General features: G+C 71.1%; 99 protein-coding genes and 3 tRNA genes (2 of these 102 running past the window's edge). 48 read left to right on the top strand and 54 right to left on the bottom strand.

Going from position 1 to position 112,811, the window contains the following annotated elements; all coding sequences use genetic code 11:
- On the bottom strand, positions 1 to 810 hold the 5' portion of the coding sequence (locus ACS5RC_RS10925) for an NAD(P)H-binding protein (RefSeq protein ID WP_478343869.1). 132 nt of this gene lie to the left of the window's left edge; 810 of the gene's 942 nt are visible here — the first part of the coding sequence; the start codon lies at positions 808 to 810; its stop codon lies off the left edge, out of view.
- 88 nt (positions 811 to 898) lie between these two features.
- Between ACS5RC_RS10925 and ACS5RC_RS10920 the strand changes: the two genes are divergently transcribed.
- Positions 899 to 1,813 carry a LysR family transcriptional regulator gene (locus ACS5RC_RS10920; RefSeq protein WP_478343868.1) on the top strand — a complete coding sequence of 305 codons (915 nt, stop codon included), beginning with the start codon at positions 899 to 901 and terminating at the stop codon, positions 1,811 to 1,813.
- Positions 1,814 to 2,102: 289 nt separating this feature from the next.
- Here ACS5RC_RS10920 and leuB read toward each other — a convergent pair whose 3' ends face one another.
- Positions 2,103 to 3,212 carry a 3-isopropylmalate dehydrogenase gene (leuB, locus tag ACS5RC_RS10915; protein WP_478343867.1) on the bottom strand — a complete coding sequence of 370 codons (1,110 nt, stop codon included), beginning with the start codon at positions 3,210 to 3,212 and terminating at the stop codon, positions 2,103 to 2,105.
- A 366-nt stretch (positions 3,213 to 3,578) separates the two neighbouring features.
- Here leuB and ACS5RC_RS10910 point away from each other — a divergent pair, with 366 nt between their 5' ends.
- From ACS5RC_RS10910 to ACS5RC_RS10885, 6 genes are all read left to right on the top strand, one after another.
- Positions 3,579 to 4,268 (top strand): 50S ribosomal protein L25/general stress protein Ctc, encoded by a 690-nt coding sequence (locus tag ACS5RC_RS10910; protein WP_478343866.1) that lies wholly within the window; start codon positions 3,579 to 3,581, stop codon positions 4,266 to 4,268.
- 104 nt (positions 4,269 to 4,372) lie between these two features.
- Positions 4,373 to 4,981, top strand: coding sequence for an aminoacyl-tRNA hydrolase (gene pth / locus ACS5RC_RS10905; RefSeq protein WP_478343865.1), 609 nt, complete (start codon positions 4,373 to 4,375; stop codon positions 4,979 to 4,981).
- Positions 4,978 to 5,103, top strand: coding sequence for a hypothetical protein (locus ACS5RC_RS10900; protein ID WP_478343864.1), 126 nt, complete (start codon positions 4,978 to 4,980; stop codon positions 5,101 to 5,103). Before pth ends, ACS5RC_RS10900 begins: the two co-directional genes overlap by 4 nt.
- An 83-nt stretch (positions 5,104 to 5,186) precedes the next feature.
- Complete coding sequence (locus ACS5RC_RS10895) at positions 5,187 to 5,354, top strand: hypothetical protein (protein WP_478343863.1); 168 nt, start codon at positions 5,187 to 5,189, stop codon at positions 5,352 to 5,354.
- Between the two features lie 14 nt (positions 5,355 to 5,368).
- On the top strand, positions 5,369 to 6,466 hold the full coding sequence (ychF, locus tag ACS5RC_RS10890; protein ID WP_478343862.1) for a redox-regulated ATPase YchF: 1,098 nt from the start codon (positions 5,369 to 5,371) through the stop codon (positions 6,464 to 6,466).
- 70 nt (positions 6,467 to 6,536) lie between these two features.
- Positions 6,537 to 7,526 carry a MaoC family dehydratase gene (locus tag ACS5RC_RS10885; RefSeq protein WP_478343861.1) on the top strand — a complete coding sequence of 330 codons (990 nt, stop codon included), beginning with the start codon at positions 6,537 to 6,539 and terminating at the stop codon, positions 7,524 to 7,526.
- A gap of 3 nt (positions 7,527 to 7,529) precedes the next feature.
- On the opposite strand, the gene mtnA is transcribed toward ACS5RC_RS10885, so the two are convergent.
- A complete protein-coding gene (gene mtnA, locus ACS5RC_RS10880; protein ID WP_478343860.1) occupies positions 7,530 to 8,627 on the bottom strand; it encodes an S-methyl-5-thioribose-1-phosphate isomerase in 1,098 nt (365 codons plus the stop codon).
- 158 nt (positions 8,628 to 8,785) lie between these two features.
- On the opposite strand from mtnA, the gene ACS5RC_RS10875 reads away from it, so the two are divergent.
- Positions 8,786 to 11,410, top strand: a complete 2,625-nt coding sequence (locus ACS5RC_RS10875; protein ID WP_478343859.1) for a DNA translocase FtsK — start codon at positions 8,786 to 8,788, stop codon at positions 11,408 to 11,410.
- 510 nt (positions 11,411 to 11,920) lie between these two features.
- On the opposite strand, the gene ACS5RC_RS10870 is transcribed toward ACS5RC_RS10875, so the two are convergent.
- Both ACS5RC_RS10870 and ACS5RC_RS10865 read right to left on the bottom strand, forming a co-directional pair.
- Complete coding sequence (locus ACS5RC_RS10870; protein ID WP_478343858.1) at positions 11,921 to 12,718, bottom strand: lytic murein transglycosylase; 798 nt, start codon at positions 12,716 to 12,718, stop codon at positions 11,921 to 11,923.
- Positions 12,719 to 12,977: 259 nt separating this feature from the next.
- Positions 12,978 to 13,703, bottom strand: coding sequence for a tyrosine-protein phosphatase (locus ACS5RC_RS10865; protein WP_478343857.1), 726 nt, complete (start codon positions 13,701 to 13,703; stop codon positions 12,978 to 12,980).
- A 234-nt stretch (positions 13,704 to 13,937) separates the two neighbouring features.
- Here ACS5RC_RS10865 and ACS5RC_RS10860 point away from each other — a divergent pair, with 234 nt between their 5' ends.
- Together ACS5RC_RS10860 and ppa are read left to right on the top strand one after the other, a co-directional pair.
- Complete coding sequence (locus ACS5RC_RS10860; RefSeq protein WP_478343856.1) at positions 13,938 to 14,444, top strand: N-acetyltransferase family protein; 507 nt, start codon at positions 13,938 to 13,940, stop codon at positions 14,442 to 14,444.
- 118 nt (positions 14,445 to 14,562) lie between these two features.
- Positions 14,563 to 15,099, top strand: a complete 537-nt coding sequence (ppa, locus tag ACS5RC_RS10855; protein WP_478343855.1) for an inorganic diphosphatase — start codon at positions 14,563 to 14,565, stop codon at positions 15,097 to 15,099.
- 119 nt (positions 15,100 to 15,218) lie between these two features.
- Here ppa and ACS5RC_RS10850 read toward each other — a convergent pair whose 3' ends face one another.
- Positions 15,219 to 16,475, bottom strand: coding sequence for an FAD-dependent monooxygenase (locus tag ACS5RC_RS10850; RefSeq protein ID WP_478343854.1), 1,257 nt, complete (start codon positions 16,473 to 16,475; stop codon positions 15,219 to 15,221).
- A gap of 173 nt (positions 16,476 to 16,648) precedes the next feature.
- On the opposite strand from ACS5RC_RS10850, the gene tesB reads away from it, so the two are divergent.
- The 4 genes from tesB (at position 16,649) to ACS5RC_RS10830 (ending at position 21,480) form a co-directional block, all read left to right on the top strand.
- Positions 16,649 to 17,512, top strand: coding sequence for an acyl-CoA thioesterase II (gene tesB, locus ACS5RC_RS10845; RefSeq protein WP_478343853.1), 864 nt, complete (start codon positions 16,649 to 16,651; stop codon positions 17,510 to 17,512).
- Positions 17,513 to 17,812: 300 nt separating this feature from the next.
- Entirely contained in the window at positions 17,813 to 18,151 is a 339-nt protein-coding gene (locus tag ACS5RC_RS10840; RefSeq protein WP_066926104.1) for a P-II family nitrogen regulator, read from the top strand.
- Between the two features lie 78 nt (positions 18,152 to 18,229).
- Entirely contained in the window at positions 18,230 to 19,732 is a 1,503-nt protein-coding gene (locus tag ACS5RC_RS10835; RefSeq protein ID WP_478343852.1) for an ammonium transporter, read from the top strand.
- A 470-nt stretch (positions 19,733 to 20,202) separates the two neighbouring features.
- The gene (locus ACS5RC_RS10830) at positions 20,203 to 21,480 is read left to right on the top strand and encodes an outer membrane beta-barrel protein (RefSeq protein WP_478343851.1); all 1,278 of its coding nucleotides are present in this window, start codon (positions 20,203 to 20,205) and stop codon (positions 21,478 to 21,480) included.
- A gap of 143 nt (positions 21,481 to 21,623) precedes the next feature.
- On the opposite strand, the gene ACS5RC_RS10825 is transcribed toward ACS5RC_RS10830, so the two are convergent.
- Entirely contained in the window at positions 21,624 to 22,793 is a 1,170-nt protein-coding gene (locus ACS5RC_RS10825) for a phosphoserine transaminase (RefSeq protein ID WP_478343850.1), read from the bottom strand.
- 167 nt (positions 22,794 to 22,960) lie between these two features.
- On the opposite strand from ACS5RC_RS10825, the gene ACS5RC_RS10820 reads away from it, so the two are divergent.
- On the top strand, positions 22,961 to 23,128 hold the full coding sequence (locus ACS5RC_RS10820) for a hypothetical protein (protein WP_478343849.1): 168 nt from the start codon (positions 22,961 to 22,963) through the stop codon (positions 23,126 to 23,128).
- Between the two features lie 6 nt (positions 23,129 to 23,134).
- Here the strand turns inward: ACS5RC_RS10820 and trmD are convergent, their stop codons facing one another.
- Complete coding sequence (gene trmD, locus ACS5RC_RS10815) at positions 23,135 to 23,869, bottom strand: tRNA (guanosine(37)-N1)-methyltransferase TrmD (protein WP_478343848.1); 735 nt, start codon at positions 23,867 to 23,869, stop codon at positions 23,135 to 23,137.
- Positions 23,870 to 23,956: 87 nt separating this feature from the next.
- On the opposite strand from trmD, the gene ACS5RC_RS10810 reads away from it, so the two are divergent.
- On the top strand, positions 23,957 to 24,673 hold the full coding sequence (locus tag ACS5RC_RS10810) for a class I SAM-dependent methyltransferase (protein WP_478343939.1): 717 nt from the start codon (positions 23,957 to 23,959) through the stop codon (positions 24,671 to 24,673).
- Positions 24,674 to 24,761: 88 nt separating this feature from the next.
- Here ACS5RC_RS10810 and rimM read toward each other — a convergent pair whose 3' ends face one another.
- The 5 genes from rimM to ACS5RC_RS10785 form a co-directional block, all read right to left on the bottom strand.
- On the bottom strand, positions 24,762 to 25,439 hold the full coding sequence (gene rimM / locus ACS5RC_RS10805; protein ID WP_478343847.1) for a ribosome maturation factor RimM: 678 nt from the start codon (positions 25,437 to 25,439) through the stop codon (positions 24,762 to 24,764).
- A gap of 134 nt (positions 25,440 to 25,573) precedes the next feature.
- A complete protein-coding gene (rpsP, locus tag ACS5RC_RS10800) occupies positions 25,574 to 25,936 on the bottom strand; it encodes a 30S ribosomal protein S16 (RefSeq protein WP_478343846.1) in 363 nt (120 codons plus the stop codon).
- Complete coding sequence (locus tag ACS5RC_RS10795) at positions 25,927 to 26,211, bottom strand: hypothetical protein (RefSeq protein ID WP_478343845.1); 285 nt, start codon at positions 26,209 to 26,211, stop codon at positions 25,927 to 25,929. Before ACS5RC_RS10795 ends, rpsP begins: the two co-directional genes overlap by 10 nt.
- Positions 26,208 to 27,773: a signal recognition particle protein gene (ffh, locus tag ACS5RC_RS10790; RefSeq protein ID WP_478343844.1), complete on the bottom strand. Its 1,566-nt coding sequence runs from the start codon at positions 27,771 to 27,773 to the stop codon at positions 26,208 to 26,210. Before ffh ends, ACS5RC_RS10795 begins: the two co-directional genes overlap by 4 nt.
- 18 nt (positions 27,774 to 27,791) lie before the next feature.
- Positions 27,792 to 28,004 (bottom strand): glutathione S-transferase, encoded by a 213-nt coding sequence (locus ACS5RC_RS10785; protein ID WP_478343843.1) that lies wholly within the window; start codon positions 28,002 to 28,004, stop codon positions 27,792 to 27,794.
- Positions 28,005 to 28,294: 290 nt separating this feature from the next.
- Here ACS5RC_RS10785 and ACS5RC_RS10780 point away from each other — a divergent pair, with 290 nt between their 5' ends.
- The 4 genes from ACS5RC_RS10780 to ACS5RC_RS10765 all read left to right on the top strand — a co-directional run bounded on the left by ACS5RC_RS10780 (position 28,295) and on the right by ACS5RC_RS10765 (position 31,821).
- Positions 28,295 to 28,909: an ATPase gene (locus tag ACS5RC_RS10780; RefSeq protein ID WP_478343842.1), complete on the top strand. Its 615-nt coding sequence runs from the start codon at positions 28,295 to 28,297 to the stop codon at positions 28,907 to 28,909.
- 450 nt (positions 28,910 to 29,359) lie between these two features.
- Positions 29,360 to 30,382 carry a Rieske 2Fe-2S domain-containing protein gene (locus ACS5RC_RS10775; protein ID WP_478343938.1) on the top strand — a complete coding sequence of 341 codons (1,023 nt, stop codon included), beginning with the start codon at positions 29,360 to 29,362 and terminating at the stop codon, positions 30,380 to 30,382.
- Positions 30,383 to 30,474: 92 nt separating this feature from the next.
- Entirely contained in the window at positions 30,475 to 30,711 is a 237-nt protein-coding gene (locus ACS5RC_RS10770; RefSeq protein WP_478343841.1) for a DUF6894 family protein, read from the top strand.
- A gap of 45 nt (positions 30,712 to 30,756) precedes the next feature.
- Entirely contained in the window at positions 30,757 to 31,821 is a 1,065-nt protein-coding gene (locus ACS5RC_RS10765) for an MBL fold metallo-hydrolase (RefSeq protein WP_478343840.1), read from the top strand.
- 7 nt (positions 31,822 to 31,828) lie between these two features.
- On the opposite strand, the gene topA is transcribed toward ACS5RC_RS10765, so the two are convergent.
- The 4 genes from topA to epmA form a co-directional block, all read right to left on the bottom strand.
- On the bottom strand, positions 31,829 to 34,540 hold the full coding sequence (topA, locus tag ACS5RC_RS10760) for a type I DNA topoisomerase (protein ID WP_478343839.1): 2,712 nt from the start codon (positions 34,538 to 34,540) through the stop codon (positions 31,829 to 31,831).
- 452 nt (positions 34,541 to 34,992) lie between these two features.
- A complete protein-coding gene (locus ACS5RC_RS10755; RefSeq protein ID WP_478343838.1) occupies positions 34,993 to 35,616 on the bottom strand; it encodes a glutathione S-transferase family protein in 624 nt (207 codons plus the stop codon).
- Positions 35,617 to 35,968: 352 nt separating this feature from the next.
- The gene (locus ACS5RC_RS10750) at positions 35,969 to 37,012 is read right to left on the bottom strand and encodes a lysine-2,3-aminomutase-like protein (RefSeq protein WP_478343837.1); all 1,044 of its coding nucleotides are present in this window, start codon (positions 37,010 to 37,012) and stop codon (positions 35,969 to 35,971) included.
- The gene (gene epmA, locus ACS5RC_RS10745; RefSeq protein ID WP_478343836.1) at positions 37,009 to 38,079 is read right to left on the bottom strand and encodes an EF-P lysine aminoacylase EpmA; all 1,071 of its coding nucleotides are present in this window, start codon (positions 38,077 to 38,079) and stop codon (positions 37,009 to 37,011) included. The genes ACS5RC_RS10750 and epmA overlap by 4 nt, the downstream gene beginning before the upstream one ends.
- 126 nt (positions 38,080 to 38,205) lie before the next feature.
- On the opposite strand from epmA, the gene efp reads away from it, so the two are divergent.
- Positions 38,206 to 38,772 carry an elongation factor P gene (gene efp / locus ACS5RC_RS10740; RefSeq protein ID WP_478343835.1) on the top strand — a complete coding sequence of 189 codons (567 nt, stop codon included), beginning with the start codon at positions 38,206 to 38,208 and terminating at the stop codon, positions 38,770 to 38,772.
- A gap of 112 nt (positions 38,773 to 38,884) precedes the next feature.
- Here the strand turns inward: efp and ACS5RC_RS10735 are convergent, their stop codons facing one another.
- Positions 38,885 to 39,826: a heparan-alpha-glucosaminide N-acetyltransferase gene (locus ACS5RC_RS10735; RefSeq protein ID WP_478343834.1), complete on the bottom strand. Its 942-nt coding sequence runs from the start codon at positions 39,824 to 39,826 to the stop codon at positions 38,885 to 38,887.
- Positions 39,827 to 40,216: 390 nt separating this feature from the next.
- On the opposite strand from ACS5RC_RS10735, the gene ACS5RC_RS10730 reads away from it, so the two are divergent.
- The 3 genes from ACS5RC_RS10730 (at position 40,217) to ACS5RC_RS10720 (ending at position 41,912) form a co-directional block, all read left to right on the top strand.
- Positions 40,217 to 40,759, top strand: coding sequence for a cold-shock protein (locus ACS5RC_RS10730; RefSeq protein ID WP_478343937.1), 543 nt, complete (start codon positions 40,217 to 40,219; stop codon positions 40,757 to 40,759).
- Between the two features lie 109 nt (positions 40,760 to 40,868).
- Positions 40,869 to 41,372, top strand: a complete 504-nt coding sequence (locus ACS5RC_RS10725; RefSeq protein ID WP_478343833.1) for a DUF192 domain-containing protein — start codon at positions 40,869 to 40,871, stop codon at positions 41,370 to 41,372.
- A gap of 144 nt (positions 41,373 to 41,516) precedes the next feature.
- Entirely contained in the window at positions 41,517 to 41,912 is a 396-nt protein-coding gene (locus tag ACS5RC_RS10720) for a hypothetical protein (RefSeq protein ID WP_478343832.1), read from the top strand.
- Between the two features lie 372 nt (positions 41,913 to 42,284).
- Here the strand turns inward: ACS5RC_RS10720 and ACS5RC_RS10715 are convergent, their stop codons facing one another.
- Entirely contained in the window at positions 42,285 to 43,199 is a 915-nt protein-coding gene (locus ACS5RC_RS10715) for an outer membrane protein (RefSeq protein WP_478343831.1), read from the bottom strand.
- Between the two features lie 336 nt (positions 43,200 to 43,535).
- On the opposite strand from ACS5RC_RS10715, the gene tuf reads away from it, so the two are divergent.
- The 11 genes from tuf to rpoC all read left to right on the top strand — a co-directional run bounded on the left by tuf (position 43,536) and on the right by rpoC (position 59,879).
- Entirely contained in the window at positions 43,536 to 44,726 is a 1,191-nt protein-coding gene (gene tuf, locus ACS5RC_RS10710) for an elongation factor Tu (protein ID WP_478343830.1), read from the top strand.
- A gap of 496 nt (positions 44,727 to 45,222) precedes the next feature.
- Positions 45,223 to 45,299: transfer RNA gene (locus tag ACS5RC_RS10705), tRNA-Trp, on the top strand.
- A gap of 237 nt (positions 45,300 to 45,536) precedes the next feature.
- Complete coding sequence (gene secE / locus ACS5RC_RS10700) at positions 45,537 to 45,833, top strand: preprotein translocase subunit SecE (protein ID WP_478343936.1); 297 nt, start codon at positions 45,537 to 45,539, stop codon at positions 45,831 to 45,833.
- Between the two features lie 74 nt (positions 45,834 to 45,907).
- Positions 45,908 to 46,441, top strand: a complete 534-nt coding sequence (gene nusG / locus ACS5RC_RS10695) for a transcription termination/antitermination protein NusG (RefSeq protein WP_478343829.1) — start codon at positions 45,908 to 45,910, stop codon at positions 46,439 to 46,441.
- Positions 46,442 to 46,669: 228 nt separating this feature from the next.
- Positions 46,670 to 47,119, top strand: a complete 450-nt coding sequence (gene rplK, locus ACS5RC_RS10690; protein ID WP_478343828.1) for a 50S ribosomal protein L11 — start codon at positions 46,670 to 46,672, stop codon at positions 47,117 to 47,119.
- Between the two features lie 10 nt (positions 47,120 to 47,129).
- A complete protein-coding gene (rplA, locus tag ACS5RC_RS10685) occupies positions 47,130 to 47,828 on the top strand; it encodes a 50S ribosomal protein L1 (protein ID WP_478343827.1) in 699 nt (232 codons plus the stop codon).
- 170 nt (positions 47,829 to 47,998) lie between these two features.
- Positions 47,999 to 49,642, top strand: coding sequence for a B12-binding domain-containing radical SAM protein (locus ACS5RC_RS10680; RefSeq protein ID WP_478343826.1), 1,644 nt, complete (start codon positions 47,999 to 48,001; stop codon positions 49,640 to 49,642).
- Positions 49,643 to 50,173: 531 nt separating this feature from the next.
- A complete protein-coding gene (gene rplJ / locus ACS5RC_RS10675; protein ID WP_478343825.1) occupies positions 50,174 to 50,692 on the top strand; it encodes a 50S ribosomal protein L10 in 519 nt (172 codons plus the stop codon).
- Between the two features lie 56 nt (positions 50,693 to 50,748).
- A complete protein-coding gene (rplL, locus tag ACS5RC_RS10670; protein ID WP_147897404.1) occupies positions 50,749 to 51,126 on the top strand; it encodes a 50S ribosomal protein L7/L12 in 378 nt (125 codons plus the stop codon).
- A gap of 246 nt (positions 51,127 to 51,372) precedes the next feature.
- Entirely contained in the window at positions 51,373 to 55,500 is a 4,128-nt protein-coding gene (gene rpoB, locus ACS5RC_RS10665) for a DNA-directed RNA polymerase subunit beta (RefSeq protein WP_478343824.1), read from the top strand.
- A gap of 170 nt (positions 55,501 to 55,670) precedes the next feature.
- Positions 55,671 to 59,879 (top strand): DNA-directed RNA polymerase subunit beta', encoded by a 4,209-nt coding sequence (gene rpoC / locus ACS5RC_RS10660; protein ID WP_478343823.1) that lies wholly within the window; start codon positions 55,671 to 55,673, stop codon positions 59,877 to 59,879.
- Positions 59,880 to 59,941: 62 nt separating this feature from the next.
- Here the strand turns inward: rpoC and ACS5RC_RS10655 are convergent, their stop codons facing one another.
- The 4 genes from ACS5RC_RS10655 to ACS5RC_RS10640 are packed head-to-tail and all read right to left on the bottom strand — an operon-like array spanning position 59,942 to position 64,023.
- Complete coding sequence (locus ACS5RC_RS10655) at positions 59,942 to 61,042, bottom strand: ABC transporter permease (RefSeq protein ID WP_478343822.1); 1,101 nt, start codon at positions 61,040 to 61,042, stop codon at positions 59,942 to 59,944.
- Complete coding sequence (locus ACS5RC_RS10650) at positions 61,039 to 61,962, bottom strand: ABC transporter permease (RefSeq protein ID WP_478343821.1); 924 nt, start codon at positions 61,960 to 61,962, stop codon at positions 61,039 to 61,041. The genes ACS5RC_RS10655 and ACS5RC_RS10650 overlap by 4 nt, the downstream gene beginning before the upstream one ends.
- Before the next feature lie 31 nt (positions 61,963 to 61,993).
- The gene (locus ACS5RC_RS10645; protein ID WP_478343820.1) at positions 61,994 to 63,580 is read right to left on the bottom strand and encodes a peptide ABC transporter substrate-binding protein; all 1,587 of its coding nucleotides are present in this window, start codon (positions 63,578 to 63,580) and stop codon (positions 61,994 to 61,996) included.
- 5 nt (positions 63,581 to 63,585) lie between these two features.
- Positions 63,586 to 64,023, bottom strand: coding sequence for a GlcG/HbpS family heme-binding protein (locus ACS5RC_RS10640; protein WP_478343819.1), 438 nt, complete (start codon positions 64,021 to 64,023; stop codon positions 63,586 to 63,588).
- A gap of 60 nt (positions 64,024 to 64,083) precedes the next feature.
- Between ACS5RC_RS10640 and ACS5RC_RS10635 the strand changes: the two genes are divergently transcribed.
- Both ACS5RC_RS10635 and ACS5RC_RS10630 read left to right on the top strand, forming a co-directional pair.
- Positions 64,084 to 65,208 (top strand): hypothetical protein, encoded by a 1,125-nt coding sequence (locus ACS5RC_RS10635; protein ID WP_478343818.1) that lies wholly within the window; start codon positions 64,084 to 64,086, stop codon positions 65,206 to 65,208.
- A 196-nt stretch (positions 65,209 to 65,404) separates the two neighbouring features.
- Positions 65,405 to 65,677 carry a hypothetical protein gene (locus tag ACS5RC_RS10630; protein ID WP_478343817.1) on the top strand — a complete coding sequence of 91 codons (273 nt, stop codon included), beginning with the start codon at positions 65,405 to 65,407 and terminating at the stop codon, positions 65,675 to 65,677.
- A 104-nt stretch (positions 65,678 to 65,781) separates the two neighbouring features.
- Here the strand turns inward: ACS5RC_RS10630 and ureG are convergent, their stop codons facing one another.
- The 11 genes from ureG to rocF all read right to left on the bottom strand — a co-directional run bounded on the left by ureG (position 65,782) and on the right by rocF (position 74,296).
- Entirely contained in the window at positions 65,782 to 66,396 is a 615-nt protein-coding gene (ureG, locus tag ACS5RC_RS10625; protein ID WP_478343816.1) for an urease accessory protein UreG, read from the bottom strand.
- A gap of 12 nt (positions 66,397 to 66,408) precedes the next feature.
- Positions 66,409 to 67,596, bottom strand: a complete 1,188-nt coding sequence (locus ACS5RC_RS10620) for an aminotransferase class V-fold PLP-dependent enzyme (protein ID WP_478343815.1) — start codon at positions 67,594 to 67,596, stop codon at positions 66,409 to 66,411.
- Positions 67,593 to 68,261: an urease accessory protein UreF gene (locus tag ACS5RC_RS10615; RefSeq protein WP_478343814.1), complete on the bottom strand. Its 669-nt coding sequence runs from the start codon at positions 68,259 to 68,261 to the stop codon at positions 67,593 to 67,595. The genes ACS5RC_RS10620 and ACS5RC_RS10615 overlap by 4 nt, the downstream gene beginning before the upstream one ends.
- Complete coding sequence (locus ACS5RC_RS10610) at positions 68,254 to 68,757, bottom strand: urease accessory protein UreE (protein ID WP_478343813.1); 504 nt, start codon at positions 68,755 to 68,757, stop codon at positions 68,254 to 68,256. Before ACS5RC_RS10610 ends, ACS5RC_RS10615 begins: the two co-directional genes overlap by 8 nt.
- Positions 68,758 to 68,777: 20 nt before the next feature.
- Complete coding sequence (ureC, locus tag ACS5RC_RS10605) at positions 68,778 to 70,505, bottom strand: urease subunit alpha (protein ID WP_478343812.1); 1,728 nt, start codon at positions 70,503 to 70,505, stop codon at positions 68,778 to 68,780.
- Between the two features lie 2 nt (positions 70,506 to 70,507).
- Positions 70,508 to 71,128 carry an urease subunit gamma gene (locus tag ACS5RC_RS10600; protein WP_478343811.1) on the bottom strand — a complete coding sequence of 207 codons (621 nt, stop codon included), beginning with the start codon at positions 71,126 to 71,128 and terminating at the stop codon, positions 70,508 to 70,510.
- 108 nt (positions 71,129 to 71,236) lie between these two features.
- Positions 71,237 to 71,764 carry a cupin domain-containing protein gene (locus ACS5RC_RS10595; RefSeq protein ID WP_478343810.1) on the bottom strand — a complete coding sequence of 176 codons (528 nt, stop codon included), beginning with the start codon at positions 71,762 to 71,764 and terminating at the stop codon, positions 71,237 to 71,239.
- Positions 71,765 to 71,993: 229 nt separating this feature from the next.
- Positions 71,994 to 72,069, bottom strand: a tRNA-Asn gene (locus tag ACS5RC_RS10590).
- 196 nt (positions 72,070 to 72,265) lie between these two features.
- Positions 72,266 to 72,339 (bottom strand) — tRNA-Cys (locus ACS5RC_RS10585).
- A gap of 134 nt (positions 72,340 to 72,473) precedes the next feature.
- Entirely contained in the window at positions 72,474 to 73,343 is an 870-nt protein-coding gene (locus ACS5RC_RS10580) for an urease accessory protein UreD (RefSeq protein ID WP_478343809.1), read from the bottom strand.
- Positions 73,340 to 74,296 (bottom strand): arginase, encoded by a 957-nt coding sequence (gene rocF / locus ACS5RC_RS10575; RefSeq protein ID WP_478343808.1) that lies wholly within the window; start codon positions 74,294 to 74,296, stop codon positions 73,340 to 73,342. The genes ACS5RC_RS10580 and rocF overlap by 4 nt, the downstream gene beginning before the upstream one ends.
- A 335-nt stretch (positions 74,297 to 74,631) precedes the next feature.
- Here rocF and urtA point away from each other — a divergent pair, with 335 nt between their 5' ends.
- The 5 genes from urtA to urtE all read left to right on the top strand — a co-directional run bounded on the left by urtA (position 74,632) and on the right by urtE (position 80,399).
- Positions 74,632 to 75,891 carry an urea ABC transporter substrate-binding protein gene (gene urtA / locus ACS5RC_RS10570; RefSeq protein ID WP_478343935.1) on the top strand — a complete coding sequence of 420 codons (1,260 nt, stop codon included), beginning with the start codon at positions 74,632 to 74,634 and terminating at the stop codon, positions 75,889 to 75,891.
- Between the two features lie 223 nt (positions 75,892 to 76,114).
- Complete coding sequence (urtB, locus tag ACS5RC_RS10565; protein ID WP_478343807.1) at positions 76,115 to 77,716, top strand: urea ABC transporter permease subunit UrtB; 1,602 nt, start codon at positions 76,115 to 76,117, stop codon at positions 77,714 to 77,716.
- A gap of 2 nt (positions 77,717 to 77,718) precedes the next feature.
- Complete coding sequence (urtC, locus tag ACS5RC_RS10560; protein WP_478343806.1) at positions 77,719 to 78,867, top strand: urea ABC transporter permease subunit UrtC; 1,149 nt, start codon at positions 77,719 to 77,721, stop codon at positions 78,865 to 78,867.
- Complete coding sequence (gene urtD, locus ACS5RC_RS10555; protein ID WP_478343805.1) at positions 78,867 to 79,700, top strand: urea ABC transporter ATP-binding protein UrtD; 834 nt, start codon at positions 78,867 to 78,869, stop codon at positions 79,698 to 79,700. The genes urtC and urtD overlap by 1 nt, the downstream gene beginning before the upstream one ends.
- Positions 79,701 to 79,703: 3 nt before the next feature.
- Positions 79,704 to 80,399 carry an urea ABC transporter ATP-binding subunit UrtE gene (gene urtE, locus ACS5RC_RS10550; protein ID WP_478343804.1) on the top strand — a complete coding sequence of 232 codons (696 nt, stop codon included), beginning with the start codon at positions 79,704 to 79,706 and terminating at the stop codon, positions 80,397 to 80,399.
- Positions 80,400 to 80,415: 16 nt separating this feature from the next.
- On the opposite strand, the gene ACS5RC_RS10545 is transcribed toward urtE, so the two are convergent.
- The 13 genes from ACS5RC_RS10545 to ACS5RC_RS10485 all read right to left on the bottom strand — a co-directional run bounded on the left by ACS5RC_RS10545 (position 80,416) and on the right by ACS5RC_RS10485 (position 94,690).
- Positions 80,416 to 81,261, bottom strand: coding sequence for an SGNH/GDSL hydrolase family protein (locus ACS5RC_RS10545; protein WP_478343803.1), 846 nt, complete (start codon positions 81,259 to 81,261; stop codon positions 80,416 to 80,418).
- A gap of 224 nt (positions 81,262 to 81,485) precedes the next feature.
- On the bottom strand, positions 81,486 to 82,508 hold the full coding sequence (locus tag ACS5RC_RS10540) for an ABC transporter ATP-binding protein (RefSeq protein WP_478343934.1): 1,023 nt from the start codon (positions 82,506 to 82,508) through the stop codon (positions 81,486 to 81,488).
- Positions 82,509 to 82,543: 35 nt separating this feature from the next.
- Positions 82,544 to 83,602 carry an ABC transporter ATP-binding protein gene (locus tag ACS5RC_RS10535; protein ID WP_478343802.1) on the bottom strand — a complete coding sequence of 353 codons (1,059 nt, stop codon included), beginning with the start codon at positions 83,600 to 83,602 and terminating at the stop codon, positions 82,544 to 82,546.
- Entirely contained in the window at positions 83,599 to 84,525 is a 927-nt protein-coding gene (locus tag ACS5RC_RS10530) for an ABC transporter permease (RefSeq protein WP_478343801.1), read from the bottom strand. Before ACS5RC_RS10530 ends, ACS5RC_RS10535 begins: the two co-directional genes overlap by 4 nt.
- A gap of 13 nt (positions 84,526 to 84,538) precedes the next feature.
- Entirely contained in the window at positions 84,539 to 85,492 is a 954-nt protein-coding gene (locus ACS5RC_RS10525; RefSeq protein ID WP_478343800.1) for an ABC transporter permease, read from the bottom strand.
- 186 nt (positions 85,493 to 85,678) lie between these two features.
- On the bottom strand, positions 85,679 to 87,292 hold the full coding sequence (locus ACS5RC_RS10520) for an ABC transporter substrate-binding protein (RefSeq protein ID WP_478343799.1): 1,614 nt from the start codon (positions 87,290 to 87,292) through the stop codon (positions 85,679 to 85,681).
- 266 nt (positions 87,293 to 87,558) lie between these two features.
- A complete protein-coding gene (gene hpxZ / locus ACS5RC_RS10515) occupies positions 87,559 to 87,942 on the bottom strand; it encodes an oxalurate catabolism protein HpxZ (protein WP_478343798.1) in 384 nt (127 codons plus the stop codon).
- A gap of 11 nt (positions 87,943 to 87,953) precedes the next feature.
- Entirely contained in the window at positions 87,954 to 89,339 is a 1,386-nt protein-coding gene (locus ACS5RC_RS10510) for an AtzE family amidohydrolase (RefSeq protein ID WP_478343797.1), read from the bottom strand.
- Positions 89,340 to 89,343: 4 nt separating this feature from the next.
- Positions 89,344 to 89,556 (bottom strand): DUF4089 domain-containing protein, encoded by a 213-nt coding sequence (locus tag ACS5RC_RS10505; RefSeq protein ID WP_478343796.1) that lies wholly within the window; start codon positions 89,554 to 89,556, stop codon positions 89,344 to 89,346.
- 171 nt (positions 89,557 to 89,727) lie between these two features.
- Complete coding sequence (locus tag ACS5RC_RS10500; RefSeq protein ID WP_478343795.1) at positions 89,728 to 91,002, bottom strand: allantoate amidohydrolase; 1,275 nt, start codon at positions 91,000 to 91,002, stop codon at positions 89,728 to 89,730.
- Between the two features lie 172 nt (positions 91,003 to 91,174).
- A complete protein-coding gene (locus tag ACS5RC_RS10495) occupies positions 91,175 to 91,630 on the bottom strand; it encodes a tellurite resistance TerB family protein (RefSeq protein ID WP_478343794.1) in 456 nt (151 codons plus the stop codon).
- Between the two features lie 265 nt (positions 91,631 to 91,895).
- Positions 91,896 to 93,014 (bottom strand): carboxylate-amine ligase, encoded by a 1,119-nt coding sequence (locus tag ACS5RC_RS10490; RefSeq protein WP_478343793.1) that lies wholly within the window; start codon positions 93,012 to 93,014, stop codon positions 91,896 to 91,898.
- A gap of 146 nt (positions 93,015 to 93,160) precedes the next feature.
- Positions 93,161 to 94,690: a CYTH and CHAD domain-containing protein gene (locus ACS5RC_RS10485; protein ID WP_478343792.1), complete on the bottom strand. Its 1,530-nt coding sequence runs from the start codon at positions 94,688 to 94,690 to the stop codon at positions 93,161 to 93,163.
- A gap of 429 nt (positions 94,691 to 95,119) precedes the next feature.
- Here ACS5RC_RS10485 and selB point away from each other — a divergent pair, with 429 nt between their 5' ends.
- Both selB and ACS5RC_RS10475 read left to right on the top strand, forming a co-directional pair.
- Positions 95,120 to 97,018 (top strand): selenocysteine-specific translation elongation factor, encoded by a 1,899-nt coding sequence (gene selB, locus ACS5RC_RS10480; protein WP_478343791.1) that lies wholly within the window; start codon positions 95,120 to 95,122, stop codon positions 97,016 to 97,018.
- Between the two features lie 117 nt (positions 97,019 to 97,135).
- Positions 97,136 to 97,588 carry an anaerobic typically selenocysteine-containing protein gene (locus ACS5RC_RS10475; protein WP_478343790.1) on the top strand — a complete coding sequence of 151 codons (453 nt, stop codon included), beginning with the start codon at positions 97,136 to 97,138 and terminating at the stop codon, positions 97,586 to 97,588.
- 19 nt (positions 97,589 to 97,607) lie between these two features.
- Here the strand turns inward: ACS5RC_RS10475 and pdxR are convergent, their stop codons facing one another.
- Positions 97,608 to 99,170 (bottom strand): MocR-like pyridoxine biosynthesis transcription factor PdxR, encoded by a 1,563-nt coding sequence (gene pdxR / locus ACS5RC_RS10470; RefSeq protein WP_478343789.1) that lies wholly within the window; start codon positions 99,168 to 99,170, stop codon positions 97,608 to 97,610.
- 38 nt (positions 99,171 to 99,208) lie between these two features.
- On the opposite strand from pdxR, the gene ACS5RC_RS10465 reads away from it, so the two are divergent.
- Together ACS5RC_RS10465 and ACS5RC_RS10460 are read left to right on the top strand one after the other, a co-directional pair.
- Entirely contained in the window at positions 99,209 to 99,841 is a 633-nt protein-coding gene (locus ACS5RC_RS10465; RefSeq protein ID WP_478343788.1) for an FMN-binding negative transcriptional regulator, read from the top strand.
- Positions 99,838 to 100,548, top strand: coding sequence for a GNAT family N-acetyltransferase (locus tag ACS5RC_RS10460; protein ID WP_478343787.1), 711 nt, complete (start codon positions 99,838 to 99,840; stop codon positions 100,546 to 100,548). The genes ACS5RC_RS10465 and ACS5RC_RS10460 overlap by 4 nt, the downstream gene beginning before the upstream one ends.
- Positions 100,549 to 100,564: 16 nt before the next feature.
- Here the strand turns inward: ACS5RC_RS10460 and ACS5RC_RS10455 are convergent, their stop codons facing one another.
- The 6 genes from ACS5RC_RS10455 to ptsP all read right to left on the bottom strand — a co-directional run bounded on the left by ACS5RC_RS10455 (position 100,565) and on the right by ptsP (position 110,734).
- Entirely contained in the window at positions 100,565 to 102,112 is a 1,548-nt protein-coding gene (locus ACS5RC_RS10455) for a GMC family oxidoreductase (RefSeq protein ID WP_478343786.1), read from the bottom strand.
- On the bottom strand, positions 102,109 to 103,551 hold the full coding sequence (locus tag ACS5RC_RS10450; protein ID WP_478343785.1) for an alpha/beta hydrolase: 1,443 nt from the start codon (positions 103,549 to 103,551) through the stop codon (positions 102,109 to 102,111). The genes ACS5RC_RS10455 and ACS5RC_RS10450 overlap by 4 nt, the downstream gene beginning before the upstream one ends.
- A 105-nt stretch (positions 103,552 to 103,656) precedes the next feature.
- Complete coding sequence (locus ACS5RC_RS10445) at positions 103,657 to 105,138, bottom strand: carbohydrate porin (RefSeq protein WP_478343784.1); 1,482 nt, start codon at positions 105,136 to 105,138, stop codon at positions 103,657 to 103,659.
- A 307-nt stretch (positions 105,139 to 105,445) separates the two neighbouring features.
- The gene (locus ACS5RC_RS10440) at positions 105,446 to 107,158 is read right to left on the bottom strand and encodes a fructose-specific PTS transporter subunit EIIC (protein ID WP_478343783.1); all 1,713 of its coding nucleotides are present in this window, start codon (positions 107,156 to 107,158) and stop codon (positions 105,446 to 105,448) included.
- Positions 107,159 to 107,219: 61 nt separating this feature from the next.
- Positions 107,220 to 108,170, bottom strand: coding sequence for a 1-phosphofructokinase (gene pfkB, locus ACS5RC_RS10435; protein ID WP_478343782.1), 951 nt, complete (start codon positions 108,168 to 108,170; stop codon positions 107,220 to 107,222).
- The gene (gene ptsP, locus ACS5RC_RS10430; protein ID WP_478343781.1) at positions 108,167 to 110,734 is read right to left on the bottom strand and encodes a phosphoenolpyruvate--protein phosphotransferase; all 2,568 of its coding nucleotides are present in this window, start codon (positions 110,732 to 110,734) and stop codon (positions 108,167 to 108,169) included. Before ptsP ends, pfkB begins: the two co-directional genes overlap by 4 nt.
- Positions 110,735 to 110,943: 209 nt before the next feature.
- Between ptsP and ACS5RC_RS10425 the strand changes: the two genes are divergently transcribed.
- Complete coding sequence (locus ACS5RC_RS10425) at positions 110,944 to 111,951, top strand: LacI family DNA-binding transcriptional regulator (protein WP_478343780.1); 1,008 nt, start codon at positions 110,944 to 110,946, stop codon at positions 111,949 to 111,951.
- A gap of 134 nt (positions 111,952 to 112,085) precedes the next feature.
- Positions 112,086 to 112,811, top strand: partial view of an NAD(P)-dependent oxidoreductase gene (locus ACS5RC_RS10420; protein WP_478343779.1) — the 5' portion only. The gene runs 261 nt beyond the window's last position; the window shows 726 of its 987 coding nt (coding positions 1-726); its start codon is at positions 112,086 to 112,088; the stop codon falls past the right edge of the window.

Raw genomic sequence — 112,811 nt, 5'->3', positions numbered from 1 at the left:
CGGAAACCCGCCGAAGGGCGCGAGCGCCCGCATCAAGCCCCAGGGAAAGCGGCGCTCGGGAAGGTCCGGACGTCCGGAGGCCCGGCGGATCGCGGCGACCATGTCGCCAACCTCCGACACGTCGTGGCCGGCGAACTGCACCCGCTCGCAGGGCTGCAGGCGATCCGGGGGCAACTCGATCAGGCGCGCGATGACCTCGGCGAGGTCGGGCAGGAACGCGAAGGCGTGGCTGACGCCGGGCGTGCCGGGGTTGACGATCCGGGTCAGCGGTCGCTTGGCCAGGGCCTGTGCGAACCAGCTCTGGCCGGCTCCCGGACCGAAATAATCGCCCGCCCGGACGATGAGGCTTCGCACCGCCGGCGCGGCCTCCGCCAAGCGCGTCTCCATCTCGACGCGAATCTCTCCCTTGCGGCTCCGCGGGCGCTGCGGCGTGGTCTCATCGATCGTCGTGATCGTGGCCGGGTCGTAATTGTAAATCGTCCCCGGCAGCACGACCCGGGCACCGGCGTGCCGTGCGGCCGCGAGCGTGTTGTCGAGCATGGGCAGGACGACCCGGTCCCAGCCACGATATCCGGGGGGGTTCACCGCATGGAGGATCACGCAGGCCCCCTCCGCCGCGCGCACGACATCCGCTTCGTTCATGGCGTCCCCGGTCCGCCAATCCGGCGCGGCGGCTGAGCCCCACGCCTTCGCCGATCGCGCCGGATCCCGCGCGAGGGCGATGACGCGCCAGTCCCGGGCCAGCATGGCCCGCGCGACCGCACCGCCGACGCCGCCCGTCGCACCAAGCACCAGAACCGTCTTCATCATCACGTTCCTTCCACTGTCGACGCTCTGATGCCGCGGATCGCACGTCGAGGAAATTGACCGGCTTCGATGAACCGCCTATCGAAATGTGATGAGCACGGACGATGTGGGCTGGGACGATCAGCGCGCCTTTCTGACCGTGCTCGAGACGGGCAGCCTGTCGGCGGCTGCGCGGGCGCTCGGCCTCTCCCAGCCTACCGTGCGGCATCGGATCGAAGCGCTGGAGCGCGCGATCGGGCAACCGCTCTTCGTGCGTGGCGTGAACGGCCTCGCGCCGACGCCCGAAGCGCGCGGCCTGGCCGAGCATGCGCGGCGCATGGCCTACGCGTCCGAAGCGTTCCGGCGCGACGCCGCGGGGGCGGCCTCCGAGATCGCGGGTCCGGTTCGGCTCAGCGTCTCGGACTTCGTCGGCATCGAGGTCGTCCCGCCGATGCTGGCCACCTTACGCGAACGCTATCCGCGCCTGACGGTCGAATTGCTGCTCACCAACGCGAATGTCGACCTTCCGGGGCAGGAGGCGGATGTGGCCGTGCGCATGGCGAAGCCGAGCCAGGCGTCGCTCGTGGCGCGACACGTGGGAGGAATCCCGCTCGGCTTCTTCGCCGCCCCGGCCTATGTCGACCGCAACGGCCTCCCGGAAACGATCGCGGACCTGCCCCGGCACGACCTGATCACGCCGGACCGCGCCCCGGCTGACCGTTCGGTCCTCGACGGGCTGAGCCGGGAGGCAGGCGGGCGGTTGCGGGTCGCCCTGCGGAGCGACAGCCATCCGGCTCAACTCGCCGCGGTGCGCGCCGGTCTCGGCATCGGCGTCGTGCAGGTGCCCGTCGGCGACCGGGACCTCGTGCGCGTTCTGCCGGATCGGGTCGTGTACGTCCTCGACACCTGGATCGTGGCGCACGAAGACGTGCGGCGCAGCGCCCGGATCGACGCGCTGTTCAGGCACCTCGTTGCGACGTTCCGGGCTTACTGCTCCGTTGGCTCCGCGTCTCGACGGACACCGTGAAGCGAGAGGCGTGGTCAGCGAACGAACGAGAGATCGCCGTCTGCTCTGACCGGTCCGGTGCTCCGGCGCGCATGGCCGCTGCCTTCGCGAGATCGGGCACGCCGGACGCGGAGGCTCCTCGGGTCGTAGACGGGTCCGGACGGGCGGAACCGTGCCGCCCGTCCGGACCCAATCGTCAGCGGATCAGCCGGACAGCCACGCTCGACGCTCCGTCGCGCGATCGAGCCGATCCGGTTCGGCTCCCGGAGCCGTTGCCCGACGCGATCGGCGACGGATCCGGGATCGGCACTCAGGCCGCCCGGGCCCGGACGGCCCCGGCGATCGCCTCGGCCATCGCCCGCGTGCCGATGGCGGCGCCCTCGGGCCCCGCGATGTCGGCGGTGCGCAGGCCGGTGGCCAGCGTGTCGGTGATCGCGCCGTCGAGGAGGTCGGCCGCCTCGCCGAGCCCGAACGAGTAGCGCAGGCACATGGCGAGGGAGCCGATCATCGCGATCGGGTTCGCCTTGTCGGCCCCGGCGATGTCGGGCGCCGAGCCGTGCACCGGCTCGTAGAGCGCCTTGCGCAGACCGCCGGCCTCGGCCGCCCCGAGCGAGGCGGAGGGCAGCATGCCGAGGGACCCGGTGAGCATCGCGGCCACGTCCGAGAGCACGTCGCCGAAGAGGTTGTCGGTCACCAGCACGTCGAACTGCTTGGGGCGGCGCACCAGCTGCATGGCGCAATTGTCGGCCAGCACATGCTCCAGCGCCACGTCGGTGTAATGCGCCGCGTGGACCTGCGAGACGACCTCCTTCCACAGCACCCCGGACTTCATCACGTTGTGCTTCTCGGCCGAGGCCACCCGGCCCGAGCGCTTCCGCGCGAGATCGAAGGCCACGTGCGCGATCCGCTCGATCTCGCCCGTGGTGTAGACCTGGGTGTCGACGGCGCGCTTGCTGCCGTCCGGCTGCACGGTGATCTCCTTCGGCTCGCCGAAATAGACGCCGCCGGTGAGCTCCCGCACGATCATGATGTCGAGGCCCTCGACGAGGTCCCGCTTCAGGGCCGAGGCGTCGGCGAGCGCGGGATAGCAGATCGCCGGGCGCAGGTTGGCGAACAGGCCGAGATCCTTGCGCAGGCGCAGCAGCCCGGCCTCGGGCCGGAGCTCATAGGCGACGCCCGCCCATTTCGGTCCGCCCACCGCGCCGAGCAGGATCGCATCGGCCGCGGCGGCCCGGGCCAGGGACTCGTCCGAGAGCGGCTTGCCGTGCGCGTCGAGGGCGGAGCCGCCGACGAGGTCGGTCTCGGTCTCGAAGCGCGCGAGGCCGGTCTCGCGCAGCGCCCCCAGCACGGTCTCGACGCCCGCCATCACCTCGGGGCCGATCCCGTCGCCGGGGAGGAGCAGGAGCTTGTAGCTGGCCATGGCGTCGTCTCGTCTGGTGGAGGATGGGGCGGCTCTATCGAGTGGGCTCGGCGCTTGGCAAGGTTTTGCCGACGCGTCGTCGCCCGTCGTCGACCCCGCCCGGGCAATGTCACGGCGCGGACAGAGCCGCGCGGAGCCGAAGTCCCGAGGCCGGGGGCGCGACCGCCGCCGCTCGGGACCGGAGAACCCGGGGCGATCGCGGTGCCGGCGGCCCGCCTCAGGATTGCCTCGGCGCGCGATCCGGTGTAAGCGCGCCCCGCGCCCTTGAGACACCCTTGGAGGCACGGGCGCGCTGGGAAGGGTCGGGCCGTCCGCTTCGGGCGGCCTTCTGCGTTTCTCAGGCCATCACATCAGAAGGATCACGCCATGAGCGCAGTCAAGACGCTTGAGGCCGTGGCACGCGACCGGGTCGGCAAGGGGGCCGCCCGGGCCGTTCGTCGCCAGGGCAACGTTCCCGCCGTCATCTACGGCGGAGGCCAGCCGCCGCAATCGATCGCCATCGACCTCGTCCGCACCCGCACCCTGATCTACGCCGGCGGCTTCAAGACCACGCTGTTCGAGATCAATGCCGGCGGCAAGAAGACCCGCGCCATCCCGCGCGACTTCCAGCTCGACCCGGTCTCGGGTGTGCCGCTGCACGTCGACTTCCTGCGCGTCGTCGCGGGCCAGGCCGTCACCGTGGACGTGGCCGTCCACTTCGTGAACGAGGACGCCGCGCCGGGCATCAAGCAGAAGGGCGGCACCCTCAACATCACGCTGCACACGCTCTCCCTCGAGGTGGCGCCCGACCAGATCCCCGACGCGATCGAGGTCGACCTCACCGGCCGCGAGATCGGCGACGTGATCCACGTCTCGGATCTCAAGATCCCGGCCGGCACCTACACCGGCGAGCCGACCGATCCGGTCGCCAACATCGTGCCGCCGACGGTGCTCGGCGCCGAGGTGGAGGCCGAGGAGGCCGCCATCGCCGAGGCGCAGTCGAGCGAGGCTGCCGAGGAGAAGGCGGAAGCCGAGGCCGAGGCCGCCGAGGGCGACGCGGAGAAGACCGAGGACTAAGCCCGCGCAGGCCTCCGGGCCGACGGGTTTCCTGCCATGCCCCGGCCTCGCGGCCGGGGCATTTCCTTATGTGGCGCAGCACTTGAGCTTCGGGACGGCGCATCATGCGGCTCATCGTCGGCCTCGGAAATCCGGGCCCGCGCTACGCGCGCAACCGGCACAATATCGGCTTCCTCGCCGTCGACGAGATCGCCCGCGTGCACCGGGCGAGTCCGTTCCGGCGCCGCTTCCAGGGCGAGGCCGCCGAGGTGACGCTCGGCACCGAGCGCGCCATCCTGCTCAAGCCCCAGACCTTCATGAACGAGTCCGGCCGCTCGGTCGGCGAGGCGCAGCGCTTCTACAAGATCGCCGTCGGCGACATCATCGTGCTGCACGACGAGCTCGACCTCGCCCCGGCCAAGCTGCGGGTGAAGCTCGGCGGCGGCAATGCCGGGCATAACGGCCTGCGCTCGATCACGGCGCAATGCGGCAACGAGTACCGGCGCGTGCGGCTCGGTATCGGGCACCCGGGCGACAAGGCGCTGGTCCATGCCTACGTGCTGAACGATTTCGGCAAGGGCGAGGAGCCCTGGGTCGAGGATCTCTGCCGGGCGGTGGCCGACCACGCCGCGCTGCTCGCCGCGGGCGAGGATGCGAGCTTCCAGAACAAGGTCCATCTCGCGATGGCGGGCCGCGGCTGGGACGACGTGAAGGCGGTCGGCCGCGGAAATTGACACGCCCTTACCAGGACACGATACAGCCCGCGGAGGCCGCTATGCAGAACCTCACCCTGACGATGGACGAGGCGCTGCTGCACCGGGCGCGGGAGGGCGCCGCTTCCGCGCCGGCCCCCTGATGCGATCGACGGACCAGAACCGCAAGGCGCCCGGGCGACACGGGGGCTGCCGGGACGCGGCCGAACGCGCAGGGCCCGTGCGCATGACCTCCGGCTATCAGGGGTTCGACGGCCTGCGGGTGGCCGCAGACCGGCTCGCCGGAGGCCGCGATTTCCCGACCGAGGACCCGGCGCACGGCGCCGTGTCCACGGGCCTGACTCTCACCAACCCCGTCCGCGCGTCGCCCGACGACGTGCTGCGGCGGAACTGACCGGAACCGGACCCATGGGCTTCAAATGCGGCATCGTCGGCCTGCCGAACGTCGGCAAGTCGACCCTCTTCAACGCGCTGACGCAGACCGCGGCGGCCCAGGCGGCGAACTACCCGTTCTGCACCATCGAGCCGAATGTCGGCGAGGTGGCGGTGCCGGATCCGCGCCTCGACCAGCTCGCCGGGATCGCCTCCTCGAAGGAGATCATCCCGACGCGGCTCACCTTCGTGGACATCGCCGGCCTCGTGCGGGGCGCCTCGAAGGGTGAGGGCCTGGGCAACCAGTTCCTCGCCAACATCCGCGAGGTCGACGCCATCGCCCACGTGGTGCGCTGCTTCACCGACGGCGACGTCACCCATGTCGAGGGCAAGGTCGATCCGGCCGCCGACATCGAGACGATCGAGACCGAGCTGATGCTGGCCGATCTCGACAGCCTGGAGCGCCGCGCCCAGTCGCTGGAGAAGAAGGCCAAGGGCGCCGACAAGGAGGCCAAGGAGATCCTCGACCTCTGCAACCGCGCCCTGCCGCTGCTGCGCGAGGGCAAGCCCGCCCGCCTCGTCTCGCGCAAGCCCGAGGAGGAGGCGCTGTTCCAGCAGCTCGGCCTGATGACGGCCAAGCCCGTGCTCTACGTCTGCAACGTCGACGAGGCCGACGCCGACAAGGGCAACGCCTACTCGGACACCGTGCTGGCGCGCGCCGAGGCCGAGGGCGGCCGGGCGGTCGTGGTCTCGGCCAAGATCGAGAGCGAGATCGCCGTGATGGCGCCGGCCGACCAGGCCGAGTTCCTGGAGGCGGTCGGCCTCGCCGAGCCCGGCCTGAACCGGGTGATCCGGGCGGGCTACGATCTGCTCGGCCTGATCACCTACTTCACCGTCGGCCCCAAGGAGGCGCGCGCCTGGACGATCCCGGTGGGCACCAAGGCGCCGGCCGCCGCGGGGGTGATCCACTCGGATTTCGAGAAGGGCTTCATCCGGGCCGAGACCATCGCGTACGCCGATTACACCGCGCTGAAGGGCGAGGCGGGCGCGCGCGATGCCGGCAAGCTGCGGCTCGAGGGCAAGGAATACCGGGTGCAGGACGGCGACGTGCTGCATTTCCGCTTCGCCAACTGACGGCGGAGCCGCGCCCGAGCGCCCGGGACGCACCCGCCCGCCATCGCCGACCGAACCGCACAGGACTGTCATGACCGGGATCGCCTTCGAGGATTTCACCCCGGGCGCCGTGATCGAGGGCGGCCCGATCACCGTGACGGCGGGGGAGATCGTCGCCTTCGCGGCCGAGTTCGACCCGCAGCCCTTCCACCTCGACGCCGAGGCCGCCAAGGCGACCTTCGTGGGCCAGCTCATCGGCTCGGGCTGGCAGACGGCGGGCTTCGGCATGCGGCTGCTGCAGGAGCACGTCTTCCGGGGCGGCAGCTCGATGGGCTCGCCCGGCATCGACCAGCTGCGCTGGCTCCGGCCGGTGCTGCCGGGCGACGCGCTGCGCATCGCCGCGACCGTGGAGGAGTGCCGCGCCTCGACCACGAAGAAGGACCGGGGCTTCGTGCGGCTCGGCCTGACCATGCTGAACGGCCGCGACCAGGCCGTGATGACCCAGACCTTCACGGTGATGTTCCCGCGCCGCGGCGTCGAGCCGCTACCCCCGCGCGCGGTGACGCTCGACACGCCCCCGGCCGTCGAGGAGCCGACGGATCGCGAGCCGCTGCTGTTCCTGAAGGACGCGCCGATCGGGACCAGCCGCGACCTCGGGCCCCATGTCTTCACCGCGGAGGAGATCATGGCCTTCGCGCGGGCCTACGACCGGCAGGAATTCCACCTCGATCCGGAGGCGGCCCGGCGCAGCCATTTCGGCGGGCTCTGCGCCTCCGGCTGGCACACGGCCGCCGCCTGGATGAAGCGCCTGCACATCACGCGGGAGCGCGACATCGCCCTGACGGCGGAGACCGGACTGGTGCCCCAGCTCGGGCCGTCGCCGGGCTTCCGGGACATGCGCTGGCGCGCACCGGTCTACGCGGGCGATACCATCCGCTACAGCTGCACCCTGGAGGAGGCCCGCCCCACCGGCTCGCGCCCGGGCTGGGGCCTCGCCACCCACCGCAACACCGGCGTGAACCAGCGCGGCGAGACGGTCTTCAGCTTCAAGGGCACCGTGTTCTGGCAGTGGGAGCCGTGACGGTCAGGCCGCCCGGCGCCGCTCCGGGTAGAGCCCGAGCAGCCCTTCCGGGCTCGCCGCGCAGACGCCCCGCTCGGTGATGATGCCGGTGACGAGGCGCGACGGCGTCACGTCGAAGGCGGGGTTGGCCACCGGGCTCCCGGGCGAGACCACCTCGACGGTGGCGAAGCCGCCGTCCGCGAGACGCCCGGTGAGATGCGTGACCTCGCGGGAATCCCGCTCCTCGATCGGGATCTGCCGCACGCCGTCGGTGAGCGTCCAGTCGATCGTCGAGAAGGGCAGCGCGGCGTAGAAGGGCACCCGGTTGTCGTGGGCAGCGAGCGCCTTCAGGTAGGTGCCGATCTTGTTGCAGACGTCGCCGGACGCCGTGGTGCGGTCGGAGCCGACGATGCAGACGTCGATGCCGCCGTGCTGCATCAGGTGGCCGCCGGCGTTGTCGGCGATCACGGTGTGGGGCACGCCGTGGCCGTTCAGCTCGAAGGCGGTGAGCGCCGCACCCTGGTTGCGGGGCCGGGTCTCGTCCACGAAGACGTGGAGATCGACGCCCATCTCGTGCGCCATGTAGATCGGGGCGAGCGCGGTGCCCCAATCGACGGTGGCGAGCCAGCCGGCGTTGCAATGGGTCAGCACGTCGAGGCGCCGGCCCTTCGCGCCGGCGAGATCGGCCAGGATCCGGCCGCCGTGCTCGCCGATCGCCCGGCAGCTCGCCACATCCTCCTCCGCGATGCGGCCGGCCTCGGCGAAGGCGGCGGCGAAGCGCTCGGAGACGGGGAGGGGGCGCAGCTGCGCGGCGACGTGGTCGAGGGCCCAGCGCAGGTTGATCGCCGTGGGCCGCGTCGCCGCCAGCGCCTCCACGGCGCGGGCGAGGCCCGCGTCGGAGGCGTCCGCGCGCAGGGCCAGGGCGAGGCCGTAGGCGGCGGTGACCCCGATCAGCGGCGCGCCCCGCACGATCATGGTGCGGATCGCCGTGGCGGCATCCTCCAGGCTCGCGAGCCGCCGCATCTCCAGGGCGAAGGGCAGCCGCGTCTGGTCGATCACCTGCACGCTGACGCCATCCGCGTCGGGGACGATGGTTCGGTAGGGGCGGCCGTCGATCTTCATGGGCGCTCCTCTGCCACACCCGCGCGGCGATTGCACCGTCCACAGGCGAAGCCCGGGGCGATCCCGCCGGGCCGGTCAGGCTTCCTCAACCTTAGCCGCGCGTTAACGGCTCGTCCGTAGCGTTTCCCGCAGAGTACCCCTCACGCGTCCGGTCCCGCATGCGCTCGCTTCGTCGCTCCGCATCGCCCTACGACACCTTCGTCGACACGCTGCGCCCGTTCCTGGCGCGGCGGCTGACGGAGCTCGGCGGGTTCGTGCTGTTCACCGGTTCGGTGGCGCTCACCGTGGCGCTGGCGACCTGGTCGATCGACGATCCGAGCCTGAACCACGCCACCGATCACGCCGCGCACAACGTGCTGGGCTCCGGCGGGGCCGTTGTGTCCGATCTCGCCATGCAGATCCTCGGTCTCGGATCCCTCGCCCTGGTGCTGCCGCCGACCCTGTGGGGCATCCGCCTGATGCGCGAGCGCGACCTGCCGCGCGGCGGCCTGCGCCTCGCCCTCTGGATCATCGGCTTCTGCGCGGCGAGCGCGGTCGCGAGCGCCCTGCCGCCGACCGCGCGCTGGCCGCTGCCCACCGGCCTCGGCGGCGTCGCGGGCGATGCCCTGCTCTCGGTCGCCCGCACGGTGATCGGCGCCGTGGTGCCGCCGGCGGCGCACCTCGTCGGCTTCGCCTACGCGGCGCTGGCGATCCTGAGCCTCACGGGCGCCTGCCGCGCCGGGATCGGACAGGACGAGGGAGCCTACGACGATCCGGACGAGGCCGAGGCGGACCGGCACCCGCCGAGCCACCGCGGCGAGGACCGGGATATCGCGAGCGAGCCCGGCCTCGGCCTCGTCGGCCTCGGCGCGCTGGCGCAGGCGGTGATGCGGGGCAAGGCGGCGCTCGGCGAGACGGTGGAGTCCCTGCGCGGACCGCGCGGCGGGCTCGCCTACGCGGGCGCCTCGCCGACGCTCGCGGCGCGGCGCGCCTTCTCGGACGAGGACCTTCCCTGGGCCGAGCACGCTCCGGCCGCGGGTCGGCGCGAGCCCGCCTTCGACAGCCGCGAGCCGGCGGCCGCGCCCCGGCGTCCGCCCCCCGCGGCCCCCGCGGCCCCGCGGCCGGAAGTAGAGGACGCCGCCGACGAGGCCGGCCACGCCGCCGAGCCGGTGCGCGCCCGCGTGGCGCCGCCGATTCCGAGCCCCGCGCCGGCCCGCCGCCCGATGCCGTCCTCCGTGCACCCGGACGATTACGAGTTGCCCGCGCTCGGCCTCCTCGCCGAGCCGCGCGGCCCCTCGGTCGCGAGCCAGATCTCGCCCGACGCCCTGGAGCAGAACGCCACGCTGCTCGAGGCGACGCTCGGCGATTTCGGGGTGCGCGGCGATATCCTGGCGGTGCGGCCCGGCCCGGTCGTCACCCTCTACGAGTTGGAGCCCGCGCCCGGCACCAAGTCGTCCCGCGTGATCTCGCTCGCCGACGACATCGCCCGCTCGATGTCGGCGGTCTCCGCCCGCGTCGCCGTCGTGCCGGGCCGCAACGCGATCGGCATCGAGTTGCCGAACGCCCGCCGGGAGACCGTGTTCCTGCGCGAATTGCTGGCCTCGGCCGACTTCGCCGAGAGCAAGCACCGGCTGGCGCTGTGCCTCGGCAAGAACATCGGCGGCGAGCCGATCATCGCCGACCTCGCGCGCATGCCCCACCTGCTGGTCGCCGGCACCACCGGCTCGGGCAAGTCGGTGGCCATCAACACCATGATCCTCTCGCTGCTCTACCGGATGAAGCCGGAGGAGTGCCGCCTGATCATGGTCGATCCCAAGATGCTGGAGCTGTCCGTCTACGACGGCATCCCGCACCTCCTGTCGCCCGTCGTCACCGACCCGAAGAAGGCGGTCATCGCCCTCAAATGGGCCGTGCGCGAGATGGAGGAGCGCTACAAGAAGATGGCCAAGATCGCCGTGCGCAACATCGACGGCTACAACGCCCGCCTGGAGGAGGCGCGGGCGCGCGGCGAGGTGCTGACGCGGACGGTTCAGACGGGCTTCGACCGGCACACGGGGGAGGCGGTGTACGAGGACGAGGCGATGGACCTCACGCCCCTGCCCTACATCGTGATCGTGGTCGACGAGATGGCCGACCTGATGATGGTGGCGGGCAAGGACATCGAGGGCGCGATCCAGCGGCTGGCGCAGATGGCGCGGGCGGCGGGCATCCACCTGATCATGGCGACCCAGCGCCCGTCGGTGGACGTGATCACCGGCACGATCAAGGCGAACTTCCCGACGCGGATCAGCTTCCAGGTGACGAGCAAGATCGACTCGCGCACGATCCTGGGCGAGATGGGCGCCGAGCAGCTTCTGGGCCAGGGCGACATGCTGTTCATGGCCGGGGGCGGGCGCACGACGCGGGTGCACGGGCCGTTCTGCTCGGATGCCGAGGTCGAGAGCGTGGTGGCCCATCTCAAGCGCCAGGGCCGGCCCGCCTATCTCGACGCCGTCACCGCCGACGACGGCGCCGACGAGCCCGCCGCCAAGGGCGGAAAGGGCGGCGCCGAGATCGAGATGGACGGCGCCGTGTTCGACCAGGGCTCGTTCGGCGAGGCGGGCGGCGATCTCTACGAGCAGGCGGTGCAGGTGGTTCTGCGCGACCAGAAGGCCTCGACGAGCTACATCCAGCGCCGCCTGCAGATCGGCTACAACCGCGCCGCCTCGCTGATGGAGCGGATGGAGATCGAGGGCATCGTCGGCCCGGCCAACCATGCCGGCAAGCGCGAGATCCTGGTCGAGACCGAAGGGCAGGGGCTGTGACGGGCAGGGCGTGACGGGCACGCACCCGCGGAGGCGGTCGGCTCACGGCGCCCGTCCCCTGCTGGCAGGCGGCGGTGATGTTCACTGAGGCCGGATAGATCCCGGTTTCCCGTCCACCCTTTGCGGGCTAGCGGATTCACACATCGTCCGTTCCCCTCAGGCTTGGCCTGCAAGGGCGCGGATTGTGCCCTCCCCCCTCTGAGGGGGAGGGTGCCGAGCGCAGCGAGGCGGCCGGGACGAAGTCCCGCGAGAGGGGAGCCCGGCTTCAGGCAAGGGCGCAGCGTCGATGCGGAGCGCCATCCTGCATCGACGCTCCCCTCTCGCGGGACTTCGTCCCGGCCGACCCGCTTCGCGGCCCACCCTCCCCCGCAGGGGGGGAGGGAAGAACCTGCGCCCGTGCGGGGCAGACCTGAGCTTGAACGCGCGCTATGCGTATCCGCTCGGGTGACCGGGACAGGAAAGGCTCCCGCGGCCCTGCCGGACGCCCTGCCGGCGTCCGGGCCCCCGCTGCTACCGGCCGTCGATGCGCGAGCCGAGCAGCGCGATCGCGCGCTGGTAGACGCCGGCGTCGTTCCAGCCCTGGATCGCCGCGAAGTTCGGCTCGCCCGGCTGGTAGCCGGCCCCGGCGCGCCAGCCATGCGCCTTCAGGAAGTTCGCCGTCGAGTTCAGCGCGGTGCCGACGTTGTCGAGGCTGCCGCCGGTGCCGTAATTCAGCACGTTCTTGGGCAGGAACTGCGTGTGGCCGACCTCGCCATGCGCGGCGCCGCGGGTGCCGGGCTGCAGGACGCCGCGATCGACGAGGGTGAGGGCGGCGTAGAGCTGGTCGGTGAAGAAGGCCGAGCGGCGGCAATCGTAGGCGAGGGTGGCCACCGCCGAGAGCGTGTTGACGTTGCCCCGGACCGCGCCGAAGCCCGTCTCCATGCCCCAGATCGCCAGCAGCGGGCCGGGCGGCACGCCGTAGCGCTGCTCGATCGAATCGAACAGGGCGGCGTTCTGTGCCTTCAGCGCGCGTCCGCGCGACACGATCACCGGACCGCCGCGCTTGGCCAGGAACTGGTCGAGCGAGAGCCGGAAGCTCTTCTGGCCGCGGTCGGCCGAGATCGTCGCCGTCGAGTAGGTGGTGCCCATCAGGGCCGCGAGGCTCTGGGCGCTGGCGCGGCCGCGCGCCTCCTCGGCGAACTCGCGCTTCCACGCCTCGAAGCCCGCAGCCGTGTTGCCGCATTGCGCGGCCTCGGCCCGGCCGGCCACGCAGGCCAGAGCCGCGAGGCCGATCGCCGCGAGCGATGTTCTCCGCCCGTATCCCATCATCGCAAAAACTCCCGCTCGATCGAACGCGGTCCGGTGCACGATCCGTCCGGGCGCATGTCCGCGTGGCGACATCGGTCGCACCGGAGCCCGTGAGCGGGATCGCGAGGCGCGCTCTCGTCCCTGTGCTGTACCGGCTCCCGTTCCCGGGCAATCGCGACAGGATGAAGGCAGATCGCGCAGAATCGCGCCACGGCGCTGTTTTCCCGGCACGCCTAAGCATTACGGCATCACCGGGCCGCGCGGCGGCGCGGTGCGGCGGCTACTCGCGCTTGATCAAGCGGTCGACCATCAGATCCGACCAGAAGCCGGGCCGGAAATCCCGCTTCAGCGCCTCCGGGTCGTAGACGGTCTCGACCCAGGTCAGGAAGTCGAGGCCGCGGGCCTCGCCCTCGGCCCGGTAGCGGGCGAAGAAGGCATCGAGGATCCCGGTCTTGGCGAAGCGGAAATGCCCGTAGCGGGCCGAGAGCTGGCCCGCGGCCTCGGCCACCGGCCGCTTCTCGTGCAGGATCAGGTAGAGGGCGGCCGCCAGGCCCGCCCGGTCCGCCCCCGACTTGCAATGCATCACCGCGGGGTACTCGATGCCCGCGAAGAAGTCGCGCGCGGCCAGGATGGTCTCGCGAGCGGGGGCCTCGCGCGAGCGCAGCACGAACTCGACCAGGGTGAGGCCGTGGCGCTCGCAGGCCTCGCGCTGCAGCGGCCAGGATCCGTGCTCGCGTCCGCCCCGCAGGGAGATCACCGTCCGCACGCCCTCGCGGCGGAAGCGCGCCAGCTGGTGCGGTCCGGGCTGGGCCGAGCGCCAGAGCTCTCCGGCGCCGACCCGGTGCCGGTTGAGGTAGGCGAGGCGGAACACGCCGTGATCGAGGAACAGCATGTTGGCCCAGGCCATCAGCCGTGCGCCCGGCCCGGCGATCGGCCGCTCGAAGCGGGCGATGCGCGCCATGCGACGGGCGTAGCGCGTCTCGGGTTTGAGGAAGCGGTTGAACACGGCTCTGTGCGGATCCGGCGCGGGGCCTCGGGGCAGGGGCCCCGGCTCTACCAGCCGGATCCCCGAGCGGCAATTTCGGCATCGGCCGGGCCCGGCGCGGCGCCCGCCGCGATGTTGGCCGCGGGACCGGCCGGGCGCGGCATCGGCCTTGCCTTCAGTTTGCCGGGATCGAATCTGAACCTGCGTCGCCGGGACGGGTTGTCCGCCGGCAGCCCTCCAGAGGATAGTCTGGCCATGAGCACCCGCACCACGAGCATCCGCCGGGCCCGCGATGGGGATGTCGCCGGGCTGTCGCGGGTGTTCGACGCGGCGTGGCGGGAGGCCTACCGGGGCATCATCCCGGGCGTCGCCCTGGAGCGGATGATCTCCCAGCGCGACCGGGCGTGGTGGCGCGGCGCCATGCGCCGGGGCCGGCCGGTCGCCGTGGTCGAGACGGGCGAGACGGTGGTGGGCTACGCCACCTACGGGCGCAGCCGTAGCAACAGCCTCGGCACCGAGGGGGAGGTGGACGAGCTCTACCTCCTGCCGGAGTATCAGGGGATCGGCCTCGGGCGGCGGCTGTTCCGGGCGGTGCGCAACGACCTCGCGGATCACGGCCTCGCCCGCATCGGGGCCTGGGCGCTCGAGGAGAACCACCGCGCCGCGGAGTTCTACCGCTCGCTCGGCGGCAAGGCGGGCCCGCGCGTCCTCGACCGCGTCGCCGGGGTGCCGCTGCCGAAGATCGGCTTCCAGTTCGCCTGACGCTTTCACGGAAACGTCGCCGCCTCCCGACGAAGAGCGAATTGGCAGCGCGCGCGCGCGGCCTTAAGACACCTCCGCTCAAGAGGAACAGCCGTTCGCCGGCCGGGAGACAACGCCCATGAACATCGACGCCATCTCGGTCGGCAAGAATCCGCCCCACGACGTCAACGTGATCATCGAGGTGCCGCTCGGCGGCGAGCCGATCAAGTACGAGATGGACAAGGAGGCCGGCGCGCTCGTCGTCGACCGCTTCCTCTATACGCCGATGTTCTACCCGGGGAATTACGGCTTCATCCCGCACACCCTCTCGGGCGACGGCGACCCCTGCGACGTGCTGGTGGCCAACACCCGGGCCATCATCCCGGGGGCGATCATCAGCGCGCGCCCCGTCGGCGTCCTGGTGATGCAGGACGACGGCGGCGAGGACGAGAAGATCATCGCGGTGCCCTCGCGCAAGCTGACCCAGCGCTACAACCGCGTCGAGAACTATACCGACCTGCCCGACATCACCATCAGCCAGATCCAGCACTTCTTCGAGCACTACAAGGATCTCGAGCCCGGCAAGTGGGTGAAGATCGTGCGCTGGGGCGACAAGGAAGAGGCCCAGCGTCTCATCATCGAGGGCATCGAGCGGGCGAAGGGCGGCACGAAATAGGCGCCGACACGGCGCGCCGCCGCGCGTGACGACCGCCGAGCGCGTCCCCGCTCGGCGGACGCCGGCACGGCGACACGGATCCCGGGCCGCGCGGTGTCGCGCCGCGCGGCGAAACGGCTCTAGAGCGGCTCGCCCCGCATCAGGCGCGGCCGGCCCGATCCGAGCGCGGCGGCCTCGCCGATGAAGAACCGCTTCAGGCCGGGCAGCCGGTCGACGAGGCCGAGGCCGAGGTCGCGGGCGAGGCGCACGGGGAGCGCGTCGTTCGAAAACAGGCGGTTGAGCCCGTCGGTCGCCGCCGCCATCGTCAGCGTCTCGAAGCGTCGGGCCCGCTCGTAGGCCGTCAGCACGTCCGGGCCGCCGGGGTCGAGCCCGAGGCGGAGCGCCCCGGTGACGGCCTCCGCGAGCGCCGCCGCGTCGGCGAGGCCGAGATTGAGACCCTGCCCGGCGATCGGATGGATCACGTGCGCGGCGTCGCCCAGGAGCGCCAGCCGCTCGGCGCGAAAGCGCCTAGCGATCCCGAAGGCGAGGGGATGGGCCTGCGGGCGCTGCTCCAGGGCGAGCCGCCCGAGCTGCGGGGTGAAGCGGCGCTCGATCTCTGACAGCAATTCCGCGTCGTCCCCCCCGAGCAGCGTCGCGACGTCGCGCGTCCGCTCGGTCCAGACGATCGAGGACCGGTGCCCGAGCGCCCCGCCATCGGCCAGCGGCAGGATCGCGAAGGGTCCGCTCGGCAGGAAGTGCTCGAAGGCGCGCCCCTCGTGCGGGCGCTCGTGCCCCAGCGTCGCGACGATGCCCGACTGGGGGTAGGACCAGCCCACCCAGCCGATCCGCGCCGCCTCGCGCAGCCGCGAGCGGGCCCCGTCCGCCGCGACGACGAGGCTCGCCCGCGTCTCCGTCCCGTCGCTCAGCCGCACCCGGACCGCGCCCGCATCGGATTCGGTCCGGTGAAGGCCCGTGTCGGCGAGGCGGATTCCCGCCTCGCGGCAGGCGGCGAGCAGGGCCTCCACCAGCGGCTCGGCCTCGACCATGTGGGCGAAGGGCTCGTCGGCCTGCCGGTCCGGATCCGGTCCGAAGCTGAGAAAGACCGGCCGCACCGGGTCGGCCAGCCGGCTGTCGGTGATCACCATCGCGCGGATGGGTTCCGCGGCGGCTCCGAGCCGCTCCCAGACGCCGAGCTGCGCGAGCATCCGGCGTCCGCCCGCCGCGACCGCGTAGGCCCGTCCGCGATGGCGGGCCCCGCCCGCGGGAATCGCCGGGTCGTGCACCGCGATGGACAGCGCCGCCCCGTGCGCCCGCCCGAGGGCGAGGGCGAGCGTCAGGCCCGGAATGCCCGCGCCGGCGACGACGAGGCTGCGGGCGCCGGGGCGCGATGCGCTCATGGTGTCTCCCTGATGCTCGATCATCGCCGTCCACCACGGACGGGTGCGAGAGCCCCGAAGTGGCGCGCCGAACCGCCGGGGCAACGCCGCCCGTCGGATCCGCGTGGATTGCCGCGGCCGCAATGCTATGTCGAGGGCGTCACGCAACGCTTCCGAGATCCTCGCCTCCGTCCATGACCGACATCGTCGCCGAACTCCTCGCCATCCTCGACCTCGAGCGCCTCGAGACCGACCTGTTCCGCGGCGTGAGCCCGAAGGTGAGCTGGCCGCGCGTCTTCGGCGGCCAGGTGGTGGCCCAGGCGCTTGTGGCGGCGATCCGGACCGTGCCGACGGACCGTCCGCCGCACTCGCTCCACGCCTATTTCCTGCTCGGCGGCGATCCCAAGGTGCCGATCGTCTACGAGGTCGAGCGCATCCGGGACGGCGGCAGCTTCACCACGCGGCGCGTGAAGGCGATCCAGCACGGGCGCGCGATCTTCGCCACCTCGATCTCGTTCCACGCCGACGAGCCGGGCTACGCCCATCAGGCGCCGATGCCGCAGGCCCCCGATCCCGACAGCCTGCCCGACACACGGACGATGATCGCCCGCGGCCTGCCGAACCTGCCGCCGGCCATCGCCGGCTACTTCGCCCGCGAGCGCCCGATCGCCCTGAAGCCCGTCGATCTCAAGCGCTATCTCGAGCCGGGGCCGGGCGAGCCCGTCTGCAATGTCTGGCTGCGGGCGGTCTCGGCGCTGCCGGACGATCCGGCCATCCACCAAGCGGTCCTGGCCTACGCCTCCGACATGACGCTGCTCGACGCCTCGCTGATCGCGCACGGGCGCTCGGTCTTCGATCCCGAGATCCAGTCGGCGAGCCTGGACCACGCGCTCTGGTTCCACCGCCCGTTCCGCGCGGATGACTGGCTGCTCTACGCCCAGGACAGCCCGAGTTCGTCCGGCGCCCGCGGCTTCTCCCGCGGCCAGATCTTCGACCGCGCCGGCGCCCTGGTCGCCTCCGTGGCGCAGGAAGGGCTGATCCGGCCGAGAAGCCGCTGAACCGGCCGAAGGGCAATTCCCTCCCGGGTCCGGCCCAAATCTGCCCAAGGGACACGCTTCTTGCATAATATATATGCACAAGCTTGAGCATTGAGGCACGTTCACGCGCCAGTGAACGGCTAATGCGTGGGCATCCGAGTGCGCTGCAAAAAGTTCCCGCGCGCGACCCTATGGCATAGTCCTTGAATGGCGGGCGCCGAACGCGGAGGCCATTCGGGCCGGCCGCGGGCAACCCGGATCGGATCGCCGCGCCCGTGATGGCGCTGGCCCGGTTCCAAAGGACAGCAGGGGGCGCCGCCCATGAAAATCGTGATGGCCATCATCAAGCCGTTCAAGCTGGAAGAGGTGCGCGACGCCTTGACCGGCATCGGCGTGCACGGCCTGACGGTGACCGAGGTCAAGGGCTACGGCCGGCAGAAGGGCCACACCGAGATCTACCGCGGCGCCGAATACGCGGTCAGCTTCCTGCCCAAGCTCAAGATCGAGGTCGCCGTCGCCTCCGACCTCGTGTCGAGCGTGATCGACGCGATCGCGGGCGCGGCGCGCACCGGCCAGATCGGCGACGGCAAGATCTTCGTGATGCCGCTCGAGAAGGCCGTCCGCATCCGCACCGGCGAGACCGACGCCGACGCCCTCTGATCCGACCGGGCCCGGCCCGTCCGGCAGCCCGACATCCCCTTCACTTCGCATCGAACCGCGACCGGGAGTCTCGTGTCCATGAAACTTCGTAATGCCCTCGCGCTCGGGCTGGGAGGAGCGGCGCTCGCCCTCGTCCTGATCGAGCCCTCGCTCGCGCAGACGCCGACACCCGAGGCGGCCACCGCCGCGCCGGCCTCGCCGCTGCCCAACAAGGGCGACACCGCCTGGATGCTGGTCTCGTCGGCCTTCGTGCTGATGATGACCGTGCCCGGCCTGGCCCTGTTCTACGGCGGCCTCGTCCGCACCAAGAACATGCTCTCGGTGCTGACCCAGGTCTTCGCCATCGCCTCGATCGTCTGCCTGCTGTGGGTGTTCTACGGCTACAGCCTCTCCTTCACCAACGGCGCCGGCCTCAACGACTTCGTCGGCGGCTTCTCCAAGGCCTTCCTCAAGGGCGTCGACGCCAACTCCGTGGCCGCGACCTTCTCCAACGGCGTCGTGATCCCCGAATACGTCTACATCTGCTTCCAGATGACGTTCGCGATGATCACCCCGGCGCTCATCGTCGGCGCCTTCGCCGAGCGGATGAAGTTCTCGGCGCTGGTGGTGTTCTCCATCCTGTGGGTCACGCTGATCTACTTCCCGATGGCGCACATGGTCTGGTACTGGGGCGGCCCCGACGCCGTCGGCAACGCCGCCAAGGCGCTCGCCGCCGCGACCGACGACGCCGCCAAGAAGACGGCCCAGGACGCCCTCGACGCGGTCAACGCCGATGCCGGCATGATCTTCAAGTGGGGCGCCCTCGACTTCGCGGGCGGCACCGTGGTGCACATCAACGCGGGCATCGCCGGCTTCGTCGGCTGCCTGATGATGGGCAAGCGCATCGGCTACGGCCGCGACCTGCTCGCCCCGCACTCCCTGACCATGACCGCCATCGGCGCCTCGCTGCTCTGGGTCGGCTGGTTCGGCTTCAACGCCGGCTCGAACCTCGAGTCGAACGGCACCACCGCCCTCGCGATGATCAACACCTTCGTGGCCACCGCCGCGGCCGCCGTCTCCTGGCTGTTCGTGGAATGGGCGCTCAAGGGCAAGCCGTCGCTGCTCGGCATGCTGTCGGGCGCCATCGCGGGCCTCGTCGCCGTCACCCCGGCCTCGGGCTTCGCCGGCCCGATGGGCTCGATCGTCCTCGGCCTCGTCGCCGGCGCGGTGTGCTTCATCATGTGCTCCAGCGTGAAGAACGCGCTGGGCTACGACGACTCGCTCGACGTGTTCGGCGTGCACTGCATCGGCGGCATCATCGGCGCCCTGGCCACCGGCATCCTGGTGAGCCCGGCTCTCGGCGGCGTCGGCCTGCCGGACTACACCACGAAGCCGGGCGAGCTCGTCGTCGGCGCCTACGACATGACCACGCAGATGATCGCCCAGGGCAAGGCCGTCGGCTTCACCCTGCTGTGGTCGGGCATCGGCTCCGCCATCCTGTACAAGCTGATCGACCTGACGATCGGCCTGCGCGTGACGCAGGAAGAGGAGCGCGAGGGCCTGGACATCGCCGATCACGGCGAGCGCGCCTACAACTACTGATCGCCTGCCGAACGCCTCTCGCCTGACCCGGCACGGGTCCGGCGGGAGGTTCTAAGTCAGGTCGCTCCGCCCCGCTCCGGCCTGCTCGGGACGCGGTCTGGAACGCCCCCCCCGAAAGGCCCCGGCTCGCTCGAGCCGGGGCCTTTCTTATTGGGCCTCCCCATGCTCGAGACCGACGCGATAGTGTCGATCCCCACGAATCACCGATCGAGGAAGCCGGACCGACTGCGCAACAGCCGGGATCGACCGCAATGGACCCGTCGATCCGCGCGCGGCATTAACCTTCTCGAAACCAAATCCTTGCGCCGCCACCGGAAAATTGTGGCGCGATCGCAACATTCTCGGAGCAACGGCGCGGAGAGGCTTTGATTGCCCGAAAACTAGGCAAATGCTCGCAGATTGATTTTGCGGTGTTCGACCGGTTTCGGCACCTTGGCCGTAGAGACAAAAAGACCAAGGGGCTCGAGACCATGCTTTCCACACTGTTCCTGCGGAGCGCCACGGCGTCGGCCGCCCTCCTGCTCTGCCTCGGACAGGTCCAGGCCGCGGATATGCCCGCAGCCGCCCCCGCTGCGCCCACAGGCCCGTGCAAGGTCGCCATCACCTTCCCGTCCTTCGGCGGCGTGATCAAGCAGAACCCGGATCCGGCCTGCTTCCAGACCGGCCTCGGCGAGATCTACGTCGGCGGCGCGATCACGGGCTACGCCTACAATTACAGCGACCGTCTGCCGTCCTTCTACACCCCGGCCGTGCCGGGCCAGCGGGACGACCGCATCGGCCGGGTGGATTTCAGCAACGTCCAGGCCTTCATCCAGAAGGCCGACGGTCCGTTCCAGTTCTACATCCAGACCGGCCTGTACTCGATCCCGGCGCTCGGCTTCCCGACCTTCAGCGCGGTCGACCAGACCAACCTGCTGTTCAGCCCGCTGCCGGTGGTGTTCGGCAAGTACGTGTTCAACGACGAGTGGTCGATCCAGGGCGGTCGCATGCCGACCAATATCGGCTCCGAGCTGCCCTTCACCTTCCAGAACCTGAACATCTCGCGCGGCCTCCTGTTCAACCAGGAGAACATCATCAACCAGGGCGTGCAGGTGAACTACGCCGCCGGTCCCTGGTCGGCCTCGCTCGCCGTCACGGACGGGTTCTACTCGGGTGAGCTGAACTGGGTCACCGGCCTGATCACCTACAAGATCGACGATGCGAACACGATCGGCATCAACGGCGGCACGCATTTCACCAGCTTCAACGACGTCACCCGCAGCGCGCGCTTCTACTACGCCACACCGCTGACCCTGCAGAACAGCAGCATCATCAGCGCGAACTACACCTACGCCAACGGTCCCTGGATCGTGACGCCCTACGTCCAGTACACCAACGTGGAGCGCAACGTGGCCCTCGGCCTCGCCGGCGCGGAAACCTACGGCGGCGCCATCCTGGCGAGCTACACCTTCAACGACAACTTCGCCCTCGCCGGCCGCTTCGAGTACATCGCCCAGAGCGGCAGCCGCACCAACCCGTTCGGCCAGACCGCCATCCTGTACGGCGCCGGCAGCTCGGCCTATTCCTTCACGATCACCCCGACCTACACCGTGGGCCGGTACTTCATCCGCGGCGAGTACTCGCATGTCGAGCTGATGGACTTCCAGCGCCTCGACCTCGCCGCCGGCACGATCGGCCTCGGCTTCGGCAAGTTCGGCAACAAGGCCGGCCAGGACCGCTACATGGTCGAGACCGGCTTCACCTTCTGAGATTCTTCGGGACGCAAGTGGGCGTCCCGGACCTGAAATACGAAAGGGGCGGCGAGGATCATCCTCGCCGCCCCTTTCGTTTGGTCCGCCGATCGCGGTCACGAACGGTCGAGACCGTTCGCGAGGGCAGGGCAGGGCGGCTCTCAGGCCGCGCGGGCGAGCTTCGCCTTCTCCTGGGCGAAGGCCCAGTCGAGCCACGGCGTCAGGGCCTCGAGATCGGCAGTCTCGACGGTGGCGCCGCACCAGAGCCGCAGTCCGGCCGGCGCGTCGCGGTAGGCGCCGATGTCGAGTGCCACGCCCTCGCGCTCCAGCGTCGCGACGATGCCCGAGGCCACGGCCGCGACCGTCGCGTCGCCCTGGGCGAGCACGTCCGGATCGGCGATGACGAGGCAGACCCCGGTGTTCGAGTAGGTGGCCGGGTCGGCGGCGAGATGGCCGATCCAGGGCGTGCGCGCGACCCAATCGTGGATGACGCGGGCATTGGCGTCGGCGCGAGCGTGCAGCGCGTCGAGGCCGCCGATGCGGCGAGCCCACAGCAGGGTGTCGAGGTAATCCTCGACCGCGAGCATCGAGGGCGTGTTGATGGTGTCGCCCGCGAAGATGCCCTCGATGAGCTTGCCGCCCTTGGTGAGGCGGAACACCTTCGGCACCGGCCAGGCGGGGACGTGGCTCTCCAGGCGCGCCACGGCGCGGGGGCCGAGGATGAGCATGCCGTGCGCGGCCTCGCCGCCCATCACCTTCTGCCAGGAGAAGGTGAGGACATCGATCTTCGACCAGTCGAGCGGCTGCGCGAAGGCCGCCGAGGTGGCGTCGCAGATGGTGATGCCCTCGCGGTCGGCCGCGATCCAGTCGCCGTCCGGCACCTTCACGCCGGCTGCGGTGCCGTTCCAGGTGAAGATCACGTCGTTGTGCCGGGTATCGATGGTCGCGAGGTCTGGCAGCACGCCGTAGGGCGCCCGATGCACGCGCGGCTCGATCTTGAGCTCGGTCAGGGCATCGGTGACCCATTCGAGCCCAAACGCCTCCCAGGCCGCAACCTCGACGGTCCTGGGGCCGAGCATGGTCCACATCGCCATCTCCACCGCCCCGGTGTCGGAGGCGGGCACGATGCCGATGCGGTAATCCTCCGGCACCCGCAGGATCTCGCGCGTGAGGTCGATCGCTTGGCGCAGCTTGGCCTTGCCGGCGGCCGAGCGATGCGAGCGGCCGAGCGCCGCCTTGTTGAGAGCCTGCAAAGTCCATCCGGGGCGCTTGGCGCAGGGGCCGGAGGAGAAATTCGGGACGCGCGGGCGGCTCACGGGACGGTCGTTCATCGGATCAAGCCTTGTCGAGAGGCGCCCGGCCCTGAAGACGGGAGCCCGAGCGGGCCCCATGCGCCCAACCGGTTGCGCGTGCAAGGGGGCGCCCGCAACACTGCCCTGCGGAAGGATTTCGTTAACCGAACGGCTCAAACATCAGGCTTCGCCGCACGGAGCGAATCATGACCTTCGAGGACGGTGCGCTCATCGGGCTCTGGGGCATCCTGATCGCCGCCCTGACCGGGATCCTGTCGCACTGGCTCGCCGCGCGCGCCGAGCCGGAGGCCGAGCCCGAATTCGCCGACCTCGACTTCGCCCTCGGCCCGGTGATCGATGCCGAGGTGTCCTGAGCCGGCTCAGCCGGCCTCACTCGGATCGCGGGCGAGCAGGTCGGGGCGCCGCTCGGCGGTGATGCGCTCGGCCTCAGCACGGCGCCAGCGGGCGATGGCGCCGTGATTGCCCCCGGTCAGGATCTCGGGAATCGTCCGGTTCTCCCAGGCGCGCGGCCGGGTGTAGTGCGGGTATTCGAGCAGGGCGCCCTCGAAGCTCTCCTCGACACCGGATTCGCTCTTGCCCATCACGCCGGGCAGCAGGCGCACGCAGGCGTCGAGCAGCGTCAGGGCCGCGATCTCGCCGCCTGAGAGCACGTAGTCGCCGATCGAGACCTCCTCGAGCCCTCGGCCCGCGATCACGCGCTCGTCCACACCCTCGAACCGACCGCAGATGACGACGGCCCCGGGGCCCGCCGCGAGCCGGCGCACGCGCGCCTGGGTGAGGGGCGTCCCGCGGGGCGACATCAGCAGGCGCGGGCGGGGATCCTCCGGCCCGGCCGCCGCATCGATCGCCGCGGCGAGCACGTCGCAGCGCAGCACCATCCCGGCTCCGCCGCCGGCCGGCGTGTCGTCCACGCTGCGATGGCGGCCGAGGCCGTGCGCGCGGATGTTGCGGGCCTCCAGGCTCCAGGCGCCGCGCGCGAGCGCGTCACCCGACAGGGACAGGCCGAGCGGGCCCGGGAACATCTCGGGATAGAGGGTGAGGACCGTGGCGCGCCACGGCCGCTGGTCGCCTGGGCTGGGCGGCTCGCCTGTCATGGCGGCTTGATGAGCGCCCATCGCCGCCGGGTCAATCGCCCGCAGGGCCCCGGCGCAACGGTGGCGCGGCCCTGCACGTTGCCGGCGATGATCCGCGCCGCCCTCGTCACCCTTCTCGCTCTCGGCACCGTCGCGCAGGCGACCGAGCCGCCCGGCGCACCCGCCTCCGCCTTCCCGAAGCCGGACCGGCCGGTGGCCGAGATCGTCGCGCCGCAATGGACCTCCGAGGCGGAGCGCGACCGGGTCGGCGAGTTCGCGCAGGTGGCCCGGCTGATGCGGATCGCGCCCGGCGAGACCGTCGCCGACGTCGGCGCGGGCAGCGGCTACTACGTCACGCGGCTGAGCCCGCTCGTCGGCCCGAAGGGCCGGGTCCTGGCCGAGGACGTCACGCCGCGCTACCTCGCCGACCTTGAGCGCCGGGTGCGCGATCTGCCGAATGTCAGCGTGGTCCGGGGCGAGCCGCACGATCCGCGCCTGCCGGCGAAGGCTGTCGATGCGGCGATCCTCGTGCACATGTACCACGAGATCACGCAGCCCTACGGATTGCTCCACAACCTCGCCGCCGCGATGCGGCCGGGCGGGCGGGTCGGCATCGTCGACGCGGACGCGATCCCCTCGCGCCACGGCACCCCGCCCGAGCTGCTGCGCTGCGAACTCGCCGCTGCCGGCTATCGCGAGACCGCATTCTCGCAACTGGAGGGCGGCGGCTACCTCGCGGTCTTCGCTCCGCCCGCGCCCGAGGCCCGGCCCGACCCGGCCGCGATCCGGCCCTGCCGCGACACGACGACCCGCGACCGCGGCTGAGACGCGGAGGCTAGTCGGATCCGGTCCCCGCTCGGGGCCCGGGCCGGCCGGGCGCGACGCTCCCCGGTTCTCCGACGCCGAAACCGGATCAGGCCGGCTCGTCCGGGGGCCTGGGGGCGGCCGGCGCGAAGAAATCCTCGGGTAGGGCGGCCACGATGCGCCCGCCCGCGAGATCGAGGCTCGGCACGAACGCCTTGGTGAAGGGCAGGAGCGCGGTCGGGCCGCCCTGGGCCGGACGGATCTCGAGGAGGTCGCCGCCGCCGTAATTCGGCACCGCCGTCACCGTGCCGACGCTCGCGCCTGCCGCGTCCACGACGGTGAGCCCGATCAGGTCGGCGAGGTAGAACTCGTCCTCTCCGGCCTCGCCCATCCGGGCGCGGGGGATCGCGAGCGTGACCCGGTTGAGCGCCTCGGCGGCGGTGCGGTCGCCGACGTCCTTCACGCGCACGAGAAGGATGTCGGGCGCGCCCCCAGGCGCCGGACGGGCGTCGAGGAGTGCGATGTCGCGGCCGTCGGAGGCGCGCAGGGGGCCGTAGCCCGCGATGGCCAGCGGGTCGGCCGTGTAGGATTTGAGGCGGATCTCGCCGTGCAGCCCGTGCGGCCTGCCGAATTCGCCGAGCAGGACGAGATCGGGATCGGGCGAAGCGGGCTTGGCCTGGGCCTTCGGCGCCGGGGCCCTGCGCGGCGCCGTGACGGCGGCCGGATCCAGGCGGCCCGTGCGCCGGGGACCGTCGCCGCGCGAGGAAGATCCGGGACGACGCGCCATTCCGATAAGCCCTGCGGGTAGCTGTCTTGCCGGGGCGGGCCGCGCTCGGCGCGCCCGGTGGTGCCTCGGAGCCATGCCCGGGCACCGCTCCGAAACCGGGGCCCGTCCGCCGCGGCGGACGGGCCGGGAGGGCCTCAGGCCGCGGCGTCCTCGGCCGGGGCGGCGGCCTTCTCGGCGCGCTTGGCGGCACGCTCCTTGGCCTTCTCGCCGGGCTCGGCCTTCTGCGGGTTGCTGCGGGCGGGGCGCTTGGCGAGGCCGGCAGCGTCGAGGAAGCGCAGCACGCGGTCGGTCGGCTGCGCGCCCTTGGCGAGCCAGCCCTGGATCTTCTCGGCCTCGAGCACCACGCGGGCCGGATCGTCCTTGGCCTTCATCGGGTCGTAGGCACCGACCTTCTCGATGAAACGGCCGTCGCGCGGGGCGCGGGCATCGGCCACGACGATGCGGTAGTACGGGCGCTTCTTGGCGCCGCCACGGGTGAGACGGATCTTCAGGGACATTTTTCTACCTCTGCGTTCAGTTCATTGTACTGATTCAAGAGACGCTCAATCGCGCTCTCATCTTCCAAGGCTCCAGTCGTCCGGAACACTTCAACATCGATTTTCCCATCTTCGAGAAAATCAATCTCCCAATACTCGCCGGGCACATGAGCGAGGATGCTGATGCCATCATGGCGAAAGCCTCTAATCTCATGTGAGATCTCAGCTCGCTTGAGGCGCTCGCTCACGTCCCAGACCCGCGCCATCAGCGTTTTTGCTGTCAGCGTATCGCTCACTTCTTCTTCCCGAACGGGAAACCGCCGAGGCCGGGCAGTCCCGGCATCTTCGGTCCACCGAGGCCCGGAAGGCCCGGCATCTTTCCGCCGCCCATCCCGGGCGGCATCGGCGGCAGCTTGCCGCCGAATTGCTTCTCCAGCGCGGCGATCTGCTCCGGCGTCGGCTCGGGCATGCCGGGCGGGATGCCGGGCATGCCGCCCGGCATCCCGCCGCCCCCGCCGAGGCCGAACATCGAGCCGAGCGCCTGGCCGATCCCGCGCTTGCCCGAGCCCATCGCCTTCATCATGTCGGCCATGGTCCGGTGCATCTTGAGGAGCTTGTTGATCTCCTCGACCTTCACGCCCGCGCCCGCCGCGATGCGCTTCTTACGGGAATTCTTCAGGAGGTCGGGGTTCTTGCGCTCCTGCGCGGTCATCGAGGAGATGATGGCGCGCTGGCGCTTGAACATCTTCTCGTCGAGGTTGGCACCCTCGACCTGCTTCTTGATCTGCCCCATGCCCGGCAGCATGCCCATCAGGCCGCCGATGCCGCCCATCTTCTCCATCTGGGCGAGCTGCATCGACAGGTCTTCCAGATCGAACTTGCCCTTGCGCATCTTCTCCGCGGTGCGGAGCGCCTGCTCGTGGTCGATCGTCTCGGCGGCCTTCTCGACCAGCGAGACGATGTCGCCCATGCCCAGGATGCGGTTGGCCACGCGCGAGGGGTGGAACTCCTCCAGCGCATCGACCTTCTCGCCGGTGCCGACGAGCTTGATCGGCTTGCCGGTCACGGCGCGCATGGAGAGCGCCGCGCCGCCGCGGGAATCGCCGTCCATGCGGGTGAGCACGATGCCGGTGACGCCGAGGCGCTGGTCGAAGGCGCGGGCGGTGTTGACGGCGTCCTGGCCGGTGAGCGCGTCGGCGACGAGCAGGACCTCGTGCGGCCGGGTCGCGGCCTTCACCTCGGCCGCCTCGGCCATCAGGGCCTCGTCCACCGTGGTGCGGCCGGCGGTGTCGAGCATCACCACGTCGAAGCCGCCGAGCCGGGCGGCATCCATCGCGCGCCGGGCGATCTGCACCGCGGACTGGCCGGCGACGATCGGCAGCGACTCGACCCCGACCTGGCGCGCCAGCACCGCGAGCTGCTCCATCGCGGCCGGGCGACGGGTGTCGAGGGAGGCGAGCAGCACCTTGCGGCGCTCGCGCTCGCTGAGACGGCGGGCGATCTTGGCGGTGGTGGTGGTCTTGCCCGACCCCTGCAGGCCAACCATCAGGATCGGCACCGGGGCGGGGGCGTTCAGGTCGATCGTCTCGGCGCTCTCGCCCAGCATCGCCACGAGCTCGTCGTTGACGATCTTGACGACCATCTGGCCGGGGGTCACCGACTTCAGCACGACGGCGCCGACGGCCTTCTCGCGCACCCGGTCGGTGAAGCCGCGCACGACCTCCAGCGCCACGTCGGCCTCGAGCAGGGCGCGGCGCACCTCGCGCATGGCGGCGGTGACGTCGGCCTCGGTGAGGGCGCCGCGGCGCGTCAGCCCCGAGAGGATGCCGGAGAGGCGATCGGACAGGCCTTCGAACATGCTGTCAGTTCCGCTCCGTCACTGATGAAGGCCCGCCCGTTCGACGCGGCGCGCCTGGAGGTCGGCCTCGAAGGACTGCACCGCCCGGGCGAACTTGTCCCGGCAATCGGGGTTGCAGAATCCCACGACGGCGCCGTTGTAGAGGGTCAGCGCGTCCGCCGAGATCGGCTTGCCCGACCACGGGCAGGTCTCGTTGATCGCATCCTCGATGTTCAGGCGCTCAGGCGTCATGGCTCGACAATCCAGGGTCCGGGCCATCGCCAACGCCGAGTGCGCCCGAGGGCGCGCACGCGCTGTCGGGCGTTGACCTCCGGCCCCCAGGACCGGTCGGCTTCGGTATCGACGACGAGACGTCGGATGAGGGTGCGGGCGGTACAAGCGGACGCCCCGCGAGTCAAGCCTGGCGCGCGGACGGACCGATCCGAGAAGGGCCGGCAGCGGGACGGTGCGGGTCGCTTAACCTTTACCGATTGTTAAGCATATCGCGGCTTGATGGCGAGGAACCGCACAGGATCCCCGCCATGTCGGAACCCGCCCGCCACATCCCGCAGACCGAGCCCGGCTCGCGCTCGAGCACCGGCCCGCTGCGCGACTGGCTCGCGGCGATGAAGGCTCAGGCGCCGGTCCACGCCGGCGAGACCGAGGCTCGCGCGCCGCGCCCCGAGATGGTCCGCCCCGAGGGGGTTCGCGCCGAGGCGCTCCGTCCGGAGCCGGCCTGGAGCCCCCGCGTCGTCGAGGCCGCGCCGCCGCCGGCCGAGGATGGCGACCTCGCCGAGCTGATGGCCGAGAACCTGATGCTGAAGGCCAAGCTCCAGCTCGAGACCGACCGTTACGAGGCGCTTCAGGGCATGCTCGCCCAGGAGATCCGCGGCCTGCACGGGCACGTGCGAGAGGAGATGGCGATCCTCGAGAGCTTCCGCATCGAGCGTGAGCAGGTCGTGGCCGAGCGCGATGCCCTGCGGGCCGAGCGCGGTCGCCTCGACGCCGAATGCGCAGGCTTGCGCGCGGAGCGCGACCGTGCCGCCGCCGAGCGCGAGACGCTGCGGGCGGAGCGGGACCAGAGCCGCGAGGACGGCGAGCTGTGGCGCGCCCGCGCCGAGGCCCTGGCGCAGCCCCTGTTCCAGGTCCGTCGCTGACCGCAGCGCGGCGCACTCGAACGCGTTCTGTCCGGCCCAGAACGACGAAGGGCCGCCCGAGAGGGCGACCCTTCCATTGCCGAACCGCAGGTTCGGCCGAAACTGTCCCGTAGATCGGGTCTCAGACGCCCTTAGAGGCAGGCGCCGGAGGCGACGGTCCAGGTCCGGAAAGCCGAAGACTGCGGCTGATGACAATGAGACACTGGATCACCTCCTTTCGTTCGTTGCGGGTGAGCCAGAGTTAAGGGGCCGCCGGCGGTTTGTGAAGGGCCGGCCCTGCGTTGTCTCGCCGCTGGTCGCGGAGGCCCGGGAGCCGGGACCCGACCCCCGCCTTTCCCCGCCCGGCCGCAGGGCGTATGACGGCGGCCCGTCCCCGAGGTGCCGCCCGAACCCGTGTCCGTCTCACCGCTCACCGCCGCGCGCCCGGACGACGCCCTCGACCCGGCGGCGATGCGCCAGCCGCTGCCCGACGCGTGGTACTGCCTCGCCCGCTCGCGCGACCTCGCCCGCAACGCCGTGCGCGCCGCCGCCCTCAACGGCGAGCAGATCGTACTCGGGCGCGGTGCGGACGGGGCCGCCTTCGCCCTGCGCGACCGCTGCCCGCACCGGGGCATGGCCCTGTCGAAGGGACCGTTCGACGGCGAGACGCTGATGTGCCCGTTCCATGGCTGGCGCTTCGGCACGGACGGGCGCTGCCGGGCGGTTCCGACTCTCTCGGCCCACGACGCCTCAGATTTCTCGCGGATCGCCGTGCAGCGTTTCCCCGTGCGGGAGAGCGCGGGCTTCGTCTGGGTGAACGCGCATCTCGGCGCCGACAGCGCGGCGCCCGCGCTGCCCGAACTCGATTTCGAGCCGGCGGGCTGCGTGGTGGTGGCGCTGGAGGTCGAGGCCTCGTTCGACCTGACGACGCTGAGTCTCGTCGATCCCGGACACGTCGCCTTCGTGCACGACATGTGGTGGTTCCGGCCGTCGAAGGAACTGCGCGAGAAGGTGAAGACCTTCCAGCCGGTCGAGCACGGCTTCGTGATGTCGAGCCACGCCACCACGACCAGCTCGCCCGTCTACCGCCTGCTCGGCGGCGTGCCCGAGGTCGAGATCGAGTTCCGCCTTCCCGGCGTCCGCCTGGAGCGCATCCGCGCGGGCGCGAAGCGGGTCGCGAACTACACCTTCGCGACGCCGATGACGGGCGACCGGACGATGCTCACCAACGCCCTCTACTGGAGCAGCCCGGCCCTCAACCTGCTGAAGCCCCTGGCCAAACCCTTGATGCGGCAATTCCTCGGGCAGGACCAGCAGGTGCTCCAGCACGCCCAGGCCGGCCTCGACCGCAAGCCCACGATGGTGCTGCTCGGCGACGGCGACCTGCCCTCGCAATGGTATTTCCGCCTGAAGCGCGAGGCCCTGGAATCGGCGCGGGCCGGACGGCCGTTCGTCAATCCGCTGGAGCGGCGCGAGCTGCGCTGGCGCTCGTGAGGCCGCTGGTGCGCGCACCGCGCCCGTCAAGGCTTCGTTAACCATGAAACCGTATCCGTGGCGTCCCCGACCTCCCGCGACGCGACGTGCCGATGCCCCGCTTCTTCATCGACCTGCACGACGGCGCGCAACCGGTCCGCGACGAGGTCGGCTTCGAGCTGCCGGACCTCGCGGCGGCCCGCGGCAAGGTCACCCGGATCATGGCGGCGATCGCCCGGGACATGCTGCCGGACGTCGAGCGCCAGGATTACGTCGCCTGCGTGCGCGACATCGCCGGCAAGGTGGTGTTCCGCGCCCGGATGTCGCTCGTGGCCGAGTGCGTCGAGTAGGCCGACGCGCTTGACGGGGCCCGCCGGCCGGCCATCTCCCGTCTGATGAAACGGCGAAGCCTGCTCACGGTCGCGAGCGCGGCCACGGTGATGACGCTCGGCGGCGTCGGCTACGCCGCGCATCGGCGCGGGAAGAATCCCTATTACGACGGGCCGAAGAGCGATCATTTCGACGGGCTGCGCTTCCACAGCCCGGAGCAGCCCGCCGACAAGCGCCTCCCGGACGTGATCCGCTGGCAGCTCGCCCGCTCGGGCGAGGCCTGGCCGAAATCCTTTCCGAGCCCGTTCCCCGCCGACAAGCCGCCCGAGCGCGTCGCGGGCCTGCGCGTCGTGCTGATCGGGCACGCGAGCTATCTGGTTCAGGTGGCGGGCCGTAACCTCCTGATCGATCCGGTCTTCGCCAAGCGCGCGAGCCCGGTGGGGTTCGCCGGTCCGAAGCGCGTGAATCCGCCGGGCATTGCCTACGCGGACCTGCCCCCGATCGACGCGGTGCTGATCACCCACAACCACTACGACCATCTCGACGGCCCGGCGCTGGCGCGGCTCTGGCAGGACCACCAGCCCCTGGTGATCGCGCCGCTGGGCAACGACGCGATCCTGCGCGGATACGACGAGACCATGCACGTGGAGAGCCGGGACTGGGGCGAGACGGTCGATCTCGGCGCCGGGGTCGCCGTGCACCTCACCCCCGCCAACCACTGGTCGGCCCGGGGCGTCAACGACCGGCGCATGGCGCTGTGGTGCGCCTTCGCGATCACCTCGGGCGCCGGCCTGCACTACCACGTCGGCGATACGGGTCTCGGCGACGGGGCGATCTTCCGGGCGTTGCGCGCGCGCTTCGGGGCGCCCCGCCTCGCGACCCTGCCGATCGGCGCCTACGAACCGCGCTGGTTCATGCAGCCCCAGCACATGAACCCGGCGGACGCCGTGGAGGCCCTGGCGCTGCTCGACGCCGCGCAGGCGCTCGGCCACCATTGGGGCACCTTCCGCCTCACCGACGAGGGCGTCGAGGCGCCGGCCGTGGCCTTGTCGGCGGCCCTCGCCGCGGTGGGCCGGCCGGCCGAGAGCTTCCTGGCGCTGCGGCCCGGGCAGGTCTGGTCGGCCGGGTAGCCTCGGCCTACTCGGCCTTCTTCGTCGCCTTTCGCGCGGGCTTGGCGGCCTCCTTCGCCGCGGCCTTGGTGGGCGCCTTCTTGGCCGCCGGTTTGGCGGCCGCCTTGCGGGGGGACTTGGCGGCGTCGCCCGAGGCGGCGCGGCGTCCGGTGGCGCGCCGCGCCGGCTTGCCGCCGCCTGCCGCGCGCTTGGCGTTGACGAGCGCGATCCCCTCCTCGAGCGTCAGGGCCTCGGCCGCCAGGCTCTTCGGCAGCGTCGCGTTGACCTCGCCGTCGCTGACATAGGGCCCGTACTTGCCGGCCTTGACCACGAGCTCGCGCCCGCTCGCCGCGTCCTTGCCGAGGGGCCGCCCGGGGTCGGCCGCCGGCCGCCCGCGCCCGCCGCCCTGCTCCTTGGCGACAATCAGGTCGATGGCGCGGTTGCCGCCGATCTCGAGTACGTCGTCGTCCTTGCCGAGGTTGGCGTAGGTCTTCCCGTGCTGAACGTAAGGGCCGAAGCGTCCCAGATTGGCCAGGATCGGCTCCCCGGTCTCGGGGTGCTTGGCCACCTCGCGCGGCAGCGAGAGGAGCGCCAGCGCCTTCGCGAGGTCCACCGCCGACGGCGCGAGCCCCTTGGGCAGCGAGGAGCGCTTCGGCTTCTCCGCGCCCTTCTCGGCGGAGGCCTCCCCGAGCTGCAGGAACGGGCCGAAGCGGCCGTCGCGCAGGGTCACGGGCAGGCCGGTGGTCGGATCGTCGCCGAGCACCCGCACGCCGGGCTGGCCGCCCTCGGCCGAGGAGCCATCGCCCTCGCCGTCGACGCCCGCGGCGGAGAGCTGACGGGTATACTTGCACTCGGGGTAATTCGAGCAGCCGACGAAGGCGCCGAACTTGCCGAGCTTCAGCGAGAGCTGGCCGGAGCCGCAGGTGGGGCAGGCGCGCGGGTTCGAGCCGTCCGCCTTCTCGGGGAAGATGTGGGCGCCGAGCAGGCCGTTCAGGGCCTCCAGCACGTCGGTGACGCGCAATTCCTTGGTCGAGCCGATGGCCGCCGAGAAATCGCGCCAGAAGTCGCGCAGCACCGCCCGCCAGTCGATCTCGGCGTTCGAGACCCGATCGAGCTGGCCCTCGAGGTCGGCAGTGAAATCGTACTCGACGTAGCGCTTGAAGAAGCTCTCGAGGAAGCCGGTGACGAGGCGGCCCTTGTCCTCGGGCACGAGGCGCTTCTTCTCGATCCGCACGTATTCGCGGTCGCGCAGGGTCTGGAGCACGGCGGCATAGGTCGAGGGCCGGCCGATACCGAGCTCCTCCATGCGCTTGACCAGACTCGCCTCCGAGTAGCGCGGCGGCGGCTCGGTGAAGTGCTGGGTCGCGGCGATGCGCTCGCGGGTGAGGGGGTCGCCCGCCTTCATCGGCGGCAAGCGCTTGCCCTCCTCGTCCTCGTCGTCGTCCTTGCCCTCCTGGTAGAGGGTGAGGAAGCCGTCGAACTTCACCACCTGCCCGGTGGCGCGCAGATCGATCTGGCGGGGGCCGACCTTGGCGGCGACGTCGATCGTGGTGCGCTCCAGCTCGGCCGATTCCATCTGGCTCGCGACCGTCCGGGTCCAGATCAGCTCGTAGAGCCGGGCCTGCTCGGAATCGAGGTGCCGGGCCACCGCCTTGGGCAGCCGGCTCATCTCGGTCGGGCGCACGGCCTCGTGGGCCTCCTGCGCGTTCTTGGCCTTCACCTGGTAGCGGCGCGGCACGTCCGGCACGTAGCGGTCGCCGAATTCCTTGCCGATGACGCGGCGGGCATCCGCGATGGCCTCGGGCGCCATGTCGACGCCGTCGGTCCGCATGTAGGTGATCAGGCCCACCGTCTCGCCGCCGATGTCGACGCCCTCGTAGAGCCGCTGGGCGACGCGCATGGTCTGGGCCGGGGCCATGCCGAGCTTGCGCGAAGCCTCCTGCTGCAGGGTCGAGGTGGTGAAGGGCGGCTGCGGATGGCGCTTGGCGGGCTTGGCCTCGACCGCGGCGACCCTGAAGGTCGCCAGTTCGAGGTCGCGCTTGAACGCCGCGGCCTCCTCGCCGGTGCCGACGTCGAGGCGCTGGATGCGCTTGCCGTCGGCGCCCACCAGCCGGGCCTCGAACACGCCGCCGGCCTCTGTGGCGAGCGTCGCCACCAGCGACCAGTACTCGCGGGGCCGGAACATCTCGATCTCGACCTCGCGCTCGGTCACGAGGCGCAGGGCGACCGACTGCACGCGGCCGGCCGAGCGGGCGCCCGGCAGCTTGCGCCACAGCACCGGCGAGAGGTTGAAGCCGACGAGGTAGTCGAGAGCGCGGCGCGCGAGATAGGCGTCGACCAGCGCCTGATCGATCTCGCGCGGCTTCTTCATCGCCGCCTCGACGGAGGCCTTGGTGATCGCGTTGAAGGTGACGCGCTCGACCGGGACGCCCTTGAGCGCCTTGCGGGCGGTCAAGGCCTCCAGCACGTGCCAGGAGATCGCCTCGCCCTCGCGGTCGGGGTCGGTCGCGAGGATCAGCTTCTCGGCTCCCTTGACCGCCTTGGCGATCTCCGAGACCCGCTTCGAGCCGCGATCCTCCAATTCCCAGATCATCTGGAAATCGGCCTCCGGATCCACCGAGCCGTCCTTGGCGGGCAGGTCGCGGATGTGGCCGAACGAGGCGATGACCTCGTAGTCGCGACCGAGGTACTTGTTGATCGTCTTGGCCTTGGCCGGCGACTCGACGACGACGACTTTCATGAACGGGTCAGCCTCTCGACGGCGTCCACCGCGGCGGTTCGGATCAGACGGCGGGAACGGATTGCGCAGCTGGGCTGCCCATAGAACCGGGGCCCGGCGCGCGGCGAGAAGTGGGTCAGCGGGTCGGCGTTGTCAAATCGCGTGCCAGGACCACGATCTCATCCGACCGCCTCGTCCCGGACGGCGATGCGGGCCGGGACGCCCCCTGGGGCGAGGACGACGCGCGTTCCCGTCCGGCCCGGCAACCCGTCGGCCGGCAATGCGACGGCAGCGTCGCGCGCGCGCCGGTACGGAGGGTTCAGCGCGCCGGTCACCGCGCTGATCTGGCTGTCGCGCGCGCCCGACGGCGTCGAGGGCCGCGCCGAGGCGCATGCCCAGGTGCGGACGGTGGGCTCGATCGAGCGCCGCCGCCGAAACCGGCCGGGCCGTTGGCCCGACCGGCGGGACGGAGTTCAGCCCTTGCGCGCGGCCATGGCCGTGACGAAGGACGGGCGCGCCAGGATCCGGTCGACGTAGGCCGCGAGCTTCGGCCAGCGCGCGGCGTCGACCTTCGCGTCCGCGAGGTGGAAGTTGTAGAAGCCGGTGGCGATCGCGATGTCGGCGATCGAGAAGGCGTCCCCGACCAGGAACTCGCCCGCGATCGCGCCTTCGAGATAGTCGAACAGCGGCGGCAGATCCGTGTCGAGCGACTTGGCGACCGCCGCCTCGTCGCAGGGCTTGCCCATCATGTTGGGCTTCAGCACGCGCTCGCGGAACGCCACGACGAGCGGGCCGAACAGCTCGGTGTCGCCGAACTTGTCGAACCAGACCGCGCGGCCGAGCGCCTTCGCGTCCGCCGGCATCAGCGCCGGGGCGGGGTGCTTGCGCTCGATGTACCAGAGGATCGCGGACGAATCGGCGAGCTTGAAGCCGTCGTCGTCGATCGCCGGGATCTTGCCGAGGGGGCTCGCCGCCTGGAACGCCGCATCGGGCGCGTGGAACATGCAGGGCACGTGCTCGTAGGACGCCTCCTTCTCGGCGAGCGCCACGAGGATCTTGCGGACGTAGGGCGAATAGCCGGTGCCGTAGACGATCATGCTGGTTCTAGACCCGTTCGGGTTGCGGAGACGCGCCTCCTAGCACGGATCCGGAGGAACCTTCTCCTCGCCCCGCCTCATGCGGCCATTCGACCGAGCGCCCGGAACTTCGCGGTACGGGCGTGGGCTGGACCGCGCGGCCCCCTGCGCGGTTTCCGCGATCCCGCCGTCACGCGGGGATGTCCGTGAAGGCGCCGTGCTGGCGCGGCAAGGGCGACATCCGCTGCGCTGCAGGCGCGGGATGACGCCGTTGGCAGGGACTTTCAGCTTTTCGCTCGGGCGGACCGCTCAATCCTATGACGACGCCCCATCAGAGCCGCAGCCTGAACCCCAGGCACCGGATCCCCGAACCTCACGCCTCGGGCGGGTAGGGGTGCTCCTCACCATCGGGATCGGTCACCCGCAGGCCCTCCTCCGTCTCGCTGAGGTAGCCCGGCCCCACCGGCACCTTGCCGTGCCCGCCCGGGATGTCGAGGACGTAGAGCGGCTGGGCGAGGCCCGAGAGGCGTCCGCGCAGACTCCGCATCAGCGCCTGCCCCTCGGACAGGTCGGTGCGCAGGTGCCGGGTGCCGGGGGCGAGGTCGCCGTGATGGAGGTAGTAGGGCTTGATGCGGTGCTCGACGAAGGCCCGCATCAGGGCCTCCAGGCTGGCGGGGTCGTCGTTCACGCCCCGCAGCAGCACCGACTGGCTCACCATCGGGATGCCCGCATCGACGAGGCGGGCCACGGCCTCCGCCGCGGCGGGGGTGAACTCGCGGGCGTGGTTGGCGTGGAGCGCCACGAACACCGCCCGGCCGAACCGCTTCAGCGCGGCCACGAGCGGCCCGGTGACGAGCGCCGGGCTGACGACCGGGACGCGGGTGTGGACTCGGAGCACGCGGACATGCGCGATCGCCCCGAGCCGGGCCGCGATGGTGCCGAGCCGCCGCGGCGAGAGGGCGAAGGGATCGCCTCCGGTCAGGACGACCTCCCAGATCGCCGGGCGCGCCGCGATGTAGGCGAGGGCGGCGTCGAGCTCGGCCTCGGTGAGGGTGCCGAGCCCGTCCGGGCCGACGACCTCGCGCCGGAAGCAGAACCGGCAATAGACCGGACAGACGTGGAGCGGCTTCAGCAGCACCCGGTCGGGATAGCGGTGGACGATCCCGGGCAGCGGCGCGTGCGCCCCGTCGCCGATGGGGTCGGCACGCTCCTCGGGCGCGGTGACGATCTCCTCGGCGCGGGGCACGAACTGGCGCGCCACCGGGTCGTCCGGATCGCCCGGATCGATCAGCTCGGCCATGTCGGAGGTCAGCGAGACGGCGTAGCGCTCGGTCACGGCGGCCAGCGCCGGCACCGCCTCGGGCGCGACGAGGCCCGCCTCCGCGAGATCGGCGAGGCTGCGCAGGGCGCGGCTCACCGGTCCGCCACCGGAGTCCAGAGCACGTCCTCGATCGCGCGGGCGCCGACGGCCAGCATCACCAGCCGGTCGAGCCCGAGCGCGCAGCCCGAGGCCTCCGGCATCCGCGCCAGCGCGGCGAGAAATTCCGCGTCGATCGGGTAGGTCTCACCGTAGACGCGCAGCTTCTCGGCCATCTCCCCCTCGAAGCGGCGGCGCTGCTCGGCCGCGTCCGTCAGCTCGCCGAAGGCGTTCGCCAGCTCGACGCCGCAGGCATAGAGCTCGAAGCGCTCGGCGACGCGCGGATCCGCCTTGCTCGGGCGGGCGAGCGCCGCCTCGCTCACGGGATAGCCGTACAGCAGGGTCGGGCGCCCGATCCCCAGGCCCGACTCGATCCGCGCCACCAGGACGCGGCTGAACAGATCGGCCCAGGTGTCGTCGGGCGCGACCCGGAGCCCGGTCGCGGCGACGGCGGCGGCGAGGGCGTCGCGGTCGGTCGATCCGTCCGGCGCCACGGTGGCGAGGAGGTCGATCCCGGCGTCGCGCCGGAAGGCCTCGGCGACGCTCAGGCGCTCCGGCTCGGCGAAGGGATCCGCTTCCCGGCCGCGCCAGACGAGGCGCCGCGTGCCCGCCGTCTCGGCCGCGAGGCGCATCAGGTCGGCGCAATCGTGCATCAGCACCGTGTAGGGCTCGGCGGCGCGGTACCATTCGAGCATGGTGAACTCGGGATGGTGCAGCGGCCCGCGCTCGCGGTTGCGGAACACCCGGGCGAGGCTGAACAGGCGCGGCTCGCCCGCCGCGAGCAGCTTCTTGCAGGCGAATTCCGGCGAGGTGTGCAGGTAGAGCGGCGCGCGTGCGCCGTCCGGCCCGATCGCCTCGGTGGCGAAGGCCGAGAGATGCGCCTCGTTGCCGGGGGAGACCTGGAGGCAGGCGGCCTCGACCTCGACGAAGTCCCGGCCCGTGAAATGGGCCCGCACGGCCGCGGTGATGCGGTTGCGCAGCATCAGGGCGGGCCGCCGGTCGGCATGGCGGTCGGGCGCCCACCAGGGGGACGGTACGGGCAGGGCGCTGTCTCGGGTATCTGTCACGGATTCAACCGGCGGCTGGCAACACGGCCGCGGATAGGATAGTGGCGGGACCAGCCGTGGCTCCCGCGGGGCTCGTCCGCGCTTGGCGCGCGCGTCCCGCCATGTCAAATCCAGGACCAGAACCCCGTGAAGGTCATCGCCTCAACGCTCCGCAAGGGCAACGTCGTCGACAAGGACGGCAAGCTCTACGTGATCCTGACCGCCGAGAACATCCATCCCGGCAAGGGCACGCCCGTGACGCAGCTCGACATGCGCCGCATCACCGACGGCGTGAAGGTGTCGGAGCGCTACCGCACCACCGAGCAGGTCGAGCGGGCCTTCGTGGAGGATCGCGAGCACACCTTCCTCTACCAGGACGGCGAGGGGTTCCACTTCATGAACCCCGAGAATTACGAGCAGGTCGCGGTGCCGGCGGACGTGGTGGGCGATGCCGCCCCCTACCTGCAGGAGGGCATGGCGGTGATGATCTCCGCCCATAACGGCGTGCCGCTGACGATCGAGCTGCCCCAGCGCGTCACCCTCGAGATCGCCGAGACCGAGCCGGTGATGAAGGGCCAGACCGCCTCCTCGTCCTACAAGCCGGCCGTGCTCTCGAACGGCGTCCGCACCACCGTGCCGCCGCACATCACCGCCGGCACCCGGGTCGTGGTGATGACCGCCGACGGCTCCTACGTCGAGCGCGCCAAGGACTGAGCGACCGCCGGGGGCACCGCCCCTCGCGCGACACGCCCCGTACCCTGCGAAACGTCCCGCGACCTCCTGGGGCCGGGGCGTTCTCGTTCCGGGCCGCGCTTCCCGGCCGCCCTCACGGCGCCGCGCGGGTGCCCTCCGCCGCCTCGTAGCAGGCCTGGGACAGCCCCTGCGCCCGGATTCTCTGATCGGGGCTGAAGCCGCCCTCGCCGCGCCACAGGCCCTCGCGGCGCAGGGCCTCCGCCGTGCAGCGCGCGGCGATCCGGCAGGCCTCCGCGCCGCCGCCCGTGCGCCGGCAATTCGCCGCGTAGTCGGCCCGGAAGCCGGCGAGTCCGGCCTGCGGATGCGGTCCGGTCAGCGCCGCGACGCCCCCGAGCAGCGCCAGCAGAAGAGGCTGGTGCACGAGATAGATGGCAAGGCTGTGCCGTCCCGCGAGGGTCGCCCACCGGCCGAGCCGCCCCGCGGGCCGCCAGGCGCCGGCCCGCGAGCGCGCGAGGCGCGGCAGCCCGAGCCGGCCGAGGACGATCCCCGCCAGCACGAGGCCGAACCAGGGAAACAGCGGGACGAAGTCGTTCGTGCGCGGCAGCCCCGCGCCGAGCCCGAGGAAATAGAGCGCCGGGGCATCGAGGATGGGCGCCCGCACCAGATGCGGCGCGGCGAGCACGAGCGCGGCCCCCGCGGCCGTGACGGCGACCGGCGCAAACAGGAACGGCAGGCCGAGCAGGCTCGCCACGGCGATGCAGTGCAGGATCCCGAAGAAGATGTAGCTGTCCGGGAACGCGAACCCGGTCGCCAACGTGATCGCGAGGGCGGCGAGCCCGATCCGAAACACCCGGAGCAGCGTCGGGCGCCAGCGCAGACCGCCCCCGTTCATCAGCACCAGGCCGACGCCGACGAGGAGCAGGAAGCTCCCGGCGATCAGGTGCGCCGCCGCGCGGCCCGGCGGCGTGAGGGCGAGATTCTCGGGCGTCAGCGCCAGGAAGCCGAGGTCCCAGGTGGCGTGGTAGGCGGCCATCGCCACGAGCGCGGCAGCCCGGGCCGCGTCGATGACGGGCATGCGTCGGAATGCGGCCGGCCCCGGCGGTGCGGAGGCGGGCGGCACGACGGGCTGGGCGGGTCCGGGCATGGCGCGCCATACCAAGCCCCAGCGCAGGAGCAAGCCTTTCCCGGATCGCCGCGCGCATCCCGCGTCTCTCGCAAACGTGACCGACTGCGATTCAGCGCCGCGGAGGGGAGGGCGCCGCGCTGTTGCACGCATGCCGTTCCGGGCGTGATTGCATCGGAACCGGGCCGGCTGCCGGCCAAATGGGCTTCCGCGGAATCAGGACTTCGTTAATCTTGTTCCCGAACCGCGCGGTGCGATTCGGTGTGGGTTGCTTACGGCATGTCGGACGATTTCGGATTCGGGTCGGGGGGCCCACGGCCGGCAGACGACGTGAGCGGGGCGCTGCAGCGCGAGACGCCCGATCAGCCGCTCGATCTCATCGAGATCGCCGGCCGCATCAAGTGGTTCGACGTCGCCAAGGGCTTCGGCTTCATCGTGCCCGACGACGGCTCGGCCGATGTCCTGCTCCACATCACCTGCCTGCGCAGGGATGGCCACCAGACCGCCAACGAGGGCGCGCGGATCGTCGTGGAGGCCGTGCGGCGCGCGCGCGGCTGGCAGGCCTTCCGGGTGCTGTCGCTCGATGCGGCGACCGCCCTGCACCCGTCCGAACTGCCGCTGCCCCGCACCCATGTCAGCGTCACGCCGACGAGCGGCTTGGAACAGGCCGTGGTGAAATGGTTCAACCGCCTGCGCGGCTTCGGCTTCCTGAGCCGCGGCGACGGCACCCCCGATATCTTCGTCCACATGGAGACGCTGCGGCGCTACGGGATCGCCGAACTCAAGCCGGGCGAGACGGTGCTGGTGCGCTACGGCGACGGCTCGAAGGGCGCGATGGCCGCCGAGGTCCGGCTGGTGGACGGGGCGCTGCCAGCCTCGCATTGAGCCCGACGTCACGGCGGGCTCTGGACGCGGCGCCTCGCCGCCCTCAGTTCGGGACCGGGGCCGGATCCGGCCTCGTCGTCATCGCGCTCCTCCGAGCGCCCTCAAGGGAATGCGTCACGTGTCGCGTCTGATGCGGGCCCTCGCGCCCCTCTGCCTCTCCCTCGCCGTCCTCGGCCCGTGCGGCGGTGCCGGCCTCGGCGTATCCCCGGCCGCCGCGCAGGAGACCGCCCGAACGGAGCCGCTCACCATCGCGGGTCCGTCCGGGCAGCACCGGTTCGACGTCGAGGTGATGACCAACGACGCGGATCGCTCCCGCGGCCTGATGTACCGGCGCAGCATGGCGCCGAGCCACGGCATGCTGTTCCGCTTCGACCGGGTCGAGCCCGTCGCGATGTGGATGAAGAACACCTACCTGCCCCTCGACATGCTGTTCATCCGGGCGGACGGCACGGTCAGCCGCATCGCCGCCGATACCGAGCCGCTCTCGACGGCGGTGATCGTCTCGGGCGAGCCCGTTCTCGCGGTGCTCGAACTGAACGCCGGCACCGCGGCGCGGCTCGGCATCAAGCCGGGCGACCGGATCGAGCACGCCCTGTTCCGCACCAAGTCCTGAGTTCGGGTCAGTCGTCGGATCCTCGAACGCATCGGGAACGAAATGCTTGACGCCCGTTTCGAAGCGGGCCAGTGTTCCTTGAATGTTCCAAGCCGGCCGGCGCAGCGCTCCGCGTGCCCGGACCGGTGGGAGGCGAGGAATCCCATGATCGACGGCTGCGCGACCCTTCCGTTCCGCAACGACGATTGGTGCCTGTCGGATGACGGTCTCGAGCATGCGGGCACCGGCTACTTCATTGCTCGCGAGCAGATCGGGGCGCGCCGGGCCGAGGGGCTGTGGGACTGGCCGCTGCAGATGGCCGAGAAGCGCTGGTGCCGCCCCAGCCTGTTCCGTGAGGCCTTCCTGGCAGCCCTCGACCGCTTCGGCCTCGAGCGCGACCCGGATCTCGGCCGCTCCTTCGCCCTGGGCTTCGGGATCCGTGCCGGTCAGCGCGGCGCCGACACCTTCGTGGCTCTGGCCGACCTGATCCGACCGAGCGCGCCCCAGCCCGCCCGTCAGGAGGCGCCGGCGCGCCCCGCCCGCGTCGCCGTCCGGGCCTGAGCGTCGACTGCCGATGGCGGCCTGACCGATCGCCCGGGCCGGCATCCGCATCGGGTCCAGCCGACGGATGTCGACCCACAGGCCCATCCTGAAATGCCGCGTCGGGGCATCGAGGCCAAGCCCCCGATCCCGGACCACGCAGTCGTGGCCTGCGCCTCGCTGCGTCTCCTCGAAACGAGGTCCTCGGCGCGAGGCCGTGGCTGACGTCGCGACGCGACGGCACCAGCGCCCAGAGGCCGTGCCCCGGTCCTGAGCGCGAGGCCGTCTCGACCGGTCGAATCGGCAGGCTCAAAACGACGAAACGGGCGGGCGCCTCGCGGCACCCGCCCGTTCCGATCAGTCGTGTCCGGGCGGCGGTGCCGCCCGGTGCGGTCAGAAGCCGCCGAACTTGTAGTTCAGGCCGGCGCGGATCAGCTGGCCCTCGGTCGAGAAGCGCGAGGTGTAGGAGCCGTTGGCGGTAGCCACGTACTGGCCGCCGGTGGCCGGGTTGATGCTGCTGACCAGCACGTTCTGGGTGCCCAGATCGTAGCGGATGTACTCCGCCTTCAGCGTCACGGCGTCGGACTTGATGCCGAGGTACTTGCCGATGCTGAAGTAGTTCAGGAAGCTGTCGGTCGGGATCGCGTACTCGATGCCGCCGCCGTAGGCGAAGCCGGTCCGCAGCGAGTCGGAGCGGCCCGAATAGGCGAGCGGGAAGCCGGCCGCCGCGTTGTTGCTGTAGAAGTTCACGTCGTTGAACACGTTGCCGTAGGCGAAGCCGCCGGTCCCGTAGACCATGAACCGGTCGAAGGCGTAGCCGACGCGGCCGGTGACGAGGCCGATCCAGTCGAGGCTCTGGCGGTAGACGGAGACGTCGGCGAGCGGGCTGACATAGGCCCGGCCGCGGGTCAGGTCGGTCCAGGTCCAGGAGGCCTCGACGCCGACGACGAAGCCCGAGCCCGGGGTGAACTGGTAGTTGTAGCCGGCGCCGCCGCCGATCTTGCCGATCTTATCGGTCTCGGTGCTGAAGGCCGGCGGCCGACGCAGGGTGGCGACGTTGTTCACGGTGTTGGTGAAGTTCGGGGCGAGCAGCGGCCCGGCGCCGGCGCCGTTGTTGCCGATCGTGCGGATCGCGCCGTTCTCGGTGATGCCGTAGGAGGTGTGGGTGCCGGCGTAGAAACCGGTCCAGGTGAAGACCGGAACGGGGGTGAACACCGGCGGGGGGGCCCGGCGCGGCAGATCGGCGGCCGAGGCGGCGCCGCCGACGAAGGCGGTCGCGGCGGTTGCGAGAAGCAATTTCTTAATCATGGGGAGCCTGCGGCATGCGAGATTTCTGTAACCATGGCTATACCGAGGGTCGAAGCTTCACTATGCCCGCCGTGCCACAGTGATGCCCGAAAGTGACCGCGGCCCATGCCTGGACGATGCGCTGCCTCGCTGCGCCACCGTCTCGCGGCCCAGTCAGGAGCGCTCCGAAGGGGGTCAGTCGCGGCGGCCCTTGATCAAAGGACGGCTTCCCTCTAAGCGGTCCGCGCTTTTCGCCCGGCCTCGTGCTCGCGCGGGCGGCGACGGCCGGTGCATCGGAGCGCAGGTCCCCTCAGGCGGCGCGATGGCGCCGCGGCCCTTTCGTAGGATTCCAGAGCGATGGCCAAGGAAAAATTCACGCGTTCGAAGCCGCACTGCAACATTGGCACGATTGGCCACGTTGATCACGGCAAGACGTCGCTGACGGCGGCGATCACGAAGGTGCTGGCGGAGACGGGCGGGGCGACGTTCACGGCCTACGACCAGATCGACAAGGCGCCGGAGGAGAAGGCGCGCGGGATCACGATCTCGACGGCGCACGTGGAGTACGAGACCACGAACCGGCACTACGCGCACGTCGACTGCCCCGGCCACGCCGACTACGTGAAGAACATGATCACGGGCGCGGCGCAGATGGACGGGGCCATCCTGGTGGTCTCGGCCGCCGACGGCCCGATGCCGCAGACGCGCGAGCACATCCTGCTGGCCCGTCAGGTCGGCGTGCCGGCGCTGGTGGTATTCCTCAACAAGGTCGATCTGGTGGACGACGCCGAGCTGCTCGAGCTCGTCGAGATGGAGGTGCGCGAGCTTCTCTCGAAGTACGACTTCCCGGGCGACGACATCCCGATCACCAAGGGCTCGGCCAAGGTGGCGCTCGACAACGGCGACAAGGCGGTCGGGCACGACGCGGTGCTGGCGCTGATGAAGACGGTGGACGAGTACATCCCGCAGCCGGAGCGTCCGATCGACATGCCGTTCCTGATGCCGATCGAGGACGTGTTCTCGATCTCGGGCCGCGGCACGGTGGTGACGGGTCGCGTCGAGCGCGGCATCGTCAAGGTGGGCGAGACGGTGGAGATCGTCGGCATCCGGGCGACGAGCTCGACGACGGTGACGGGCGTGGAGATGTTCCGCAAGCTGCTCGACCAGGGTCAGGCGGGCGACAACGTCGGCGTGCTGCTGCGCGGGACCAAGCGCGAAGACGTGGAGCGGGGCCAGGTGGTGTGCAAGCCGGGCTCGGTGAAGCCCCACACCAAGTTCAAGGCCGAGGCCTACATCCTGACCAAGGAGGAGGGCGGGCGCCACACGCCGTTCTTCACCAACTACCGGCCGCAATTCTACTTCCGCACCACGGACGTGACGGGCGTGTGCACGCTGCCCGAGGGCACCGAGATGGTGATGCCGGGCGACAACGTGACCATGGACGTCACCCTGATCGTCCCGGTGGCCATGGAAGAGAAGCTGCGCTTCGCCATCCGCGAGGGCGGTCGTACCGTCGGCGCCGGCGTCGTCGCCGCCATCAACGAGTAGGACGGGGCAGGGCTCCGGCAGCGTCCGCGGGGCGCTGCCGGCCAGTTCCGTCACCGGACGTCCGGCGCGCCCGTCGAGCCGCAAGCGGCAGGGCGCGCCGGCGGAACCAGGATCTCGCCGCGACAGGCGGACGACGACAGATTCGGGCCGGCCTTCGTCTTGGCGGGGAGCCGGCCCTGCTGTGTCTGGGTTCCACCGCGCATCCGGTGGAAGCTCCTCGCCCACCGCAGACCCGGTTCGGCGCCTCGCGCGGATACCGCTCGTCGGCCGCAGCGCGTTGGCGAGCCATCGCCGCCGGCCTCGGCGCAGATTCGCCGAGTGAGGAGCGATGCCGCGCCCTGGCGGCCTCCGCCTGACCCCAGCGGGGCGGCCCGATCACGGGCACCGAGCGAGACGCCGTCCATGCACTCGGCGCGGACAGAGCGGCCCGATCCGAGGTCTCGCTCATCAGGCCCCTTGCATGCGCGCCCGCGATCGGGCAAGGAGCGACGCGCCTAGGAGTGTAGCTCAACTGGTCAGAGCGCCGGTCTCCAAAACCGGAGGTTGCGGGTTCAAGTCCCTCCACTCCTGCCATCGCATTCCCGATCGTCCCGGCTCCGCCGCACGCCTCTCCCCGCCCGTCGACACGGCATGCCTGTCGACAAGGCTCCGGACTTGCGCTAGAGCGGGCCCACTCCGAGATCCTTGATGGCCGTCGGTGCGCGCGGGGCGGTAGCCCTCTGCACCCGATGGCCCGTTCCCGGAGGCGGTGTCCGGGAAGGCTCGATCACCGTCGTCACGACAACCGAAGTCCTGCAAATTCCTGGCGCCATGGCATCGAACGAAGCGACGAAGAAGGTGGACCTGGCTCGCGGCACGCCGCGCGGCTCCGCGGCGCCGACGCCGCCGCGTCAGGTCCCGCCGCCGCGGCCGGCCCAGAAGCGCGTCGGCCCCGTGGAGTTCCTGAACCAGGTGCGCGACGAGGGCCGCAAGGTCACGTGGCCGACCCGGCGCGAGACCACGGTCACCACCATCATGGTGTTCGTCATGGTGGTCCTGGCGAGCGTGTTCTTCACCGCGGTGGATCAGGCGCTGCGCTACGTCGTCGGGCTGATCCTCGGCCTGTAAGAGAGTTGCGGGTCGCGCGGGCGTCCCGGTGGGGTGCGTCGCATCCCCAGTCTGGTCCGGAGTTGAACTGAACCGTGTCGAAGCGCTGGTACATCGTCCACGCCTACTCGAACTTCGAGAACAAGGTCGCCCAGTCCATCAAGGATCAGGCGGCCCAGCGCGGGCTGACCGATCTCTTCGACGAGGTGATGGTCCCGACCGAGAAGGTCACCGAAGTGCGCCGCGGCCGCAAGGTCGATGCCGAGCGCAAGTTCTTCCCCGGCTACGTTCTGGTGAAGTGCGACCTCACCGACGAGGTCTACCACCTGATCAAGAACACCCCGAAGGTCACGGGCTTCCTCGGCGCCGACAAGTCGAAGCCGGTGCCGATCCCGGACGCGGAGGCCGAGCGCATCAAGGGGCAGGTCGCCGAGGGCGTCGATCGTCCGAAGCCGTCGATCTCGTTCGAGGTCGGCGAGACCGTCCGGGTCGCCGACGGCCCCTTCGCCAGCTTCAACGGCACCGTCGAGGAAGTCGACGAGAGCCGCTCGCGCCTCAAGGTCGCGGTCTCGATCTTCGGCCGCGCCACGCCGGTGGAGCTCGAATACGCTCAGGTCGAGAAGGCCTGACCCGTCCCAATCCGTGACCGGCCGAACCTGGCCGGTCCGCCGCTTCCGGCGTCGCATCCGCGCGGCGCCGAGAGACGCCGCTACCGGACCCGTCCGGCCGCGGCACCACTTGCGGGAGGCCCGCCCGGTCCGCCACCGGGAGCCACGGGCCGCACCGCGACCTGCAACCGCCCGTCCGTCCGAGCCTAGGCAGCTCAGGTCGGCGCGCATTCATTTGGGAGCAGTCCCATGGCGAAGAAGATCACGGGCTACGTGAAGCTTCAGGTCCCGGCCGGCGCCGCCAACCCGTCGCCGCCGATCGGTCCCGCGCTCGGTCAGCGCGGCCTCAACATCATGGAATTCTGCAAGGCCTTCAACGCGAAGACCGCGCAGATGGACAAGGGCACCCCGATCCCGGTGATCATCACCGCGTATCAGGATCGCTCCTTCACCTTCGAGATGAAGCAGCCCCCGGTCACCTTCTTCCTGAAGAAGGCCGCGGGTCTGAAGATCGGCAAGAAGCCCGCCTCCGGCTCCAAGACCCCGGGCAAGGGCCCGACGGTCGGCAAGGTCACCGAGGCGCAGCTCCGCGAGATCGCCGAGAAGAAGATGCCCGACCTGAACTGCGACTCGGTCGATTCGGCCGTCGCGATGATCCGTGGCTCCGCGCGAGCCATGGGCCTCGAAGTCGTGGCCTGAGGAGGCGAGCATGGCAAAAGAAGGTAAGCGCATCCGCGCGGCCCGCGAGGGCATCGACCCGACCAAGCTCTACGGGGTCGCCGAGGCGATCGCGATGGTGAAGGCGAAGGCCAACGCCAAGTTCGACGAGACCGTCGAGATCTCGATGAACCTCGGCGTCGACCCCCGTCACGCCGACCAGATGGTCCGCGGCGTCTGCAACCTGCCGAACGGCTCGGGCCGCACGGTCCGCGTGGCGGTCTTCGCCCGCGGCGCCAAGGCGGACGACGCCCGCGCGGCCGGTGCCGACATCGTCGGCGCCGAGGATCTCCTCGAGATCGTCCAGGGCGGCAAGATCGAGTTCGATCGCTGCATCGCCACCCCGGACATGATGCCGCTCGTCGGCCGCCTCGGTAAGGTGCTGGGCCCGCGCGGCCTGATGCCGAACCCGAAGGTCGGTACCGTCACCATGGACGTGAAGTCCGCGGTCGCGGGCGCCAAGGGCGGCTCGGTGGAGTTCCGCGTCGAGAAGGCTGGCATCGTCCATGCCGGCATCGGCAAGGTCTCGTTCGACGAGCAGAAGCTCGTGGAGAACATCAAGGCCTTCGCCGACGCCGTCGCCAAGGCGAAGCCCGCCGGCGCCAAGGGCACCTACATCCAGCGCATCGCCGTCACCTCGACGATGGGCCCGGGCGTGAAGGTCGAGCCCTCGACGGTCCTGACCGCCTGATCCGGCGCACGGCGCCGCGACCACGGGAACGCCCGGCCCTTCGGCCGGGCGTTCTGCGTTCCGGGCACCGCGCCGGCGTCGCGGACGCGGGCCGGATTTCAGGCCCACCTCACGGCAATCTTAACATCGAAGGGGACGCCATCGCCTGCGGCTGTGCTATCTAGGCGCTCATGCGATGCACCCTCACGGTCTCCTCCAAGCGACGCATCCTCTGCGTCTTCCCCGCCTATACGCCGTCCTTCGGCACCTTCTCCCACGCCTACCCACTCATGGGGGGGGTCAAGGCCTTCATGCCGCCCCAGGGGCTGCTCCTGATCGCGGCCTACATGCCGGACGCCTGGGAGTGCCGCTTCGTCGACGAGAACATCAAGCGCGCCACCGCCCGAGACTTCGCCTGGGCCGACGCGGTGTTCGTCTCCGGCATGCATATCCAGGAAGGGCAGATCCACGAGATCCGCGAGCGGGCGCACGCGGCCGGCAAGGTCGCGGTGCTCGGCGGCCCCTCCGTCTCCGGCGCGCCCGAGAAATATCCGGATTTCGACTACCTGCATCTCGGTGAGATCGGCGACGCGACCGACAGGCTCGTGGCACTCCTCGACGGGAGCGTCGAGCGTCCCTCCGCGCAGGTGCGGCTCGAGACCGGCGAGCGTCTGCCGCTCTCGGATTTCCCGGCCCCGGCCTACGAGGCCGCACCGCTGAAGCGCTACCTGATCGGCTCGCTGCAATTCTCGTCCGGCTGTCCCTATCGCTGCGAGTTCTGCGACATCCCGCAGCTCTACGGGCGCCAGCCCCGGCTCAAGAGTCCCGAGCAGATGTGCGCCGAGCTCGACGCGATCATCAGCCAGCCCGGCCATCCGGCGGTGGTCTATTTCGTCGACGACAACTTCATCGGCAATCGCAAGGCCACGCGGGACATGCTGCCCCATCTCGTGGCGTGGCAGAAGCGGAACGACTACCCGCTGCAATTCGCCTGCGAGGCGACGCTGAACATGGCCAAGCAGCCCGAGATCCTCGAGCTGATGCGGCAGGCGAACTTCATGACCGTGTTCGTCGGGATCGAGACGCCCGAGGCCGAGGCGCTGAAGGGCATCGACAAGACCCACAACGCCGCTGTGCCGATGTACGAGGCGATCGAGACGCTGAACGCCTACGGGCTCGAGGTGACCTCCGGCATCATCCTCGGCCTCGATTCGGATTCGGACCAGTCCGAGCAGAACCTGATCGACTTCATCGATCGCTCGGCGATCCCGGTTCTGACGATCAACCTGCTTCAGGCCCTGCCCAAGACGCCGCTCTGGGACCGGCTGGAGCGCGAGGGCCGCCTCGTCCACGACGCCGCGCTCGAATCGAACGTCCTGTTCAAGCGCCCGCACGACACGGTGGTGAGTTCCTGGCGCCGGGCGATCGCCCACGCCTACGATCCGGAGAAGATCTTCGAGCGCTTCAAGCACCAGTGCGACGTCACCTATCCGCACCGGATCAAGACGCCGACCAAGGGCAAGTTGACCTTCACGAACCTGCGGCGCGGCCTAATTCTCGGCTTCAACATCATCACGCGGGTCGGGCTCGCCTCGGATTACCGCGGGCCGTTCTGGCGGGCGGCGGGCCACGCCCTCCGGCGCGGGCAGATCGAGGCGGTGTTCAACATGGGCTTCGTCGCGCACCACCTGATCCGCTTCACCCGCGAGGCCCTGCGCGGCGAGCACAACGCCTCGTTCTACGCCGCCAAGGCGGCCGAGACGGCGGCGGCGCGCGAGCGCAGCTGGTGGGAGAACGCCCGCAAGCGCTTCGTGCCGGAGCGCGAGGCGGCCTGAAGAGGATCGGACCGGTGTCGGCGCGGCCCGTGCCGGCGAAAGCCCTTGCCTGCGGCGGAAAAGTCGTGCGCCGCCTCTTGGCAGGCGGCTTGCTAGCCTCTATACACCGCCTCCACGCAATCACATGATCCCATGGAACGGGGCCGTACGGCTGCGTTCCGAACACGATCCGCCCGGGCGACCGGGTGGTTATGGCCGGAAGGCGACGAGGGGCGGCAGCGCCCTGCGGAGCCGTGTCCGGCCATGTCCTGTCCGAGACTGCAGGTGCCGGCTCGCCGGCTTAATCCCCCAGCCTGCACAGACGGGGAAGACCGAATTTCATGACCCTCGCCACGGCCTCACCGGCCGCGGAGGGGCATCGGTTTGAACCATCTCACCCGGGACGCGGCCCGCAAGGGACAGTCCGGGGACAGGGCCGCGAAGCGTCGCACGAGGACGTTCCGGTCTTTCTTTCGAAGGCCGAGTCCGTTCCCGGCGGCATGTGCAACCGGCGGACCCGAACCCGGGTTCCGCCAACCGGAGAGAGCCCCAGTGGACCGGACAGCAAAAGCTGATCTCGTCTCGACGCTCAACGGCGTGTTCGACAAGAGCGCCGTCGTCGTCGTGGCCCACTACAAGGGCCTCACGGTCGCCGACATGCAGAAGCTGCGGACGCAGATGAAGCAGGCCGGCGCCACCGTGAAGGTCGCCAAGAACAGCCTTGCCAGCATCGCTCTCGATGGCACGGACGTCGCCTCCATCAAGCCCCTCCTCAAGGGTCCGACCCTGCTCGCCTATTCGGGCGATCCGGTCGCGGCCGCCAAGGTGGCGGTGGATTTCGCCAAGGCCAACGACAAGCTCGTGATCCTCGGCGGCGCCATGGGGAAGACTGCCCTGAACCCGGACGGCGTGAAGGCCCTCGCCTCGCTCCCGTCCCTCGACGAACTGCGCGGCAAGATCGTGGGCCTCATCCAGGCGCCCGCGACGAAGATCGCCCAGGTCGTCAATGCGCCGGCGGCCAAGCTCGCCCGCGTGTTCGGGGCCTATGCCACCAAGGACGAAGCGGCCTGAGGCCGTTCACCCCTTCAAAACCTATCCGTTCAAACCGATATCAAGGACAGTGAATCATGGCTGATCTTGCCAAGCTCGTCGACGACCTCTCGTCGCTGACCGTTCTCGAGGCCGCCGACCTCGCCAAGATGCTCGAAGAGAAGTGGGGCGTCTCGGCCGCTGCCGCCGTCGCCGTGGCCGCCGGCCCGGCCGCCGGTGGCGCTGCCGCCGCCGTCGAGGAGCAGACCGAGTTCACGGTCGTCCTCGCTGCTGCCGGCGACAAGAAGATCGAGGTCATCAAGGAGGTCCGCGCGATCACCGGCCTCGGCCTCAAGGAAGCCAAGGACCTCGTCGAGGGCGCTCCCAAGCCTGTCAAGGAGAGCGTCACCAAGGACGAGGCCGAGAAGCTCAAGGCCCAGCTCGAGAAGGCCGGCGCCAAGGTCGAGCTCAAGTAAGACCGCGATGGGCCGGAACGGGCCCGTCACTGCACGGCACGCTCCCCGGAGCTAGCCGTGACCGGAGCCCGCGGGTGTTCTCACCCGCGGGCTAAGGTCGCTTCAGGCGACCGGACGATCCTGGAACGGGTCGAGGCGGATTTCGGGTACGGGTGGCGCGGTCCGGCGGGGCGCGCGTCACGGCCTGGCGCGGGAGTGGCGAACAACTTCCCCGGGCAACCAGGACGCGGGTAGGAGCGAGGTCACATGGCCAACACGCTGGTCGGTCGCAAGCGCATTCGGAAGTTCTTCGGCAAGATCAAGGAAGTCGCCGAGATGCCGAACCTCATCGAGGTTCAGAAGGCGTCCTACGACCAGTTCCTGATGGTGGACGAGCCCGAGGGCGGCCGGGCCGACGAAGGCCTGCAGAGCGTGTTCAAGTCGGTGTTCCCGATCTCGGACTTCTCCTCGACGGCGCTGCTCGAGTTCGTGCGCTACACCTTCGAGCCGCCGAAATACGACGTGGACGAGTGCCGCCAGCGCGGCATCACCTTCGCGGCGCCGCTCAAGGTGACGCTGCGCCTGATTGTGTTCGATGTCGATCCCGACACCCAGGCGAAGTCCGTCAAGGACATCAAGGAGCAGGACGTCTACATGGGCGACATGCCCCTGATGACGGAGAACGGCACCTTCATCGTCAACGGCACCGAGCGCGTCATCGTCTCGCAGATGCACCGCTCGCCGGGCGTGTTCTTCGACCACGACAAGGGCAAGACGCACTCGTCGGGCAAGCTGCTGTTCGCCGCGCGCATCATCCCCTACCGGGGCTCCTGGCTCGACGTCGAGTTCGACGCCAAGGACATCGTGCACGTGCGCATCGACCGGAAGCGCAAGCTGCCGGTGACCTCCCTGCTGTTCGCCCTCGGGCTGGACGGCGAGGAGATCCTCGCGACCTTCTACAACAGCGTCACGTACGACCGCGACGGCGCCGACTGGCGCGTGCCGTTCGACGCCGAGCGCCTGAAGGGCTTCAAGGCCTCGGTGGATCTCATCGATGCCGATTCCGGCGAGGTCGTGCTCGAGGCCGGCAAGAAGCTCAACGCCCGCAACGCCCGCCAGATCACCGAGAAGGGGACCAAGTTCCTCAAGGCCACCGACGAGGACCTGATCGGCCAGTACGTTGCCGAGGACCTCGTCAACGGCAAGACCGGCGAGATCTGGGCCGAGGCCGGCGAGGAGATCACCGAGAAGCTGCTCAAGGCTCTCGACGATGTCGGCGTCGCCGAGCTGCCGGTGCTCGACATCGACCACGTCAACGTCGGTCCCTACATCCGCAACACCCTCGCCGTGGACAAGAATTCCAGCCGCGAGGGCGCGCTGTTCGATATCTACCGGGTCATGCGCCCGGGCGAGCCGCCGACGCTCGAGACCGCCGAGGCGATGTTCCACTCGCTGTTCTTCGATTCCGAGCGCTACGACCTGTCCGCGGTCGGCCGCGTGAAGATGAACATGCGCCTCGACCTCGACGCCGCCGACACCGTGCGCACCCTGCGCAAGGAGGACATGCTGGCGGTCGTCAAGGCGCTGGTGGAGCTGCGTGACGGCAAGGGCGAGATCGACGACATCGACCACCTCGGCAACCGCCGGGTGCGCTCGGTCGGCGAGCTGATGGAGAATCAGTACCGCCTCGGCCTGCTCCGCATGGAGCGCGCCATCCGCGAGCGCATGAGCCAGGTCGACATCGACACGGTGATGCCGCAGGACCTGATCAACGCGAAGCCCGCGGCCGCCGCGGTGCGCGAGTTCTTCGGCTCGTCGCAGCTGTCGCAGTTCATGGACCAGACCAACCCGCTCTCCGAGGTGACGCACAAGCGCCGCCTGTCGGCGCTCGGCCCAGGCGGTCTGACCCGCGAGCGCGCCGGCTTCGAGGTGCGCGACGTGCACCCGACCCATTACGGCCGGATCTGCCCGATCGAGACGCCGGAAGGCCCGAACATCGGCCTGATCAACTCGCTCGCCACCTTCGCGCGGGTGAACAAGTACGGCTTCATCGAGACCCCCTTCCGGCGGGTGAAGGACGGCGTCGTCACCACGGACGTGGCCTACCTGTCGGCGATGGAGGAGGCGAAGTACTACGTCGCCCAGGCCAACGCCCAGATGGACGAGAACTTCAAGCTGACGGAGGACCTCGTGGTCTGCCGTCGCGCCGGCGAGGTGATCGTGGTCGGCCCCGAGCGGGTCGATCTCATGGACGTGTCCCCGAAGCAGCTCGTGTCGGTGGCCGCGGCGCTGATCCCGTTCCTCGAGAACGACGACGCCAACCGCGCCCTGATGGGCTCGAACATGCAGCGCCAGGCGGTGCCGCTCGTTCGCGCCGACGCGCCGTTCGTCGGCACCGGCATGGAGGCCGTGGTCGCGCGCGATTCGGGCGCCGCCATCGCCGCGCGCCGCACCGGCATCGTCGATCAGGTGGATGCCACCCGTATCGTCATCCGGGCCACCGAGGAGGCCGACGCCAACAAGCCCGGCGTCGACATCTACCGCCTGCAGAAGTTCCAGCGCTCCAACCAGTCGACCTGCATCACGCAGAAGCCGCTGGTGCGCGTCGGCGAGCCGGTGCGGAAGGGCGAGATCATCGCCGACGGTCCGTCCACCGAGTTCGGCGAGCTGGCGCTCGGCCGGAACGTGCTCGTCGCGTTCATGCCGTGGAACGGCTACAACTTCGAGGACTCGATCCTGCTCTCCGAGCGGATCGTGAAGGATGACGTGTTCACCTCGATCCACATCGAGGAGTTCGAGGTGATGGCCCGCGACACCAAGCTCGGGCCGGAGGAGATCACCCGCGACATCCCGAACGTCTCGGAGGAGGCGCTCAAGAACCTCGACGAGGCCGGCATCGTCTATATCGGTGCCGAGGTGCATGCGGGCGACATCCTCGTCGGCAAGATCACCCCGAAGGGCGAGAGCCCGATGACGCCGGAGGAGAAGCTCCTGCGCGCCATCTTCGGCGAGAAGGCCTCGGACGTGCGCGACACCTCGCTGCGGGTGCCGCCGGGCGTCACCGGCACGATCGTCGAGGTGCGGGTGTTCAACCGCCACGGCGTCGACAAGGACGAGCGCGCCCAGGCCATCGAGCGCGAGGAGATCGAGCGCCTCGCCAAGGACCGCGACGACGAGCAGGCGATCCTCGATCGCAACACCTACGCGCGCCTCTCGGACCTGCTGATCGGCCAGGCGCCGATCGCCGGCCCGAAGGGCTTCCGCAAGGACACCACCCTCTCGCGCGAGCTGATCAACGAGTATCCGCGCTCGCAATGGTGGCAGTTCGCGGTCGTCGACGACCGTCTCATGACCGAGATGGAGGCGATGCAGAAGCAATACGACGAGTCGAAGAAGCGCCTTGAGCAGCGCTTCCTCGACAAGGTCGAGAAGCTGCAGCGCGGCGACGAGCTGCCGCCCGGCGTCATGAAGATGGTCAAGGTCTTCGTGGCGGTGAAGCGCAAGATCCAGCCCGGCGACAAGATGGCCGGTCGCCACGGCAACAAGGGCGTGGTCTCGCGGATCGTGCCGATCGAGGACATGCCGTTCCTGGAGGACGGGACGCATGCCGACATCGTGCTGAACCCGCTCGGCGTGCCCTCGCGCATGAACGTCGGACAGATCCTGGAGACCCATCTCGGCTGGGCGGCTGCGGGCCTTGGCCGCAAGGTCGCCAAGGCGGTGGATGCCTATCTGAAAAACCAGGACATCGCGCCGCTGCGCCAGGAGATGGAGGCGATCTACTCACCCTCCGAACTCGCCGGGCTCTCCGACGAGGATCTGGCGGAGGCGGGCAACAACGTCCGTCGCGGCGTGCCGATGGCGACCCCGGTGTTCAACGGCGCCAAGGAAGCCGACATCGAGACGATGCTGGAGATGGCCGGGCTCGACCGCTCGGCGCAATCGACGCTCTACGACGGGCGTACGGGCGAGCCTTTCGACCGCAAGGTGACGATGGGCTACATCTACATGCTGAAGCTGCACCACCTCGTGGACGACAAGATCCACGCCCGCTCGATCGGCCCGTACTCGCTGGTCACCCAGCAGCCGCTCGGCGGAAAGGCGCAGTTCGGCGGACAGCGCTTCGGCGAGATGGAGGTCTGGGCGCTGGAGGCCTACGGCGCGGCCTACACGCTGCAGGAGATGCTCACGGTGAAGTCGGACGACGTGGCCGGCCGCACCAAGGTCTACGAGGCGATCGTCCGCGGCGACGACACCTTTGAGGCCGGCATCCCCGAGTCCTTCAACGTGCTCGTCAAGGAGATGCGCTCGCTCGGCCTCAACGTCGAGCTCACCTCCTCGAAGCAGCAGGCGGCCAACGACCAGCTCGAGCCGCCGGCCGACGCGGCCGAGTAGGACCACACCTCCCGTGCCGGCGCCTCGCGCGTCGGCACGGTCCGAGCGGGGAGGGGCGGAGCCTCCCGGAACGTGAGATGACGGCCAGCGGCGCCTCGGGAGGGCGCCGCGCCGAGGTTTGAGTACGCGGCAGCGCAGGCGCGGCGCAGCCCGTCAACAAGGAGCGGATCATGAACCAAGAGGTCATGAACCTTTTCAACCAGCAGGCCCAGCCTCAGAGCTTCGACCAGATCAAGATCTCGATCTCGTCGCCCGAGAAGATTCTCTCGTGGTCCTACGGTGAGATCAAGAAGCCCGAGACGATCAACTACCGGACCTTCAAGCCCGAGCGCGACGGCCTGTTCTGCGCGCGCATCTTCGGGCCCATCAAGGATTACGAGTGCTTGTGCGGCAAGTACAAGCGCATGAAGTACAAGGGCGTCATCTGCGAGAAGTGCGGCGTCGAGGTCACCCTGGCGCGCGTGCGGCGCGACCGCATGGGCCATATCGAGCTGGCCGCGCCCGTCGCCCACATCTGGTTCCTGAAGTCGCTGCCCTCGCGCATCGGCCTTCTGCTCGACATGGCCCTCAAGGACCTCGAGCGGATCCTCTACTTCGAGTCCTACTGCGTCATCGAGCCGGGCCTCACCCCCCTCAAGGAGCGCCAGCTCCTGTCGGAGGAGGAGTACCTGCGCGCCCAGGAGGAGTACGGCGAGGATTCCTTCACGGCGATGATCGGCGCCGAGGCCATCCGGCGCATCCTGCAGGAGCTCGACCTCGACAAGATCGCCAACGATCTGCGCGAGGAGATCGCCGTCACGACCTCGGAGCTGAAGCCCAAGAAGCTCTTGAAGCGCCTCAAGATCATCGAGGCGTTCCAGATGTCGGGCAACCGTCCCGAGTGGATGATCCTGACCGTGGTGCCGGTGATCCCGCCGGACCTGCGCCCGCTCGTCCCCCTAGACGGCGGCCGCTTCGCCACGTCCGATCTCAACGACCTCTACCGCCGCGTCATCAACCGCAACAACCGCCTGAAGCGGCTGATCGAGCTGCGCGCGCCCGACATCATCATCCGCAACGAGAAGCGCATGCTTCAGGAGGCGGTGGATGCGCTGTTCGACAACGGCCGCCGCGGCCGCGTCATCACGGGCGCCAACAAGCGCCCGCTGAAGTCGCTCGCCGACATGCTGAAGGGCAAGCAGGGCCGCTTCCGCCAGAACCTGCTCGGCAAGCGCGTCGACTATTCGGGCCGCTCGGTCATCGTGGTCGGTCCGGAACTGAAGCTGCACCAGTGCGGCCTGCCGAAGAAGATGGCGCTGGAGCTGTTCAAGCCCTTCATCTACGCGCGCCTCGACGCCAAGGGCTTCTCGGCCACCGTCAAGCAGGCCAAGAAGCTCGTCGAGAAGGAGAAGCCCGAGGTCTGGGATATCCTCGATGAGGTCATCCGCGAGCATCCCGTGATGCTCAACCGGGCGCCGACGCTCCACCGCCTGGGCATCCAGGCCTTCGAGCCGAAGCTGATCGAGGGCAAGGCGATCCAGCTGCACCCGCTGGTCTGCGCCGCGTTCAACGCCGACTTCGATGGCGACCAGATGGCCGTGCACGTTCCCCTGAGCCTCGAGGCTCAGCTGGAGGCGCGCGTCCTGATGATGTCGACGAACAACATCCTGCACCCGGCCAATGGTCAGCCGATCATCGTGCCGTCGCAGGACATCGTGCTCGGCCTCTACTACCTGTCGATCGTCGGCGAGGGCCTGATCGGCGCGTTCGACGCGACCAACAAGACCAACCCGATGCAGGGCGTCTACGGCAGCATCGGCGAGCTGGAGCACGCGCTCGCGGCGGGCGCGGTGAAGCTGCACTCCAAGATCAAGTGGCGCTGGACCGGCATCGGCCCGGACAACAAGCCCCTGACCAAGACCTACGACACCACCCCGGGCCGCGTGATCCTGTCGGGCGCGCTGCCGAAGCACGCCAAGGTGCCCTTCGACGTCGTCAACAAGCTGATGACCAAGAAGGAGATCTCGGCGATGATCGACACCGTCTACCGCCACTGCGGTCAGAAGGAGTCGGTGATCTTCTGCGACCGCATCATGGGGCTGGGCTTCACCCACGCGTTCAAGGCCGGCATCTCGTTCGGCAAGGACGACATGGTGGTGCCCGACAACAAGTGGACCATCGTCGACGCGACCCGCACGCTCGTGAAGGATTACGAGCAGCAGTACAACGACGGCCTGATCACCCAGGGTGAGAAGTACAACAAGGTCGTCGACGCCTGGGCGAAGTGCTCCGACAAGCTGGCCCAGGAGATGATGGGCCGGATCTCGTCGGTGCAGAAGGACGAGAACGGCGCCGACAAGCAGGTCAACTCGATCTACATGATGAGCCACTCCGGTGCGCGCGGTTCGCCGGCGCAGATGAAGCAGCTCGCGGCCATGCGCGGCCTGATGGCCAAGCCGTCCGGCGAGATCATCGAGACGCCGATCATCTCGAACTTCAAGGAAGGCCTCGACGTTCTCGAGTACTTCAACTCGACCCACGGCGCCCGCAAAGGTCTCGCCGACACCGCGCTCAAGACCGCGAATTCCGGCTACCTGACCCGCCGCCTCGTCGACGTGGCCCAGGACGCCGTGATCCGCGAGGTCGATTGCGGCACGACGAACGGCATCCGCATGCGCGCCATCGTGGATGCCGGTCAGGTCGTCGCGACCCTGGCCACCCGCATCCTCGGCCGCGCCACGGCGGAGGATCTGGTCGCCCAGGACGGCACCGTGATCGTCAAGACCAATGAGACGATCGAGGAGAAGCACCTGCCGGCCATCACGGCCGCGGGCATCCAGGAGGTGAAGATCCGCTCGGTGCTGGTCTGCGCCACGAAGAGCGGCGTCTGCGCCACCTGCTACGGGCGCGACCTCGCCCGCGGCACGCCCGTCAACATGGGCGAGGCCGTCGGCGTCATCGCGGCGCAGTCGATCGGCGAGCCGGGCACCCAGCTCACCATGCGCACCTTCCACATCGGCGGTGCGGCCCAGATCGCGGATTCGTCCTTCATCGAGTCGAGCTTCGAAGGCACGATCAAGATCCGCAACCGGGCGCTGGCGAAGAACTCGGACGGCGATCTCGTCGCCACCGGGCGCAACGTGGCGGTGGTGATCGTCGGCTCCGACGGGGCCGAGCGGGCCGTGCACCGGCTCCAGTACGGCGCGCGCGTGCGCGTCGACGAAGGTGACAAGATCAAGCGCGGGCAGCGGATCGCCGAGTGGGATCCCTACACCCGTCCGATCCTCACCGAAGTCGACGGCATCGTGGCCTATGAGGACCTGTACGACGGCCAGTCCATCACCGAGACGGCGGACGAGTCGACGGGCATCTCCAAGCGCGTCGTCATCGACTGGCGCGGCTCGGCCCGGACCTCGGACCTCAAGCCCGCGATGGTGATCACGGATCAGGACGGCAAGCCGATCAAGCTGCCGCGCGGATCCGAGGCCCGCTACCTGCTGCCGGTCGACGCCATCATCGGCTACGACCCGGGCAGCACGGTGAAGGCCGGCGACATCCTCGCCCGCGTCTCGACCGACTCGGCCAAGACCCGCGACATCACCGGCGGTCTGCCGCGGGTGGCGGAGCTGTTCGAGGCGCGTCGTCCCAAGGACGCGGCGATCATCGCCGAGAAGTCCGGCACCATCCAGTTCGGCCGCGACTACAAGAACAAGCGTCGGCTGACGCTGACGCCGCACGACGGTTCGGAGGCGGTCGAGTACCTGATCCCCAAGGGCAAGCACATCCACTTGCAGGACGGGGACGTGGTGGAACTCGGCGACTACATCGTCGACGGCAACCCGGCGCCGCACGACATCCTGGCGATCAAGGGCGTGGAGGAGCTTGCCGCCTACCTCGTCAACGAGATCCAGGAGGTCTACCGGCTCCAGGGCGTGTCCATCAACGACAAGCACATCGAGGTGATCGTCCGGCAGATGCTGCAGAAGGTCGAGGTGACCGATGGCGGCGATTCGGACATCATCACGGGCGACCAGATCGACCGCACCGAGCTGACCGACATCAACGAGAAGCTGTTGTCGGAGGGCAAGAAGCCGGTCGTCGGCGTGCCGGTGCTGCTCGGCATCACCAAGGCCTCGCTGCAGACGAAGTCGTTCATCTCGGCGGCCTCGTTCCAGGAGACCACCCGCGTCCTCACGGAGGCGGCGGTCAACGGCAAGGTCGACACGCTGGAGGGCCTCAAGGAGAACGTCATCGTCGGCTCGCTCATCCCGGCGGGCACGGGCTCGATGGTCGCCGACATCCGCGCCGTTGCGCGGCGTCGCGACAAGATGATCCTGCAGCAGAAGCAGACCGACAGCGGCGTCGGCCTCGAGAACCTTCCGCCGGCAGCCGCGGAGTAATCCCGCGGCACGATTGACGAGATGAAGGGCGGTCCCCGGCGGGGCCGCCCTTTTTCGTGCCGTCAGCCGCTCCGCGGATCGGCGGCGTCGGCGAGGCGGTCGCCCAGGGTGTTGAGGGCGATCAGCGTGGCGACGAGGAAGCCGGCGGGCGCGGCGAGCATATGCGGCGCCGATTCGATCGACCGCGCGCCCTCGGCCACCAGCACGCCCCAACTCGTCTGCGGCTCCTGCACGCCGAGGCCGAGGAAGGACAGGAAGCTCTCCAGCAGGATCACCCGCGGTACCAGCAGCGTCGCCGCCACGATGATCGGCGAGAGCGCGTTCGGCACGATGTGGCGCACGAGGATCGTGCGCGTGCGCAGGCCCATCGCCTCGGCGGCACGCACGAAGTCGCGCCGCCGCAGGGACAGGGCCTGCCCCCGGACGATCCGGGCCATGTCGAGCCATTCGACCGAGGCGATGGCGACGAGGATCAGCCCGAGGCCGGGGCGAAAGAACACCACCAGGACGATGACCAGGAAGACGAAGGGCAGCGCGTAGAGGATGTCGACGAGGCGCATCATCGCCGCATCGACCGCGCCGCCGGCGAACCCCGCCACGGCGCCGTAGGCGACGCCGATCAGCAGGGCGACGAGGGTCGCAACCAGCCCGATCAGCAGGGACACCCGGCCAGCGACGAGGCTGCGGCTCAGAAGGTCGCGTCCGTGCACGTCGGTGCCGAGGAGGAAGTGGAGGCGCCGCACCGGTACGGCGAGGACGAGGCGCCGCCCGTCCGCGGAGGCCTCCGTCACCGTCGGGGCGCCGAACAGGTCGGAGCGGGGCAGATAGACGAGGCTTCGTCGGTCGATCGGGGTCTCGGAGACGAGGACGAGCCGGAGCGTCCGGCCCGAGATCTCCGCGCCCTCCACCCCGGCGCGCATGCGGAAGGCGAGCCGGTCGAGAGCCGGACGCAGCCGGTCCGCATCCGGCTGCGCCGCGAGGCCGGCCCCGAGCTGGCGCAGGTCCGGGTAGGACCGCTCGGGCGCGTGCCCGGTGAGCGCCGGACCGATCAGGCAGGCGAGCGTCACCGCGGCCAGCACGAGGAGGGCGCCGAGCGCGTAGCGATCCCCGAGGAGGCGGCGTCCGAGCCGGCCGGGCGCGGGACCACGCGGCGCGCCGCTCACGCGGAGATCCGCAGGCGCGGATCGGCCCAGGCGGCGACGAGATCGGAGAGCAGGTTCAGGGCGATTACGAAGGTGCCGACCAGCACCACCGTGCCCATCACCAGCGTGTAGTCACGGTTGAGCGCGCCCTCGACGAAGTAGCGGCCGATCCCCGGCAGACCGAAGATCGTCTCCACCACCACCGATCCCGTGAGGAGGCCGGTGGCGAGCGGACCGGCCAGCGCGATCACGGGCAGGAGCGCGCCGCGCAGGGCGTGGCGCAGCACCCGGGCCGGCGGCAGCCCGAGGCTGCGCATGGTCCGCACCGGCTGCGCCCGCAGGGCCTCGGCGAGGGAGGCCCGGGTGAGGCGCGCGATCGCCCCGGCCTGGGGCAGGGCGAGGGTGAAGACCGGCAGGACCAGATGGGCGGGCGCGCCGCCGTTCCAGCCGCCGAGCGGCAGCCAGCCGAGCGCCAGCCCGAAGGCGATCTGCAGCAGCGGCGCGACGACGAAGCTCGGGAGCGACAGGCCGAGGGCCGCGACGAGCCCGACCGCGCGGTCGACCGGGCCGCCCTGGCGAAGTGCCGCGAGCGTACCGAACCCGATGCCGAGCGCCAGCGCCAGGACTAGCGCGAGGCCGCCCAGCGTCAGGGAGACCGGCAGGCCGCGGCGCAGCAGATCGGCGACGCCGAGGTCGCGGTAGGAGAAGGAGGGCCCGAGATCGCCCTGCGCGAGCGCCGCGAGATAGTGGCCGAACTGCACGACGAGGGGCTGATCGAGCCCGTAGACGCGGCGCAGGTTCTCCATCGCCGCCGGAGCCAGGGGGCGCTCCAGGTCGAACGGGCCGCCCGGCGCTAGCCGCATCAGGAAGAAGCTCGCGGCCACGACGGCCACGAGGGTCGGGACCGCCTGGAGCAGACGGCGCAGGATCAGGCCGGGCATGGGGCCGCCGAGAGGATCATGGCGCGCCGGGTCATGCGTCGAGGCTCAGGAAGCGCGTCGGGGCGGCGTTGCGCAGGTTCGGGATGTAGCCGTGCAAGCGCGGGCTGATCAGCGCCTTCGAGCGGGTGTGCATCACCGGGATCCAGGGCAGGTCGCGCATGAGGAGGCTCTCCGCGCGGTAGAGCAGGCCGGCACGCGCCGCGACGTCGGGCTCGGCGGCGGCCGCGTCGAGGAGAGCGTCGTAATCCGGGTTGGCGTAGCGGCCGGGGTTCATGCCGTCGTTGCCCGAGCGCAGCAGGAACAGGAAGTTCTGCGGGTCCGAGTAGTCGGCGATCCAGGACATCCGGGCGACGTCGAAATCGCCGCCATCGCGCAGATAGGCGAAATGCGTCTTGGCGTCGGTATAGATGAAGCGGGTCTCGATGCCGAGGTCGCGCCACATCTCGGCCAGCGCCACCGCGGTGTTGCGGTTGTTGTCGGTGGTGTTGAAGCGGTACTCGATCCGCAGGCTCCGCCCCGGCCCGAACCCGGCCTCGGCGAGCAGGCGGCGCGCCTCCTCCTCGTGGTCGATCGGCAGGCCTTCGCGCCCCGGCGTCTCGGGCGGCCGACGGTAATTGTCGAGGCCCGGCGGGCAGAGCGAGTAGGCCGGGCTCATCGTGCCGCCCCACAGGGCCTCGGCGAGGTATGGGCGGTCGATCGCCAGCGAGAGCGCGCGTCGGACCCGCACGTCGTCGAAGGGCGGCTTCCGGCTGTTCACGGCGAGCGCGTAGACGCCGAGCGACGGGCCCAGCACGACCTGAGCGCCGAAGCGGGCCCGCAGCGAGGCCATCTGATCGCCCGGCAGGTCGGCCAGCGAGTCGATCTCCCCGGCGGCGTAGCGGCGGACCGCGCTCGACAGGTCCGGCGTCGGCAGGAAGGCGACCTCCGGGATGCTGACCTCGGCCCGCGCGTGGTAATGCGGATTGCGCTCCAGGATGATGCGGTCGTTCGGCACCCGGTCGCGCAGGCGGTAGGGTCCGTTCGAGACGAGATTGCCGGGGCGGGTGAAGGCGTCGCCGTAACGCTCGACCGTGGGCGCATGGACCGGTAGGGCGGTCTGGTGGGTAAGCAGTTCGAGGATGTAGGGGGTCGGCTGATCGAGCCCGAGCAGGAGGGTGCGGGGGTCGGGCGCGGCGACGCCGAGATCTTCGGACGGGCGGTCACCGCGATTGACCGCAGCGGCGTTGCGGATCGGATAGAGCACCTCGGCGTACTTCGCCGCCGTCTCCGGCCGAAGGATCCGGCGCAGCGCGTAGACGAAGGCCTGCGCCTCAACCGGCTCGCCGTTCGACCAACGCGCGTCGCCGCGCAGCCGGAAGGTATAGGTCCGGCGATCCGCGGAGATCGTCCAGCTCTCGGCCATTCCGGGGATGATCGCGCCGGCATTGTCGTAGGTCAGGAGCCCCTCGAACAGGTCGCGCAGGATATGCGCCTCGGCGACCGTGGAGGAGCGGTGCGGATCGAGGGTCTCGGGATCCGCGTCGTTGCCGCGGCGGTAGAGGGCGGCGGCCGAGGCCCGCGCGGGAGCCGGGAACGCGCAGAGCGCCGCCGCCCCGCCCAGCCAGTCGCGGCGGCGCATGCGCGTCAGGCGCCGGTCTCGCCGACGAGGCCGGCCGCCTCGATCCCCGCGAGCGCGCAGATCTCGTCGTTGTCGGAGGTATCGCCCGAGATGCCAACCGCGCCGAGCAGCCGGCCGTCGGCCGCGCGGATCAGCACACCGCCCGGCACCGGAACGAGGCCGGCCGGACCCGCGAGGGCGCCGGCGGCCGCGACGAAATAGGCCTGCGCCTCGGCCCGCGCATGGATCGCCCGGGAACCGATCCCGAGAGCCAGGGCCCCGTTCGCCTTGCCGGCCGCAATCTCGGCGCGGCGCAGGGCGGTGCCGTCCTCCACTTGGACACATTTCAGAGATCCACGGGCGTCATAGACGACGACGGCGAGCGGCTTCAGGCCGCGTGCCCGCGCCGCCTCCAGGGCGGTCGCGACGATGGTCCGGGCAGCGGCGAGCGTTAGGTCGATCATCGTCACACTTCGAGGGGAAAGGGGCGGCGGGGAAGACCCAGAATGGGCGGAGGAAGCGGAATGCGTCGAGCGATCATCCATATCGGAATGCCCCGGACGGGGTCCACCTCCCTGCAGGAGGTGCTCGCCGGGCTGCGGCCCCGCCTGGCGGAGGCCGGCCTGCTCTATCCCGAACTCGCCCCGCCGGGCGCGCATCCCGACGCGGATGTGAACCACCAGCCTCTGGGCGAGGCCCTCGACGGACGGCGCGGCCCTGGCGAGCGCGCGGCGATCCTGGCACGGCTCGACACGGCCCTGCGCGACACGCAGGCCGACACGGTGATCCTCTCCTACGAGGATTTCTCGGTGCAGCGGCCGCGCTTCCGCGTGCCCGAGACGCTGCGGGAGATGCTCGCGCGGCGCGGCTTCGCTCTCGAGGTCCTGATGATGGTCAAGCCGCCCTGCGGCTTCCTGAACTCGGCCTACGCGCATCGCGCCCAGCTCGTGCGGGAGACGCGAAGCTTCCGCGACTACCTGCGCGGGCACTGGCGTTCCGGGCGCCTCGACTACCGCGCCTTGGTCGCGCCGTGGGCCGAGGCCGCGGACGGCCGCGTCACGGCGGTGCCGCTTGCCGACCGGCGCTCGGAGGCGCCGCTCGTCGGCCGCGCCTTCGCGGCGCTGGGTCTCGCGAGCCGCCTCGCCCCGCTGATCGGAGCGGGCGCGCTCTCCTACGCGACGAACCGGAGTTCCGGTCCGATCGCCGTCGAGGCCTCGCGCCGGCTGCGGCTCCTCGGGGCGCATCGGCAGGCGGCGGGCCATCCCCGCAGGATCGGCCACGCCCTCGATCAGGCGGCCTGGGCGCGCGGGCTCGACCCGGAGCCGTTCCGCGGCGACGCGCCCGAGTATCACGGCCGGATCGACGACTGGACCTACCAAAGCCGTGAGCGCTTCGCCCGCTTGGCCTGGGGCACGAGCTGGGACGCGGTGGTCGCGCCGGCGCGCGCGGCCGTCCCGAACGAGTGGGCCGGCCGGCCGATCCCCGGCGAGGTCGAGGCGCAGATCGCCGCGTTGGTGCAGGAGACGATGCACCGGTTCGGCTTCCGAGCGAAACCGCCGCTCATCAGCCGCCCGGCCGACCGCTTGGAGCGAGCCGCGCAGGAACTCCTCCGCCTCACCGGGCTCGAGAGTCGCTGGCGGATCTGCTGAGCGCGGGTGCGAGGGCCCGCGTCCCGCGCCGAGCATCCCCCAAACCCGACGCCTCGACGGCGACGGTTATGGCTCCGCCAAAGCATAGAGGAGGAGGGTATAACCGGGTCGGCTCGACCCTGGATCTGAACTTTCTGCGTTCTGCGGACGTTGGACCCCCATCGGAAACGCTCGCAAGGACAGAATAATGCGATTCATGACAGCTGCCGCCGCCGCCTCGCTCGTGCTGGCTCTCTCCAGTGGTGCCTGGGCCCAGGGTGCTCCGGGTGGCAACGGATCCGGCGGCAACGTTGCGGGCGGTTCGACCACCAGCTCGTCCGCAGCCGATACGGCGGCCCGCGGCGCCACCACCGGCTCGACCGTGACGACCGGTCCCTCGACGGGCACCACGGCGCCGGGCGCCGCCGGCATGCGCGGCCCGGGCACGACGGGCGCCCCGACCGGCACGGGCGGGACCGTCGGGCGCTAAGCCCCCCGGTCACCACGCAAACCCGATGGCCCCCGGGCGGGCCATCACCATGACCAGAACGGCCACCGGGTTCTATGGACCCGGTGGCCGTTTCACGTCTGCGCCTACGCCAGGCCGCCGGCCGTCTCGATGAAGCGCGCGACGGTGTCGGCACCCGCGCCGTCCCGCAACGAGGCGAAGACGTAGGGACGATCACCGCGCATCCGCTTCGTGTCGGATTCCATCACCCCGAGATCGGCGCCGACAAGGGGTGCGAGATCAGTCTTGTTCACGATGAGCAGATCCGAGCGCGTGATACCGGGACCGCCCTTGCGGGGGATCTTCTCGCCACCCGCGACGTCGATGACGTACAGCGTGATGTCGGCGAGTTCCGGCGAGAACGTCGCCGCGAGATTGTCGCCGCCGGATTCGATCAGCACCACGTCGAGCTTCGGGAAGCGGCGGCGCATCTCGGCCACCGCCGCGAGGTTGATCGAGGCGTCCTCGCGGATCGCCGTGTGGGGGCAGCCGCCGGTCTCGACACCCATGATGCGCTCTTCCGGCAGTGCGCCGGCCACCGTGAGGATCCGGGCATCCTCCTTGGTGTAGATGTCGTTGGTGATGGCGCAGATCTCGTAGCGGTCGCGGAAGCGCTTGCAGAGCTGCTCCATCAGGGCGGTCTTACCCGAGCCGACCGGGCCGCCGATGCCGACGCGCAGGGGTCCGTTATGCGATGTCATGGGCGCGTCTCCTCAGGCCGCGAGCCGGGTCAGGACGTCCAGCGTGCGGGCGATCTCGTCCTCGGAATTGTAGGCGTGCGGCGAGAGCCGCACGAGGGGCGGCAACGTCCGCGCCTCCGCGTCGAGGGGGGCAGCGGCGTGAAGCGACAGCCCGGAGGCGATGCCGGCCTCGGCGAGCGCCGCCCGGATCGACTCGGCCGCGTGGTTGGCCAGGGTCAGCGTCACCAGGCTCGCCGGATCGGGCCCGGCATCGTGGGTGCGGCCCCCCGGCAGCGCGGCGATGCCCGCGCGCAGCCGGCGCGACAGAGCGGTGCAGCGCGCCGCGATCCGCTCGAGCCCAAGGTCGAGGGCGTAATCCACGGCAACGCCGAGGCCGAGGCGGGCGGCGTGGCCGTGTTCGTAGGTCTCGAAGCGGCGCGCGTCGGGGCGCAGGCGGTAGCCGCCGGCGCCGTCGAGGGGCGCCCCGAAATGGTCGAGCATCGCCGGCTCGAGCCGGTCGAGCCAGACGCGCCGCACGTAGAGGAACCCGGTGCCGCGCGGTCCGCGCAGGAACTTGCGGCCGGTCGCCACGAGCATGTCGCATCCGAACTCCGCGACGTCGACCGGGCGCTGGCCGACCATCTGGCAGGCGTCGAGCAGGAACGGCACGCCGTGGGCTCGGGCGAGGCGTCCGATCTCCGCCACGGGGTTGACCAGCCCGCCATTCGACGGGATCGCCGTCGCGGCGATCAGCCGAACGTCGGCGTCGATCAGGCCGGCGAGCGCCGCCACGTCGATGCGGCCGTCCGGGTCGCACGGGATCACCTGGATCCGCGCGCCGGTCGCCCGCTCGACCTGGCGCAGGGCGACGAGGTTGGCGCCGAACTCCGTGCGGCCGACCAGCAGGCGCTGGCCCGGCCGGAGCGTGCGGGCCAGCGCGTAGAACGCCATCTGCCACGCCCGCGTCGCGCTCTCGGCCAGGGCGATCTCGTCGCGCACCGCCCCGATCAGGCGGGCCACGCTCGCGTAGACGGCGGCGAGGCGCGTCGCCTCGCGCTCGGCCGCACCGTGGCCGCCATGGGCCGCCTCCAGGTCGAGATAGGCCTTCACGGCCTCGACCACGGGCGCGGGCATCAGCGCGGCGCCGGCATTGTTGAGGTGGATGCCGTGCCGGACGCCCGGCGTCTCGGAGCGCAGGCGGGCGAGGTCGAGCCCGCTCACGACCGGAAGATCCGCGAATACTGGGTCTCGTGCCGGAACGAGCCGAGATCGAGCCGGAACGTCGCCGAGCCGAGCGCGTCGAGGCCGAGGGAGCCGACCGCCTCCGCCAGCGCCTCGACCTCCGGCACGAGGCCGGCGATCACCCGCGTGCCCGCGGCCTGTCCCACCGGCGCGGCGCGGAGGGCGGCCGAGACGAGATTCTGGACGAAGGCGAGGCCGTAGGCGGCGCGCGCCGAGCCCGCCGCGATGCCGTGCGCGCCCGCAGCCGCCCCGACCGCGACCGGGTAGGCCACCGCGCCGGGAAGGATCGCGCCGATGGCGGCGAGCGCGGCGCAGGGCCAGGCGCCGAGGGTGGCGTCGAGGAAGCTGCGGCCCTGCTGGCTCGTCTCCAGATGGAGTTCCCGCGAGGGCGCCAGCGCCAGGGCGAGGTCGTTCACCTCGGCGAGCATCGCCGCATCCGCGACGGCACCGTGGGCGTGGCCGAGCAGGATCAGGTCGTTGCGCAGGCTGCCGCGCGCCACGACATCGGCGAGCCATGCGGCGAGGCCTGCCTCGTCGCGGACGTCGCCCGCCTCCACCGCCCATTCGAGCCCGTGCGAGTAGGCGTAGGCGCCCACCGGATAGCCCGGAGACAGCCACGCCATCAGGCGCAGGGCATCACGCATGGGGGTGCGGATGGGGATGCGGGTGCGGGTGATCGTGCCCGTGATGCCCGTGCTGGCCCGGCTCGCCCGCGTAGGCCCCGCCTTCCGGATGGAACGGGCGCATCACCGGCTCGGCGCTGCCGCCGAGGCCGCGCACCATCTCGGCCAGCACGTGGTCGGCCCCGATATAGACCGCCTCCTCGCCGATCTCGGCCGGGATGTGCCGGTTGCCGATGTGCCAGATCAGGCGCTTCAGGGCGTGCGCGCTCGGAGCGCGGATCTCCAGCAGGCGCTCGGGCGCGGCCTCGACCCAGACGAGGCGCCCGTCCTCCAGCACCAGCGCATCGCCGTCGTCGAGGCGGGCGGGCTGGGCCAGATCGAGCAGGAAGGCGAGCCCGCCCACACCCCGCATGGCGACGCGGCGGCGATGGCGGTCACCGTGATCGAGCACGACGCGGTCGACGATCTCGCCGCCCGCGAGGGCGTCGCGGCGGAGGAGGCGGGTTGCGCGGATCATGGAACTCGGGGGATCGACGGTCAGAACAGGAAATAGCGCTGCGCCATCGGCAGCAATTCGGCCGGCTCGCAGACCAGGAGCTCGCCGTCGGCGCGCACGTCGTAGGTCTCGGGGTCGACCTCGATCACCGGCGTGGCGTCGTTGAGCACCATGCTCTTCTTGGAGATGCCGCCGCGCACGTTCTCCACCGCCACCAGCTGCTTCTGGACGCCCAGCCGCTCGCGCAGGCCGTCCTCGACGGCGGCCTTCGACACGAAGGTCAGCGCCGTGGCAAAGGGCGCCCGGCCGTAGGCGCCGAACATCGGGCGGTAATGCACCGGCTGGGGCGTCGGGATGGAGGCGTTCGGGTCGCCCATCGGGGCGGCGGCGATCATCCCGCCCTTGAGCACGAGATCGGGCTTCACCCCGAAGAAGGCCGGCGTCCAGAGCACCAAGTCGGCGAGCTTGCCGGGCTCCACCGAGCCGATGTGGCGCGAGACGCCGTGAGCGATGGCCGGGTTGATCGTGTACTTGGCGACGTAGCGGCGGGCGCGCAGGTTGTCGGTGCCGGAGGCGTCGCCCGCGAGCGCGCCGCGCTGGCGCTTCATCTTGTCGGCGGTCTGCCACGTGCGGATTACGACCTCGCCGACCCGGCCCATCGCCTGGCTGTCCGAGGACATCATCGAGAGCGCGCCGAGATCGTGCAGGATGTCCTCGGCGGCGATGGTCTCCTTGCGGATCCGGCTCTCCGCGAAGGCGAGGTCCTCGGGGATCGACGGGTCGAGGTGGTGGCACACCATCAGCATGTCGAGATGCTCGTCGATGGTGTTGCGCGTGTAGGGCCGCGTCGGGTTGGTGGAGGAGGGCAGCACGTGAGCGAGCCCCGCCACCTTGATGATGTCCGGCGCGTGCCCCCCGCCCGCGCCCTCGGTGTGGAAGGCGTGGATGGTGCGGCCCGCGAAGGCCGCGATGGTGTCCTCGACGAAGCCGGACTCGTTCAGCGTATCGGTGTGGATCATCACCTGCACATCGTGGGCGTCGGCCACCGTCAGGCAGGTATCGATCGCCTGGGGCGTGGTGCCCCAATCCTCGTGCAGCTTGAGCGCGCAGGCCCCGGCCCGCACCATCTCGATCAGGCTCTCGGGACGGGAGGCGTTGCCCTTGCCCGCGAAGGCGAGGTTCATCGGAAAACCGTCCGCCGCCTCGATCATCCGGGCGATGTGCCAGGGTCCGGGGGTGCAGGTGGTGGCGAAGGTGCCGTGCGCCGGCCCCGTGCCGCCGCCGAGCATCGTGGTGATGCCGGAGCACAGGGCCTCCTCGATCTGCTGCGGGCAGATGAAGTGGATGTGGCTGTCGAAGCCCCCGGCCGTGAGGATCTTGCCCTCGCCCGCGATCACCTCCGTGCCCGGCCCGACCACGATGTCGACGCCCGGCTGCACGTCCGGGTTGCCGGCCTTGCCCAGCCGCACGATCCGGCCGCCGGTGAGTCCGACGTCGCACTTCACCACGCCCCAATGGTCGAGCACCACCGCGTTGGTGATCACGGTGTCGACGGCGCCGTCCCGGTTCGTCACCTGCGACTGGCCCATGCCGTCACGGATGACCTTGCCGCCGCCGAACTTCACCTCCTCGCCGTAGGTGGTGAGATCGCGCTCGACGGTGATCTCCAGGCTGGTGTCGGCGAGCCGGATGCGATCGCCGGTGGTGGGACCGAACATGTCGGCGTAGGCGGCGCGCGGCAGGCTCGCGGGCTTGGGGGAGTTGGCCATGATCAGAGCGCGCCCATCACGTCGCCGCGGAAGCCGTAGACCGTGCGCCCGCCGGACAGCGGCACCAGGGTCACCTCCCGCGTCGAGCCCGGCTCGAAGCGCACCGCCGTGCCCGGCGCGATGTCGAGGCGCTGGCCCCGCGCCTTCTCACGCTCGAAGACGAGGCCCGGATTGACCTCGAAGAAGTGGTAGTGCGACCCGACCTGGATCGGGCGGTCGCCGGTATTGGCCACCGCGAGCACCGTGCGCTCCGCTCCGGCGTTGAAGACGATCTCGCCGGGCAGCGTCGTCACGGTGCCGGGGACATCGGCCGAGGCCGGCCCGCGGATCGGGTGATGCACGGTGACGAGCTTCGTGCCGTCCGGGAAGGTCGCCTCGACCTGGATGTCGTGGATCATCTCGGGAATCCCCTCCATCACCTGGTCGGCGGTGAGGACGCTGGCGCCGGCCTGCATCAGCTCGGCCACCGTGCGGCCGTCGCGGGCGCCCTCGACGACGTAATCGGTGATGAGCGCCACCGCCTCCGGATGATTGAGCTTCACGCCGCGGGCCAGCCGGTTGCGTGCCACCTGCGCGGCCATGGCGACGAGGAGCTTGTCCTTCTCGCGGGGTGTCAGGAGCACGCGGAACCTCGCCTGTCGGTGCGGAAGCGAGGCCGCAGCAAGGATCATGCACGGCACCGGGTCAAGCCTGTCCCGGCGCGGACGAGCCAGCGCGACGCGGCGGACGGCTCAGGGGTGCCCGTGGATCGGGTCGACCCAGTAGACCGCCTCCGGCTGCTCCACCGGCGCGATGTCGGGCAGGTTGACCACCACCGCCTCGTTGTCGGAGCGCACCAGCACGCAGTGCAGGGGCTCGCCCGGCGAGGCGTTGATCTCCTGATGCGGCACGTAGGGCGGCACGAAGATGAAATCGCCGGGCCCCGCCTCGGCCACGTATTCGAGCCGCTCGCCCCAGCGCATCCGGGCGCGGCCGGAGACCACGTAGATCACGCTCTCGAGCGCGCCGTGATGATGCACCCCGGTCTTCGCATCCGGCGCGATCGCGACGGTGCCGGCCCAGATCTTCTGCGCGCCGACGCGGGCGGCGTTGATCGCGGCCTGCCGGAACATGCCGGGCGTCTGCGCGGTGTTGGGGTCGAGCCGGTCGCCCGGGATCACCCGCACGCCGTCATGCTTCCAGCGCTCCGCGGCCGGCATCGCATGCGGGTGGTCGGGCGCATGATCGGTGGGGCCGTGGTCGTCGCCGCTGTCGTGCATGTCCGAACTCCCGCTCGGCCCCGTTATCGCACGGCGTCGCGCGCTTCGGGAGATGCGGACGGAGAGCACCTCGCTCCGACACGGCAAGGCGATAGACCGAGCGCAGGCTCGGCGCGACGGCGGCACGAGGGAGACCGGGGATGGTGCCGAAACGCCGTATCGCGGACGGCGCGAAGCGCGTGGCGGAGCGGACGTCGGGATGTCGGATGGCGGGGCCCTGGTGGGCCGATGGCTCCCCGAGTAGGACTCGAACCTACGACAAGGCGATTAACAGTCGCCTGCTCTACCAACTGAGCTATCGGGGATCACGGCCGGGTGTCTACACAGGCCCGCCGCGGCTGGCAAGCGCTGATTTGCCCGCTTCTCCGGTGTGTGACGCATGCGTCACAACGGTGTCACGGAGTGGCGGGACAGGTCTCGGTTCGACGCACCGAAACCCGGCTGCGGACACAGGGCCGGCCGGGTTCTCGGGTGCTTTATCGACGCTGAGATGTGTAAGCTTGGAGGCCTCGCCCGGAATCGAACCGGGGTGCAAGGATTTGCAGTCCTCTGCGTAACCACTCCGCCACGAGGCCGTCCGGCATGGCCGGCCCGAAGGGCTGCCGATGCGATCCCCAGAGCCGGGCGGCCGGATCGGGGGTGGCGGGTCTCTAGCAGAGGAGGATGTCGGAGGGCAACGGGCCGGGCGGTGTTTTCCGCACGGGGCCGGTCAGCTCTGCCAGACCCGGGGCAGGGGGATCCCGCGATAGCCGTCGAGGAAGCGCGCGGCGAGGCTGCGGAGCGAGCCGATTCCGCGGGCGACCATGCGGATCGCGAGGTGGCCGTTCCAGGCGCTGGCGCCGTATGACACGCCGTCGAGGCCGGCACCGGCCGCATCGAGACGGGCGCGCGCCTCCTCCAGACGGCCCTCGGCGCCGGGTGCGCAATCCAGCAGGGTGGCGCAGGCGCCGCAGCCGCCGCCGATCGCGGGTCGCGCCAAGAGGGTGGCGAGGTCGCCGTCGAGCCGCAGGGTGTCGGCCAGGACGAGCCGGCCCGCCCGGCGCACCCGCCAAGCATCCTCGAACAGGCCGGCTCCCAGCACCTCGCCATGCGCGGCACGCCCGAAGGCGACGGCCTCGAACACCACGAGCGCCGCGTCCGGGGCGAGATCGGCCGTGAAGCTGCGTCGCACCCGGGCGCGGTCGAACAGGATGGTCTCCTGCGGCAGCCACGCGAGGCGCGCCCCCGCGGCCAGGGCGACGCGGTTCTCGATCCGGCAGACGGGTCCGTCCGAGCGGTAGAGCTTCTCGGCAGCCGTGCTGGTGAAGCAGAGGCGCGCACCCCGCTCCAGCGCGATCTCCACGGTGAAGGCATCGCCGCAGGCGACTCCGCCCGCGGTGTTGACCAGGATCGCCTCGGTCTCCTCGCCGCCGTGGCGGCGCGGGAAGCGCAGGCGCAGCGGGCCCGACTCGGCGAGGTCGCGCAATTCCGCCGCGCCGCCGCCGTCCGGAGCGCCGACCCGGAGCGCGATGCGGCCGACTGAGCGCTGGCGCTCGGGCGCCTTCACCTCCGCTCGGGCGATCGGCGGCACGGCGTTCACGGCTGGGTGCGCCCGCTGCCCGGAACGGCCTCGATCGGCGGGGTCGGACGGTCGAGGATGCGGCGCCCGAACAGGCTCGCGACCAGCTCGACCAGCACGCGGGCGCTGCGACCGCGCTCATCGAGGAACGGGTTGAGCTCGACCACGTCGAGGGAACGGACCAGCCCGGAATCGTGCAGCATCTCCATGATGAGATGGGCCTCCCGGAAGGTCGCCCCGCCCGGCACGGTGGTGCCGACCCCGGGCGCGATCGAGGGGTCGAGGAAGTCCACGTCCAGGCTGACATGCAGGTGACCGCCAGCCGATTCGACGCGCTCGAGGATGCGCCGCAGGGGCGCCACGACGCCGAACTCGTCGATGTGGCGCATGTCGGTCACGCCGACGCGCCGGGCGCTGACCAGAGCACGCTCGCCGGCATCGATCGAGCGCAGGCCGAACAGGTCGATCCGCTCCGGGTCGAGCGGCGCGCGGGCCGGATCGGCGAACAGGCCGTCGAAGCCCGGCTCACCGCAGAGTGCGGCGAGCGGCATGCCGTGGAGATTGCCGGAGGGGGAGGTCTCCGGCGTGTTGAAGTCGGCATGGGCATCGAGCCAGAGCACGAACAGCGGGCGTCCCTCGCGCGCGCAGTGCCGCATCGCGCCCTCGACCGAGCCGAGGGACAGGCTGTGGTCGCCGCCGAGCACCGCCGGCAGGGACCCCGCCGCCAGCGCCGCCTCGACGGCCCGCGATAGGACGCCGGTCCAGGCCGCGACGGCCGGCAGGCCGCGGGCATCGGCCGGACCGTCGGGCGTGAGGTCGCCCTCGTCTCGCACCACGTGGCCGAGATCGCGCAGGATCCGGACGAGCCCGGCCGTGCGCAGGGCGGCCGGGCCCATCAGCGCGCCAGCCTCGCTCGTGCCGACCTCGATCGGCGCCCCGATGAGCGCGATCGTGCTCTCCGAGACTTTATTCATCGTGGGACTTTCTCGCGACGTACGGGCTGGCGCGGCCAGAGCCGTTAGCAGAGGCCTCACTGGAAAGCGACGCTCTCAGGCGCAAGCCCGTTCGACTTCGACGGCACGGCGGATTCGCCAGGATCACCGAAGCGTCTGCCTATTAGATAGGCATATTTGCATCGCACTGCTCCCTGCCGATGCAGGCGCGTCATCAGACGCACGGCACTGCTCAAACAGGAGCCTGCCACGGCTGCGGCATCATGGCATGCGGCTTGCTCAAGCGCCGAGCTGAGCCGCGGTAAACGCGGCCGGGGAGCCGCATCATGATACGTTTGAAGACCTGGGCATCCGCCATGGCGCTGTCCGGAGGCCTGGCGATCGCCGCGCTGGGTGTGAGCGCCGCCCGCGCGCAGGAGACCATCAAGGTCGGCATCCTGCACTCGCTCTCGGGCACGATGGCGATTTCCGAGACGACGCTCAAGGACGCGATGCTCATGCTCATCGCGGAGCAGAACAAGAAGGGCGGCCTGCTCGGCAAGAAGCTCGAGCCCGTTGTGGTCGATCCAGCGTCGAACTGGCCGCTCTTCGCCGAGAAGGCCCGCGAGCTGATCGCCAAGGACAAGGTTTCGGCGGTGTTCGGCTGCTGGACCAGCGTGTCGCGCAAGTCCGTGCTGCCGGTGTTCAAGGAGCTGAACTCGATCCTGTTCTACCCGGTCCAGTACGAGGGCGAGGAGAGCGAGCGGAACGTGTTCTACACGGGCGCCGCGCCGAACCAGCAGGCGATCCCGGCCGTCGATTACCTGATGCGCGAGGAGAAGGTCGAGCGCTGGGTGCTGGAAGGGACCGACTACGTCTACCCGCGCACCACCAACAAGATCCTCGAGGCCTATCTGCAGTCGAAGGGCGTGAAGCCCGAGGACATCTCGATCAACTACACCCCGTTCGGCCAGTCGGATTGGCAGACGCGCGTCTCGGCCATCAAATCCTTCGGCTCGGCCGGCAAGAAGACGGCCGTCGTCTCGACCATCAACGGCGATGCCAACGTGCCGTTCTACAAGGAACTCGCGAACCAGGGCATCAAGGCGACGGATATCCCCGTCGTCGCGTTCTCGGTCGGTGAGGAGGAGCTCGCCGGCATCGACACCAAGCCGCTGCTCGGCCATCTCGCGGCGTGGAACTACTTCATGTCGATCGATACGCCTGAGAACAAGGCCTTCATCGACCAGTGGCAGGCTTTCACCAAGAACCCGAAGCGCGTCACCAACGACCCGATGGAGGCCCACTACATCGGCTTCAACATGTGGGTGAAGGCGGTCGAGAAAGCCGGCAGCACCGACCCCGACAAGGTCATCGCCGCGCTGCCGGGCATCGAGCAGAAGAACCTCACCGGCGGCACCGCCAAGATGCTGCCCAACCACCACATCACCAAGCCCGTCTTCATCGGCGAGATCAAGGACGATGGCCAGTTCGACGTCGTCTACAAGACCGACAGCCTGATTCCCGGCGAGGCCTGGTCGAAGCAGCTCGAAGGATCCAAGGACCTCGAGGCCGATTGGGTGAAGCTCAATTGCGGCAACTACAACACCAAGACCAAGAAGTGCGGCGGCGCCTGAGGCGCCCCGTCACGGCGACGGCCCGGAGCGAACGGGTCGTCGCCTCTCTGTTGCCATGCCGCGCGGCGGAGCAACCGGTTCGGCGGGCGCGCTGAGCCCGATCGGTTCCGCTGCGCCGCGGAGCCGCCCTGTCCGGACGATCCGTCCCGGCCTGAACGAGCCGAGGGCCCTCCCGCAACCCGGAGGGCCTCCGCGACGCACCCTCCGGAGCCCGGCCGTCCGCATGATCCGCATCCTCCCGCTCCTCCTGCTCCTCGTCCTGATGGGGCCGCTGGCGGTCCCGCTGGCAGGGCCGGCCACGGCGCAGCAGGCCGATGCCTACGCCCGGCTGGCGAGCGACAGCTACGGCGACATCGAGGCCGGCATCGCGGCCCTGGCCGCGAGCGGCGACCCTCGCGCGGGCACGGTGCTGGCGGCACTGGCCGACGGCCGCCTGTTCTACCGGCCCGGCGACAAGGCGCTCTTCATCAAGCGGGGCGATACGCTGGTCGAGGCGCAGGGCGGCGCACCCGCGACCGCGGACGGGTTGAAGCCGGTGCGTGCCAACAACAAGGTCCGCCGCGCCCTCGACGCCGCGCAGGGCCAGCTCAATCTGGTCAGTCCCGACGCGGCCAAGCGCCGGGAGGCGGCGGACGCGGTGTTCAAGGCCCGCGACGCGGCCGCGCTGCCGGCCCTCGACGCGGCCCTCGCGAAGGAGCGCGATGCGGGACTGAAGCGCCTCCTCGGCGAGGCGCGCGCGGCCGTGCTGATCGCGCGGCCCGGCACCACCGAGGCCGACCGCCTCGCCGCGATCGCCCCGATCCAGGGCCGCGGCGACGGCGACGCCATCGCCATCCTGCGCGGGCTCTCGGCCAACGACCCGAGCGAGGCAGTGAAGGCCGCCGCCGACCGCGGCATTGCGGCGATCGAGACCCGGCTGGCGGTGATCGCCGCGACCCAGAACGTCTGGTACGGTATCTCCCTCGGCTCGGTCCTGCTGCTCGCCGCGATCGGGCTCGCCATCACCTTCGGGGTGATGGGCATCATCAACATGGCGCACGGCGAGATGGTGATGCTCGGCGCCTACACGACCTTCCTCGTGCAGGATGCGATCCGCGCGCGGGCGCCCGGCCTGTTCGACTGGTCCCTGGCCATCAGCATCCCGTGCGCCTTCCTGGTCGCGGGCGCAGTCGGCGTCCTGATCGAGCGCACCATCATCCGTTACCTCTACGGACGCCCCCTCGAGACGCTGCTCGCCACCTTCGGCGTCAGCCTGATCCTGCAGCAGACGGTGCGCTCGATCTTCGGACCGACCAACCGCGAGGTCGGCTCGCCCGGCTTCATGACCGGGACCTTCGACCTGTTCGGCCTCGCCGTCACCTGGGGCCGGATGTGGATCGTCCTGTTCTCCTTCGCGGTGTTCCTCGGGCTGCTCTTCGTGCTGCGCAGGACCTCGTTCGGCCTGAAGACCCGGGCGGTGACGCAGAACCGGCGCATGGCCGCCGCGATGGGCATCCGCACGCCCTGGGTCGACGCCATGACCTTCGGGCTCGGCTCGGGCATCGCCGGCATCGCCGGCGTGGCGCTGTCGCAGATCGACAACGTCTCCCCCAACCTCGGGCAGGGCTACATCATCGACTCGTTCCTGGTCGTGGTGTTCGGCGGCGTCGGAAACCTGTGGGGGACGCTCGTCGCGGCCCTGACGCTCGGCGTCGCCAACAAGCTGTTCGAGCCGTATTTCGGCGCGGTGCTCGCCAAGATCGCGCTGCTGATCTTCATCATCCTGTTCATCCAGAAGCGCCCGCGCGGCCTGTTCGCGCTGAAGGGCCGGGCCGTGGAGTCCTGAGCATGACCCGCACCCGCCTGGTCGACCCGAAGGGCTGGATCTTCCTCGGCGCGCTCGCCGCGTTCTGCGCGGTGGTGGCGCTCCTCAACCTCGCGCTCCCGGACGGCTCGCCACTGCACGTGCCGACCTACCTCGTCTCCCTCTTCGGCAAGTACCTCGCCTTCGCCCTGCTCGCCCTCGCCCTCGACCTGGTCTGGGGCTATTGCGGCATCCTCTCGCTCGGCCACGGCGCCTTCTTCGGCCTCGGCGGCTACGCGATGGGCATGTACCTGATGCGCCAGATCGGGCCGCGCGGCGTCTACGGCAACCCGGTCCTGCCCGACTTCATGGTGTTCCTGAACTACAAGGAACTGCCCTGGTACTGGCTCGGCTTCGACCACTTCGCCTTCGCGGCCGTGATGGTGCTGGCGGTGCCGGGGCTGCTCGCCTTCGTCTTCGGCTGGCTCGCCTTCCGCTCGCGCGTCACCGGCGTGTACCTGTCGATCATCACCCAGGCGATGACCTTCGCGCTGATGCTGGCCTTCTTCCGCAACGACATGGGGCTCGGGGGCAACAACGGCCTGACCGATTTCAAGGACATCCTCGGCTACCCTGTCCAGGCGCAGGGCACGCGCGTGGCGCTGTTCGCGGCGACCGGGATCGCGCTGGCCGTCGGCTACCTCGTCGCCCGGTTCATGACGGTCTCGGCCTACGGCAAGATCCTGATCGCGGTGCGCGACGCGGAATCGCGCACCCGCTTCCTCGGCTACCGCCCCGAGCACTACAAGACCCTGGCCTTCACCGTCTCGGCGATGATGGCAGGGGTGGCCGGCGCCCTCTACGTGCCGCAGGTCGGCATCATCAATCCGGGTGAGTTCGCCCCCACCAACTCCATCGAGGCGGTGATCTGGGTCGCCGTCGGCGGGCGCGGCACGCTCGTCGGCGCGGCGCTCGGTGCCGTGATCGTCAACTATGCCAAGACCGTGCTGACCGGCGCGATGCCGGATGCGTGGCTCTTCGCCCTCGGCGCCCTGTTCGTGCTGGTCACGCTGTTCCTGCCGAAGGGCATCGTCGGCAGCCTGATCGAGCGCTTCGGCTCCCGCCGTGCGGCGGCCAAGCTGCCGCCCGAGCCCGAGATCGCGCCGAAACTCGCCGAGGAAGGCCAGGGCTGATGAGCGACGCCGATCTCCTCGCGCCCGTCAGCGCCACCGCACCGGGACGCCCCGACCTCGCCCTGGCGCCCGGACCCGCGCAGACGCGCCGGACGACCGAGGCGCTCCTGTACCTCGACGACCTCAGGGTGACCTTCGACGGCTACCGGGCGCTGCGCGGCCTCTCGCTCACCCTCGACAAGGGCGAGATGCGGGCGATCATCGGCCCGAACGGGGCCGGCAAGACCACGATGATGGATTGCATCACCGGCAAGACGCGGCCCGATACGGGGACGGCGCTGTTCGACGGCGTGCACGACCTGACCAAGCTCGACGAGCCCGCCATCGCCGACCTCGGTATCGGCCGCAAGTTCCAGAAGCCGACCGTCTTCGAGAGCCATACGGTGGCCGACAACATCCTGCTGGCGCTCGCCGGCCCGCGCTCGGGGATCGCCTCGCTGTTCGGCTGGCGCAACCGGGTCGCGGCCGATCGGATCGACGCGCTGCTGACCAAGGTCGGGCTGATCGCCCACCGGAGCCGGCCGGCGGCCGACCTCTCGCACGGCCAGAAGCAGTGGCTGGAGATCGGCATGCTGCTCGCTCAGGACCCGAAGCTGCTGCTCGTCGACGAGCCGGTCGCCGGCATGACCGATGCCGAGACCGCCGAGACGGCGACGCTGCTGCGCGAGATCGCCCGGGACCACGCGGTGGTGGTGGTCGAGCACGACATGCACTTCGTGCGCGCCCTGCAATGCCGCGTCACCTGCCTGCACGAGGGCGCGGTGCTGGCCGAGGGCTCGATCGACGCGGTCTCGGCCGACCCGAAGGTCGTCGAAGTCTATCTGGGGCGCTGATCCATGCTCACCGTCGACGGCATCGATCTCTATTACGGAGCCGCCAAGGCGCTGCGCGGCGTCTCGCTCAAGGCGGAGACGGGGCGCGTGACCGCGGTGCTCGGCCGCAACGGCGTCGGCAAGACCTCGCTGATGCGGGCGATCGTCGGCCAGCAGCCGATCGCCAAGGGCACGATCAGCCTCGGCGATACCCGCCTCTCCGGCCTCGCGCCCTACGACAGGGCGCGCGCCGGTGTCGCCTTCGTGCCCCAGGGCCGCGAGATCTTCCCGCTGCTCACGGTGAAGGAGAACCTCGAGACCGGCTTCGCGCCCTGCAAGCGAGCCGACCGCTACGTGCCGGGCGAGATCTACGACCTGTTCCCGGTGCTGAAGGACATGCTGCACCGGCGCGGCGGCGACCTCTCGGGCGGCCAGCAGCAGCAGCTCGCCATCGGCCGCGCCCTCGTCACCCGCCCGAAGCTCCTGGTGCTCGACGAGCCGACGGAGGGCATCCAGCCCTCGATTATCAAGGATATCGGCCGGGCGATCACCTATCTGCGCGACAAGGGCGAGATGGCGATCGTGCTGGTGGAGCAGTATTTCGAGTGGGCGCGCGATCTCTGCGACAGCTACGCGGTGATGGATCGCGGGCAGGTCGTGGATGCGGGGCCGCGCGCGAGCATGAACGAGGCCGAGGTGTTGCGCTGGCTCTCGGTGTGAGCTGCCCCGGCCGGAACTACTCGGCGACCGGCTCGGCGACCTTGGCGGATCCCGCGTCCTGCACGATCGCCTCGGCGGTCGCCTCGGCCAGCAGGGCGTAGCCGCCGTCGGCCATGTGCAGACCGTCCGCGGCGAAGAGCTGCTTGCGCGTCAGGCGGCCCTCGCGGATCCAGCGGTGCATCAGCTCGGCGCGGCGGATCACCGGCACGTCGAGCTCGGCGCCGATCTCGCGGACGGCGTCGCGGAAGCGGCTCGATCCCGGCGTCGCCTCAAGGGTCGGGCACCATTGCGGCTCCATCAGAACCACGTCGATGCCGGCCTCCTGCATCCGCTTCACGGCGCCCATCGTCGCCTCGCGAAAATGCTCGATCGAGACGCCGCGCAGGGGATCGTTGCTGCCGGTCTGCCAGATCACGAGCTGGGGCTCGGCCGCGATCACGTCGCGCTCCAGGCGCTTCAGCATATCGTCCACATGCTCGCCGCCGATGCCGCGGTTGAGCACGGTGACGCCGCCGAGTTCCGGGTACATCTTGCGCAGGCCGGCCTCGAGCTGGGCTGGGTAGGCCTTGGCGGGCGAGCTCGCCCCGACGCCCTCGGTCGAGGAGGAGCCGAAGGCGACAATACGCAAGGGAGCGCCGATCGCGATCTGGCGCGCCACATGCGGCAGGTCCGCGTCAGGCTGCTTGTCGAGGCCGAACAGTCCCATGTCCAGCGCGTCCGGCAGGAGATCGGCATAGGCCAGCACCGCGGTCGGCAGGATCGCGAGACCGGCGATCAGACCCAGCTTGCGCGCGAACGCCTTCACGGGGCCGGCCTTGGAACGGAGCGAGGCGGTGTCGATTAGGGGCACGCGGGCGACCATCGAGGTGTCTGCTTGATCCGCTACAGACTACGCCCTCCGTTCGGAAGGGCGCGTTCTCCGGGCTCATTGAATATTGTGTACATTCGTAACTGAAAATTAAGGCAGAAAAAAAGCGGCAACGTGGCCGTAGTCCCCAGGTTCCCCAAGGGTCGGGGCCGCAACGGGAGGATCGGGATCGGTGCCGCGGGCGGTTCGCCCTCGGCCCGAGCCGAGGCGTCTCAGCCTCAGGCCGGCTCAAGGGCGGCGTCGACGCCCGGCGCTGCCTGTCCGCTTCTGAAGGCTGCCGCAGCCTCGTTCGTGCGCCAGCACGCGGCCTGATGGCCCGGCTCGACGGCGCCGAGAGGCGGACGCTCGCGGCGGCAGCGCTCCTCGGCCAGGAAGCAGCGCGGGGCGAAGGGGCATCCGTCCGGACGGTTGGATAGATCCGGCGGACTGCCCGGAATGGTCTGGAGCCGGGCGCCCTTGTCGAGCGCCCCTTCCGCGCGGCTGCGCAACAGGCCGATGGTGTAGGGGTGATGCGGGTCGCGCACGATCTGTCGGGCGCTGCCGGTCTCCACGATGTGGCCGGCATACATCACGCTGATTCGATCCGCGACCTCGACCGCCGCGCCGAGATCGTGCGTCACGATCAGGATCGAGAGGCCGAGATCCCGCTGAAGCTCGCGCAGGAGCAGCAGGATCTGGATCTGCACCGTGGCATCGAGGGCGGTCGTGGGCTCGTCGGCGAGCAGCAATTGCGGCCGGCAGGCGAGCGCGAGGGCGATCATCGCGCGCTGGCGCATGCCGCCCGACATCTCGTGCGGGTAATTGTCGAGCCGCCGCGCCGGGCTCGGAATCCGGACGCGCTCGAATAGCGCGAGGGCGCGGGCGCGCGCCTCGGCGACCGGGATTTTCTCGTGGCGCAGGATCGCCTCGGTGATCTGCTGACCGACGGTGTAGACCGGATCGAAGGCGAGCAGCGGCTCCTGGAAGATCATCGACGCGGTGCGGCCGCGGAAATCGGCGAGGTCGCGCCGGCTCAGCGCCAGCACGTCGCGGCCACCCACCGCGACCCGACCGCTGATCTTGGAGCGGCCCTCCGGGAACAGGCGCAGGATCGCGCGCAACGTCACGCTCTTGCCGGATCCCGATTCCCCGATGAGCGCCATGCACTGGCCGCGCTCCAGGGTGAGATCGACGCCGTCCACAACCCGGACCTTGCCGAAGGAGACCTTGAGGTCTGCGAGGTCGACGGCGGGCTGGTCCATCGTGGCCTTCCGGTCGGTGCTCTTGGAATCGAGGCTCATGCCGCGACCTGCGCGGCCGGGGCGGCGGAGTGCCCGGAGCCGGGCTGGCGGGCGAGGCAGGCGGCGCGGTGCAGCGGCGCGATCGGGTTGAGCGGCGGCTCGACCTGCGCGCAGACCGGTTCGGCGAGCCGGCAGCGCGGGTTGAAGCGACAGCCCGGCGGCGGATCGATCGGATTCGGCGGATCGCCGGCGAGCAGCGCCACCTCGGTCCGATTGTCCGGATCGAGCGAGGGCATCGCGTGGAGAAGCGCCTGCGTGTAGGGATGCGCCGGCTCGGCCAGCACCGTGTCGGACGGGCCGATCTCCGAGACGCGGCCGAGATACATCACCATCACGCGGTCGGAGATGAACCGCACCACGTTCAGGTCGTGGCTGATGAAGATGTAGGTCAGGCCGAACTCGGCCTTCAGGTCGAGCAGCAGGTTGAGCACCTGCGCCTCGACCGACTTGTCGAGGGCCGAGACCGCCTCGTCGAGGAGCACGAGGCGCGGCTCGAGGGCGAGCGCCCGGGCGATGTTCACGCGCTGCCGTTGACCGCCGGACAATTCGTGCGGGTAGCGCCCGGCGAAGCGCTTCGGCTCCAGGCCGACGCGAGCGAGGAGCGCGCGGGCCCGCTCCACGGCCTGCCGGCTCGGCACGCCGTTGACCTTGGGCCCGAAGGCGATCGAGGCCTCGACCGTCATCCGCGGATTGAGCGACGCGTAGCTGTCCTGGAACACCATCTGGACCTGCCGGCGATAGGCGCGCCAGGGCAAGGCGCGGCCGCCCACCGCCTCGCCGTCGAACAGCATCTCGCCGGCATCGCGCTCGATCAGCCCCATCAGCAGCTTGGCCGTGGTCGACTTGCCGCAGCCGGACTCGCCGACGATGCCGAGCGTCTCGCCCTTCAGGGTCTCGAAGTCGACGCCGTCGACGGCGCGCACCACCTGCTTGGGGCCGTTGCCCCTGCGGACGGGGAAATGCTTCACGAGACCCGAGACCGAGAGCAGCGGCTGGGCGGGGCCGCCGCGGTCGCGCGGGTCGAGATCGGGTTGGAGGATCGGCGAAACGCTCACTGGCGGATCTCCATGGCCGTCCGCAGGCCGTCCGAGAACAGGTTGAACGAGATCGAGACGATGAAGATGGCGAGCCCCGGCAGGGCCGCGACGGTCGGGTTCACGTAGATCGCGGTGCGCAGGGTGTTGAGCATGAGGCCCCATTCGGGCTCGGGCGGGCGCACGCCGAGGCCGAGGAAGGACAGGCCCGAGGCCAGGATCATCGAGACGCTGATCAGCGAGGTCGAGTAGACGAAGATCGGCCCCACCACGTTGCCGAGCACCTGCACGCGCATGATCGTCAGCGCCGAGGCGCCGGACAGCTTGGCCGCGTCGATGTAGTCGCGCCGCCTGATGCCGGTGGTGACGCTCTCGGCGACGCGGGCGATCTGGGGCACGAACACGCAGGTCAGCGAGACGATGGCGTTGAAGATGCCGGCGCCCAGCGCTCCCGAGAGCGCGATGGCGAGCAGCACCGACGGGAAGGCGAAGAACACGTCGATGGTGCGCATGAGGATCGTGTTGGTCCAGCCGCCGACATAGCCGGCCAGGATCCCGATGGCCGAGCCGATCGCGAAGGCGATGAGCACGGGCGTCACGCCCATGAACAAGGAGAGCCGCGCGCCCACCATCAGGCGGCTCAGCATGTCGCGGCCGAGCTCGTCCGAACCGAGCCAGTAGGTGGCGTCGCCCACGGGCTTCAGCCGGCGCAGCATCGAGCCCTTGTAGGGGTCCATCGGGGTGATCCAGGGCGAGAAAATCGCCACCAGGATGATGAGGAGGATCAGGCCGCCCGCCGCCATGGCGACGGGGTCGCGCACGAGGCGGTGGCCGACATGGCCCCAGAAGCCGCGGGAGGGGGCGTAGGCCTCGGCCTCGGCCACCGGCGAGGCGGGGAGCGCGCCGTCGAGGGCGATGGAGGCGGCGGTGACGGGTGCGGTCATGGCTGTCTCCGGATCACGCCCGCTCGATCCGCGGATCGAGGGCGGTCTGCATCACGTCGACGAGGAGGTTGAGGAGCACGAAGAACATCGCCAGCACGAGGATCGAGCCCTGGAGCAGCGGCAGGTCGCGCTGGAAGATCGCGGCGTTGAGGAGGAACCCGGTGCCGGGCCACGCGAACACGGTCTCGATCAGGATCGAGCCGCCGAGCAGGTAGCCGAGTTGCAGGCCCATGATCGCGAGCGCGGTCGGGGCGGCGTTGCGTACCACGTGCTTGAACACGCCGACCTCGCTCAGGCCCTTCGCGCGCAGGGCCTCCACGAAATCCTGCGACAGGATGTCGGCCACCAGCGCCCGGACCGTGCGGGCGATGATGCCCGTGGGGATCACCGACATCGTGATTGCCGGCAGGATGATGTAGCGCAGGTGCTCGAAGTCCGGCCGCCAGTTGCCCGAGCCGTCGGGCCCGGCGCCCGTCGGCGGCAGCCAGCCCAGCGTCGCCGAGAAGATGATCACCAGCACCATGCCCAGCCAGTAATGGGGCACGCTGACGCCGAACACGGAGAGGGCGGAGGCGAAGCGGTCGAGGATGGAGTTGCGGCGGTAGCCGGCCACGAAGCCGAAAAGCGTGCCGAAGGTGAAGCCGAGCAGCGTCGCGACCGAGGCGAGGATCAGGCTGTTGATGACCGCGCGGGTCACCTCGCCGAGCACCGGCCGCCCGGTGGCGATCGAGGTGCCGAGGTCGCCGTGCAGCACGTGCCAGAGCCAGATCAGGTACTGGATGGGCAGCGGCTTGTCGAAGCCGTAGGCCGCCCGCATCTCGTCGATGGTCGCCTGCGTGGCGTCCACCGGCAGGATCGCGCTCAAGGGATCGCCCGGCGCGAGATGGACGAGCAGGAAGCAGACCACGCTGACGCCGAACGCGACGGGCGTGACGTAGACCAGACGTTTCAGAATGTAGCGAAGCATCGGCTGCCGTGACTCGACTGTTCAAACTGTCCTTGCCCGTCCCGCGCTGGCGGGACGGGCGTCGGGGACGATCGCGGCGGTCATGATCGACATCGAGCGCCGATCGACGCACCGTCACGCAGGCCTGTCCCGGCCCGGATGCGTTCAGGGCCGGTCCCCGCGCGGATGCGGGATGCCCGGGACGCCTCAGCGACCCGCCGTCGCCATCGTGATGTGCGAGAAGTCCTGGAACCAGTTCTGCGCCTGGACGAAGCCCTGCACCTTCGCGCTCATCGCGCGCGGGTTGACGTCGTGGGTGATCATCACGAACAGCGCATCGTCGACGTACTTCTCGTGGACCTTCTCCAGGACCTTCGTCTGCGCCTCCTTGTCGAAGGTGTTGCGGACCTGGTCGAACAGCTTGTCCATCTCGGGATCCGCGTAATAACCCCAGTTGGTGCCGTTCGGCGGGGCGAAGTTCGACTGCAGATGACGGATGAAGCCCGTAAAGGGATCCTGGATGAAGTACGAGTAGTTGATCGCGCTGACGCCGCGGGAGATGTCCGCCTTGGCGCCCGCGCGCCAGATGTTGATCAGGGTGTTCCACTCGACCACCTCGTAATCGACCTGGATGCCGACCTCCGCGAGGTTCTGCTGCACGAACTCGTTCATCGGCAGGGGCTGCATCTGGCCCGAGCCCGAGGCCGAGATCGCGACCTTGATCTTGAGCGGCTTGTTCGGGCCGTAGCCAGCCTCGGCGAGCAGCTTCTTGGCGGCAGCCGGATCGTAGGTCAGCTTGAAGCTCGGATGGCCGAACCACTGGTGACCGGGCGGCATGAAGCCCTGGGCCGGCACCGCGAGCCCCCCGAGCAGCTCCTTCAGGCCGTCGCGGTCGATGGCGAGATTGGCGGCCTTGCGCACCCGGACGTCGTTCCAGGGCGAGCCCTCGACCCGCGACAGGTGCCAAGTCCAGTTGTGCGGGTAGGTGTTGGTGACGATCTTGAAGCCCGCGCCCTTGAGCGAGGCGACGGCGTCCGGGGCGGGCGCTTCGATCCAGTCGACCTGGCCGGACCGGAGGGCGGCGACGCGGGCATTGGCCTCGGGCAGGGGCACCAGCACGAGCTTGTCGAGCTTGGGGATACGGTCCTTGTCCCAGTAATTGGCGTTCGGCACCATCTCGGCCCGCTCGCGCGGGGCGAACAGAGTGAGCTTCCAGGGGCCGGTCCCGGACGGCGTCTTGGCGAAGGCGTCCCAATTCTTGCCGAGCTTCTCCCACTGCGCCGGGGAGGAGATCATGATCCAGGCGATCTGGTAGGGCAGCGTCGCGTCCGGCGCCTTGGTCGTGATCTCCAGCGTCATCGGATCGACGACCTTGTAGCTCGCCACCGCCGGGATGCGGGTCCGGCCCTGGGCCGACTGGCGGGCGTCGTATTGCGGCGCGTCGTTCTTCAGGAGCTTGTCGAGGTTCCAGACCACGGATTCGGCGGTGAAGTCGGAACCGTCGTGGAATTTCACCCCGGGGCGGAGCTTGAACGTCCACTTGGTCTTGTCGTTCGGATCCACGGCCCAGCTCGTGGCGAGGCCCGGCGCGAGGTCGGAGGGCTTGTCGGCCGAGGACAGGTCCCAGTTGATGAGGCCGTCATAGACCGTGTAGCCGGTGAACCGCATGCCCTCGCCGCCGTTGTCGGCCTGACCGGTCGTGAGGGGGATGTCCGAGGCGGTCATGCCGATGCGGAGCACCCCCTGAGCCAGGGCGGGCGGGATCAGCCCGGAGACCAGAAGGGTGGCGGCGAGCGCCGCACGGGCGCCGAGGCGTTTCATCGGGGACGACATATCGGCCGCATTCGCTCCTGTGCGGGCCAGCGCGCGGCGTTGCGTGCTGCCCTGGGACGCGGGGCCCTATGCAAGGCCGCGGCCAACATTCGAACGATGCGAGCGATCGATTTTCGCCTGTAACGTTACAGAGCCAGGAAAAGACCGCGCATCCTCGTGGCGCAAGCGCCGGAGAGGGCAAGATCTTCCATGAGATCGCCGGCTTGGCGTAGCTGAGAAACCTTGTGTTGCGGCTCCGCGCCGACGATGAAATCTCAAGCCTCTTCGATCAGGCTCACGTGCGCGGCGACGACCCGCCATCCCTCCGGCAGCCGCACCCAGGTCTGGCTCTGTCGTCCGACCCGGCCGGGAGCGCCCTCGCGCCGGAACAGCGTCATCGCCGTCGCGAAGTCGCGGCCGTAGGTGGTGATCACCGTGTCCGACAGGCTGCGCGCCAGCCCCGCCGGCGAGCGGGCGCGGCGGAACGCCCGGATCGCGTCCATGCCGTAGAGGTTCTCGCCGATCCCGTAGCGGATGGTGCGGGGATCGTCCTGGAACAGGGCTTCCAGCACGGCGACGTCGTTCGTCACCAGCGCCGTCTCGTAGGTTCGAAAGGCCGCCTCGACCTCGGCCTTCACCGCAGGATCGTTGATCACCATGCCCGTGCTCCTCAGTCCAGCGCCGCCACGGGCGCCCGCACCGTGCCGGCTCGCTCCAGGACGCGGGCGACGCGTAGCGCCGTCGCCTCGCGCCAGGGCGCGGCGATCACCTGCACGCCGAGCGGCAACCCGTCGTCGAGCCAGACCGGCACCGCCACCACCGGCAGGCCGATGAAGGAGATCGGCTGCGTGAACACCCCGATATTCGGCCGCACCGGCAGCGTCATTCCGTCGAGGACGAACTCGGTCTGGCCGCCGCGCGGGGCCCGGCACGGCGTGGACGGTGCCAGGATCACGTCGACGTCGCGGAAGAGGTCGGAGACGGCGCCGCGGAACCAGCGCCGGAAGCGCTGTGCCCGCTCCACGTACGGCGCGGGTATCATCGCGCCCGCGATCAGCCGGTCGCGCACGGCGGGGTCGAAATCGTGCGCGCGGCTCCGCAGCCGGTCGAGATGCAGCGCGGCGCCCTCGGCCGCCGTGATGACGTAGGCCGCCGCCCGCGCCCGATGCGCCTCGGGCAGTTCGACGCTCCGCGTCGCGCCGAGCGCCTCGGCCACCCGTGCCACGGCGGCGAAGGCCTCGGGGTCGCCGCCGCGGGCGAAGTAGCCGCCCGCGACCGCGATGCGCAGGTTGGCGATGCCGTCGTCCAGCCCGGGCTCGCACGGCTCGGCCGGTCGATCGGTCGCCACCGGGTCGTCCGGGTCCGGGCCCAGCATCGCGTCGTAGGCGCGGGCGAGGTCCCCGACGCTGCGCGCCATCGGGCCGAGATGGTCGAGGCTGCCGACAAAGGGAAAACTGCCGGCCCGGCTGAGCCGGCCATAGGTCGGCTTGAGGCCGAAGCAGCCGCAGAAGGCCGAGGGCACCCGGATCGATCCGTTGGTGTCCGAGCCGAGGCTCAGCGGCACCAGCCCCGCCGCGATCGCCCCGCCGGAGCCGCTCGACGACCCGCCCGACATGTGCGCCCGGTCGTGCGGATTGTGCACGTCGCCGTCATGCACGTTCTCGCCGGTGAAGTCGTAGGCATACTCGCCCATGTTGAGCGCACCGACGAGGATCGCGCCGGCCGCCTCGAGCCGGCGTACGAGCGTGCCGTCGCGCGCGGCCGGCGGGCGCTCGCGGTTGATCTTGGCGCCGGCCCGCGTCGGCAGGCCCGCGATGTCGATCAGGTTCTTGACCGCGAAGGGCACGCCGGCGAGGGGGCCGGAGATTCCGCCCGCATCGATCGCGTCGGCGCGCGCCAGGGCCCGCTCGCCCGTCACCGCCGTGAAGGCGCCGATGGCCGGGTCGACGGCCTCGATCCGCGCGAGCGTCGCCTCGATCACCTGTCTGGCGCTGACACGTCCCGCGGCGATTGCGGCGGCGATGGTTCCGGCCTCGGCCGTACTCCAATCCGTCATCGGCTCACGCCTCGTAGACCGGGGCCGGCTCGGCCTCGTCGGGGAGGGGAAATCCCGCCACCAAGCCGGCGGCCGCCGAGAGCACCGTGAGGTTCGCGGTCACCGGCCGGATCCAGGCCGGGTCCAGCCTCAGACCGAGCAGCGGCGCCGCGGCGGCCGCGTAGGCTGCGAGATCCGGTGTCGCGGGATCGGGGTCGGCGGGCTCGGTATCGGGCATCGATCTTCCTTGGGTGACCGCTCGCCCTCGCTGCCCGAACCGGCAGCGGGCGAACGGCCCAGCCGCATCGCATCGACCGGGCCATCTGGCTCCCCGGCCGGCGGAGTGACAGCCTTCCGGGCATTCTGCTCATTCGGTGCGCAGATGCTGCCGAACCGATCAGCCTAAATTCTATGCATCCGCTGGTTTCGGCGCATTCGCGAGCGTCAGCAGCGTCTGCAGCAGCACATCGGCGCCGGCGGCGCAGTCGGATTGCGTGGCCGACTCGGCCTCGTTGTGGCTGATCCCGTCCTTGCACGGCACGAAGATCATCGCGGCCGGCATCCGGGCCGCGAGGTTGCAGGCATCGTGGCCCGCGCCAGAGACCATGCGGCGCCGCGCGTAGCCGAGGGCCTCCGCCGCCCCATCGACCGCGGCGACGATGCGGGGATCGAAGGGCACTGGCTCCTTGCGCCAGATCCGGTCGAGGTCGATGGTGAGCCCGCGGCGCGCGCCGATCTCCTCGGCCGCCGCGCGGAGGGCCGCCTCCATCGCGTCGAGCACCTCCGAGCGCGGGTCGCGCGTGTCGAGGGTGAACGCGATCCGTCCCGGGACGACGTTGCGGGAGGGGCTGGCGATCACGGCCTCGCCCATCGTCGCAACGGCGCTCGGCCCGTGATCGCGGGCGATCCGCTCCACCGCGAGGGCGAGTTCGGCGAGCCCCAGCAGGGCGTCGCGCCGCCGCGGCATCGGCGTCGTGCCGGCATGGCTCTCGAAGCCCGTCACCGTGCCGTCGAACCACGCGATGCCCTGTCCCCCCTCGACCACCCCGATGGTCTTGCCCTCAGCCTCGAGGATCGGGCCCTGCTCGATATGCAGCTCGACGAAGCCGCCGAGGATGCGCGCGCCCACGGGTTCCGACCCGCGATAGCCGATCGTGTCTAGGGCCTCGCCGACGCTGACGCCCTTGGCATCGCGCTTCGCCAGGATCTCCGCGGGGCTGAATTCGCCCGCATAGGCCGCCGACGCCATCATGGCGGGGGCGAAGCGCGAGCCTTCCTCGTTCGTCCAGTTGACGAGGAGCAGCGGCGCCTCTGTCTCGATGCCGGCATCGTTGAGGCTGCGCATCGCCTCCAGCCCGGCCAGCACACCGAGGATGCCGTCGAAGCGGCCGCCGGTCGGCTGGGTGTCGAGATGCGAGCCGCAGGCGATCGGCGGGCGGCTCATGTCGCGCCCGCGCCGAAGGGCGTACTGGGTGCCGAGTTCGTCGACGCCGACCTCCAGGCCCGCGGCCTCGCAGGCCGCGCGGAACCAGTCGCGGACCTGCCCGTCCTCAGGCGACAGCGTCAGCCGGTTGAGGCCGCCGGCCGGCGTCGCTCCGAAGGCGGCGGTCTCGAGGATGGTCGACCACAGCCGCGATCCGTCGATGCGCAGGTTGTGGGCCTTGCTGGGAGTGCTGGTACGCATCACGGGCCTCATCCTCTTCCCGGCGGCGCGGGTGCCGGCCGGGCTCGTCGTCCCTGGGTCCTGATCGTCCCGGGACCCGCTTGTCCACGGGCCCGCAGCGCGCAGCAACCCGAATGCCAGCGCGCGACGCCGGGGTCCGCCCCGCCAGGCGGCGATGCAGATCCCGGCGCTCTCAAATCGGCGCGCGCCGCATCGGCGAGGCGCGCAGCAGGGCCTCCCCATCGAGGCGCAGCGCCGCGGCGATCTCGGCCAGCGCCACCGCCTCGACGGCGGTGATGCCCTCATGGTCGGCCACATCCGCGGCGATCAGGAAGACGCTCTCGCGCTGATCCGCCGGGCGGTCGGCCGCCTGGGCGACATGGCGGAGATTCTCGGCGCGTCCGGCGCGGGTGCGAGCCCGTGCGATGCCGTCGTAGAGCGCGCTCTCGAGCATCAAGGTGTCGTAGCCCTTCTCGAGGATCGGGTTCGCGCGCAGGCCCGCGAGAGCGGCGTCGAATTCGGGCGCGGCCACTTCGCCGTCGGCCACGATCACGTTGGCCGCGGCCGAGACGGCGGCCCGCATCAGGACCTTGTCGCCGGCATAGGCCGTGACGGTTCGCGCCACGTGTCCGAAGATGTCGCGAAGCATGCGGTGGCTCCGTGGTTGCTCATGCGTACGGGCGCGTCGGCGCCCCGGATCGATCGGCCGCCGGGTGGCCCGAACGGCCATAGATCATTTCGGGCGCCGTGAGATCCTGCCGGGGGCGCGGCAGGGATGCTCCGCGTGGTCTCCGGACAGTTCCAGACACATGCCAGACAAGCGCCGACGCGAGGATGGCGTGCCGCGCCTCTCCCCTGCGGGCGCGGCAGGCGGACCGCCCTCGATGCCCCCTCCGCGGGGGCGGTCCGCCGGCTCAGCCCGCGGTCTCGCGCGCGAGGGCGTCGATGACGCGTCCCAGGGAATCGCGGATGCCGAGCCCGTCCACCCGCGCGGCCTCGAACACGGCGAGCTGGCGATCCGCGCTCGACCCATTCGCCGCGATCCGTCGCGCGCCCGCGCAGGTTTCGGCGCACCCGAGCGCATCGGCATCCTCGGCGATCAGGGCGAGCAGACCCTCGACGGCCTCCGGCAGGGGGCGGGCCCGCTCCTCCGCCTCGTCAATCAGCGATGCGCGCACGCCGTCGCACTGGGCCCGCCACAGATTCTCCATGACGAAGCCGCGGGAGGCTCCGGTGAGCCCGGCATTCAGGGCCGGATCGCGCTCGATCCGGCGCACGAGGCAGCGGAACAGCGCGGCGACCGTGAGCGCGTCCTCCAAGCGGGGGCAGCTGTCGGCGACGCGCAGCTCCAGCGTCGGATATTTGAGCGAGGTGCGCAGGTGCCACCAGAGATACGTGGCGTCCGCGATCGCCCCGACGCCCGTCATCACACGGACGTAGCGCTCGTAATCGGCTGCGCCGTCGAACAGCTCGGGCAACCCCGTCCGGGGCAGCTCCGCGTAGGCGCGCAGCCGGTAGCCGGCGAGCCCCGTGCGGCGGCCCTGCCAGAACGGCGAGGAGACCGAGAGCGCCAGTAGCACCGGCAGGAACGGCAGCAGGCGCCGGCCGGTATCGGCCCGCGCGTCGGGTCGGGCGACCTCGACATGGACGTGGAGCCCACAGACCACGGTGCGGCGCCCGATCATGCGCAGATCCCGCATGATGCCGTGATAGCGCTCCGCCTCGGTCTCGCGCTGACGGCGCCAAAGCGCGGTCGGGTGCGTGCCAGCGGCGAAGACGCGGATGCCGTGCTCGGCGCCGATCGCGGCGAGATCCGTCCGCAGGCGGCCGAGATGCGCGGCCGTGTCCGGAACGCTCGCGGAGGGCGGCGAGCAGATCTCGATCTGGCTCTGCAGAAGCTCGCGCTCGGCGTTCTCGACCTGGGCCTGCGCCGCCTCGTGGAAGGCCCGGACGCGGGCGCCGGGGCTCCCGTGCGTGTCGGCGTCGGCCAGGAAGAACTCCTCCTCGACGCCGAAGCGATAGGCATGCGCCATCCCGTGCTCTCCCGCCACGCGCCCGCCCGACGCTCAAGGTCCGGGCGACGTTCCTTCGGTTGCGAACGCGCCAAGCCCGCGGCCGTTCGGAGCAGGCTCTGCAAGACCCACTCCGCGGACCCTTCCCGCGGCGTGCGGAGCGGTCTTCAGCGCCAGAACGGCTTGACCTCGAGGAGGTCCTCGTGCGCCTCCGCCGCCTTGTCGAGCAGCAACGCGGCATGGGCCTCATTGTCGGCGGCGGTGAGACCGGCGGCGAAGGCGGCCTGCCCGTCGGTGCTCTCGCCCGCGGGCTCGGCGAAGCGCGCCATCACCGCGTGGGCGGTGACGAGATCGTTCAGCGCGCCGAGGTGATCCTGCAGGTCCGAGAGCGCGGCGCCGAACGCCTTGTGACGCTTGCGCGCCTTCTTGCCGGTGTAGAGCGCGGCGAAGAAATCGGCACCGTAGCGAAGCTTCTTGGCCGCGATCCGGACCTTGTGGCGCTCCTCGTGGTCGAGCCGGTCGAGGTGTCGGCCGCGCCGCTTGACCCGACGGCGGAAGCGGTCGAGCACCGAGCCGGCGAAGTCCCGGGCGGGCGCGGTCGCGGCCGGCGTCTCGCGCCAGGGCCCGGTCTCGATCCAGGCCACGAGATCGAGGAGGAGGGCGCGCCATTCCGGCGCGTCGAGGGTGGCGAGCACCTGCGCGTAGGCGCGGTCGTGCTCGGCCCGCAGCCGGCTGCGCAGGCTCTCGAGGCCCGGTTCATCGGGCCGGCGCTCCATCTCGGCGGGCAGCGTCGTCTCCAGGAAGACGTCCAGGTTGCGCGCCTGCCCGAACGGCTCGCTGGCGCGCTTGATCTCGTCGCTGAGCACCGCCGCGCGCGGATCCGCCTCCAGGATCGGCTTGAACAGCGAGAAGGCCGAGCGCAGTCGGCGCAGGGCCACGCGGAGCTGGTGCAGCGCCTCCGGAGCGCGCTCCTTGAGGAATACCTCCTCGTTCAGCCGGGCATGGCGCAGGCAGCCGAGGGCGATGCGGCGGAAGGCTTCGCCCGCGCCGGCATCCTCCGGGATAGCGACGGGCTCGGACTTGCTCGGACGCGGGCCCGCCCCGTCGAGGAGGGCGAAGCCGCGGGCGCTCTTCGAGCGGACGCCGATGCGCAGCGGCACCGTCTCGGCGATCGCCTGGGCCAGGGCGAACAAATCCGTCGAGGAGCCGGATTCCAGCTCGAGTTCCAGCTCGCAGACGGTATCGTCGCCGTTCGGGCTCTCGACACGACCCTCATCGAGCGTCGCGACGATGCGCGAGGCGCCGTAGCGCACCGGATGCTCCGAGCGCATGACGACCGTGGTGAAGCGCGGCGCGAGGTCGGGCGACGCCGCCCCGGCGAGGATCTCGGCCACCGGCGTGTCGGCGTAGGCCGCAGGCTCCGGTGCGTCGCCGGAGACCGGCACCTCCCACTCGGCCCGGTCGAACAATCCGGCTCCCCCCTCGCCGGACTTGACCGTCTGCACGTAGGCGTCGCCGCGACGGCGGACCCGCAGCGTCAGCCCGGCCGCGCGCAGGTCCTCGTCGGCGGTGTCGTAATAGGTCGAGACGGTCAGTTGCGCCTCCCCGCCGCCCTGGAGCAGCGGATGGCCGGAGAGGATCGCCAGATCCGGACCCGCACATTCCAGCTTCAACTCGACCTCGCGCGGCGCAACCATGCAGCTCTGTTCCATTTCCGATCGCCCCGCCGGGGCGCCGCGGATATCCTACCCGGCCGCAACCACGCGGGGTAACGTTTCTTAACGCTTTCGCGCCGTGACGCGCGCATCCCGCGGAGCCGGGCAAGGCCGCCGCTCAGCCTCCGCAACGCGCAAGAGGGGCGGCGGATCGATAGCGCCGCGGTCCGTCGCAAATTTTCAGCCGTCAGTTGTGTTTTGCATAAAAATTCACCTTGCATTGCTCTTGCCCAGCGTAAGCATCGCCCACTAGATGATTGCTCACAATAGACCCGCTTCGCATCCCCGGCCTCCGGCCGGAATGTCACCCGCCCGCCGCGGTCGGGCGTCGAGCGGCATACCCTCGCATGGAGCGGGCCTCAGGCGTGCGCGGCGCCGCCGGGCGGCCCGGGTCAGGTCGTCGGCAGCGTGATGAAGAGCCTCCTCGTCGGCGTGATCGGCCACGTCGATCATGGCAAGACCGCGCTGGTGCGGGCGCTCACCGGCATCGAGACGGACCGGCTGAAAGAAGAACGGGCGCGCGGCGTCTCCATCGTGCCGGGCTTCGCGCTCCTGCGCCCCGAGGACGGATCCGGCGAGATCGACCTCGTCGACCTGCCGGGGCACGAGCGCTTCGTGCGGGCGATGATCTCGGGCGCCACCGGGATGCGGGCGGTCCTGCTCGCGGTCGACGCGAACGAGGGCATCAAGCCGCAGACGGTTGAGCACCTCGAGATCGCCCGCCTGATCGGTGTCCGCCGCGGCGTGGTGGCGCTGACGAAATCCGATCTCGTCCCCGCCGATGCGCTCGCTGCCCGCAAGGCCGAGATCTCGGCCGCCGCCGCGCGGGCGGGGCTGGACCACCCGGAGGTCGTCGCGACCTCGACGGTCTCGGGTGCCGGCCTCGGCGACCTGAAGGCCGCGCTGGCGGCCCTGCTGGCCGAGACGCCTGCGCGCGCCGATGACGGCTTCCCCTACCTGCCGGTCGACCGGGTGTTCACGCGGCCGGGCTTCGGCACCGTGGTCACCGGCACCCTTCGGCGCGGGGCGCTCACGGTCGGCGACGATCTGACCATCATGCCCGGCGGCCAATCGGTGACGGTGCGAGGCCTGCAGATCCACGGCCGCGCCGTCGACACCGCGGAGCCGGGCCGGCGCACGGCGGTAGCGCTGCGCGGCATCGGGCTCAGCGACATCGGCCGGGGTCAGGCACTCTGCGCCCCCGGCAGGCTGGTGCCGAGCCGCTGGATCGACGTCTCCCTCACGGCGGCCTCGAGCGCGGAGGCGGCGTTGCCCGGCGGCGCGGCCTGCCGCCTCCTGTTCGGCACGACCGAGGTCGCCGCCCGGCTGCGCCTCCTCGACCGCGAGGCGCTGGAGCCGGGGGTCACCGCGCAGGCGCAGCTGCACACCGAGGCGGACATCGCGGTGCCGGCGCGCGAGCCCTTCATCCTGCGGCTCGACGCGCCGCCCGTGACGGTGGCCGGCGGACGCGTGCTCGATCCGGCGAGCCGGCGGCGCAGGCGCAACGATCCACGAGTGCTGGCCGACCTCGCGGCCATCGCGTCGGGCGACCCCGCCCGGATCCTCGGCGCCCGTCTCGGCCAGGCCGGCGCAGCCGGAGCGAGTCCGCTTGAACTCGCCCGCCTCGTCGGCGCGGCGCCTGAACGGGTTCGGCCTGTGCTGGCCGAGATCGGCGCGCGCGAGATCGGCGACCGCATCCTCGGAGCGCCCGCCTTCGCCGCACTCCGGGACAGCCTGCTGGCGACGATCGGGCGCCATCACCACGAGCGGCCGATGGAGCACGGCCTCGCCGTCGAGCGGCTCGTGCGGCTGCTGGTCCTCGATGAAGGCATCGCGGCTGCGGCCCTGCGCGATCTGGTCGCGAGCGACGAGGTCGCGCAAACCGGCGCCCTCTACCGGCGCGCCGACTTCGACCCGGCCCGCAACGAGACAGAAACGGTGCGCCGGCTTGAGGCCCTGTTCCGCCGCGCCGGCCTGTCGCCACCGGATGAGGCCGACGTCGTCGGTCGCGACGTGCGCCGCCGCGAGGCCCTGACCTATCTGATCGGCGCCGGAACGGTGATTCGCGCCGTCGACCGGGTCCAGCGCAGGGCCGTGCTCTTCCATAAGGACGCGATCCTGGACGCCCGCGCCCGCCTCGCCCGAGCCTTCCCCAACGCGGCAACGGCAGAGACTGGCTTTCTCGCCCGCGAGGCCGGCGCAGCGCTCGGCATCTCGCGCAAGTTCTCGATTCCGCTGCTCGAGCATCTCGATGCGGTCGGCTTCACCCGACGCGCGGGCGATCGCCGCATCATCGTCGCGCTCGCCTGATCCGGTCCCGCGCGGCGCCCTGTCGCGTGCGGGAACCGGGCAGCCCGCCCTCGCACTGTCCCGCGGATAGTCGAACACCACGCGATGGGCAGGGAGAAACGCAGGATGCGACAGGGCATGGTACGGGCCGGTCTGATGGCGGCACTGCTGATCGGCGGGGGCGCGGCCCTGGCGGAGGACAAACCACCGTCGAAACCCCTGTCGCCCCCCGCCTCCGACGTGATGCCGCCGGTCGAGCTGACGATCACCGACGAGGGCGGGAAGCCCGTCTGCGCGCCGGCCGAACTGCGGCTGCCGGCGGACACCAACGTGGCCCTCCACGTCGTCAGCCATATGAGTGCGCCCGTGACGATCACCGCGCCGGGGCAGTTCGAGAACGCGCACGTCCTGCACGCCGATGGCGACCTCGTCCACGTGGCGAGCGAGAAGGGCTATCTCATCAAGCAGAACGGCCAGGGCACGCTCCGCCTTCGCACGCTCGGCGCGGGCGATCACAGCTTCGCCTGCACGAGCGCGACGAACCGGGCCGAGCCCTTCACCGGCAAGCTGGTGCTGACGCCGCCGGCCTGATCCCGCGGCCGCAGCGCCCTCAAACCAGGGCGCCGCGGATCGCCGCGGCCATGCGGGCGACCGCCGGACCGATCGCACGCTCCGGCACGGCGGCGTAGCCCAGGAGGAGGCCGTTCTCCGCGGCCGGTGTGGCGTGGTAGGCCGAGAGCGCCACCGCCGCGATGCCGACTCGCGCGCAGGCCGCCGCCGCTGCTGCATCGGTCAGGGTCGGCCTCCAGCGTGGTCCCGGCCGCGCGACGAGATGCATCCCGCCCTCCAGAGGCTCCACGGCGACGACGTCGGCCTGATCGCGTGCGGCTGTGACCAGAGCCTCCTGGCGAAGGCCGTAGAGCCGGCGTGTCCGGCGCAGATGCGCCGCGAGATGGCCCTCCTCGATGAAGCGCGCGAGCGCGCCCTGGCCGAGGCTCGGCGGCGGCGGCCCGCTCGCCGCGACCGCCCGCGCCACGGGCCCGCTGAGGCCGGGCGGCAGCACGAGATAGCTGAGCTGCAGAGCCGGCAGCAGCACCTTCGAGAAGCTGCCGACGTAGATCACCCGGCCGGCGCGATCGAGACTGCGCAGGGGCGCGAGCGGGCGCCCGGCATAGCGGTAGGCGCCGTCGTAATCGTCCTCCACGATCCAGCCGTCCGTCTCCTCGGCCCAGGCGAGAAGAGCGAGGCGGCGGTCCAGCGTCATGGCATGGCCGAGCGGGTAATGGTGGGCCGGCGTGACGACGGCGAGCCGAGCCTCCTGGGCCAGGGCGCGGGCCCGCGCGACCGCGAAGCCTCCGGATCCGACCGGGACCGGTACCGGGCGCAGGCCCGCCTCGGCCAGCGCCACGGCGATGCCCGGAAAGCCCGGCTCCTCCACCCAGGCCGCCTCGCCCGGATCGAGGAGAAGGCGCGCGAGCAGGCGCAGGCTTTGCCGGATGCCGCCGGTGACGATCACCGCCTCCTCCGAGCAGGCGACGCCGCGCGCCGCCGAGAGATAGGCCGCCACCGCGCGCCGAAGCGTCGGCATCCCGAGTGGATGCAGCGCGCCGGCCGAGCCCGAGCGCCAGTCCTGCTGCAGGAGCTTGGCAAAGACGTCGAACGGAAAGGCGTCGAGGGCGGGCCGGCCAAGCGCGAAGGCATCCGGCGCCCCGGGCGGCGCCAGATAGGCGCGCGGCACCTCGGCGGCCAAGGCGGCGCCGCGCCGCGACAGGATCGGTGCCGGCCGCTCCCGATCCGCGACCGGCGCCGAGGCCCCGACCGCCACATCCTCCGGCAACCGGTCGGAGACGCGGGTGCCCGAGCCCGGCCGTGCGACGAGGTAGCCCTCCGCCGCGAGTTGTTCGAGCGCCAGCAGCACCGTCCCACGCGCGCAGCCGAGATCGGCCGCCAAGACCCGCGACGCCGGAATCCGCGCCCCCGGGCGGAGCTGCCGGGCCAGGATCGCCGCGCGCAGGGCGTCGCGCAGTTGCGCGTGCAGGGGCACGGCCGAGGCCGGGTCGAGGCTGAGGGCCAGCGGTAGGGGTCCACGGGCGCGGTGGTCGAGGAACTCCGGCAAAGCGGTCCAGTCCGAGATCCAGAAATGGATCTTTCGACCGGACCGGTTCCGGGTCAAGCCTGGATCCGGTCGAAACCCGGAGCCCGAGCCGAGCCGTGTACCAGCCGCCCCACTTTCGCGAGGAATCCCGCGAGGCCCTGCACGGGCTGATCCGCGCCTACCCGCTCGGGCTGCTCGTCAGCGCCGGCGCCGACGGCCTGCTCGCGGACCCGGTGCCGTTTCTCATCGATACGGGCGGCGAGCACGGCGTGCTGCGCGCGCACGTGGCGCGGGCGAACCCGCACTGGCGCGCCCTAGAGGCCGCGGCGGAGTGCCTCGCGGTGTTCCAGGGCCCTGCGGGCTACGTCAGCCCGTCCTGGTATGCGACGAAGCGCGAGACCGGCCGCGTCGTGCCGACTTGGAACTATGCCACCGTCCATGCCTGGGGCCGACCGCGGGTGATCGACGACGCGGCCTGGCTGCGGCGTCAGGTCGACGATCTCACGGCCGCGCACGAGGGGAGCCGCGCCGAGCCCTGGGCGGTGGCGGACGCGCCGGAGCCGTTCACGGCGGCGCAGCTCCGCGCCATCGTCGGGATCGAGATCGCGATCACCCGCATCGAAGGCAAGTGGAAGATGAGCCAGAACCGGCCCGAGCCCGACCGCGCCGGCGTGGTTGCGGGCCGCCGTGCCGAGCACGGGCCGGCCGATCCGGTCGCGTCCCTCGTCGGCGGGTGCCCGCTGCGATGAGCGCGCGCCGCAACGCTTTCGGACAGCCCGTCGGACCCGCCTTGCCCGATTGGCACCCGCCGCCGATGCCGCCCCGCACCCCGATGCTCGGCCGGACCTGCCGGCTCGAACCTCTCGATGCTGACAAGCACGCGGCGGACCTCCACGCCGCCTACGCGGCCGCGCCGGACCGCAGCGGCTGGACCTACCTGTACGGCGAGCTACCCGAAGACCCGGAGGCCTACCGGGCGGACCTTGCCGCGGCCGCGCTCCGGCCGGACCCGCTGTTCTTCGCGATCTGCGCACCAAGGAGCGAGCGGGCGCTGGGGATCGCGTCGTACCTGCGCATCGATCCCGGGAACGGGGCAATCGAGGTCGGCCACATCCATTTCGGGCCGGCGCTGGCGCGCCGTCCGGCCGCAACCGAGGCGATGGCCCTGATGATGGCCCGCGCCTTCGACCTCGGCTACCGCCGCTACGAGTGGAAATGCGACAGCCTCAACGCTCCCTCCCGCGCGGCGGCCCTCCGCCTCGGCTTCACCTTCGAGGGTGTCTTCCGCAACGCCGTCGTGGTGAAGGGCCGCTCGCGGGACACCGCGTGGTTCTCGGTCACCGATGCCGAGTGGCCGCGGGTGCGCGCCGGCCTCGACGCGTGGCTGGCGCCGGAGAATTTCGACGCGGAGGGCCGGCAACGGCGCTCGCTCGCGGATCTCCGGGAGGCGGCCTGACGGGGCGGCCGTCGCGTCACCCCTCCGCCAGGAACGCCTCCGCCGAGCGCAGCGCCAGCGCCATGATGGTGAGCGCGGGATTGGCCGCGAGCGAGCTCGGGAAGGTCGAGCCGTCGCTGATCCAGAGGTTGGGGAGGTCGAAGCTGCGGCCGTGGGGATCGACCACGGCCGCATCCCCGTCGCGGCCCATCCGGCAGGTGCCGATGGTGTGGGCGACGCGCTCCAGCACCCAGATGTCGGCGGCGCCCGCCTCCTGCCAGAGCGCCCGCATCAGCTTGGTCGCGTGCACGTTCAGGCGACGCTCGTTCTCGCTGTAGCCGAAGCTGATATGGGCCTTGCGCAAGCCGAGCGCGTCGGTCTCGTCGGCGAGCGTCAGGCGGTTCTCGTCGCAGGGCAGCGTCTCGCCGTTGATGCCGATGCCCGCGAGATGATTGTAATCGTCGAGGCAGGCATGGAGCGCCGGCCCCCAGAGCCCGCGGGTGCGGGCCACCGCGTTGGCGAGCGTCAGCGGCTGCACGCCCAGGCTCTGGATCAGGTAGCCGCCCGCGAAGTCGGCATCCGCCGGGCGAACCATGTCCTCGGTGATGAGCGAGGACGGGTAGCCCCGGTTCATCCGGACGGGCTCGGGAAACCGGCCCCAGACCTGGGTCGCCACGTGGCCCATGTAGTTGCGCCCGACCATGCCGCTGCCGTTGGCGAGGCCGAGGTTCAGCAGGAGGCGCGGCGTCTCGACGGCGCCGGCGCAGAGGAAGACCGCCCGGCAGCGCTGCCGGTGGTCGCTCTCGCCCCGGCGATAGATCACCGCCTTGATGCGCCCGTCCGGGCCCCGCTCCAGCCCGTGCGCGACGCATTCCGGCCGGATCTCGGCGCCGTGCCGGACCGCGTAGGGGAGGTAGGTGACGTCCATGCTGGTCTTGGCGCCGTTGCGGCAGCCCTGGTGGCAATAGCCGCAATTGATGCAGGCCTCGCGGGCGGGACCGCCCTCCTGCTCGAAGGCGCGCGAGACCACGGCGGCGGGCGCGTCGGTGGCGCGCAGGCCCAGCCGGTCGCAGGCCCCCGCCATGATGGCGGCGGGACCGTTGCGGGGGACGGGCGGCAGCGGGTAGCGCCGCGCGGGATCCCAGGGGTAGTCCGGCGCCCCGGAGACGCCGATGAAGCGCTCGACCCGCTCGTAGAACGGCACCAGCTCCGCGAGGGTGAGCGGCCAGTCGCAGCCCTCGCCGGTCTCGGTGTGCAGGGCGAGGTCGCGCGGATCCGGACGGGGGACGAAGGCGCCCCAGTGCAGCGTCGAGCCGCCGACGCCGGTGCCGCTGTTGTTGGCCCCGAACGCCTCCGGCGTGGTGCCGCCGCTGAGGCGCTCGTCCGTCCAGTAGATCTCGTCGGCCAGCGTCTCGTCGAAGGCGAAGTCGGCGGGCCGGAAGTTCGGGCCGGCCTCCAGGGCGACGACCCGCAGCCCCGCCGCCGCGAGGCGGGCGAGCACCGGGGCGCCCCCCGCGCCGGTGCCGATCACCACCGCGTCGACCACGTCCTCGCCAGCATGGCGGCGCATCGCATCGAGATTCATCGGCCCTGCTCCGCGCCCGCCGCCATCTCGGCCTCCGGCTCCCAATCCTCGGCCGTCACGCCCATGGCGAAGCCCGGCAGGCCGCGCGCCAGCCCGTCCCCGTCCGGGTCCCCCGTGCCGCCCGCGCCGATCCCCGAGAAGCCGAGGCGGGCGAGCGTCGCCGGGTGGGCGAGGTAGGCGCGTACCGCATCGGCGCGCAGGTCCTCGAACCACAGCACCATCCGCTCGGCGTCGAGGCGCCCCCCGGCGCCGGCGGGGACGGCGAGGTCGCCGGCCTGGGCCGCGCGCAGCAGCGCGTCCCGGCCGGCGCCGTCGCGGGCGAGAAAGGCCTCGCCCGTGGCGCGAGCCGCGGCGTCGAGGGTGCGCAGGCCCGCACGGTAGGTCTCGGCATCGGGCGGCAGCGCCGCGAAGCGCCAGCCGTCGCCGGCCCCGGTGGCGAGGCGCGCGTCGAGGCGCGCCGCGATGTCGAAGCCGGCCTCGGGCACCACCCGGGCGATGACCGCGCGGAGCAGGGCAAGTTCCACCGCGTCGAGAGCCTGGGCGGGCGCTGCCGGGTCGTCGGGCTTCGCCCGCTCCGTCAGGGCTGCGCGCAGGCGCGGGTTGACCCGGTCGGAGGCGATGAGCGCGGCGTAGCGAGGCGGGATCGCGGCCGGTGCCGGGACCTGCGGCGCGGCGGCGGCGAGGTGCTCGGAGACGTGGGCGGCGAGGGCGTCCGGCCGCTCCAGGGGCAGGAGGTGCCCGGCGCCGTCGAGGACGATCGTGCGACAATGGGCGAGGTGGGGGGCCATCAGGGCGGCCTGGCCCGAGGGGCCGAGGTCGGCATCCTCGGAGCCGGCCAGGATCAGCGCGGGGGTACGCAGCACGCCGATCCGCAGGCACCAATCCTCGTTCGCGCCGCCCTGGAGCCAAGCGCGCCAAGCGGCGGGCGCGGCGCGAAGCACGTCGGCGACCGCAGCCTCTTCGACGTCGGAGGCGAGCGGCGCGCCGACGTTCTGGCGGATGAAGGCCCGCGCCTCGCGGGCCCGCGTCTCGGGATCGGCGTCGATCCAGGCGAGCATCGCGGCCCGGCGCGTTTCGTCCATCGGCTCGGGGCTCGGCGGGGAGCCGGCGACGAGGACGAGGTGGCTGAGCCCGGCGAGGTCCGGGTCGCCGTCCTCGGCCCGGCGTGCGAGCGCGAGCGCGACCTTGGCGCCCATACTGTGGCCGGCGAGAGCGAAGCGGCGGGGCGCCTCGGCCCGGATCGCTTGCGCGACGTGGTCGGCCATCGCCGTGACGTCGTAGCCCCGCGTGCCCGCGGCGTCGCCGAACCCCGGCAGGTCGAGGGGCAGGCATCGGACCGTGCCGTCGAGGCGGCGGGCGAGGGCGTCCCATTCCCGGGCGCTGCCGCCGAGGAAATGCAGGCAGACGAGGAGGTCGGGCGGGGCGGCGGAGGACGTCATACGGCCGAGATCGCGCGGGCTTGATCTGGATCAAGGCACGCGGCCCGCGACGCCTCGCCACTGAGGCACGATTTCTCGGGACCGATCATCCTGACGGATGGCCGTTCACGGGCTTTCGGGGCCGCGGGCGAGACCCGCCAGGGTGAAGAGATCGACCGAGAGCTTGGCGCCGATCACGAAGGCGTCGGGGATGTTCTTGGCGTAGAGCGGGAACCGGGTCTGGTCCGGGTTGACGATGTATTGCAGGTTCGGCGTGAGCCGGATCGCCGGGCCGACCTGGATGCCGTAGTTCAGCTCCATCATCACCTGCTGGCTCGGAAGGGACCGGCTCAGGCCCAGCGTGCTCTGCGCCAGGGTGATGTTGGCGAGGGCCAGCGGGCTGAAGCGCTGCGTGTTGATGACGAAGCCCAGGGTGTCGTAGGGCCGGCCCGCGAAGGTGCCGGTCTGGAGAGCGCCGATCTCCAGGAAGTAATCCTCCACCAGCCGGCCCGAGGTGCCGGCCATCGCCACGCCGAACAGGGTGAGGCCCTGGATCGCCGCGGGGTCGGGGCGCCACACCATCTGGTCGAAGCGGGCATAGATCCCGGAGCGCCCGAAGCGGCCGGCAGGGGCCAAGCCGGTGAGCACGGCGGCGCGGCCGGTCGCGTCGCGCACCGGGTCGGCATATGCGGAGGCGTCGTACCAGCCGCCGATGCCGTAGTTGCGCGGCAGGGCATCGTTGGCGAAGGTCGTGGAATACCCGATCTCCACCGGCACGATCGCGCCGGTCGCGCCCTGCGTCGAGAAATCCAGCCCGTTGTCGCCGGGCTGCTGGTGAAGCGGGTTCACCTCGTAGGCGCCGGCATGGACGAAGACCCGGTCGGTGATCCAGGCCTTGGCGTGCGCCCCCCAGCTCGAGACCGGCCAGAAGGTGAAGTTCGAGGTCTTGAACACGAAGGTCGGGTTGCCGCAGGCGGAATTCGATTGGAAGTTGCAGTAGATCGGCGAGTTCAGGAAGGCGATGTTGGCCACGAGGCGCCCGGCCTCGATGTCGAGGCGGCCGTCGAAGAGCTTCTGCTGGTAGGCGAGCAGGGTGAGGCGGGTGGTCTGGCCGCCGCCGAAGATCTCCTGCACCGAGGTGTTGTTGCCGATCGCGTCGCTGGCGAGGTTGCGGCCGTGACGGTTGGTCACCGCCACGTGGACCGCACCGCCGTCGATGCCCGCGATCCGGCCGAGATCGGCGTCGATGCCGAAGAAGAACTGGCCCGCATAGGCCGTGCCCTGGCGGATGCCGCCGACGGGGTTGGCGGCGAATTGGCCGGTATAGTTGGCGATCAGGCTGAGGCCGTTGCCGAGATCGAACACACCGGGCGGCAGGGTCGGGGGCGTTGCGGTCTGGCCGAGGGTGTCGGCGGCGCCCGCCGCGCTGGTGGCCCCGTCGATGCCCTGGCCGTCCGCGGGCGCCGCCACCCGGCGCCGGGCCGGCCGCGTCGCACGGGTCAGCGACGTGAGGCCGGGACCAGCGTCCGGCGCGCCCTGCGCCTGCGCTTCCCATCCGCCGACCGCCCAGAAACCGAGCGCAGCGAGAATCGCCCCGTAGCCCTTCATGTCCCGTCCCCCAAGATTGCGTGTCGCCGAATGACCGGTCTTGCGCCGGCTCGATGGATGAGCGGGGCGGGAGGCTCCGCGCCCGGTCGTGGATGGATCTTCGCTGTTCGAACCCAGCCGCCCACCCTATCTTGAGGTGCCGAGCAGCAGCTTCGAAGGAGATATCCAAGTATATCTGCGCCGACTGGAGCCAAAAACCCAGCCATCCGCGGCACTATGGCGCCACAGAACGAGGTTGTTGGGCAGTAGTGTTTGAATTTTCGTTTGTACGAGCGGAGATGCGTCGCGAAAATTCAGTCTAGGCCGATCACGTCGTCCGCTTTTTCAGCACGCCCACGGCGAGCGCCGTGATCGCGGTCCCGACCGTCAGCGCCAGGATCGCGCCAGGGAGGTTCGTCACCGCGTTGGGGATCGGCAGCACGAACAGGCCGCCATGGGGCACTTTCAGGGTCACCCCGAGGCCGAGCGCGATGGCGCCCGCGGTCGCCGAGCCAGCGACCATCGCGGGGATGACGCGCAGGGGGTCGGCGGCCGCGAAGGGGATCGCGCCCTCGGTGATGAAGGCGGCGCCGAGGACCGCGGCGGCGGCACCGGCCTCTCGCTCGGGCCGGGTGAAGCGGGACGGGAACAGCCGGGTGGCCAGCGCGAGGCCGAGGGGCGGCGTCATGCCGCCGAGCATCACCGCAGCCATCGGGGCGTCGACGCCGGAGGAGAGCAGGGCCGCGGCGGAGGCGTAGGCGGCCTTGTTGATCGGGCCCCCCATATCGACGGCCATCATGCCGCCGAGGATGAGCCCGAGGACGAGGGCGCTCGCGCCCTGCATGCCCTTAAGCCAACCGGTCAGCGCCGCCAGCACCGCCGCCACCGGCACGCCGACCACGTAGATCATCAGCAGGCCGGTGATCGCGGTGGCCAGCAGCGGCAGGATCAGAACGGGCTTCAGCCCCTCGAGATTGCGCGGCAGCCGGATCCGGGCGCTGAGGACGCGGGCGACGTAGCCGGCGATGAAGCCCGCCGCTATGCCGCCGAGGAAGCCCGCCTGGAGATGGGTCGCGAGCATGCCGCCGACCATGCCGGGGGCGATGCCGGGCCGGTCGGCGATCGAGTAGGCGATGTAGCCCGCGAGCGCCGGCACGATCAGCGCGAAGGCGGCCTTGGCACCGATCTCGCCGAGCGCGAAGCCCAGCGTCCCCGCCTGCCCGGGCGCCATCGCGTCGATGCCGCCGACCGCGAAGGCCAGGGCGATCAGGAGACCGCCCGCCACCACGAAGGGCAGCATGAAGGAGACGCCCGTCATCAGGTGCTTGTAGGCCCCGGCCTGCCCCTCGGCGGCGGCGGGCCGCGCGGGCCCCTCGGCCGCGTCCGGGCTCGCGCCCTCCGCGTCCTGCACCTGCGCCTCGGCGAGCGCGGTGGCGATCAGGCCGCGGCCGTCCCGGATCGCCGCCTTGGTGCTGGCGGCGTAGACGCGCTTGCCCGCGAACCGCGCCCGGTCGACGCCGGTGTCGGCGGCGATCAGCACGAGGTCGGCCGCCGCGATCTCGTCGGCCGTCAGGGTGTCGCGCGCGCCGACCGAGCCCTGGGTCTCGACGCGGACCGCATGGCCGAGCGCTGCCGCCGCGGCCTGAAGGCCCTCGGCCGCCATGAAGGTGTGGGCGATGCCGGTGGGGCAGGAGGTGATCGCCACGATGCGCTTGGGCCGGTCCGCAGCCGGCGCCGCCCCGGCTGCGGCCGCCGCGCGGTCGAGCACGGCGCCCGCGTCGGCGAGCACGTCCTCGATCGCGGCGCGGGCTCGGCTCAGGGCGCCGAAGCGTCCCTCGCCGAGATCGCCCGAGCCGACCAGCAGCACCGCGCTCGCCGTGCGGATCGCCTCCTCGGGCAGGGGCTGGCCACTGCCCGCACCGCGCAGCTCAAGGGCGATCGGCTGATTGCGCCGCCCCGCCGCCTTGCGCAGTGCCTCGAGGGCGAGGACGGCATGGGTCGAGAGGTCCGCGCCTCCGACCACCGCCAGCAACTGGGCCATGGGTGTCCTCCTGGGTGTTCGGGTGGATCGTCGTTGCCGGGCGGCGGCCCGCGCGGGCGCCTCAGTCCAGCCGCTCGATCCGGACGGTCTGAGCGATGGCGTCGACGGTGTTGCGCGGCGGCAGGTTGGCGCCGTCCCGCGTGAGTTTTCCCGCCGCGAAGGCGAGCGCGAGCCGCGCGGTCTCGGGCAGCGCGAGGGCACCGTGCAGCCCCGCGACGAGGCCCGCCACCAGGGCGTCGCCCGCGCCGACCGTACTCGACACGGTGGTGGCGGGGGGCCGCGCATGGACCGCCCCTGCCTCGCTCAGGAACAAAGCGCCCTCGGCGCCGAGCGAGACGGCCACCAGGGCGATGCCGCGCGCCCGCAGGCCGAGCGCCGCTGCATGCACCTCCGCGAGGCCGAGCAGCGGCCGGCCCGCCCATTCCTCCAATTCGTGCCGGTTGGGCTTGACCGCGTAGGGCAGGGCGTCCGGCGCTGCGGCGAGGCAGGCCGCGAGCGGGGCGCCAGAGGCGTCGACCACCACCCGGGCGCCGCGCGCCCTCAGGCGCCGGGTCAGGTCGGCATAGGTGTCGGGCGGCAGCGCCCCGGGCAGGCTGCCCGCGAGCACGACGAGACTCGCCGGGCCCGCCATGTCGAGGAGGACGGCGCGGGCGGCATCAAGGGTGCCGGACGTCACCGGCAGGCCCGGCAGGTTGATGTCGGTGGTCTCGCCCGAGCGCCGGTCGAGGAGCTTCAGGTTCGTGCGGGTCTCGCCCGGGATCCAGAGGAAGCGGTCGTCGATCCCCTTCTCGGCGAGGACCTGGGTGAAAGGCGCGGCGTTGTCGGAGCCGAGGATACCGGTGGCCGCCACCGGAAGGCCCCAGTCGGCGAGGCAGCAGGCGACGTTGACGCCCTTGCCGCCGGCATGCGCCCGGACCGAGCGCGCCCGGTGAACGCTGCCGGGCTCGAGGGCGTCGATCACCACGGTCTGATCGATCGCCGGGTTGAGGGTGAGGGTGAGAATCGGGCTCATGCCGGCTCTCCCGCCGCGTCGCCCGCGAGGCCGCCCGCATCGTCGAGGGCCCGGACCGAGGCCGCGTCCTCCTGCGCGCAGGCCCGGACGGCGAGCGCTCGCAGCGCCCCGAGGTCGGCGGCGCGCAGCCGTGCCTTGACGCCGGGCACGTCGCGCGGCGTCATCGAGAGCTCGTGGACGCCGAGGCCCGCGAGCAGGCAGGCGCCGAACGGGTCGCCCGCGATGCCCCCGCAGACGCCGACGAAGCGCTTGTGGCGCGCCGCGCCCTCGCAGGTCATGTGGATCAGCCGGAGCACCGCCGGGTGCAGAGAATCGGCCTCGGGCGCGAGGTCAGTGTTCTGGCGGTCGATCGCCAGGGCGTACTGCGTCAGGTCGTTGGTGCCGATCGAGAAGAAGTCGCAGTGGCGCGCGAGCACGTCGGCCTGGATCGCGGCGGCCGGCACCTCGATCATGATGCCGAGCGGCACGTAGGGCGCGCCGATCTCGGCCCGGATGACCTCGCAGATCGCGCGCAACCGCAGCACCTCCGGCACCGAGGTGATCATCGGCATCATGATCGAGAGCGGCGCGTGCGGGCCGGTCGGCGCGTCGGCGGCGACGTGGTCGCGGGCGGCGCGATAGAGCGCGCGCAGCTGCGGCTCCATCAGGTCCGGCCGGCGCAGCAGCAGGCGGGCGCCGCGCACGCCGAGGAAGGGGTTCTCCTCCTTGGGCAGAGCCAGATGCGCCACCTGCTTGTCGCCGCCGATATCGAGGGTGCGCACGATCAGCGGGCGCCCGCCGAGGGCCCTCAGCATCGCCGAATAGGTGGCGTACTGATCGTCCTCGGACGGGGTGTCGCCCCGTTCGAGGAACAGGAACTCGGTGCGCATCAGGCCGACGCCCTCGGCGCCCTGGTCGAGGGCGAGCGGCACCTGCTCGGGGTTGTTGACGTTGGCGCCGATGGCGATCGCGTGCCCGTCCCGGGTTTGGGCCGGCAGCGCGCGCTCGCGCGCCTCCGCCTCGGCCCGGGCCCGCTGGCGCTCGCGCCACGCCTCGGCCGCGGCGATGTCGTCCGCGCTCGGATCGAGATAGAGGCGGCCCGTGGTCCCGTCGAGGATCGCCGTGGTTTGGTCGGGGAGCGCGAGCAGGCCAGGCCCTCCGGCCACGATCGCGGGGATCCCGAGCGTCCGGGCGAGGATCGCGGTGTGCGAGGTCGGCCCGCCCTGCGCCGTGGCGAGGCCGATCACCCGGGCCGGGTCGAGCCCGGCCGTGTCGGAGGGGGCGAGGTCCGGGGCGATCAGGATGCAGGGCCGGTCCGGCAGGTCGTGGCCGCTCCTCAGGGCCGGGTCGATCTGGGCAAGCACCCGGCGCCCGACATCGCGCAGGTCAGCGGCGCGGCCGGCCAGCACCGGATTGCCGAGGGCGGCGAGCTGGCCGGCGAGGCGGTCCACGGCGGCGTTCCAGGCATAGGCGACGCCGTGACCCTCGACCATGAGCTGGCAGGCGAGGGTGATCAGGTCGGTGTCGGCGATGAGCTCGCCCTGCGCCCGGAAGATGCCGGCATCGGCCTTGCCGAGGCGGCGCTCGGTGTCGTCGGCAAGCGCCTTCAGATGGTCGGCGGTGGCGCCGAGGGCGCGGTGGAGCCGGTCGCCGCCGGTGGTCAGGGGCTCGGGCTCATCCGGCACGGCGAGCTCGGCGGCGGCCAGCACGTGGATCGGCCCGATCGCGATGCCGGGACTGGCGCCGAGGCCCGGCACGACCCGCGGCGCGTCGGCCGGGTTCCAGCCCGCGACCGGCACGGCGGCCTTCTCGGCAGCCTCCGCCGCGCGCCGCGCCGCGGCCTTCTCGCCGGCGCTAAGACCCGTCACCGCGGCGCAGATCCGGGCCAGCGCCCCGGCCTCGTCGTCGCCCTCGGCCGAGATCGTCACCGCGTCGCCGCAGCGCAGGCCGAGCTGCAACAGCCCGATCAGGCTCTTGGCGTCGGCGACCTGGGACTCGTGGCGGACTTGGATCCGGGCCGCCGAGCCCTTGGCGACATCGACCCAATGGGCAGCCGGCCGGGCGTGCAGACCGGTGGGATAGTCGACGATCCAGTCGAAGCGCTGGCGCAGGTCGGTCGCCGGTCCGGAGGCGCCGGTGCCCGCATCCTCGGAGAGCGCGGCGGCGATCTCGGAGTCGCTGTCGGTCACGCGCAGCCGCTCCAGCCGCGCCTCGTCCTGGATCAGGCGGGTGAGGCGGCGCAGCACCGTGATGTGGGTATCGGACTGGGCCGCGATGGCGACCACGAGATGGGCCATCTGGCCGTCGTGCCAGAGCACGCCGCCGGGCACCTGCAGCACGGCGAGCCCGCTCTCGCGGACGAGGTGGCGGTCGTCGACCATGCCGTGCGGGATGACGACGCCGTGGCCCAGATAGGTGTTCGCCACTTCTTCCCGGCGCAGCATGCTCACGCCGTAGGCCGCGTCGATGCAGCCGGCCGCTGTGAGGAGCTGGGCCGCCTCGCGGATCGCCGCCTCCTTGGTGGCGGGCGCGGCGGCCGTGCGGATCAGGATGCGCGGCGTGAATCTCGGTGTCGGCGCGAGCATGGCGTGCTCTCCTCCCGGGCGGGTTGCCGACTGGTTCGCCGGCTCGTCGTTGCGTGTACTGAAAACGTTTTCAGTCGGATTGTCAACGGGTGCTCGCCACGAAAGGATCTCCGCTCTCTTGCGAACACCGGCATCGGATGGCACAACCGGTGATAGATGTGTGAAAACGTTTCCGGTGCCTGCATGGCCTGCGAGAGGGGCGAGGCGTCATGAGTGTCGGCATCCGCGACGTGGCCCGCGCGGCGGGCGTCTCGACGGCGACCGTGTCCCGGGCGCTCGGGCGAGGCCCGGTGAGCGAGGCCCTGCGCGAGCAGGTCGAGGCGGCGGTCCGCGCCACCGGCTACCGGCCGAACCTCTCGGCCCGGCGCCTGCGCTCGCAATTGGCGCAGACCATCGGGCTGATCGTGGCCGACATCCGCAACCCGTTCTTCACGGCGGTGAGCCGGGCGGTGGAGGACGCAGCCTTCGCCTCCGGCATGCGGGTGATCCTCTGCAACACCGACGAGGACCCCGCGCGCGAGGCGATGTACCTGCGGCTGATGGAGGAGGAGCGGGTCACCGGCGTGATCTTCGCCCCGACCCGGGCCACCGTGGAGAGCCTCGCCCAGCGGCCGCTCGGCTTTCCGGTGGTGCTGATCGACCGGGCCGGCCCACCCGGCACGCATGACAGCGTCGTGCTCGACAATCTGGCGGCGGGCGCAGCGCTCGTCGAGCATCTGGTGGCTGAAGGCTATACGCGAATCGGCGGCCTCGTCGGCTCCACGAGTTCCACCGCCCAGGACCGGGGCGCCGGCTACGCGGCGGCGATGCAACGGCACGGCCTGCGGCCCGACATCCGCACCGTCGCCCCGAACGCCGCGGCGGCCGAGGCCGAGGCCCTGCGCTGGCTGGGCCAGCCGGACCGGCCCGAGGCGCTCGTGCTCTCGAACGGCCTGATCCTGATGGGCGCGATGCGGGCGGCCCGCGCCCTCGGCCTCGCCGTGCCGGGCGATCTCGCGCTCGCGGGCTTCGACAACGAGCCCTGGACCGAGCTCGTGGAGCCGGGCCTCACCGTGATCGAGCAGCCGGTCGCCGACATCGGCGCGCAGGCGATGCGGCTCCTGTTCGAGCGGATCGCCAGCCCCGACCAGCCGGTGCGGAAGGTCGTGCTCAGCGGCCGCACGATCCTGCGCGGTTCGACCCGGGCGCGGCGACGGGACGGCCGAGACCCGGCATAGGGCACCATCCCGCAAGGCGGCTTGCGGCTTTTCCCAAAAGACGATTCAGAACCAATCGCTTAGAGCGTCGCCCTGGATGCCGCATCCGGGGCGTCCCGTCAGGCCGGACAGGGGCACAGCGTCGGAGGATGCCGGTGAGCGAGAGCGCGGACGACCTGCCCCTGGTGGTGTTGACGAACCCGATCCATCCCGACGCGGTTGCGCATCTGGGCGCCAGCGCCCGCGTCGTCACCGCGCCCGACACCGGCGCCGACACCCTGCGGCGGCTGGCGGCGGCGGCCTCCGGCCTGATCGTGCGGGCGCAATTGCCAGACGACATCCTCGACCATGCGCCCCGCCTGCGCGGCATCGTCCGGCACGGCGTCGGGCTCGATTTCGTGCCCCTCGCCGCCGCGACCGCGCGCGGGGTGCCGGTGGCGAACCTGCCGGGCAGCAACACCCGCGCGGTGGCCGAGTACGTCTTCGCCGCCCTGTTCCGGCTCCGGCGCGACCTCGGAGGCGTGGATCGCAGGCTGCGCGAGGCCGGCTGGCTCGCCGCCAAGGGCCTCGCCGACGCGCATCCGGAGATCGGTGGCGGCACGCTGGGGATCCTCGGCCTCGGCGAAATCGGCCGCCGCGTCGCAGGCATCGCCCGGCACGGCTTCGACATGCGGGTGCTCGCCACCTCGCGCCGGGCCGACGACGCCGGCGGGCTGGTCGAGCCGGTGACGATCGAGCGCTTGTTCTCGGACAGCGACGCCGTGGTGGTGGCCTGTCCGCTGACGCCCGAGACCCGCGGCCTCGTCGCGGCCGGGCCGATCGGCCGGATGCGCCGCGACGCGGTGCTGATCAACGTCGCGCGCGGGCCGATCGTCGACGCC

Source organism: Methylobacterium sp. HJ2, from assembly GCF_056431005.1.
The sequence above is the reverse complement of the archived record's forward strand: the minus strand, read 5'-3'. Positions and strand labels throughout refer to the sequence as shown.

Excerpts from the sequence above, each read along its gene's own strand:
- ACS5RC_RS10830 (WP_478343851.1), top strand. The coding sequence starts at position 20,203 with ATGCTTTCCACACTGTTCCTGCGGAGCGCCACGGCGTCGGCCGCCCTC.
- ACS5RC_RS10425 (WP_478343780.1), top strand. The coding sequence starts at position 110,944 with ATGAGTGTCGGCATCCGCGACGTGGCCCGCGCGGCGGGCGTCTCGACG.
- ACS5RC_RS10810 (WP_478343939.1), top strand. The coding sequence starts at position 23,957 with ATGATCCGCGCCGCCCTCGTCACCCTTCTCGCTCTCGGCACCGTCGCG.
- selB (WP_478343791.1), top strand. The coding sequence starts at position 95,120 with ATGAAGAGCCTCCTCGTCGGCGTGATCGGCCACGTCGATCATGGCAAG.
- ACS5RC_RS10530 (WP_478343801.1), bottom strand. The coding sequence starts at position 84,525 with ATGACCGCACCCGTCACCGCCGCCTCCATCGCCCTCGACGGCGCGCTC.
- ACS5RC_RS10510 (WP_478343797.1), bottom strand. The coding sequence starts at position 89,339 with ATGACGGATTGGAGTACGGCCGAGGCCGGAACCATCGCCGCCGCAATC.
- ACS5RC_RS10500 (WP_478343795.1), bottom strand. The coding sequence starts at position 91,002 with ATGCGTACCAGCACTCCCAGCAAGGCCCACAACCTGCGCATCGACGGA.
- rocF (WP_478343808.1), bottom strand. The coding sequence starts at position 74,296 with ATGAATAAAGTCTCGGAGAGCACGATCGCGCTCATCGGGGCGCCGATC.
- ureC (WP_478343812.1), bottom strand. The coding sequence starts at position 70,505 with ATGGCCAACTCCCCCAAGCCCGCGAGCCTGCCGCGCGCCGCCTACGCC.
- urtB (WP_478343807.1), top strand. The coding sequence starts at position 76,115 with ATGATCCGCATCCTCCCGCTCCTCCTGCTCCTCGTCCTGATGGGGCCG.
- trmD (WP_478343848.1), bottom strand. The coding sequence starts at position 23,869 with ATGACAGGCGAGCCGCCCAGCCCAGGCGACCAGCGGCCGTGGCGCGCC.
- rimM (WP_478343847.1), bottom strand. The coding sequence starts at position 25,439 with ATGGCGCGTCGTCCCGGATCTTCCTCGCGCGGCGACGGTCCCCGGCGC.
- ACS5RC_RS10755 (WP_478343838.1), bottom strand. The coding sequence starts at position 35,616 with ATGATCGTCTACGGCACCGGCTATTCGCCCTACGTCCGCAAGATCCTC.
- ACS5RC_RS10770 (WP_478343841.1), top strand. The coding sequence starts at position 30,475 with ATGCCCCGCTTCTTCATCGACCTGCACGACGGCGCGCAACCGGTCCGC.
- ACS5RC_RS10610 (WP_478343813.1), bottom strand. The coding sequence starts at position 68,757 with ATGATCCGCGCAACCCGCCTCCTCCGCCGCGACGCCCTCGCGGGCGGC.
- ffh (WP_478343844.1), bottom strand. The coding sequence starts at position 27,773 with ATGTTCGAAGGCCTGTCCGATCGCCTCTCCGGCATCCTCTCGGGGCTG.
- ACS5RC_RS10775 (WP_478343938.1), top strand. The coding sequence starts at position 29,360 with ATGCGCCAGCCGCTGCCCGACGCGTGGTACTGCCTCGCCCGCTCGCGC.
- ACS5RC_RS10720 (WP_478343832.1), top strand. The coding sequence starts at position 41,517 with ATGATCGACGGCTGCGCGACCCTTCCGTTCCGCAACGACGATTGGTGC.
- rpoB (WP_478343824.1), top strand. The coding sequence starts at position 51,373 with ATGGCCAACACGCTGGTCGGTCGCAAGCGCATTCGGAAGTTCTTCGGC.
- urtC (WP_478343806.1), top strand. The coding sequence starts at position 77,719 with ATGACCCGCACCCGCCTGGTCGACCCGAAGGGCTGGATCTTCCTCGGC.
- tuf (WP_478343830.1), top strand. The coding sequence starts at position 43,536 with ATGGCCAAGGAAAAATTCACGCGTTCGAAGCCGCACTGCAACATTGGC.
- urtE (WP_478343804.1), top strand. The coding sequence starts at position 79,704 with ATGCTCACCGTCGACGGCATCGATCTCTATTACGGAGCCGCCAAGGCG.
- ACS5RC_RS10505 (WP_478343796.1), bottom strand. The coding sequence starts at position 89,556 with ATGCCCGATACCGAGCCCGCCGACCCCGATCCCGCGACACCGGATCTC.
- ACS5RC_RS10875 (WP_478343859.1), top strand. The coding sequence starts at position 8,786 with ATGCGCTCGCTTCGTCGCTCCGCATCGCCCTACGACACCTTCGTCGAC.
- ACS5RC_RS10475 (WP_478343790.1), top strand. The coding sequence starts at position 97,136 with ATGGTACGGGCCGGTCTGATGGCGGCACTGCTGATCGGCGGGGGCGCG.
- ACS5RC_RS10780 (WP_478343842.1), top strand. The coding sequence starts at position 28,295 with ATGTCGGAACCCGCCCGCCACATCCCGCAGACCGAGCCCGGCTCGCGC.
- ACS5RC_RS10920 (WP_478343868.1), top strand. The coding sequence starts at position 899 with ATGAGCACGGACGATGTGGGCTGGGACGATCAGCGCGCCTTTCTGACC.
- ACS5RC_RS10870 (WP_478343858.1), bottom strand. The coding sequence starts at position 12,718 with ATGATGGGATACGGGCGGAGAACATCGCTCGCGGCGATCGGCCTCGCG.
- ACS5RC_RS10860 (WP_478343856.1), top strand. The coding sequence starts at position 13,938 with ATGAGCACCCGCACCACGAGCATCCGCCGGGCCCGCGATGGGGATGTC.
- ACS5RC_RS10765 (WP_478343840.1), top strand. The coding sequence starts at position 30,757 with ATGAAACGGCGAAGCCTGCTCACGGTCGCGAGCGCGGCCACGGTGATG.
- rpsP (WP_478343846.1), bottom strand. The coding sequence starts at position 25,936 with ATGTCCCTGAAGATCCGTCTCACCCGTGGCGGCGCCAAGAAGCGCCCG.
- ACS5RC_RS10635 (WP_478343818.1), top strand. The coding sequence starts at position 64,084 with ATGCGTCGAGCGATCATCCATATCGGAATGCCCCGGACGGGGTCCACC.
- ACS5RC_RS10680 (WP_478343826.1), top strand. The coding sequence starts at position 47,999 with ATGCGATGCACCCTCACGGTCTCCTCCAAGCGACGCATCCTCTGCGTC.
- ychF (WP_478343862.1), top strand. The coding sequence starts at position 5,369 with ATGGGCTTCAAATGCGGCATCGTCGGCCTGCCGAACGTCGGCAAGTCG.
- ACS5RC_RS10835 (WP_478343852.1), top strand. The coding sequence starts at position 18,230 with ATGAAACTTCGTAATGCCCTCGCGCTCGGGCTGGGAGGAGCGGCGCTC.
- secE (WP_478343936.1), top strand. The coding sequence starts at position 45,537 with ATGGCATCGAACGAAGCGACGAAGAAGGTGGACCTGGCTCGCGGCACG.
- ACS5RC_RS10785 (WP_478343843.1), bottom strand. The coding sequence starts at position 28,004 with ATGACGCCTGAGCGCCTGAACATCGAGGATGCGATCAACGAGACCTGC.
- ACS5RC_RS10715 (WP_478343831.1), bottom strand. The coding sequence starts at position 43,199 with ATGATTAAGAAATTGCTTCTCGCAACCGCCGCGACCGCCTTCGTCGGC.
- ACS5RC_RS10640 (WP_478343819.1), bottom strand. The coding sequence starts at position 64,023 with ATGATCGACCTAACGCTCGCCGCTGCCCGGACCATCGTCGCGACCGCC.
- ACS5RC_RS10840 (WP_066926104.1), top strand. The coding sequence starts at position 17,813 with ATGAAAATCGTGATGGCCATCATCAAGCCGTTCAAGCTGGAAGAGGTG.
- urtA (WP_478343935.1), top strand. The coding sequence starts at position 74,632 with ATGGCGCTGTCCGGAGGCCTGGCGATCGCCGCGCTGGGTGTGAGCGCC.
- ACS5RC_RS10440 (WP_478343783.1), bottom strand. The coding sequence starts at position 107,158 with ATGGCCCAGTTGCTGGCGGTGGTCGGAGGCGCGGACCTCTCGACCCAT.
- ppa (WP_478343855.1), top strand. The coding sequence starts at position 14,563 with ATGAACATCGACGCCATCTCGGTCGGCAAGAATCCGCCCCACGACGTC.
- rpoC (WP_478343823.1), top strand. The coding sequence starts at position 55,671 with ATGAACCAAGAGGTCATGAACCTTTTCAACCAGCAGGCCCAGCCTCAG.
- urtD (WP_478343805.1), top strand. The coding sequence starts at position 78,867 with ATGAGCGACGCCGATCTCCTCGCGCCCGTCAGCGCCACCGCACCGGGA.
- ACS5RC_RS10520 (WP_478343799.1), bottom strand. The coding sequence starts at position 87,292 with ATGAAACGCCTCGGCGCCCGTGCGGCGCTCGCCGCCACCCTTCTGGTC.
- ACS5RC_RS10460 (WP_478343787.1), top strand. The coding sequence starts at position 99,838 with ATGAGCGCGCGCCGCAACGCTTTCGGACAGCCCGTCGGACCCGCCTTG.
- ACS5RC_RS10910 (WP_478343866.1), top strand. The coding sequence starts at position 3,579 with ATGAGCGCAGTCAAGACGCTTGAGGCCGTGGCACGCGACCGGGTCGGC.
- pfkB (WP_478343782.1), bottom strand. The coding sequence starts at position 108,170 with ATGAGCCCGATTCTCACCCTCACCCTCAACCCGGCGATCGATCAGACC.
- ACS5RC_RS10820 (WP_478343849.1), top strand. The coding sequence starts at position 22,961 with ATGACCTTCGAGGACGGTGCGCTCATCGGGCTCTGGGGCATCCTGATC.
- rplL (WP_147897404.1), top strand. The coding sequence starts at position 50,749 with ATGGCTGATCTTGCCAAGCTCGTCGACGACCTCTCGTCGCTGACCGTT.
- ACS5RC_RS10615 (WP_478343814.1), bottom strand. The coding sequence starts at position 68,261 with ATGCGTGATGCCCTGCGCCTGATGGCGTGGCTGTCTCCGGGCTATCCG.
- ACS5RC_RS10485 (WP_478343792.1), bottom strand. The coding sequence starts at position 94,690 with ATGGTTGCGCCGCGCGAGGTCGAGTTGAAGCTGGAATGTGCGGGTCCG.
- ptsP (WP_478343781.1), bottom strand. The coding sequence starts at position 110,734 with ATGCTCGCGCCGACACCGAGATTCACGCCGCGCATCCTGATCCGCACG.
- mtnA (WP_478343860.1), bottom strand. The coding sequence starts at position 8,627 with ATGAAGATCGACGGCCGCCCCTACCGAACCATCGTCCCCGACGCGGAT.
- ureG (WP_478343816.1), bottom strand. The coding sequence starts at position 66,396 with ATGACATCGCATAACGGACCCCTGCGCGTCGGCATCGGCGGCCCGGTC.
- ACS5RC_RS10725 (WP_478343833.1), top strand. The coding sequence starts at position 40,869 with ATGCGTCACGTGTCGCGTCTGATGCGGGCCCTCGCGCCCCTCTGCCTC.
- rplA (WP_478343827.1), top strand. The coding sequence starts at position 47,130 with ATGGCAAAAGAAGGTAAGCGCATCCGCGCGGCCCGCGAGGGCATCGAC.
- ACS5RC_RS10650 (WP_478343821.1), bottom strand. The coding sequence starts at position 61,962 with ATGCCCGGCCTGATCCTGCGCCGTCTGCTCCAGGCGGTCCCGACCCTC.
- topA (WP_478343839.1), bottom strand. The coding sequence starts at position 34,540 with ATGAAAGTCGTCGTCGTCGAGTCGCCGGCCAAGGCCAAGACGATCAAC.
- ACS5RC_RS10735 (WP_478343834.1), bottom strand. The coding sequence starts at position 39,826 with ATGCCCGTCATCGACGCGGCCCGGGCTGCCGCGCTCGTGGCGATGGCC.
- ACS5RC_RS10595 (WP_478343810.1), bottom strand. The coding sequence starts at position 71,764 with ATGCACGACAGCGGCGACGACCACGGCCCCACCGATCATGCGCCCGAC.
- hpxZ (WP_478343798.1), bottom strand. The coding sequence starts at position 87,942 with ATGGTGATCAACGATCCTGCGGTGAAGGCCGAGGTCGAGGCGGCCTTT.
- leuB (WP_478343867.1), bottom strand. The coding sequence starts at position 3,212 with ATGGCCAGCTACAAGCTCCTGCTCCTCCCCGGCGACGGGATCGGCCCC.
- ACS5RC_RS10645 (WP_478343820.1), bottom strand. The coding sequence starts at position 63,580 with ATGCGCCGCCGCGACTGGCTGGGCGGGGCGGCGGCGCTCTGCGCGTTC.
- ACS5RC_RS10490 (WP_478343793.1), bottom strand. The coding sequence starts at position 93,014 with ATGGCGCATGCCTATCGCTTCGGCGTCGAGGAGGAGTTCTTCCTGGCC.
- rplK (WP_478343828.1), top strand. The coding sequence starts at position 46,670 with ATGGCGAAGAAGATCACGGGCTACGTGAAGCTTCAGGTCCCGGCCGGC.
- ACS5RC_RS10630 (WP_478343817.1), top strand. The coding sequence starts at position 65,405 with ATGACAGCTGCCGCCGCCGCCTCGCTCGTGCTGGCTCTCTCCAGTGGT.
- ACS5RC_RS10850 (WP_478343854.1), bottom strand. The coding sequence starts at position 16,475 with ATGAGCGCATCGCGCCCCGGCGCCCGCAGCCTCGTCGTCGCCGGCGCG.
- pth (WP_478343865.1), top strand. The coding sequence starts at position 4,373 with ATGCGGCTCATCGTCGGCCTCGGAAATCCGGGCCCGCGCTACGCGCGC.
- ACS5RC_RS10495 (WP_478343794.1), bottom strand. The coding sequence starts at position 91,630 with ATGCTTCGCGACATCTTCGGACACGTGGCGCGAACCGTCACGGCCTAT.
- ACS5RC_RS10895 (WP_478343863.1), top strand. The coding sequence starts at position 5,187 with ATGACCTCCGGCTATCAGGGGTTCGACGGCCTGCGGGTGGCCGCAGAC.
- ACS5RC_RS10455 (WP_478343786.1), bottom strand. The coding sequence starts at position 102,112 with ATGAATCTCGATGCGATGCGCCGCCATGCTGGCGAGGACGTGGTCGAC.
- tesB (WP_478343853.1), top strand. The coding sequence starts at position 16,649 with ATGACCGACATCGTCGCCGAACTCCTCGCCATCCTCGACCTCGAGCGC.
- ACS5RC_RS10825 (WP_478343850.1), bottom strand. The coding sequence starts at position 22,793 with ATGAACGACCGTCCCGTGAGCCGCCCGCGCGTCCCGAATTTCTCCTCC.
- ACS5RC_RS10540 (WP_478343934.1), bottom strand. The coding sequence starts at position 82,508 with ATGGACCAGCCCGCCGTCGACCTCGCAGACCTCAAGGTCTCCTTCGGC.
- ACS5RC_RS10525 (WP_478343800.1), bottom strand. The coding sequence starts at position 85,492 with ATGCTTCGCTACATTCTGAAACGTCTGGTCTACGTCACGCCCGTCGCG.
- ACS5RC_RS10445 (WP_478343784.1), bottom strand. The coding sequence starts at position 105,138 with ATGAAGGGCTACGGGGCGATTCTCGCTGCGCTCGGTTTCTGGGCGGTC.
- ACS5RC_RS10450 (WP_478343785.1), bottom strand. The coding sequence starts at position 103,551 with ATGACGTCCTCCGCCGCCCCGCCCGACCTCCTCGTCTGCCTGCATTTC.
- ACS5RC_RS10545 (WP_478343803.1), bottom strand. The coding sequence starts at position 81,261 with ATGGTCGCCCGCGTGCCCCTAATCGACACCGCCTCGCTCCGTTCCAAG.
- ACS5RC_RS10885 (WP_478343861.1), top strand. The coding sequence starts at position 6,537 with ATGACCGGGATCGCCTTCGAGGATTTCACCCCGGGCGCCGTGATCGAG.